The sequence below is a fragment of the Longimicrobium terrae genome, from assembly GCF_014202995.1.
GTDB classification, from domain to species: Bacteria; Gemmatimonadota; Gemmatimonadetes; order Longimicrobiales; family Longimicrobiaceae; genus Longimicrobium; species Longimicrobium terrae.
In genome coordinates, this window is sequence record NZ_JACHIA010000016.1 from 1 (window position 1) to 115,343 (window position 115,343).

95 protein-coding genes and 2 pseudogenes (1 of these 97 running past the window's edge) are annotated in these 115,343 nt (G+C 69.7%); 54 read left to right on the forward strand and 43 right to left on the reverse strand.

The annotated features are described in order from the left end of the window. The first annotated feature begins 378 nt into the window (after positions 1–378). Together HNQ61_RS20405 and HNQ61_RS20410 are read left to right on the forward strand one after the other, a co-directional pair. On the forward strand, positions 379–990 hold the full coding sequence (locus HNQ61_RS20405; protein ID WP_170032846.1) for a TetR/AcrR family transcriptional regulator: 612 nt from the start codon (positions 379–381) through the stop codon (positions 988–990). A gap of 118 nt (positions 991–1,108) precedes the next feature. Further along, on the forward strand, positions 1,109–1,270 hold the full coding sequence (locus HNQ61_RS20410) for a hypothetical protein (protein ID WP_170032844.1): 162 nt from the start codon (positions 1,109–1,111) through the stop codon (positions 1,268–1,270). 254 nt (positions 1,271–1,524) lie between these two features. On the opposite strand, the gene HNQ61_RS20415 is transcribed toward HNQ61_RS20410, so the two are convergent. Then, positions 1,525–1,719 carry a hypothetical protein gene (locus HNQ61_RS20415; protein WP_170032842.1) on the reverse strand — a complete coding sequence of 65 codons (195 nt, stop codon included), beginning with the start codon at positions 1,717–1,719 and terminating at the stop codon, positions 1,525–1,527. A gap of 206 nt (positions 1,720–1,925) precedes the next feature. Between HNQ61_RS20415 and HNQ61_RS20420 the strand changes: the two genes are divergently transcribed. Next, the gene (locus HNQ61_RS20420; protein WP_170032840.1) at positions 1,926–3,356 is read left to right on the forward strand and encodes an MFS transporter; all 1,431 of its coding nucleotides are present in this window, start codon (positions 1,926–1,928) and stop codon (positions 3,354–3,356) included. Positions 3,357–4,178: 822 nt separating this feature from the next. Here HNQ61_RS20420 and HNQ61_RS29890 read toward each other — a convergent pair. After that, positions 4,179–4,922: pseudogene (locus HNQ61_RS29890) on the reverse strand (MBL fold metallo-hydrolase); the annotation flags it as partial. A gap of 302 nt (positions 4,923–5,224) precedes the next feature. On the opposite strand from HNQ61_RS29890, the gene HNQ61_RS20430 reads away from it, so the two are divergent. The 7 genes from HNQ61_RS20430 (at position 5,225) to HNQ61_RS20460 (ending at position 16,766) form a co-directional block, all read left to right on the forward strand. Then, positions 5,225–6,223 carry a rod shape-determining protein MreB gene (locus tag HNQ61_RS20430; protein ID WP_170032836.1) on the forward strand — a complete coding sequence of 333 codons (999 nt, stop codon included), beginning with the start codon at positions 5,225–5,227 and terminating at the stop codon, positions 6,221–6,223. 471 nt (positions 6,224–6,694) lie between these two features. Then, positions 6,695–9,007 (forward strand): glycosyltransferase family 117 protein, encoded by a 2,313-nt coding sequence (locus HNQ61_RS20435; protein ID WP_170032834.1) that lies wholly within the window; start codon positions 6,695–6,697, stop codon positions 9,005–9,007. 246 nt (positions 9,008–9,253) lie between these two features. Further along, positions 9,254–9,436: a DUF1540 domain-containing protein gene (locus HNQ61_RS20440; RefSeq protein ID WP_205761256.1), complete on the forward strand. Its 183-nt coding sequence runs from the start codon at positions 9,254–9,256 to the stop codon at positions 9,434–9,436. Between the two features lie 809 nt (positions 9,437–10,245). Then, positions 10,246–10,875: a VTT domain-containing protein gene (locus HNQ61_RS20445; protein WP_170032832.1), complete on the forward strand. Its 630-nt coding sequence runs from the start codon at positions 10,246–10,248 to the stop codon at positions 10,873–10,875. Between the two features lie 459 nt (positions 10,876–11,334). After that, a complete protein-coding gene (locus HNQ61_RS20450; protein WP_170032830.1) occupies positions 11,335–12,075 on the forward strand; it encodes a P-loop NTPase family protein in 741 nt (246 codons plus the stop codon). Next, on the forward strand, positions 12,005–13,402 hold the full coding sequence (locus tag HNQ61_RS20455; RefSeq protein WP_170032828.1) for a DinB/UmuC family translesion DNA polymerase: 1,398 nt from the start codon (positions 12,005–12,007) through the stop codon (positions 13,400–13,402). The genes HNQ61_RS20450 and HNQ61_RS20455 overlap by 71 nt, the downstream gene beginning before the upstream one ends. A gap of 58 nt (positions 13,403–13,460) precedes the next feature. Further along, positions 13,461–16,766, forward strand: a complete 3,306-nt coding sequence (locus HNQ61_RS20460) for an error-prone DNA polymerase (protein WP_184430768.1) — start codon at positions 13,461–13,463, stop codon at positions 16,764–16,766. A gap of 15 nt (positions 16,767–16,781) precedes the next feature. On the opposite strand, the gene HNQ61_RS20465 is transcribed toward HNQ61_RS20460, so the two are convergent. The 4 genes from HNQ61_RS20465 to HNQ61_RS20480 all read right to left on the reverse strand — a co-directional run bounded on the left by HNQ61_RS20465 (position 16,782) and on the right by HNQ61_RS20480 (position 18,573). Continuing rightward, complete coding sequence (locus HNQ61_RS20465) at positions 16,782–17,027, reverse strand: hypothetical protein (RefSeq protein WP_170032824.1); 246 nt, start codon at positions 17,025–17,027, stop codon at positions 16,782–16,784. Beyond that, on the reverse strand, positions 17,014–17,505 hold the full coding sequence (locus HNQ61_RS20470; RefSeq protein ID WP_170032822.1) for a type II toxin-antitoxin system VapC family toxin: 492 nt from the start codon (positions 17,503–17,505) through the stop codon (positions 17,014–17,016). Before HNQ61_RS20470 ends, HNQ61_RS20465 begins: the two co-directional genes overlap by 14 nt. Before the next feature lie 200 nt (positions 17,506–17,705). After that, positions 17,706–18,110, reverse strand: a complete 405-nt coding sequence (locus tag HNQ61_RS20475; protein ID WP_170032820.1) for a hypothetical protein — start codon at positions 18,108–18,110, stop codon at positions 17,706–17,708. After that, positions 18,082–18,573: a PIN domain-containing protein gene (locus HNQ61_RS20480; protein WP_170032817.1), complete on the reverse strand. Its 492-nt coding sequence runs from the start codon at positions 18,571–18,573 to the stop codon at positions 18,082–18,084. The genes HNQ61_RS20475 and HNQ61_RS20480 overlap by 29 nt, the downstream gene beginning before the upstream one ends. 323 nt (positions 18,574–18,896) lie before the next feature. Between HNQ61_RS20480 and HNQ61_RS20485 the strand changes: the two genes are divergently transcribed. After that, positions 18,897–20,348 carry a DEAD/DEAH box helicase gene (locus HNQ61_RS20485; RefSeq protein WP_170032815.1) on the forward strand — a complete coding sequence of 484 codons (1,452 nt, stop codon included), beginning with the start codon at positions 18,897–18,899 and terminating at the stop codon, positions 20,346–20,348. A 510-nt stretch (positions 20,349–20,858) separates the two neighbouring features. Here HNQ61_RS20485 and HNQ61_RS20490 read toward each other — a convergent pair. Both HNQ61_RS20490 and HNQ61_RS20495 read right to left on the reverse strand, forming a co-directional pair. Further along, positions 20,859–21,485, reverse strand: coding sequence for an SGNH/GDSL hydrolase family protein (locus HNQ61_RS20490; RefSeq protein WP_170032813.1), 627 nt, complete (start codon positions 21,483–21,485; stop codon positions 20,859–20,861). A gap of 518 nt (positions 21,486–22,003) precedes the next feature. Further along, on the reverse strand, positions 22,004–22,876 hold the full coding sequence (locus HNQ61_RS20495) for a patatin-like phospholipase family protein (RefSeq protein ID WP_170032811.1): 873 nt from the start codon (positions 22,874–22,876) through the stop codon (positions 22,004–22,006). A 275-nt stretch (positions 22,877–23,151) separates the two neighbouring features. Here HNQ61_RS20495 and sufC point away from each other — a divergent pair, with 275 nt between their 5' ends. From sufC to sufU, 6 genes are all read left to right on the forward strand, one after another. Then, the gene (sufC, locus tag HNQ61_RS20500) at positions 23,152–23,916 is read left to right on the forward strand and encodes a Fe-S cluster assembly ATPase SufC (protein WP_170032809.1); all 765 of its coding nucleotides are present in this window, start codon (positions 23,152–23,154) and stop codon (positions 23,914–23,916) included. Positions 23,917–24,057: 141 nt separating this feature from the next. Beyond that, positions 24,058–25,467 carry a Fe-S cluster assembly protein SufB gene (sufB, locus tag HNQ61_RS20505; protein ID WP_170032807.1) on the forward strand — a complete coding sequence of 470 codons (1,410 nt, stop codon included), beginning with the start codon at positions 24,058–24,060 and terminating at the stop codon, positions 25,465–25,467. Between the two features lie 182 nt (positions 25,468–25,649). Further along, positions 25,650–26,993 carry a Fe-S cluster assembly protein SufD gene (gene sufD, locus HNQ61_RS20510; RefSeq protein ID WP_170032805.1) on the forward strand — a complete coding sequence of 448 codons (1,344 nt, stop codon included), beginning with the start codon at positions 25,650–25,652 and terminating at the stop codon, positions 26,991–26,993. A 2-nt stretch (positions 26,994–26,995) separates the two neighbouring features. After that, positions 26,996–27,310 carry a non-heme iron oxygenase ferredoxin subunit gene (locus tag HNQ61_RS20515; protein WP_170032803.1) on the forward strand — a complete coding sequence of 105 codons (315 nt, stop codon included), beginning with the start codon at positions 26,996–26,998 and terminating at the stop codon, positions 27,308–27,310. 36 nt (positions 27,311–27,346) lie between these two features. Continuing rightward, entirely contained in the window at positions 27,347–28,771 is a 1,425-nt protein-coding gene (locus HNQ61_RS20520) for a cysteine desulfurase (RefSeq protein ID WP_420816050.1), read from the forward strand. Positions 28,772–29,274: 503 nt separating this feature from the next. Then, complete coding sequence (sufU, locus tag HNQ61_RS20525) at positions 29,275–29,730, forward strand: Fe-S cluster assembly sulfur transfer protein SufU (protein WP_170032801.1); 456 nt, start codon at positions 29,275–29,277, stop codon at positions 29,728–29,730. Positions 29,731–29,804: 74 nt separating this feature from the next. Here sufU and HNQ61_RS20530 read toward each other — a convergent pair whose 3' ends face one another. After that, positions 29,805–30,524, reverse strand: coding sequence for a hypothetical protein (locus HNQ61_RS20530; RefSeq protein WP_170032799.1), 720 nt, complete (start codon positions 30,522–30,524; stop codon positions 29,805–29,807). A 316-nt stretch (positions 30,525–30,840) separates the two neighbouring features. Here HNQ61_RS20530 and HNQ61_RS20535 point away from each other — a divergent pair, with 316 nt between their 5' ends. After that, positions 30,841–31,272, forward strand: coding sequence for a GNAT family N-acetyltransferase (locus HNQ61_RS20535; RefSeq protein WP_170032797.1), 432 nt, complete (start codon positions 30,841–30,843; stop codon positions 31,270–31,272). A 120-nt stretch (positions 31,273–31,392) separates the two neighbouring features. Further along, the gene (locus HNQ61_RS20540; protein ID WP_170032795.1) at positions 31,393–31,653 is read left to right on the forward strand and encodes a hypothetical protein; all 261 of its coding nucleotides are present in this window, start codon (positions 31,393–31,395) and stop codon (positions 31,651–31,653) included. 389 nt (positions 31,654–32,042) lie between these two features. Here HNQ61_RS20540 and fadI read toward each other — a convergent pair whose 3' ends face one another. Next, on the reverse strand, positions 32,043–33,341 hold the full coding sequence (fadI, locus tag HNQ61_RS20545) for an acetyl-CoA C-acyltransferase FadI (RefSeq protein WP_170035879.1): 1,299 nt from the start codon (positions 33,339–33,341) through the stop codon (positions 32,043–32,045). 220 nt (positions 33,342–33,561) lie between these two features. On the opposite strand from fadI, the gene HNQ61_RS20550 reads away from it, so the two are divergent. Continuing rightward, on the forward strand, positions 33,562–34,476 hold the full coding sequence (locus tag HNQ61_RS20550) for a cytochrome c (protein ID WP_170032793.1): 915 nt from the start codon (positions 33,562–33,564) through the stop codon (positions 34,474–34,476). A 100-nt stretch (positions 34,477–34,576) separates the two neighbouring features. Here HNQ61_RS20550 and HNQ61_RS20555 read toward each other — a convergent pair whose 3' ends face one another. Then, positions 34,577–35,164, reverse strand: coding sequence for an NYN domain-containing protein (locus tag HNQ61_RS20555; protein ID WP_170032791.1), 588 nt, complete (start codon positions 35,162–35,164; stop codon positions 34,577–34,579). A 282-nt stretch (positions 35,165–35,446) separates the two neighbouring features. Between HNQ61_RS20555 and HNQ61_RS20560 the strand changes: the two genes are divergently transcribed. The 8 genes from HNQ61_RS20560 (at position 35,447) to HNQ61_RS20595 (ending at position 43,127) form a co-directional block, all read left to right on the forward strand. Then, entirely contained in the window at positions 35,447–35,929 is a 483-nt protein-coding gene (locus HNQ61_RS20560) for an Rrf2 family transcriptional regulator (protein WP_170032789.1), read from the forward strand. Between the two features lie 94 nt (positions 35,930–36,023). Beyond that, the gene (locus HNQ61_RS20565; RefSeq protein WP_170032787.1) at positions 36,024–36,416 is read left to right on the forward strand and encodes a carboxypeptidase-like regulatory domain-containing protein; all 393 of its coding nucleotides are present in this window, start codon (positions 36,024–36,026) and stop codon (positions 36,414–36,416) included. A 115-nt stretch (positions 36,417–36,531) separates the two neighbouring features. Beyond that, positions 36,532–37,623 (forward strand): alkene reductase, encoded by a 1,092-nt coding sequence (locus HNQ61_RS20570; RefSeq protein ID WP_170032785.1) that lies wholly within the window; start codon positions 36,532–36,534, stop codon positions 37,621–37,623. Positions 37,624–37,682: 59 nt separating this feature from the next. Continuing rightward, a complete protein-coding gene (locus HNQ61_RS20575; protein WP_170032783.1) occupies positions 37,683–37,850 on the forward strand; it encodes a hypothetical protein in 168 nt (55 codons plus the stop codon). A 388-nt stretch (positions 37,851–38,238) separates the two neighbouring features. After that, positions 38,239–39,567 carry an MFS transporter gene (locus tag HNQ61_RS20580; RefSeq protein WP_170032781.1) on the forward strand — a complete coding sequence of 443 codons (1,329 nt, stop codon included), beginning with the start codon at positions 38,239–38,241 and terminating at the stop codon, positions 39,565–39,567. Next, the gene (locus HNQ61_RS20585) at positions 39,564–41,432 is read left to right on the forward strand and encodes an ABC transporter transmembrane domain-containing protein (RefSeq protein ID WP_205761254.1); all 1,869 of its coding nucleotides are present in this window, start codon (positions 39,564–39,566) and stop codon (positions 41,430–41,432) included. Before HNQ61_RS20580 ends, HNQ61_RS20585 begins: the two co-directional genes overlap by 4 nt. A gap of 475 nt (positions 41,433–41,907) precedes the next feature. Beyond that, positions 41,908–42,708: a hypothetical protein gene (locus HNQ61_RS20590; protein ID WP_170032779.1), complete on the forward strand. Its 801-nt coding sequence runs from the start codon at positions 41,908–41,910 to the stop codon at positions 42,706–42,708. A 68-nt stretch (positions 42,709–42,776) separates the two neighbouring features. After that, positions 42,777–43,127: a hypothetical protein gene (locus HNQ61_RS20595; RefSeq protein WP_170032777.1), complete on the forward strand. Its 351-nt coding sequence runs from the start codon at positions 42,777–42,779 to the stop codon at positions 43,125–43,127. Between the two features lie 84 nt (positions 43,128–43,211). Here HNQ61_RS20595 and HNQ61_RS20600 read toward each other — a convergent pair whose 3' ends face one another. Next, positions 43,212–43,736, reverse strand: a complete 525-nt coding sequence (locus HNQ61_RS20600) for a hypothetical protein (RefSeq protein WP_170032775.1) — start codon at positions 43,734–43,736, stop codon at positions 43,212–43,214. 157 nt (positions 43,737–43,893) lie between these two features. Continuing rightward, entirely contained in the window at positions 43,894–45,021 is a 1,128-nt protein-coding gene (locus tag HNQ61_RS20605) for a polysaccharide deacetylase family protein (RefSeq protein WP_170032773.1), read from the reverse strand. A gap of 417 nt (positions 45,022–45,438) precedes the next feature. Between HNQ61_RS20605 and HNQ61_RS20610 the strand changes: the two genes are divergently transcribed. The 3 genes from HNQ61_RS20610 (at position 45,439) to HNQ61_RS20620 (ending at position 47,840) form a co-directional block, all read left to right on the forward strand. Further along, positions 45,439–46,299, forward strand: a complete 861-nt coding sequence (locus tag HNQ61_RS20610) for a CPBP family intramembrane glutamic endopeptidase (protein WP_170032771.1) — start codon at positions 45,439–45,441, stop codon at positions 46,297–46,299. A gap of 162 nt (positions 46,300–46,461) precedes the next feature. After that, the gene (locus tag HNQ61_RS20615) at positions 46,462–46,917 is read left to right on the forward strand and encodes an RrF2 family transcriptional regulator (protein WP_170032769.1); all 456 of its coding nucleotides are present in this window, start codon (positions 46,462–46,464) and stop codon (positions 46,915–46,917) included. Continuing rightward, positions 46,914–47,840 carry an NAD(P)/FAD-dependent oxidoreductase gene (locus HNQ61_RS20620; protein ID WP_170032767.1) on the forward strand — a complete coding sequence of 309 codons (927 nt, stop codon included), beginning with the start codon at positions 46,914–46,916 and terminating at the stop codon, positions 47,838–47,840. The genes HNQ61_RS20615 and HNQ61_RS20620 overlap by 4 nt, the downstream gene beginning before the upstream one ends. Positions 47,841–47,937: 97 nt before the next feature. Here the strand turns inward: HNQ61_RS20620 and HNQ61_RS20625 are convergent, their stop codons facing one another. Then, positions 47,938–48,345: a hypothetical protein gene (locus tag HNQ61_RS20625; RefSeq protein WP_170032765.1), complete on the reverse strand. Its 408-nt coding sequence runs from the start codon at positions 48,343–48,345 to the stop codon at positions 47,938–47,940. A 632-nt stretch (positions 48,346–48,977) separates the two neighbouring features. On the opposite strand from HNQ61_RS20625, the gene ppk1 reads away from it, so the two are divergent. The 6 genes and pseudogenes from ppk1 to HNQ61_RS29895 all read left to right on the forward strand — a co-directional run. Next, complete coding sequence (gene ppk1, locus HNQ61_RS20630; protein ID WP_170032763.1) at positions 48,978–51,215, forward strand: polyphosphate kinase 1; 2,238 nt, start codon at positions 48,978–48,980, stop codon at positions 51,213–51,215. Between the two features lie 1,138 nt (positions 51,216–52,353). Further along, the gene (locus HNQ61_RS20635) at positions 52,354–53,946 is read left to right on the forward strand and encodes a golvesin C-terminal-like domain-containing protein (protein ID WP_170032761.1); all 1,593 of its coding nucleotides are present in this window, start codon (positions 52,354–52,356) and stop codon (positions 53,944–53,946) included. A gap of 98 nt (positions 53,947–54,044) precedes the next feature. Continuing rightward, a complete protein-coding gene (locus tag HNQ61_RS20640) occupies positions 54,045–55,124 on the forward strand; it encodes a PD40 domain-containing protein (RefSeq protein ID WP_170032759.1) in 1,080 nt (359 codons plus the stop codon). A 337-nt stretch (positions 55,125–55,461) separates the two neighbouring features. Next, positions 55,462–56,868: a dihydrolipoyl dehydrogenase gene (gene lpdA / locus HNQ61_RS20645; protein ID WP_170032757.1), complete on the forward strand. Its 1,407-nt coding sequence runs from the start codon at positions 55,462–55,464 to the stop codon at positions 56,866–56,868. Positions 56,869–57,024: 156 nt separating this feature from the next. Beyond that, the gene (locus tag HNQ61_RS20650; RefSeq protein WP_170032755.1) at positions 57,025–57,969 is read left to right on the forward strand and encodes a tyrosine-type recombinase/integrase; all 945 of its coding nucleotides are present in this window, start codon (positions 57,025–57,027) and stop codon (positions 57,967–57,969) included. A 194-nt stretch (positions 57,970–58,163) separates the two neighbouring features. Next, positions 58,164–58,559 (forward strand): annotated as a pseudogene (locus HNQ61_RS29895) (class I SAM-dependent methyltransferase); the annotation flags it as partial. Between the two features lie 114 nt (positions 58,560–58,673). Here the strand turns inward: HNQ61_RS29895 and HNQ61_RS28880 are convergent. From HNQ61_RS28880 to HNQ61_RS20680, 6 genes are all read right to left on the reverse strand, one after another. Beyond that, positions 58,674–59,852, reverse strand: a complete 1,179-nt coding sequence (locus HNQ61_RS28880; protein ID WP_240978450.1) for a hypothetical protein — start codon at positions 59,850–59,852, stop codon at positions 58,674–58,676. Positions 59,853–60,035: 183 nt separating this feature from the next. Beyond that, a complete protein-coding gene (mscL, locus tag HNQ61_RS20660; protein ID WP_170032751.1) occupies positions 60,036–60,491 on the reverse strand; it encodes a large conductance mechanosensitive channel protein MscL in 456 nt (151 codons plus the stop codon). 100 nt (positions 60,492–60,591) lie between these two features. Continuing rightward, positions 60,592–61,113 (reverse strand): DinB family protein, encoded by a 522-nt coding sequence (locus HNQ61_RS20665; RefSeq protein ID WP_170032749.1) that lies wholly within the window; start codon positions 61,111–61,113, stop codon positions 60,592–60,594. A gap of 115 nt (positions 61,114–61,228) precedes the next feature. Then, entirely contained in the window at positions 61,229–61,789 is a 561-nt protein-coding gene (locus HNQ61_RS20670) for a YcxB family protein (protein WP_170032747.1), read from the reverse strand. Between the two features lie 34 nt (positions 61,790–61,823). Next, a complete protein-coding gene (locus tag HNQ61_RS20675; protein WP_170032745.1) occupies positions 61,824–62,384 on the reverse strand; it encodes a YcxB family protein in 561 nt (186 codons plus the stop codon). A gap of 332 nt (positions 62,385–62,716) precedes the next feature. Continuing rightward, positions 62,717–63,454, reverse strand: a complete 738-nt coding sequence (locus HNQ61_RS20680; protein WP_205761252.1) for an arylesterase — start codon at positions 63,452–63,454, stop codon at positions 62,717–62,719. On the opposite strand from HNQ61_RS20680, the gene HNQ61_RS20685 reads away from it, so the two are divergent. Further along, positions 63,447–64,124, forward strand: coding sequence for an ABC transporter ATP-binding protein (locus tag HNQ61_RS20685; protein ID WP_183685778.1), 678 nt, complete (start codon positions 63,447–63,449; stop codon positions 64,122–64,124). The genes HNQ61_RS20680 and HNQ61_RS20685 overlap by 8 nt on opposite strands. Next, the gene (locus tag HNQ61_RS20690; RefSeq protein WP_170032739.1) at positions 64,121–66,745 is read left to right on the forward strand and encodes an FtsX-like permease family protein; all 2,625 of its coding nucleotides are present in this window, start codon (positions 64,121–64,123) and stop codon (positions 66,743–66,745) included. The genes HNQ61_RS20685 and HNQ61_RS20690 overlap by 4 nt, the downstream gene beginning before the upstream one ends. A gap of 461 nt (positions 66,746–67,206) precedes the next feature. Here the strand turns inward: HNQ61_RS20690 and HNQ61_RS20695 are convergent, their stop codons facing one another. Both HNQ61_RS20695 and msrA read right to left on the reverse strand, forming a co-directional pair. Continuing rightward, the gene (locus HNQ61_RS20695; RefSeq protein WP_170032737.1) at positions 67,207–67,551 is read right to left on the reverse strand and encodes a porin family protein; all 345 of its coding nucleotides are present in this window, start codon (positions 67,549–67,551) and stop codon (positions 67,207–67,209) included. Positions 67,552–67,863: 312 nt separating this feature from the next. Then, a complete protein-coding gene (gene msrA, locus HNQ61_RS20700; RefSeq protein WP_205761250.1) occupies positions 67,864–68,409 on the reverse strand; it encodes a peptide-methionine (S)-S-oxide reductase MsrA in 546 nt (181 codons plus the stop codon). A 123-nt stretch (positions 68,410–68,532) separates the two neighbouring features. Here msrA and HNQ61_RS20705 point away from each other — a divergent pair, with 123 nt between their 5' ends. After that, positions 68,533–68,691 (forward strand): hypothetical protein, encoded by a 159-nt coding sequence (locus HNQ61_RS20705; RefSeq protein WP_170032733.1) that lies wholly within the window; start codon positions 68,533–68,535, stop codon positions 68,689–68,691. A 668-nt stretch (positions 68,692–69,359) separates the two neighbouring features. On the opposite strand, the gene HNQ61_RS20710 is transcribed toward HNQ61_RS20705, so the two are convergent. The 4 genes from HNQ61_RS20710 to HNQ61_RS20725 form a co-directional block, all read right to left on the reverse strand. Further along, complete coding sequence (locus tag HNQ61_RS20710; protein ID WP_170032731.1) at positions 69,360–69,998, reverse strand: ImmA/IrrE family metallo-endopeptidase; 639 nt, start codon at positions 69,996–69,998, stop codon at positions 69,360–69,362. Then, positions 69,995–70,372, reverse strand: a complete 378-nt coding sequence (locus tag HNQ61_RS20715) for a helix-turn-helix domain-containing protein (RefSeq protein WP_170032729.1) — start codon at positions 70,370–70,372, stop codon at positions 69,995–69,997. The genes HNQ61_RS20710 and HNQ61_RS20715 overlap by 4 nt, the downstream gene beginning before the upstream one ends. Before the next feature lie 252 nt (positions 70,373–70,624). Then, positions 70,625–71,188, reverse strand: coding sequence for a phosphoglycerate mutase family protein (locus HNQ61_RS20720; RefSeq protein ID WP_170032727.1), 564 nt, complete (start codon positions 71,186–71,188; stop codon positions 70,625–70,627). 56 nt (positions 71,189–71,244) lie between these two features. Next, entirely contained in the window at positions 71,245–71,709 is a 465-nt protein-coding gene (locus tag HNQ61_RS20725) for a PaaI family thioesterase (protein WP_205761248.1), read from the reverse strand. Positions 71,710–71,788: 79 nt separating this feature from the next. Here HNQ61_RS20725 and HNQ61_RS20730 point away from each other — a divergent pair, with 79 nt between their 5' ends. After that, positions 71,789–73,132 (forward strand): MFS transporter, encoded by a 1,344-nt coding sequence (locus HNQ61_RS20730; protein WP_170032725.1) that lies wholly within the window; start codon positions 71,789–71,791, stop codon positions 73,130–73,132. A 747-nt stretch (positions 73,133–73,879) separates the two neighbouring features. Next, positions 73,880–76,117, forward strand: a complete 2,238-nt coding sequence (locus HNQ61_RS20735; protein ID WP_170032722.1) for a DNA/RNA non-specific endonuclease — start codon at positions 73,880–73,882, stop codon at positions 76,115–76,117. 621 nt (positions 76,118–76,738) lie between these two features. Here the strand turns inward: HNQ61_RS20735 and HNQ61_RS20740 are convergent. After that, a complete protein-coding gene (locus HNQ61_RS20740) occupies positions 76,739–77,995 on the reverse strand; it encodes a CapA family protein (protein ID WP_170032720.1) in 1,257 nt (418 codons plus the stop codon). Positions 77,996–78,233: 238 nt separating this feature from the next. Between HNQ61_RS20740 and HNQ61_RS20745 the strand changes: the two genes are divergently transcribed. Beyond that, positions 78,234–79,580, forward strand: a complete 1,347-nt coding sequence (locus HNQ61_RS20745) for a metal-dependent hydrolase family protein (RefSeq protein ID WP_170032718.1) — start codon at positions 78,234–78,236, stop codon at positions 79,578–79,580. Between the two features lie 167 nt (positions 79,581–79,747). Here the strand turns inward: HNQ61_RS20745 and HNQ61_RS20750 are convergent, their stop codons facing one another. From HNQ61_RS20750 to HNQ61_RS20795, 10 genes are all read right to left on the reverse strand, one after another. Next, a complete protein-coding gene (locus tag HNQ61_RS20750) occupies positions 79,748–80,233 on the reverse strand; it encodes an NUDIX hydrolase (RefSeq protein ID WP_170032716.1) in 486 nt (161 codons plus the stop codon). 81 nt (positions 80,234–80,314) lie between these two features. Next, positions 80,315–80,851, reverse strand: a complete 537-nt coding sequence (locus HNQ61_RS20755; protein WP_170032714.1) for a hypothetical protein — start codon at positions 80,849–80,851, stop codon at positions 80,315–80,317. Between the two features lie 32 nt (positions 80,852–80,883). Then, complete coding sequence (locus tag HNQ61_RS20760) at positions 80,884–81,387, reverse strand: hypothetical protein (protein WP_170032712.1); 504 nt, start codon at positions 81,385–81,387, stop codon at positions 80,884–80,886. Between the two features lie 73 nt (positions 81,388–81,460). Further along, positions 81,461–82,036, reverse strand: a complete 576-nt coding sequence (locus HNQ61_RS20765; protein WP_170032710.1) for a hypothetical protein — start codon at positions 82,034–82,036, stop codon at positions 81,461–81,463. A 556-nt stretch (positions 82,037–82,592) separates the two neighbouring features. Beyond that, entirely contained in the window at positions 82,593–83,954 is a 1,362-nt protein-coding gene (locus HNQ61_RS20770; RefSeq protein WP_170032708.1) for a cytochrome P450, read from the reverse strand. A gap of 4 nt (positions 83,955–83,958) precedes the next feature. After that, positions 83,959–84,852: a signal peptidase I gene (gene lepB, locus HNQ61_RS20775; protein WP_170032706.1), complete on the reverse strand. Its 894-nt coding sequence runs from the start codon at positions 84,850–84,852 to the stop codon at positions 83,959–83,961. A 178-nt stretch (positions 84,853–85,030) separates the two neighbouring features. After that, positions 85,031–85,747, reverse strand: coding sequence for an ATP-binding cassette domain-containing protein (locus HNQ61_RS20780; RefSeq protein ID WP_205761245.1), 717 nt, complete (start codon positions 85,745–85,747; stop codon positions 85,031–85,033). After that, on the reverse strand, positions 85,699–86,382 hold the full coding sequence (modB, locus tag HNQ61_RS20785; protein ID WP_170032705.1) for a molybdate ABC transporter permease subunit: 684 nt from the start codon (positions 86,380–86,382) through the stop codon (positions 85,699–85,701). The genes HNQ61_RS20780 and modB overlap by 49 nt, the downstream gene beginning before the upstream one ends. Continuing rightward, positions 86,382–87,176: a molybdate ABC transporter substrate-binding protein gene (modA, locus tag HNQ61_RS20790; RefSeq protein WP_170032703.1), complete on the reverse strand. Its 795-nt coding sequence runs from the start codon at positions 87,174–87,176 to the stop codon at positions 86,382–86,384. Before modA ends, modB begins: the two co-directional genes overlap by 1 nt. Positions 87,177–87,496: 320 nt before the next feature. Beyond that, positions 87,497–88,378, reverse strand: coding sequence for a dienelactone hydrolase family protein (locus HNQ61_RS20795; RefSeq protein ID WP_170032701.1), 882 nt, complete (start codon positions 88,376–88,378; stop codon positions 87,497–87,499). Between the two features lie 186 nt (positions 88,379–88,564). On the opposite strand from HNQ61_RS20795, the gene HNQ61_RS20800 reads away from it, so the two are divergent. Next, positions 88,565–89,776 carry an SDR family oxidoreductase gene (locus HNQ61_RS20800; RefSeq protein ID WP_170032699.1) on the forward strand — a complete coding sequence of 404 codons (1,212 nt, stop codon included), beginning with the start codon at positions 88,565–88,567 and terminating at the stop codon, positions 89,774–89,776. Between the two features lie 602 nt (positions 89,777–90,378). Here HNQ61_RS20800 and HNQ61_RS20805 read toward each other — a convergent pair. After that, positions 90,379–92,772 carry a lytic transglycosylase domain-containing protein gene (locus HNQ61_RS20805; RefSeq protein WP_170032697.1) on the reverse strand — a complete coding sequence of 798 codons (2,394 nt, stop codon included), beginning with the start codon at positions 92,770–92,772 and terminating at the stop codon, positions 90,379–90,381. Positions 92,773–92,888: 116 nt separating this feature from the next. On the opposite strand from HNQ61_RS20805, the gene HNQ61_RS20810 reads away from it, so the two are divergent. After that, the gene (locus HNQ61_RS20810) at positions 92,889–93,332 is read left to right on the forward strand and encodes a DUF1622 domain-containing protein (RefSeq protein WP_205761235.1); all 444 of its coding nucleotides are present in this window, start codon (positions 92,889–92,891) and stop codon (positions 93,330–93,332) included. A gap of 334 nt (positions 93,333–93,666) precedes the next feature. Here HNQ61_RS20810 and HNQ61_RS20815 read toward each other — a convergent pair whose 3' ends face one another. Both HNQ61_RS20815 and HNQ61_RS20820 read right to left on the reverse strand, forming a co-directional pair. Further along, complete coding sequence (locus HNQ61_RS20815; RefSeq protein ID WP_170032695.1) at positions 93,667–94,548, reverse strand: alpha/beta fold hydrolase; 882 nt, start codon at positions 94,546–94,548, stop codon at positions 93,667–93,669. 524 nt (positions 94,549–95,072) lie between these two features. Continuing rightward, positions 95,073–95,462: a nuclear transport factor 2 family protein gene (locus HNQ61_RS20820; RefSeq protein ID WP_240978603.1), complete on the reverse strand. Its 390-nt coding sequence runs from the start codon at positions 95,460–95,462 to the stop codon at positions 95,073–95,075. A 151-nt stretch (positions 95,463–95,613) separates the two neighbouring features. Here HNQ61_RS20820 and HNQ61_RS20825 point away from each other — a divergent pair, with 151 nt between their 5' ends. Further along, on the forward strand, positions 95,614–96,165 hold the full coding sequence (locus HNQ61_RS20825) for a metal-dependent hydrolase (RefSeq protein WP_170032691.1): 552 nt from the start codon (positions 95,614–95,616) through the stop codon (positions 96,163–96,165). A gap of 3 nt (positions 96,166–96,168) precedes the next feature. On the opposite strand, the gene HNQ61_RS20830 is transcribed toward HNQ61_RS20825, so the two are convergent. Beyond that, positions 96,169–97,281, reverse strand: coding sequence for a LuxE/PaaK family acyltransferase (locus HNQ61_RS20830; RefSeq protein ID WP_170032689.1), 1,113 nt, complete (start codon positions 97,279–97,281; stop codon positions 96,169–96,171). A gap of 529 nt (positions 97,282–97,810) precedes the next feature. Here HNQ61_RS20830 and HNQ61_RS20835 point away from each other — a divergent pair. Continuing rightward, complete coding sequence (locus HNQ61_RS20835; RefSeq protein ID WP_170032687.1) at positions 97,811–99,004, forward strand: hypothetical protein; 1,194 nt, start codon at positions 97,811–97,813, stop codon at positions 99,002–99,004. A 128-nt stretch (positions 99,005–99,132) separates the two neighbouring features. Further along, positions 99,133–100,041, forward strand: coding sequence for a DUF4097 family beta strand repeat-containing protein (locus tag HNQ61_RS20840; protein ID WP_170032685.1), 909 nt, complete (start codon positions 99,133–99,135; stop codon positions 100,039–100,041). 192 nt (positions 100,042–100,233) lie between these two features. Here HNQ61_RS20840 and HNQ61_RS20845 read toward each other — a convergent pair whose 3' ends face one another. After that, a complete protein-coding gene (locus tag HNQ61_RS20845; protein ID WP_170032683.1) occupies positions 100,234–101,907 on the reverse strand; it encodes an RCC1 domain-containing protein in 1,674 nt (557 codons plus the stop codon). A 457-nt stretch (positions 101,908–102,364) separates the two neighbouring features. On the opposite strand from HNQ61_RS20845, the gene HNQ61_RS20850 reads away from it, so the two are divergent. Together HNQ61_RS20850 and HNQ61_RS20855 are read left to right on the forward strand one after the other, a co-directional pair. Then, complete coding sequence (locus HNQ61_RS20850) at positions 102,365–103,147, forward strand: DUF4097 family beta strand repeat-containing protein (protein ID WP_170032681.1); 783 nt, start codon at positions 102,365–102,367, stop codon at positions 103,145–103,147. A 218-nt stretch (positions 103,148–103,365) separates the two neighbouring features. After that, positions 103,366–104,652 (forward strand): M20 metallopeptidase family protein, encoded by a 1,287-nt coding sequence (locus HNQ61_RS20855; protein ID WP_170032679.1) that lies wholly within the window; start codon positions 103,366–103,368, stop codon positions 104,650–104,652. 498 nt (positions 104,653–105,150) lie between these two features. Here the strand turns inward: HNQ61_RS20855 and HNQ61_RS20860 are convergent, their stop codons facing one another. Further along, positions 105,151–106,134 carry a hypothetical protein gene (locus HNQ61_RS20860; RefSeq protein ID WP_170032676.1) on the reverse strand — a complete coding sequence of 328 codons (984 nt, stop codon included), beginning with the start codon at positions 106,132–106,134 and terminating at the stop codon, positions 105,151–105,153. A 697-nt stretch (positions 106,135–106,831) separates the two neighbouring features. On the opposite strand from HNQ61_RS20860, the gene HNQ61_RS29685 reads away from it, so the two are divergent. The 4 genes from HNQ61_RS29685 to HNQ61_RS20880 form a co-directional block, all read left to right on the forward strand. Beyond that, on the forward strand, positions 106,832–108,508 hold the full coding sequence (locus HNQ61_RS29685; protein ID WP_170032674.1) for a DUF11 domain-containing protein: 1,677 nt from the start codon (positions 106,832–106,834) through the stop codon (positions 108,506–108,508). Between the two features lie 68 nt (positions 108,509–108,576). Continuing rightward, complete coding sequence (locus HNQ61_RS20870) at positions 108,577–109,101, forward strand: DUF11 domain-containing protein (RefSeq protein WP_170032672.1); 525 nt, start codon at positions 108,577–108,579, stop codon at positions 109,099–109,101. A gap of 45 nt (positions 109,102–109,146) precedes the next feature. Continuing rightward, positions 109,147–110,370, forward strand: a complete 1,224-nt coding sequence (locus HNQ61_RS20875) for a copper chaperone PCu(A)C (RefSeq protein ID WP_170032670.1) — start codon at positions 109,147–109,149, stop codon at positions 110,368–110,370. 31 nt (positions 110,371–110,401) lie between these two features. Continuing rightward, on the forward strand, positions 110,402–115,343 hold the 5' portion of the coding sequence (locus HNQ61_RS20880) for an SdrD B-like domain-containing protein (RefSeq protein ID WP_170032668.1). The gene runs 317 nt beyond the window's last position; 4,942 of the gene's 5,259 nt are visible here — the first part of the coding sequence; it begins with the start codon at positions 110,402–110,404; its stop codon lies off the right edge, out of view.

The following is a 115,343-nucleotide window of genomic DNA, read 5'->3' on the forward strand; positions in this document are numbered from 1 at the left end:
TCAGCCAGCCGGTTCTCTTCCTGCCGAAGCTGCTTCGTACGCGCCATTCCGCTCTCCCGGGCTGAGATCTGTATTTCACGATAACACTCCGGGAGTTCAAAGTGAATGGTATTACGCGAAGGCGGACTTCGTGTCTTTCGAGGCGCGGTTTCAACCGCCGGGCGAAAGCCGCGGATACGCGCCGAAGCCTGCCGCCGCGCTGAGGTCTCCCCCTCTCCCGCTTGCGGGAGAGGGGGCCGGGGGGAGAGGGCTGCCTTCCGCCGCGCCAAACCATCCGGAATGTGACGATCATCCGTTCTCCCCACGCCGCCGCCTGAAAAGGCAATCCGTTCCGGCCCTCACTTTCGCACTCTCGCACGTTCGCACTATGTTGGGCGCATGAATGAGCGCCCACTCACCGAACCCCGCGAAGCGCGGCGCCGCGCGATCCTGGATTCCGCGGTGCGCGTGTTTGCCGAAAACGGCTTCTTCGCGGCCCGCATCCGCGACATCGCCGCGGGCGCGGGCGTGGCCGAGGGCACCATCTACCTGTACTTCGACGGCAAGGACGACCTGCTGCTGACCGCGTTTCGCGAAAAGGTCAACGAGTTCGTCGGCTCCGTGAGCCAGGTGATGGAGGTGGGGATGGCGTTTCAGGAGCGGCTGGCGCGCTTTGTCCGCATGCAGTTCGAAAGCATCGAGGCCGATCCGCCGCTGGCCATCGTGCTGCTGCTGGAGTCGCGCCAGTCGTCCAAGTTCTACGGCGGCGCGGTGCGTCCCGTGCTGCGGCTGTACGCGCAGGCCATCGACCGGCTGCTGGCCGGCGGCGTGGAGGGCGGCGAGGTGCGCGCCGACGCCGAGATCCCGCTCGTGCGCGGGATGCTGATCGGCGCGCTGGAGGAGATTGAGCTGGAGTGGCTGCTGAGCGACCGGTCGCGCCCGCTGGCGCCCACCGCGGACCGCTTCGCCGCCACCTTCTGCCGCGGAATCGCCCCCGCCGCGCAGCGCTGACCGCGCCCGCTGGACAGGGCGGGGCGGGAGTGATAGGTTGGGGCCCCGGGCGCGGTGCGTGCCCATGGCAGAACCAGGAACGAGCCCGCCGCGCCGGGCGCTGACGGCTGAGCAGACGATGGCAGACCTGAACGTCCAGCGGACCCCCGCCACGACCACCGAGCGGCCCGCGGAGGATTACGACAACTGGGAGATCGCCCTGTGGCTGATCGGGATCGTGTGCATCCCGCTCGTTCCCATCCTCATGGTGGTGTTCCTGACTCCGTGGAGCGGCCTGTAATCAGCCGCGCACGACCGTGACGGCAAAAGGCCCCCGCTCGCATCGCGCGAGCGGGGCCTTTCCGTTCATCCACAGAAAATCCTCACACAGAGCCGCAGAGACGCAGAGAAAGGCCCGGAGCGGGCTTCATCCTTCCGCCGTGCTTCCCGGCCGATGATCCCCCGTTCCCTCCGCGCACCTCCGCCACCCCCGCGTCCTCCGCGTACGGCAGTTCTCCCGGCCGGCCGCCGCGCCGCGGCCGGGAGAAGAGTGAATCACTCCGCCGCCAGTTCCAGCGTGCGCAGCGCGGCCTTGCGGCGCTGGTCCATGGTGGCGTTGTCCAGCGCGTCGATGCTGTCGTGGGTAAAGCCGTCCGCCGGGTTGAAGCCCAGGCTGGCCAGCAGTTCGCGAATGTATTCCTCTTCCAGCCCGCGGTCGCGGAGCTGGTCCCCAATCTGGTCGTCGGTCATGTCCGTGATGGCTGCGTGAAAAAGGTTCGCTCCCGGTACACCGCCGCACGCGAGCGCGTGCCGCGGGGCCAGAATGAGGCCATCCGTCCCGCATTGACGGTGTCGGGCGCCACGGGTACGTTTGGCCGCTCCGGCGCGCCCGTTTCGCCCGCCCCGCACTCGCCGCACAGCAAGCGAAGGAACGCCTGAGCAAGCTCGCCGTCCTCATGATCACGGCGTTCGTGGACATGGTGGGGCTCCTGATGGTCATTCCCCTGCTTCCCTTCTTTGCCAGGGACCTGGGCGGGGGCGGGTTGTGGGTGGGCGTGCTGGTGTCCGCGTTTTCCGCCGCGCAGCTGCTGAGCGCGCCGCTGTGGGGCCGCGTGAGCGACCGCTACGGCCGGCGTCCCGCGCTGCTGGTGGGGCTGGGCGCCGCCGCCATCTCGTACGTGGTCTTTGCCTTTGCCGGATCACTCTGGGTGCTGCTCGTTTCCCGCCTGGTGCAGGGCGCGGGCGGGGGCACGGTGGGCGTGGTGCAGGCGTACGTGGCGGACACGACCGAGCCGCAGGACCGCGCCCGCAGCCTGGGATGGCTGTCGGCGGCCACCAACGTGGGCGTGGCCATCGGGCCGGTGATGGGGTCGGCCAGCCTGGGCTTCGGCCGGCCGGCGCCGGGGCTGATGGCGGCGGGGCTGTGCGCCATCAACATGGTATTCGCGTGGATGTTCCTGACGGAGACGCACACCGGCTCGGCGCGCGACGGGAGCGGAAAGAAGCCGGCGCGCTCGCGGGAGCTGGTGCGCAACGTCCTGGCGCGCCCGGGCGAGCCGGCGCCGCGGCTCATCTGGATCTACGCTATCGGCATGGGGGCGTTCGCCGGGTTCAGCTCCATCCTGGCGCTGTTCATGGCCGTGCGCTTCGGGGTGACGGAAAAGACCATCGGCTACGTCTTTCTGTGGAACGGCACCATCAGCGTGATCGCGCGCGCGCTGCTGCTGGGGCGGCTGGTGGACCGGCTAGGCGAGGCGCGGCTGGCGCGGCTCGGGCAGATGCTGCTGGGCGCGGGGCTGCTGCTCATCCCCCTCACCTGGCGCGTGGCGGGCGGCACGGAGGTCGATCCCCCGGGCGGGGCGTGGAGCATCCCGCTGGACGTGCGGTGGCTGGTGACCGGGGGCGCGCTTCTGCTGCTGGCGGTGTCCACGTGGGCCACGCGCAAGGTGGAGATGGGCGACCGCGTGCGGCTGGTGGGCTTTCTGGCGCTGCTGTGCGCGGCCGCGGTGATGGTGGTGGTGTGGCAGCATCCCGCGCCGCTGAACGCGGGGCTGCCGGACCACTTTCCGCTGCAGTACCGCTTCGTGGTGCTGGCCCTGACCATCACCCTGGTGCCGCTGGGGACGGCGTTCACCTTTCCCTGCGTGACGGCGCTGCTGTCGCGGGTGATCGACGCGCGCGAGCGGGGGGTGACCATGGGCGTGCAGCAGAGCTTTGGCGGCGCCGCGCGGGTGATTTCGCCGCTGTGGGCGGGGTGGGCGTTCGACCACCTGGGCACGCCGTACCCGTTCTGGACGAGCGCGGTGCTGGTGCTGGGGACGCTGTTCCTGACCTTTGGCATCGATCCGGCCAGCGGGCGCGAGGCTCCGGTGACGAAGAGCGTGTAACCCTTCGGACGCGCCCGATCCGGTTGGCACACCCGAGTGTCTGCGCTCTGCCGCGCACTCGGCCTTGGGCACCTGGCACTTCGTCCGTTCCTCACGCACTCACGCACTCACGCACCCAGCACTCACGCACTGCTTTTGGGCGTGCCCCTCCGCTGCGCTCCGGGTCGGGCTTCGCGCGCCGTAGGCAACGATACAGCTGTTGCCAACGGCGCCGAGCCCCCGGTTCGCGCCAGGGTTGATCTCGTCGAGCGGAGCCGATGCACGCGCGAACCGGGTTCTCGGCCCTCCGGGCGCGAATCCCTCACGCGAGAAACGCGCGTCGCGCTTCGGGCCGGGCGGCGCCCGACGAGGTTGATTGTCACGCGCCTCGCCGTCCTGCGTGCGGGGCGTTTCGTTCCGGATGGAGACCCCTCATCCGCGGACCGATGGCCCGCGAGCATCGCGACAGACAAACGGGCGGTGCGGCTGATCAGCCGCACCGCCCGTTTTCCATCCTCCGCACGACCGCCGTTACAGGATCAGCGGCTCGCGCCTGCCGCCCAGCGAGCGGCGGCGGTGCGTTTCCGTGGACGGATAGTAGTCGAAGCGCGACAGGTTGAACCCGTCCGTGTCATCCACTTCCACATACGCGACCGCATCGGCGTCCGCGTGGCGCGGGGCGGCGTAGGCCGCGCGCGGCGCCGGATGGGCTTCGGCGCGGCGGTGCCTGCGGACGCTGGCGACCTTGGCCGCCAGCAGCCCCACGCCGAACGCCATCCCCGCGGCGAGGTACACCTTGTCGCGATCCACCACCGGCGGCGGGACGCTCACGATGCCGCGCTCGTCCGTCACGGCCGGGTTGTTCACGTACCGCCCGTGCGCCGGAACGGCGACGTCCCGGAACTCCAGCGCCAGCGTCTTGAGCTCCTCGCGCAGCTGCGGGCCGCTGAGCGGAATGCCGTGGCCGGTGACGGCGATCTCCGGCTCCAGCATGGCCAGCGCCTGCACCGACAGCTCCGAGGCGGCCCAGTCCGGCGTGTAGTACATGGGCGGCCCGTTCACCTCCGGCGTCTGCTCCAGCACGTACGTCAGCGCCTCCTGCCGCGTGGTGACGAACGCGTCGCCGGCGACCAGCGTGCGGTCCGCGTCGCGAAAGAGCGAGACGTGGCCGGCCGTGTGCCCCGGCGTGTGAATCCACCGCCATCCCGGCATTCCCGGCACCGAGCCGTCCGCGGGCAGCGGCTGCACCCGGCTGCCCAGGTCGATGGGTCCGCGCGGATAGGTGAACGACAGGCGCGCCATGGCGCCGCCCCCCACCGTGGGGTCCGGCGGCGGATACTTGGAGGCACCGGTCAGGTACGGAAGCTCCAGCGGATGCGCGTACACCACCGCGTCCCACGACTCAGCCAGTTCGCGGACAGCGCCGATGTGGTCAAAGTGCCCGTGCGTGAGGATGATGGCGCGCGGCCGGGCGCCCGCCCCGAACCGCTCCTCGGCGGCCTGGGCGATCTTGCCGGCGGAGCCGTACAGGCCCGTGTCGATGAGCACCCACCCGCGGTCACCCGCGCCGCTCGGCCCGCTGAACATCACGTTGACGATCTTGCACCGCAGATACGCCAGGTCCGGCGCCACCTCGCGGGCCAGGCCGGTGGAGGGGAACTCCTCGCGCTCCCTCTGTTTTCCCGACACCCGCTCCATCGTTTCCGCCATCATCCCTCCCGCGTAAGGCCCCCGCGCGAAGCTCATGCTCCGCATCCACTTGGGCGGCAGAGGCCTTGCAAGCCCCACGCCCGTGCGCCCGATTCGCACGGCGCGCGGCGGCGCGCTACATTGCGTACCAAGCGGGCGCCGGGGCGGCGTCCAGGGCGGGAAGTGCAAGGGGAGCAGACGTGGCGGACATCGCGATCGACCTCGGGACGGCGAACACGCTGATCGAGGTGAAGGGCGAAGGGCTGGTGGTGAACGAGCCGTCCGTGGTGGCGGTGGACCGCGAAACCCGCAAGGTGCGGGCGATCGGGCTGGAGGCCAAGCGCATGCTGGGCCGCACCCCCGAAGGCATTCTGGCCGTACGGCCCATGCGCGACGGCGTGATCGCCGACGTGGACATGGCGGACCTGATGCTGCGCCACTTTCTGGAGCGGGTGCTGCCGCGCGGCTTCTTTCGCGTAAAGCCCCGCGTGGTCATCGGCGTGCCGTCGGGGATCACGGAGATGGAAAAGCGCGCCGTCCGCGCCGCCGTCATGAGCGCCGGCGCGCGGTCCGTGTACCTGATCAGCGAACCCATGGCGGCCGCCATCGGCGTGGGGCTGCCGGTGACGTCGCCGCGCGGGTCCATGGTGGTGAACGTGGGCGGCGGAACCAGCGAGATCGGCGTGGTGGCGCTCAGCGGCATCGTGGCCGACGCGTCCATCCGCGTGGCGGGGTACGAGATGGACGAGGCCATCGTGGGCTACGTGCGCAAGAGCCGCAACCTGCTCATCGGCGAGGCCACGGCGGAGGGGGTGAAGATCCAGGTGGGCTCCGCCTATCCGCTGGAGGAGGAGCGGGAGATGGACGTCACCGGGCGCGACCTGGTGAACGGCATTCCCAAGACGGTGCGCGTGAACTCGATCGAGATCCGCGAGTGCATCGCCGAACCGGTTGCCGCCATCGTGAGCGCCGTCCGCCGCGCGCTGGAGGTGACGCCGCCGGAGCTGGCCTCCGACATCCTGGACGCGGGGATCGTGATGACGGGTGGCGGGGCGCAGCTTCGCGGGCTGGGCCGCCTGCTGGAGCGGGAGACCGGCCTGTCCATCCACCTGGACGAGCAGCCGCTGACCTGCGTGGTGCGGGGCGCGGCGCGCGTGCTGGAAGACTGGGACCTGTACCAGGGCGTTCTTTCGCACTGAGGCCGGCCGAACGCCCCCCGCGTACCCCCGCCCTCCTCCGCGTCCTCCGCGTGAAAGCGGTTGGTGTTCGGCGGGTGAGCGGAGGCCGCGGTCCGTTCCGATCGGCCCCGTCGTTTCCGCCGTGCCGGGGTGACTGAAGCCGCGGCAACAACGGCGCGAAGTCCGCCGTCCAGGAGCGAATGAATTCGCCGCTGGAAAAGCACGCAGTCCGCCTTCGCGGACTGTGGCGGCGGCTCTGGCGGGTGGCGCATGGAGAAGCGCGGCGGATGTTTTTCGCTCGCGCGACCTCAGCCGTTCTCCGCCGATCGCCCGCCGCGCCGTACGGCCGGCGGCAACCCTTTGCACCCGCCGCGCCGTCACAGTGCGCGTCCGGTGGTTTTTCGTACTTCCATCCATTCCGGCGAACGCTTACATTTCGGCGTTTTTCTCCAAGCCGGCCCTGTCCTGTTGACCTCACGTCCGAGTGGTTTCATGAGTCAAGCCGCCCAGACCGACCGGGTATCCTCGTCCCGGACGGAGCTTTCGGTGACCCCCGCCGAGTATCGCCCGCCGTACGTGTGGGCCGCCCTCGCCGCGGTGGCGCTGTTCGCCCTGTACGCGGCCACGCTGGCGCCCAGCACCGCCTTCTGGGACACCAGCGAGTACATTGCCACGGCGCACATGCTGGGAATTCCGCATCCGCCGGGAAACCCCACCTTCGTGCTGCTGGCCCGCGCGTGGGAGCTGCTGCTGTCGCCGCTGGGGCTGCCCGTGGCGGTGCGCATCAACCTGTTCTCGGCCGCCATGACGGCGGGCGCGTCGTTCTTCTGGTTCCTGCTGGTGCACCGCATTCTCGCCTTCATGACCCCGCACGAACTGGTGCGGCGGGTGGGCGCGGGCGCGGCGGTGCTGATCTCGGGGACGGCGTTCACGGTGTGGAACCAGAGCAACGTGAACGAAAAGGTGTACACGGTCACCCTGTTCACCATCGCCCTGATCTCGTGGGTCGCCTTCAAGTGGCGCGACCACGTGGAAAGCCACGCCACGCAGAAGGGCGGCCGCTGGCACGACGACAACGCCATCCTGTTCGTGCTGTACGTGCTGGCGCTGTCCATCGGCAACCACAAGATGGCGTTTCTGGCCGCGCCTGCGCTGCTGGTGTTTCTGCTGCTGGTAAAGGCGCGGTCGCTGGCCAACCTGCGGCTGTACCTTCTGGCGCCGCTGGTGGTGGCGCTGGGGCTTTCCATCCAGCTGTTTCTGCCCATCCGCTCCAACCTGGACCCGGTCCTGAACGAGGCCGCGCCCAAGTGCGAAAGCCTGGGGACCTCGATCCTCACGGTGCTTTCGGACGGCAACGCCGACGGCGACTGCGACGCCCTGGGCGCCTCGCTCCGCCGCGAGCAGTACCAGAAGCCGTCGGTCACCACGCGCATGGCGCCGTTCCCCCGGCAGGTCGCCAACTTCTACCAGTACTTCGACTGGCAGTGGGGGCGCTCCATCCAGGGTACCTCCGGCTACCTGCCTTCGGGGCGCGTGCCGCTGACGCTGCTGTTCGCCGGGCTGGGCATCTACGGCGCCATGGCCAACTTCCGGCGCGACCGCAAGAGCTTCTGGTACATGGCCACGCTGTACGCCACGCTGTCGTTCGGGCTTGTGTTCTACATGAACTTCAAGCACGGCTACATGCAGGGCATGGCCATCAACGAGCAGAGCACGGAAGTTCGCGAGCGCGACTACTTCTACCTGGTCACCTTTTCGGTGTGGGGGCTGTGGGCGGGAATCGGGCTTACGGCGCTGTGGCTTGACCTGGTGGACGCGCTGGGCCGCGGGCGCAACGCGGTGCTGACGGCCATGCCGGTGATGGCCATCGCCCTCATTCCGCTGTTCACCAACTACAAGTACGCCACCCGCGCCAACGACTACGCCGCGCGCGACTTCGCGTTCAACCTGCTGCAGTCGGTGGAGCCGTACGGCGTGCTGATCACCAACGGCGACAACGACACCTTCCCCCTGTGGTACATGCAGGAGGTGGAGGGCATCCGGCGCGACGTGACGGTGATCGTGATGTCGTACCTGAACACGCCGTGGTACGTAAAGCAGCTGCGCGACCTTACCCGGCCGTGCGCGCGGCCCGGGCAGGCCGACACCGATCCCACGCGCATCATCTGCCAGCGCGCGTTCGATCCGTCGCACGCGCCCCGGATGTACGGCACGCCGGCGGCGCCCAGGAACAGCATTCTGCCGCTGAGCGACCAGGAGATCGACATCGTGGCCTCGCAGCCGGGGCAGCTGGCGCAGGACAGCCTGTCGTACACGGCGCGGGGCGTGCGCTTCGTGGTGCCGGAGGGGCAGGAGGTGTATCCCGCGCACCAGTTCCTGATTCTGATGATGAACAGCGCGTGGGGCGACCGTCCGATCCACTTCGCGACGACCACCAACACGCACATGGAACTGGGGCTGATTCAGCAGACCGCCCGCACGGGAATGAGCTTCAAGCTGCTGACTCCGCAGGAGGCGCAGGCGCCGGGGCTTACGCCCATGCCGGCCAGCATGGACGTGATGCAGTTCACCGGCGGGTACATGGATCTGGCGCGCAACCGCACGCTGCTGGAGCGCGAACTGTCGTTCCGCGGCCTGGCCACGCGCCCGGTGTGGGCCGACGACGCCACGCGCAACATTCCCATGCAGTACACCTACACCTGGCTGGCGCTGGCCACCGCCGAGCGGGTGCGCGGGAACACGGCGCAGGCGGAAAAGGACGAGCTTCGCGCCGAGGAGTTCCAGAAGCTGGCGCGCGACCGCTGACCGTGGTTCACGCTGGATGAGAAGCGCCCCGCCGGCACGGTCCGGCGGGGCGCTTTCTGTTTTCCTCCCGGTTCAGCGCCGCGGACGAGCCCTGCCGAGGGTGGATGGGCGGCAGCCTGGAAGTGCGGATGAGAATCGTTCGCAAGTTGTTGCGGGTGGTGTACTTGGGCGGGGATGGAGGTGGCCCGCGCCTTGCTAAACCCTTCTCCCGAGCACGAGACCTCCAACTCAGCGGGAGAGAGTTTGATGCAGAATCCCATGGAACGGCCGCAGGCGCAGACGTCGGTTGTGGGCGCGTGCACGGTCACCGACTGCAAGTTCAACGAGAACCACGAGTGCCACGCCGGCCAGATCGAAGTCCGCGTGAGCAGCAACGGCGCCGAGTGCGGCACCTACTCGCCCGAAGGGAACAACCGCCCGCGCCCCTGATCCGGCGCCGGCGGAACGGTTCTCCGCGATGCGGGCGCCCCACGGGGGGCCCGCTTTTCGTTTGGGGGCGGGGCGGCCCCCGCCGGGCTCGTACTACTCGCCCACCTCCCCCAAAAAAGACTGGGGGAGGTTGGACCGGCGGAGGGTTCGGTGCGAACCGGCGGAGTTGGGCGGGGCCGCGAGTATCTGGAGCGAATGAATCCGCCGCTCAGACAGCGGTAAGCCCCGACTCGTGGCCGCTGGCGCGTCCACGATCGGGGCTTCAACTGCGTTGGGGATTGCGACCGGTAGAAAATGCAGCCCGCGACGGCTGGCTTCGCGGGCCCAAGCGCGATGCCCACCGCGGAGTGGCAGCCCGGGGACGCACGCCGAACCCGCCTCCGCACCGAACGGCTCCCCCTCCCCCGCTTGCGGGGCGAGGGGGCTGGGCGGAGGGGGGCGCCGCCACGCCGAACCATCCGGAACGTACAATCCTGGTGTGTGCTCCCTCTCCCACATCCGTTCGTGGGAGAGGGTCGTCGTGCGCAGCACGCGGGGTGAGGGCCCCAGCCCGCGGATCAAAACGGATCCTCCCGCATCTTCCACCCACCCATGCGGCGCGCGCGGAATACGATCTGCCAGTGACGGAGCCGCGGCGCACACCGGCGCCGCCCGATCCTGACCCGGTGGATGATGATCACACGACTTTCGCTCCGCGCCGCAACCTCTGCCCCCGCGTCAGGCTGCGTGCTCGTCGCCGCTCCCGCGCTTCTGAAACGGCTCGTCTCCACGAATGCGAAGAAGGCCTCGCGTGGCGGAAAGGGGGCCCCGTGCTGGGATTCGTAACGGGGCTGCTGGACTCGCTGGGGTACGTGGGGCTGGTGCTGCTCATGTTCCTGGAGAACGTGTTTCCGCCCATCCCGTCCGAGCTGATCATGCCGCTGGCCGGCTACACCGCCACGCGCGGGCAGTTCGCCATCGCGGGCGTGATCGTGGCGGGAACGGTGGGCTCGGTGCTCGGCGCGCTTCCGCTGTACTGGCTGGGCCGCCGCGTGGGCCAGGACCGCCTCCGGACGCTGGCCGACCGGCACGGCCGCTGGCTGGCCGTGTCGCCGGACGAGATCGACCGCGCGAGTTCGTGGTTCTCGCGGCACGGGCGCTGGGTAATCCTCTTCGGCCGGCTGGTGCCCGGCGTACGCTCGCTGATCTCCATCCCCGCGGGGATCAACCGCATGCCGCTGGTCCCCTTCCTTCTCCTCACCACGCTGGGCTCCGGCGTGTGGACAGCGATCCTCGCGCTGCTGGGCTACCAGCTCGGCAGCCGCTTCGGCGAGGTGGAGACGTACCTGAGCCCCGCATCCAACGTCATCCTGGGATTGATGGCGGCCGCCTACCTGTGGCGCGTCATCCGTCCCCCGCGGCGGCGGACCGCGGGAGGAAACGCCGCGCATCGGGGGTGATGATGGTCATCGGCTGGTGCCCATCGAGATGATAGCGCTCATCGGATGATAGGCGCGTCGGGATGATAGGCGCGTCGGGATGATGACGCGCGCGGCCTGATCGCGATCCGACGATCCACACCCGAACGACGTCCACACGAATTCCATCGTGTGGACGTCGTTTTCTTTTCTCATCAACCGAACGCAGCGCACTCGACCACACGTGGACAACTGACCGTCCAGAACGCGCCACAGACGACACGCCCGGCCAGACAAGCGGACGGAGTGCGCTCCCGGAAGTGTACGCGCGCGGGGTGGAAACTTCTGAATCGTCCACGGCGTGAACGTGTTCTAAATAGCCGTTTTGCAGGCACTTAAAGTGTACATAGAAACGCTTACTTCGGCGATTGTTCGGTATTAGACTTGCCCTCCCGGTACGCCGTCCCGGTCCGCGAATCCACCCCGGCCAGGAGTGTTCCCGTGAGCGCCGCCATCGACCTCAGCGTGCTGCGCGCCCGGCTGGAAGAGCGCTTCGGCACGGCCATTGTGCCGGCGCCGGGGCAGGCGCCCTCGCGCGAGCAGCCGGGGTTCCGCACCGGGCTGGCCGCGCTGGACGCCCTGCTTCCCGGCGGCGTTCCCCGCCGAGCGCTCACCGTGTGGGCGGGGGAGGGGACGGCGGGGCGGACGGCCGCCATGCGCGCGCTGGTGGACGCCGCCTGCCGCGAAACGCGCGTGGCGCTGGTGGATGCTACGGGGACGCTGGACCCCGCCGCGTGGTGCGGCCCGGACGGGCGCTCGCGGCCGGAGCTGTGGGTGGCGCGCCCGCCTTCCGCGGAGCATGCGGCGGAAGGCGCGTGGGTGGCGGAAACCATGCTGCGGACGGGCGCATTCGGCCTGGTGGTGCTGGACGGCCCCGCGCCGGCGTCCACGGACGCGCACCGCCTGCGCGCCCTGGCCCGCGAAACGGACACGGCGCTGCTGGTGAGCACGGGCGGCCCGCCGCCGCAGTGGAGGGCCGACGTGCGGCTGGAGTTCCGCCGCACGGGGGAGGGACGGGTGGGGCTGGGTCCCGGCGGACGCTTTCGCCGGCCCTCCGCCATCCGCATGGCGCGCGGCGAAGGCGCCCGCGCGGGAGAACGCGAGGTGGAGCTTGTACACGAACCGTCGAATCGCCTGCATCCGGATCCCGGTCCCGACCGGCGACCCCGCGCCCGGCACTGAGGCCCGCGCCGCGCTGGCCGGCGCGCTGCTGGCCGCCGCGCCGCGGGTGATCGCCGTGCGCGAGTACCCGTGCGCCTTCTGGGCGGACGCGGCGGGAATGGATCTGCTGGGCGGCGATGAGGCCGTGGCGCGCCGCCTGGCCCGCGCGGCGGAGGAGGCGGGCTTCGCGGCGCGCGTGGGGATCGCGGACAGCTGCATCGCGGCCGCGGCGGCCACACGCGAGCGCACGCACGCCACCCGTGTGGTCCCCCGCGGCCGCGACGCCGGCTACCTGCTGCGCCGCTCGCTTTCCCTCCTCCCCATCGACGCCTCCCTGCGCGGCGCGCTGTACCTGCTGGGGCTGCGCACCTGCGGCGACCTGGCCGCGCTTCCCCCGGCGGAGATCGAACTGCGCCTGGGAGATGAGGGGCTGCGCGCGTGGCGGCTGGCGCAGGGGCGCGACGAGCGCTGGCCCTTTCGTCCCCCCGCGCCGGGGACGGCGGAAGCCGAGGCGGAGTTCGAGCCGCCGGTGGACAGCGCGGAGCCGCTGCGCTTCGTCCTTCCCGGATTGATCGCCTCCGTCACCGCCCAGCTCGCCACCCGCCAGCGCATTCCCGCACGGCTGCGATTGACCCTGCGCGTGCCCGACGCGGCGGACGACGCCCGCGAGGTGCGCCCCGCGCGCCCCACCGCCGATCCGCGCGTGCTGGCGGACCTGTGCCGCCGTGCGGTGGAGGCCACCCCCCTCGCCGGCCCGCTCTGCGGCGTTCGTCTGGTGGCGGAAGAGGACGGCGTGGCCCGGGCGGACCAGCTGGACGCGTTCGCCGCTCCCGCGCCCGACCCCGGCGCGCTGCACGCCGCCCTCCTCCCCGTCTTTGCGCGCTGGGGAGACGGCGCGCTGAGCACCGCCGTCCGCCACGGCGCGCACCTTCCCGGCGAGCACGCGGGGTGGGCGGCGCACGGAAGCGCGGGGATCGAGGCGTTCACCGCCGCCTCTCCGGCCGCCGATCCGCCGGTGTCGGGAAGCGGGTTCCGCAACGTCCTTCCGCTCTGTCTGCGGAGGTTGACAAATCCGGTGTCGCTGGCCGTGCGACAGGACGCCGAGGGCCGTCCCGCGGGGGTGGACGGAGCGGCCCTCGCGAATGCGTTGCCGGACGGGGGGATGGGGACTTATCCACCCCGGTTGTGGAAAACTCGTGCAGAGGGTCCGGAGAGGGTTTCGGGGGGGTGGTGGGCCCGCGCGGAAGCGCGCGAGTACTGGCGGCTGGAGTCTGAAGAGGGGTGGCTGGGGCTCGTCTACCGCGACGCGGCCACAGGACTCTGGTACCTGGAAGGATGGTTCGATTGAGACGGATACAGAGTGGGTGCGCGATGTCCCATTGCGCGCGATTTTGCGCCAAGTGCTTGTGAAATCAGGGGATTACGTCGAGCTGCATTGTCACAGCGCGTTTTCGCTCGGTGACGGTTCGTCTACGCCCGAGTCGCTGGTGTCAAGGGCCGCGGCGCTGGGATCCACATTCCTGGCGCTCACGGACCACGACGACCTGGGCGGCGCCGTCCGTTTCTCGCGCGCCTGCCGCGAGTCGGGCGTAACCCCCTTGCTGGGCGCGGAAATCACGCTGGACGACGCCTCACATCTTACGCTGATTGTGGAAAACCCCACCGGCTGGGGGAACCTCTGCGCGCTCCTGTCAAGGGGGAGAACGGAGAGTTTTCGAGGCACGCCGTCAGTGCCGTGGAGCGCGCTCCGGGAGCGCTCCGCGGGTCTCGTCGCGCTCTCCGGTTGCCCGCGCGGCCGCATCCCCCGACTGCTGGGAGAAGAGCGCTTCGCGGAGGCCCGCGCGGCGGCGGGGGAGATGAAGGAGGTGTTCGGCGACCGCTTTCACCTGGAGCTGTGGGACCACCGCACGCACCAGGAGGCGTCGCTCTGCGCGGACCTGCGCGACCTCGCGCGCGAGGTGGGGGTGCCATGGACGGTGACGCACGACGTGCACTACGCCGACCCCGCCGGCCGCGCCGTGCACGACCTGCTCACCTGCGTGCGCAGGCAGGCCACGCTGGAGCAGGCGCACCGCGCGGGATGGCTGCGCCCCTCCGGCGAGTGGTGCCTGCAGCCGCCGGCCGAAATGGCCCGCCGGTGGAGCCACGCGCCCGAGGGAATCCGCCGCACGCGGGAAATCGCGGAGCGCTGCGCCGGATTCCGCCTGCTGGACGTTCCCCCGCCGCGCCCCTCCTTTGCCGTCCCCGCGGAGTACGCGTCGGCGGACGAGATGCTGCGCGTGCTGGCGGAGAACGGACTGCGGGACCGCCTGCCGGAGGCGTCGGAAGCGCACTGGACCCAGCTGCGGCGGGAACTGGACATCATCCGGCAGGTGCGGATGCCCGACCACTTCCTGGTGGTGTGGGACATCTGCCGCTTCGCGCGGGAAAGCGGCATCCTGTGCCAGGGACGCGGCTCGGCGGCCAACTCGCTGGTGTGCTACGCGCTGCGGGTGACGGCGGTGGACCCCATCGCCAATCACCTGCTGTTCGAGCGCTTTCTTTCCGTGGAGCGTCCCGAGGCGCCGGACATTGACGTGGACTTCGCGGCGATGGACGATCGCGAGCGCGTGCTGCAGTACGTGTACGAACGCTACACCCGTTCGAACGCGGCGATGGTGTGCACCCACGTGGAGTACCGCGGCCGGTCCGCGGTGCGCGACGCCATGCGGGTGCTGGGGTTTCCCGCCACGCAGGGGGATCTTCTCGCCAAGCGGCTGGACGGCCACGCCTCCGCGGCGACGGCGGCGGAGTGGCTGGAGATGGGTGAAGGCAAGGCGCTGCGCTCCGTGGGGCTGGACCCCGCGGAGCCGCGGGCGCGCGCGCTGGTGAAGCTGGTATCCGGGCTGGACGGCATCCCCCGCCACCGGGGAATCCACAGCGGCGGCTTCGTGCTGTCCGGCGGGCCGCTGGGGGAAACGGTGCCCATCGAGCCGGCCTCCATGCCCGGGCGCACCGTCATCCAGTGGGACAAGGACGACTGCGCGGACATCGGCATCCCCAAGTTCGACCTGCTGGGGCTGGGGATGCTCAAGCTGCTGGGCTCGTGCATCCGCATGGTGCGCGAGGGGCGCGGCGTAGACGTGGACATCGGCCGCCTGCCGATGGACGACCCGGCCGTCTACGCGCAGATCGGCGCCGCGGACACGGTGGGCCTGTTCCAGATCGAGAGCCGCGCGCAGGCCAACTTTCTTCCGCGATTGAAGCCCACCTGCTTCTACGACGTGGTGATTTCCGTCGGGGCCATCCGCCCGGGGCCCATGATGGGCGGGCAGGTAAAGGAGATGCTGGCGCGGCGGCGCGGCGAGGTGCCCACGGAGTATCCGCATCCGGACCTGGAGCCGGTGCTGGGGCGCACCCACGGGCTGGCGCTGTTCCAGGAGCAGCTGATGCGCTGCGCGATTGTCGTCAGCGGCTGCTCGCCCGGCGAGGCCGACAAGCTGCGGCGCGCCATGAGCCGCAAGCGCAGCAAAGAAGAGATGCACCGCGCCACGGAGGGAATCCGCGAGGGGATGCGGGCGCGCGGGGTGGACGAGGAGGCGGCGGAGAAGGTGCTCGGCTGGCTGGAAGCGTGCGCCAGCTACACCTTTCCCGAAAGCCACGCCATCTCGTTCGCGCTGCTGGCCTACGCGAGCGCGTGGCTGCGGCTGTATTACCCGGCCGAGTACCTGTGCGCGATCCTGAACGCGCAGCCCATGGGCTTCTATCCGGTTTCCACGCTGATCCACGACGCGCGGCAGCACGGGGTGCAGGTGCTGCCGATCGACCTGGCGGTGAGCGGGTGGGACTGCTCGCTGGAACGGAAGTGCGTGAGTGCTGTGTGCGTCAGTGCGGAAGTGGATGGTGCGGCATGCGATGGCGTGCTGTGCGGCCGTGCGGAAGCTGATGCGGCGGAGAGTGACGGCTCCCCCGGCGACGCACTCACGCACTCACGCACCCAGCACTCACGCACTTCTTCTCCCGCCGTCCGCGTGGGCCTCCGCTACGTGCGCGGCCTGGGCTCCGTAACCGGCGGGCGGCTGCGGGCGGAGCTGGCGCGCGGGGCGTTCACCTCCGTGGCGGACGTGGTGGAGCGCTTTCCGTCGGAGCACGGGCTGCGCGCGCTGGCCTCGGCGGGGGCGTTCCGCTCGTGGATCGAGGGCGGGCCGCGCCAGGCGCTGTGGACGGTGCTGGGCGAACTGCGGGCGCGGCGCAGCGGCGGGCCGCTGGCGCCCGCGGAGCCGTCGGCCACGCGTCTGCCGGAACTCGCGCCGGCGGAACGCACGCGGATGGCGCACCACGTGACCGGCTTTGACTTGGACGGTCACCCCATGCGCCACCTGCGCGGCCGGCTGCGCGATCTGGGCGTGATGCCGCTCGGGGATCTGCGGGATGACGCGCGGCGCAACGGCGAGCGCGTCACCGCCGCGGGGCTGGTGATCGTGCGGCAGCGTCCGGGGACGGCCAAGGGCTTCGTCTTCGTGGGGCTGGAGGACGAGACGGGGCGCGTAGACGTCATCGTTCCCCCGCAGCTGTACGCACGGGAGCGCGAGACGATCAACGGCAACGGCATCCTGGCCGTGCGCGGCCGGCTGGGGCGCGAGGACGGCGTCACCAACATCAAGGCCGAAACCTTTTTCCCCCTCCGCCTGGACGAAGCGACCGAGATCGTCCGCTCCCACGACTACCACTGAAGGGGCGGCTCGCGTTCAGGCGTCTCGCACGGGAGCCCCGGCTGTGTCCTCGGCCGGCAGATTCGCACCGTCAGTGCGGTGCAGAGCAGGGTGGAGGTTTCTTTCCATGATCGCGGGATCAACCATCTGACTGGCATACCGCGGCTCCAAGCTTCGCAGGTAGTCACAGAGTTCGCCCGGGGTCGGGTATTCGGCCGTGATCTCCCAGCGGATTGCTTCCAACTCCGCAAAGATGGAGTTTTCTTCATCACGATTGCTCATGTTCAATCTCCAATAGCTGTTCTGGGGTGAGGATAACGGGGACACTCAAGCCCAACTCCTGATTCACCGTCTTGAGGTGGGCACGCTTGTTCGGGTTGGCCAAGTGCTTGAGGTTCCAGCTGACCAGATACTTGCAACCGTACAGCGAAGCCGCGGCAAGGTGGACGGCGTCGTCCAGAGGCTTGCTTGGCATAAGCTTGCGCGAAGCATAGACCCGGGCTGCCTCAGCCACGGGAGGAGTGAGTGGAAGCAGCGAGAGCCCTTCGGCGAACGACTTCCTGGCTGCGACCTGATCGCTCTGTCTTCCACGGCTGATCTCTTCGATGATTAGCAGACTGCTGCAAAGCATGTAGCGCTCGTGGGCGTGCTCCCACCAGGCGCGCGTGATCCGGCGCCAGCGGACCCGCTCGGGGTCGGTGCGCTGGTCGTGGTACACGCTCGGAATGGTGCTGTCCAGATACAGGGTTGGTTTCGGCATGCGCCGAAGGTATCAGCCCGGTGATCTGGACGGGAAGGTGCCGGTAAAAAGCGGCCACAGGCGCGCATGCGCGCCCGTCTCTGGCGTAAAACGGACAGCGGAAAACCTGCGCCCCTTTTCTGTCCATATTGGATCGATCTCACCGTCAGGATGGATCGAGCGAAATCGTCCGCTTGAACCACAACCACTGACGTGGAGGTTCAGTCCGCAGCCTCCTCACTGCGAAGGCTCTCGCGGGAAGCACGATCGTGGCGCGGCGGGAGAGCGTCGATGATCCGAAACCCCGCCTTCCGGGCCGACTCGTTGGCGTGCCTGCACCATGCTTCCGTCGTGGGGAACTCGGCGCGAATCTCCAACTGCACTCGCTCCTTTTCCTCGAGCAGCAGATCCGGGACGGGGATTCCGGCCCTGATCTTCTCCATGTCCGCAAGCGTCATCTCAATCCAGGCCTCGAGGATATCCCGGTCCGGAGAGCCGCTGGCAATCAGACGGCGAGAGAAGGCGACGAGCCGTTCGAGTTGGGCCAACTGGGATTCACGAAGCTCCCCGGGAGATTCGCCCAGCACGTAATCATGTTCATCGATTGCCGCAGTTGTCATCGTCATCCATCAGGGTGTCGGGTGTGCAGATCCGCGGGACAGAAAGCCCGCGCCGGCGGTTCAACACTGCGAGGTGGACAGCCTTGTTCTGGTTGGCGAGGTGGCCGAAATTCCAGGTGGCCAGGTACTCGCATTTGAGAACCGCCGCGGTCGCCAGGTGCACCGCATCCGCGTCGGGACGCGCCGGCATGAGCTTGTGGAGGATGTACCAGTCGGCGAGTTCTCGTATCTCGGGCGAAATGTCCACTACGGGAACGTCGCAGATCAGGCGCAGCCGCGCCTCAGCACGATCCCGCCTGGAACCGCGCCCGACTTCATCCCTCAGCACGGTGGATGAGATGAAGTCGTACTCCGTTCTGGCCGCTTCCCACCAGAGGCGCGTAACCAGCCGCTGGCTGCTCCTCCCGGGGCGGTCATCGAAGTAGGCACTCGGAATGGTGCTGTCCAGATACACGGTTGGCTTCGGCATGCGCCGAAGGTATCAGCCCGGTGATCTGGACGGGAAGATGCCGGTGAAAAGCGGCCACAGGCGTGCATGCGCGCTCGTCTCTGGCGTAAAACGGACAGCAGGAAATCCTCTGGCCTTTCCCGTCCAGATTGGATCATCGCGGCAGGGACGGGCGGGGTCAAGTCGGCGGGTGAAAGCGGCCTCCGCGCGCCACAAACGGGATGCGGCGACCCTTTGCGGGAGTGCGGTGTATTCCCCCAACGAACCGGACGGCGGGACTCCGCGTGAGCCCCGCCGTGTTCTTTTGCGCCGAATACGGCGCATTCGTCTGTACTCGGCACGAAATGTCCTTCGATACACTCGGACTGCACCCCACCCTGCTCCGCTCCGTCTCGGATCTGGGTTACACCAAGGCCACGCCCATTCAGGAACAGGCCATTCCGTTCGCCCTCGAGGGGCGCGACGTAATGGCGTGCGCCATGACAGGCAGCGGCAAGACGGCCGGCTTTGCGCTCCCGACCATCCAGCGCCTGATGGACGGCCCCAAGCGCCGCACGCGCGCGCTGGTGCTGAGCCCCACCCGCGAACTCGCAGCGCAGATCCACGAGCAGTTCGTGGCGCTGGGCAAGGGAACCGGAATCCGCGCCGCCGCCGTCTTTGGCGGGGTGGGGATGAAGCCGCAGGAGCAGGCGTTCCGTGACGGGGTCGAGGTGATCATCGCAACGCCGGGGCGTCTGCTGGACCACCTGCAGTACCCGTACGCCAAGCTGGACGGCGTGGAAATCCTGGTGCTGGACGAAGCCGACCGCATGCTGGACATGGGCTTCCTTCCCGACATCCGCCGCGTGCTCAAGCACGTGCCGGCCAAGCGCCAGACGCTGTTCTTCAGCGCCACCATGCCGGCGCCCATCGTGACGCTGTCGCGCGACATGCTGCAGTCGCCCGCCACGGTGGACCTGCAGCGCCAGGCCAAGCCGGCCGTGGGCATCACGCAGGCCGTGTATCCGGTAATCGAGGAGCTCAAGGCGCACCTGTTCCTGGAGCTGCTCAAGCGCAACGAGGTGGGCAACGTCATCGTCTTCTGCCGCACCAAGCACCGCAGCAACCGCCTGGCGGAGTTCCTTGAGAAGCACGGCGTGCCCAACGCCCGCATCCACGGCAACCGCAGCCAGACGGCGCGCACCGACGCGCTGGCCGGCTTCAAGGCGGGCCGTTACCGCGTGCTGGTGGCCACCGACATCGTGGCCCGCGGCATCGACGTGGAAGCGCTGGAGCACGTGGTGAACTTCGACGTGCCGCACGTGCCGGAAGACTACATCCACCGGGTGGGCCGCACCGCCCGCGCCGACGCCATTGGCGACGCGTACACCTTTGTGGCGCCCGAGGAAGAACGCGACCTCAAGGCCATCGAGCGCGCGATCGGCAAGCAGCTTAACCGCATCGTGGTGGAAGGGTTCGACTACCGCGCCAAGCCGCAGGAGCGCTTCGAGGTGCCCATCGCCGAGCGCATCGCGGAGATCCGCAAGCGCAAGTCGGAGGAGCGCGCGCGGGCCAAGGAGAAGGCCGACCGCAAGCTGCAGCGCGAAGGCGGCGCTCCGGCCGGCGGGCGCGCCCCGTCTTCCGGCGGTGGGCGTCCGGGGCCCCGCGCGGACGGTCCGCGCTCGTCGCAGTCCGAGCCGCGCCGCGAGATGGCGGGTGCGGGTGGCGGCGGTGACCAGCGCCGTCGCGGTGGACGCGGCAACGGCGGTGGCGGCGGTCGTGGAAACGGCGGCGGCGGTGGCGGCCAGCGCGGCTGATCGGCGCTGATCGATCCGCTGGATGATTGACGAGAGCGGGGCGGCCCTGATGTGGGCCGCCCCGCTTTTCTGTTGATGGATGGGATCAGGGCGGCGGATTCGGGTGCGGATCAAAATGTCGTGTGGCGACGGAGGGTGGCCCTCACCCCGCGTGCTGCGCACGACGACCCTCTCCCACGAACGGATGTGGGAGAGGGAGCACACCCCAGTTCGGCGCGAGATCGGGTTCGGCTCGCGGCGGCAACCCCGGTCCGGCGGTTGAAACCGCGCCTCGAAACACACGATGTCCGCCTGCGCGGACCGCGCCTCCGGCCTGATCGGCGAACCCGAATGCAGTTGAAGCCCCGAACCGGACGCGCCAGCGGCCGGTGTCGGGGCTTTGCGCTGTTTGAGTGGCGGATTTATTCGCTCAACGGAACCCGCTCACGCGCCGATCTGCGCGGTCCGCACCGAACTGGCTGCCGCCGGCCCGGGTGGGGGCCACCCTGAAGCCCGCCCCCGGCACGCCGGTCATCCCGCAAAGACGACCGCGTCCGGAGCCTCGCCGGTCAGCACGCGCACGATCGCACGGGCCATCTTGGCGCCGCCCTGCACGGACGGCTCGATGGGGTTCGCGTAGTCGCCCGGATCGGCGCAGACGAGGCGCAGGTCGATGATGGGGAGTGCGGACTCGATGCCCACGCGCAGAATGGCGTCGTTGAACATCGCCAGCGCCGTCTGCGCGGTGCGCTGCATGGCGGCATCCGGAAAGTTGCCGTTGTAGATGGTGCAGACTACCAGCGGCAGCCCGCGCCCGCGCAGTTCGGCCACGACCTCGCGGTAGGCCGACTCGAAGCGGTCGCGCATGTCGGCCAGCAGGTTCAGCACCTCGGCCACGGACGACGCGCGGCGGTCGAGGATGTCGATGTTCATCAACGCATCGTTGCCGCCGATGCTGAGCACCAGGTGCGTGGCGTCTTCCGGAATGCGGCGGTACTGGATCGGCATGTCATCCGTTGTCGCGCCGTCCATGGCGGCAAGGGTGCCGGTCCAGCCTGTGGGGAGGATGTCCTGCAGTTGGGCGATGACGTCCGGCCCGCCGCGCACGTACGCCGCGTTGTCGAAGATGCTGTCGCCGAGAAGGATGACGTGCGGCATGCGATGAGGCTCGTCGCGGGAGGTGGATCGGTTTCGCGAGCTGTCGCGCGGGTGCAAACGGGATTCCGCGCTCGCCGCAGCCTATGCGCGTGCGTGGTGGATGACGAGACGTGTTTCGATGGATGACAAACGAGGCCCGGTCCTCCGATGCGGGAGCCGGGCTGATTGCGTTCCGATGCCGCTCCTGGTGGCGGCCGCTGCTGTGCGGTTCCCATGGTTGGACCGGCGAATGGTAGATCCTTCGTCGGCGCCAGAATCCGACGCGGCGGAAGGCGCGTCCAGCGCCTCCTCAGAATGAAATGGTGTTGCGCGGTGGATGGTTGGTGCAGGCGCATCGATGGTCAGGCGCACGCCTGGGTGGCTGGACGCACATCGGTCGGCCCGCCGTGCTGGCCGGCACACCGAGGCCGCGCCGTTGCACCTAAACTGTCCGCCGCAGTCCACGCAGGTGGACTTCGTGCTTTTCCAGCGGCGAATTCATTCGCTCCTGGAGGCGGACGGTGCGAGGTGGGTCAGGTCTAGATCCCCGCGCCGCCCGTCTCCGGCCCCCGCGCCAGCGCCTCCTTGGTGGCGCGGTATCCTTCCTCCAGAAAGTACTGCGTCCGCTCGAAGTCCCACGTGCCCAGGTGCCCGATCCGTGGCCGGATGTGGGTGACCGGGTGCCCCTTCCACGCCTCCATCGCGCGCACCCGCTGCTGCGCGATGTTCATCGTCAGAACCCGGTCGTGGATGGCGATCATCCCACGGTCGAAGAGGCCGGCGGCGGGCGGAAGGATCTCCGCGCCCACGTCCACCGCAATGATGCGCTCGGCGCCCCACGCCAGCGCCTGGTCTACGGGCACGTTGTTCAGCACGCCCCCATCCACGAGCACGTCCCCGTCGCGCTTCAGCGGCGGAAAGTAGATGGGAATGGCGCACGAGGCGTACACCGCGTCTACCGGGTCGATGTCGTCGCGCACGCCCGTGCCGAACCACACCTCGCCGCAGCCCACGAGCGACACCGCGTTCACCCGCACGGGGATCTGTGCGTCCGCAAAGCTCCTGAGCGGCAGGCGGTCCGCCAGAAAGCGGCGGTAGTGCGGCCCGTCGAACACCGACTCCTCGCGCACGCCGCCCATGAACACGGCGCGCCGGTTGATGGAAACGATGTCCTGCCGCCGCAGCGCGCGCGCCATGTCTCCCAGCTCGCGCCACCCCATTCCGCCCGAGATGGCGGTGGCGATCAGCGCGCCGATGCTGCACCCGATGATGGCGTCGGGGATGACGCCGGCCTCCTCCAGCGCCTTCCACACCCCCACGTGCGCGGTGCCCTTCATCCCCCCGCCGCCCAGGACCAGGACGGTGCGCGGACGAAAGGGCGCGGCGGACGGGGACGGCTCGGAATCGGTCACTGGGCGCGCGGGGCGATGTGGTGTACAGAAGGTGCGGAACGGTGCAGGCGGGGACGATGCGCGCCTCCCCGGACCCCGCCGCAAGGGGGCGGCCAGCCTTGACTCAGCCCCTGTCCGGGCCTAGCTTGGCAGATGATAGTAAGAATCATTCTTGCTGACTCGCGCGCCTGTGTACGCGGCCGCGCGGGCAAGGCGCCTCCGCTGGCCGGGGGCGTTCCCAATCAGGCAAAACATCCCGCCGGCCGGTGCGCGCCGGCCTGTCCAGGAGACGATTGATGGCTGAACCGCTGCTCACGATCACCAACCTTCACGCCGAGATCGCCGAAGACGGCACCGAGATCCTGAAGGGCGTGAACCTGCAGCTGAACGCGGGCGAGATCCACGCGATCATGGGCCCCAACGGAAGCGGCAAGAGCACGCTCAGCAAGGTGATCTCCGGCCACCCGGCGTACGAGGTGACGGACGGCGACATCCTGTTCCGCGGCGACAGCGTGCTGGACATGGAAGCCGACGAGCGCGCCCGCGCGGGAATCTTCCTGGCCTTCCAGTATCCCGTGGAAATCCCCGGCGTGTCCGTCGCCAACTTCATGCGCACGGCGCTCAACGCCAAGCGCGGCGAAGAAGTCGACATCTTCGACTTTCAGGAAGAGCTGGAAGCGCGGATGGAGATGCTGGAGATGGACCCCGTGTTCGCGCAGCGGTCGGTGAACGACGGCTTCAGCGGCGGCGAAAAGAAGCGCAACGAGATCCTGCAGCTGGCCATGCTGGAGCCGGCGCTGGCGGTGATGGACGAAACCGACTCCGGCCTGGACATCGACGCGCTGAAGATCGTAACGGCGGGCATCAACAAGATCAAGGCGGAGCGTCCGGAAACGACGATTCTGCTCATTACGCACTATCAGCGCATGCTGAACTACATCAAGCCCGACCACGTGCACGTGATGGCGGACGGCCGCATCATCCGCAGCGGCGGGCCGGAGCTGGCGCTGGAGCTGGAAGAGCGCGGCTACGACTGGATCCGCGAAGAGATCAGTGCGTGAGTTCGGGGTGCGTGAGTGCGTGAGGGGCTCCGGCTCGTCCGCGGCCATGGCGCCTTGAACGCAGTTCCGCACTCACGCACACAGCACTCACGCACTTGTACGCCGATCCTTCCCCGCGCCGAACCTGTAAGAGGAGGCACCATGCCTTTCAATGAAGACGTCGCCGCACTCGGACTCGACGAGTACAAGTTCGGCTTTCGCGATGCCGAAGACTACATCTTCAAGAGCCGCAAGGGCCTGGACGAAGACATCGTCCGGGAGATCAGCAGCCAGAAGAACGAGCCCAAGTGGATGCTGGACATCCGCCTCAAGGCGCTGAAGCACGCCCAGGCCCGTCCGTGGCCCGAATGGGGCGGCGACCTGAGCGGGCTGAACTTCGAGGACATCTACTTCTACATCCGGCCCAGCGAAAAGGTGGGCAAGACGTGGGACGAGGTGCCCGAGAACATCAAGAACACCTTTGAGCGCCTGGGCATTCCCGACCAGGAGCGCCGCATCCTCGCTGGCGTGGGCGCGCAGTACGAGTCCGAGGTCGTGTACCACTCGCTCAAGGCGGAGTGGGAGCAGGCGGGCGTCATCTTCAAGGGGATGGACGACGGCCTTCGCGACCACGAGGACATCGTGCGCGAGCACTTCGGCAAGGTGGTGCCGTACCGCGACAACTTCTTTGCCGCGGTGAACACGGCCGTGTGGTCGGGCGGATCGTTCGTGTACATCCCCAAGGGGGTGAAGCTCGACATGCCGCTGCAGGCCTACTTCCGCATCAACGCGGAAAGCATGGGCCAGTTCGAGCGCACCATGATCATCGTGGAAGAGGGCGCGCAGGTGCAGTACATCGAAGGATGCACGGCGCCTTCGTACAGCCAGGACAGCTTCCACTCCGGGGTCATCGAGATCCTGGTGAAGGACGGCGCCCGCTGCCGCTACACCACCATCCAGAACTGGTCGCACAACGTCTACAACCTGGTGACGCAGCGCGCCATGGTCGGCCGCGACGCCACCATGGAGTGGGTGGACGGCAACCTGGGCAGCAAGCTGACGATGAAGTATCCCAGCTGCTACCTGATGGGCGAGGGCGCCCGCGGCGAGATCCTTTCCATCGCGTACGCCGGCAACGGGCAGCACCAGGACGCGGGCGGCAAGGTGATTCACGCGGCGCCGCACACGTCGTCGCGCATCGTGAGCAAGTCCATCAGCAAGGGCACGGGGCGCTCGTCGTACCGCGGCCTGCTGCACGTGCAGCCCGGCGCGCACCACGCGCGCAGCAACGTGGAGTGCGACGCGCTGCTGCTGGACGAGCAGGCGCGGACGGACACCTATCCGTACATCAACATCGAAGACCAGCACGCGCAGATCGGCCACGAGGCAACCGTGAGCAAGATCGGCGACGAGCAGCTCTTCTACCTGATGTCGCGCGGCCTGAGCGAGGACGCCGCGGCCACCATGGTGGTGCGCGGGTTCATCGAGCCGATCGCCAAGGAGCTCCCGCTGGAGTACGCGGTGGAGCTGAACCGGCTGATCGAGCTGGAGATGGAAGGATCGGTGGGATAAGGAACTGCAGGGAATAGGGAATGGGGAATAGGGAATAGGGGGTACGGCGCGAGGCGGGTTTCCGCCTCAGCGGCCGGCTCCCGGTTCCCCGGACGAGCAGATCGTCCGTCGTCCCTGTCTTTTCCTGTTCCCCATTCCCTATTCCCTATTCCCTGCTTTTACAGAACCCGGAAGCCTGTACCGTGCCCGATACCATCACCCCCGCCGACGTCGGCGCCTTTACCCGCGACCAGGTGGAAATCCTGGCCGCGCGAAAGGGCGAGGCCGAGTGGCTGCGCGCCTCGCGCATGGCCGCCCACGGCGTGTTCGCCGACACCCCCATGCCCACCACGCGGCTGGAGGATTGGCGTTATACCGATATCAAGAAGCTCGTCCGGCTCGACGAGTTCAGCTTTGCCGAGGAGCGCGGCCCCGCCTCCGTGGGCGCCGGGCTTCCCGCCGGGCTCGCCACGCTGATGGCCGAGGCCGGCGAGTTCGAGGCGCGCCTGGTGCAGATCGACGCCTCCGTCGTCATCCGCGAGCTGCCGGAATCGCTGGCGGCGCAGGGCGTGATCTTCACCTCGCTGGAGATCGCCGCGCAGGAGCACCCGGAACTGGTGCAGAAGCACCTGGGCACCGCCATCACCACCGACGACGGCAAGTTCGCGGCGATGAACGCGGCGCTGTGGACGGGCGGCACTTTCCTGTACGTGCCCAGGGGCGTGCAGGTGGAGGCTCCCTTCCGCGTGTACCGGTGGATCACCGAGGGCGGCACGGCCGCGTTCGGGCGCACGCTCGTCGTGGCGGAGCAGGGATCCAAGTTCTCCGTGGTGGAGACGCTGGGGTCGGATGATCTGGCCAAGCCGGCGCTGTCCGTGGGCGCGGCGGAGATCTTTGCCGATGAGGGCGCGGTCGCCATCTACACCTCCGTGCAGCGGTACGGGCGCGGTGTGGCGCACCTGTCCACCGACCGGCTGGTGGCCGGGCGCGACGCCAAGATCACCACGCTGTACACCAGCTTCGGCGCCGACCTGGCCCGCGCGGACGTGCAGTGCCGCATGCAGGCGCCGGGCAGCCACATCGACATGCTGGGGCTGTACATCGCCGACGGCACGCAGCACTTCGACAACCAGACGCTGCAGGACCACCTGGCCCCGCACGCCAGCAGCAACCTGCTGTTCAAGGGCGCGCTGTCGGATAAGGGACGGTCGGTGTTCCGCGGGCTGATCCGCGTGCACCCCAAGGCGCAGCGCACCGACGCGTACCAGACCAACCGCAACCTGCTGCTCAGCGACGGCGCCCGCGCCGACTCGCTCCCCAACCTGGAAATCCAGGCGGACGACGTGCGCTGCTCGCACGCCGCCACGGTGGGCCAGCTGGACGAGGAAGAGGTGTTCTACCTCCTGTCGCGCGGCATTCCCAAGGCGGAGGCGGTGCGGCTGGTGGTGTTCGGCTTCTTTGCCGAGGTGCTGGAGCAGCTGCCCCTGGAAGGCGTAAAGCAGGAACTGCTGCGCGTGGTGGAGCGCAAGCTGGCCACGCGGCGCTGACGTTGGGGTGGATCCGGGCGGCCGCGCTGTCGGAGCTTTCCGACGGCGCGGTCCTGGGGGTGGAGGTCGCGGGGCGGCGCATTGCGCTGGCGAGGGTGGATGGCGAGGTCTACGCGATTTCCGACGTCTGCTCGCACCGCGACTTTCCGCTGTCCGTCGGCGAGGTGGATGCCGGCGAGTGCACCATCACCTGCGAGTGGCATGGCGCGGCGTTCAGCCTGCGTACCGGCGAGCCGCTCTGTCCGCCCGCGTTCCGGCCGGTGCCCGTCTTCCCCGCGCGGATCGAGGGCGCGGACGTGATGGTGGAGGTGGAGTAGCGGTTTCCGCCGCACGTCTCCCGCCGCCCGCGGGCGGTGGAGGACGCGACGGAGGAGGTTCCGGGGCCGCTGGCCGCGCTGCTGACCGGCGGCCGGTTCGCGGCCCTCGCCGTATCCGGGATACGATCGGCGCTGGTGCCGATGATCGAGGGGATGAAGCCGTCGGATGACGGCAATCCAATGTCATACCGATGGACCGTCATGAGCATGACTGAACTGGCCGCACCCGCATCTTCTCTGGACGTCGCGCGCATCCGCGAGGTCTTTCCCATCCTGTCCGAGTTGGTGAGCGGCAAGCCGCTGGTCTATCTGGACAACGCGGCGTCTACGCAGAAGCCCGTCCAGGTGATCGACGCGATCGCCAACCACTATCGCCGGTCCAACGCCAACGTGCACCGCGGCATCCACGAACTGTCCAATCGCGCCACGGACGCGTACGACGGCGCGCGCGACAAGGTGGCCGCGTTCTTCGGCGTGGCCGACAGCGCGGAACTGGTGTGGACGCGCGGCACCACCGAAGGGCTCAACCTGCTGGCGCACGCGTGGGGCACCACGCACCTGCGGGCGGGTGACGAGATCCTGCTGAGCGTGCTGGAGCACCACTCCAACCTGGTGCCGTGGCAGATGGTGGCGCAGCGGACGGGTGCCAAGCTGCGCTTCATCGACATCGACGAGCAGGGGCGGCTGGACCTGTCCACGCTGGATGACCTGCTGACCGAGCGCACGAAGCTGGTCTCCATCACCCACGTTTCCAACGCGCTGGGGACGGTGAATCCCGTCGCGCTGATCGCGGAGCGGGCGCGGGCCGTGGGCGCGGTGATGATCGTGGATGGCGCGCAGTCCGCGCCGCACCTGCCGGTGGATGTGCCTTCGCTGGGCGCCGACTTCTACGTGTTCAGCGGCCACAAGATGTGCGGCCCCACGGGGATCGGCGGGCTGTGGGGGCGGCGCGAGGCACTGGAGTCGCTGGCGCCCTTCCATGGCGGCGGCGACATGATCGAGTTCGTGGAGCTGGAATCGTCCACGTACGCGCAGCTGCCGCACCGGCTGGAGGCGGGCACGCCCAACATCGCGGGTGCCGTTGGATTGGCCGCGGCGACGGACTACCTGACGGCGGTGGGCCGCGAGGCGATTCTGGCGCACGAACGGTCGCTGCTGGCGTACGCCATCGAGCGGATGTCGGAGATCCCGGACATGACGATCCTGGGCCCGCGCGATCTGTCGGAGCGCAGCGGCGTGGTTTCGTTCACGCTGGCGGACATTCATCCGCACGACCTCGCCACGATTCTGGACAGCGAGGGCGTGGCGATCCGCGCCGGCCACCACTGCACGCAGCCGCTGATGAAGCGGCTGGGCGTGGGGTCTACCGCGCGCGCGTCGTTCTACCTGTACAACACCCCCGGCGAGGTGGACGCGCTGGTGGATGCGCTGCAGAAGGCGCGCACGCTGTTCGGGTACTGAGCGGCGAGGTCTCAGGGCGGCCCCCACCCGGGCCGGCACCACCGGCCCACCCTCCCCAAAAAAGACTGGGGGAGGGTTGGGCGGGCGGAGAGTTCGGCGCGAAGGGCGGAGACCGGCGCGGCGCGCCGCGATCCTGAGCGAATGAATCCGCCGCTCAAACAGCGGGAACCCCCGACTCGCGGCCGCTGTCGCGTCCACGATCGGGGCTTCAACCGCCTGGGGTCATGGATTGGGCGTGAATTCTCCCTCTCCGTGCGTCTGTTCGCACGGGGAGGGCCGGGGAGGGGCCCGCGAGGTGTCGGGCGCGAGCCGAACCCCGACCTCGCGCCGAACGGCTCCCCCTCTCCCGCTTGCGGGAGAGGGGGCTGGGGGGAGAGGGGTGCCTCAGCATGGGCCCAACCGTCCGAGACGCCGGGTGTTTCCCCCGTTGACGCACCGAATCCGCCGCCGGACGCACACGCACTCACGCACTAACGCACACAGCACTCACGCACTTCGGTCTCATGGAACGCTCCGCGCTGGACGCCGTCTACCAGGAACTGATCCTGAAGCACTACCGCAGCTCCCGCTTCCGCGGCGAGCTGGACGCGCCGGACGCCGTAATCCCCATGCGCAATCCGGTGTGCGGCGACGACATCCTGCTGCAGGTGCGGGTGGATGACGACCGCATCGCCGAAATCCGCTTCAGCGGCCACGGGTGCGCCATCTCCCAGGCCGCCGCCAGCATGATGAGCGAGCACGCGGTCGGGAAGTCGTGGGACGAGGTGCGCGGCATCTCCGACCGCTTCCGCGAAATGATCCACGGCGACGAAACCGCCTCGCGCGACAAGAAGCTGGGCGACATGCGCGCGCTGGCCGGCGTGGCCAAGCTGCCGCGCCGCGTCAAGTGCGCCATGCTCGCCTGGGACGCGCTCGATGAGGCGGAAAAAAAGATCCGCTCCGGCGAGCCGGAATCCTGATCTCGATGGACGAAACAAATCGGCCCGGCGGAGCAGTCCGCCGGGCCGATTCTCGTTTTCTGCCGCTCGTCCGCTCAACGCCGGCGGATGCGGCGCGGGTCGTCACCCCGCTCAATGCGGTCGGCGAGTTCGAGCAGCGCCTTGAACGCGTCTTCCGCCGGGGCCTCAAGGTCGCCGAGCATGATGTTGTCCTCGCCGGGGACGGTGCCGCGCAGCACGTCCACGGCTTCGCGGATGGCCTTTTCCGGCGCGGAACGCTCTTCCTCCGGCGACACGTCGGCGCGGGGAGCCGGGGCGCCCACCCACCCGGTGCGCGCGCGGCGGCGGCGGCGGATGCGCTCCTCGTACATGCGCCGCCCCGCGTCCGTCAGCGACACCAGCCCATCCATGCGCTGCACCAGCCCGCGGCCTTCCAGCGCGCGCACCACGCGGCCGTCCAGGTCGTCAAACGGCATGTCGGCGTTGGCGAGCGCAAGCTGGCGGACCATGTCTTCCTGCGTCTCATTCAGCTGCACGTCCGCGCCATCCGCAGCATCGCCATCCGCGGCGGCTTCGGGAGCGGGCGCAGGCGCTTCGCCCGCGATGGGGGCGGGCGCGGCGGGACGGCTGAGCTCGGCGAACGCCCGCTGTCCCTCCGGCGTGATGACCGCGAATCCGCTGATCCGCCGCACAAAGCGCCGCGCCGCCAGCGCCACCAGCGCCTCGGTGTCCAGGCGCACCTCGGACATGGGGTTGCCGCGCCGCGCCAGATCGCGCAGCACCGTCATTTCGGCGGGGGAAAGTTCGTCGGACATCGCTGGATGGGTATTGGTGCGGATGGAACCGTATTCTGCGCCTGAAGATACGCTCCGGACGCCGCGCGTGCCAGCGTGCGCCCGAACCCCTGATCGCGCGGTTCCGGTGCTGGCGGATTCGGTGAGGGACGGCGGCGCGCGATGGAGCCCGTCATCCACCCGTTCCGCTTGACGATGACCGGCCCGCGCGCCACCATCATCGCCCGCCCATCGCTCGGCTCGATCCAGTGAGATCGCCGGGGTTTCGCTGGGTTGGATGTAATCCAGCGCGCACCCAACCGCCGCTCGACGCACGACTTGTGGAGATGACGACAACGTGACCCCGATCATCCGTCCCGCGGAACCGCGCGACGCCGCCGAAATCGCGCGCCTGCTGACCGCGCTCGGCCATCCAACGGAGGAGCAGTCCGTCGCCGCGCGTTGGGATGAGTGGGCCGCGGCGGGCAACGCGGCGTTCGTGGCGGAGAAGGACGGGGGCGGGCTGTCCGGCCTCGTGACCACACATCGGATGCTGGTGCTGCACCGCCTGCTCCCGGTGGGCCGCATCACGGCGCTGATCGTGGACGAATCCGCGCGCGGTTCAGGCATGGGCCGCCGACTCGTCGCCGCCGCGGAGGATCTGCTGGCGAGCGCGGGATGCGGATTGCTGGAAATCACGAGCAACACGCGTCTGGTGCAGGCGCACGCGTTCTACGAGCACCTCGGATACGAGCGCACCAGCATCCGCCTCGCCAAGCAGCTCCGGTAGTCTCCCGCGGCAGCTGCGATCAGCAACTCGGGCCGGATCGCTGAAGAACGATGCCCATCTTTCCCGTAGGCGGATCGGCATCGCGTGGTGCATTCTGCAATCTCGGGGAGATACAGTCCGGTGGCGTTCAATGGACGGATCGATCAGCCGGTGATTCGAGCCGCCGTGTACCTCGCGCTCGCCTGCCCGGTCCTGTGGATTCTGATCCGCAACCGGTGGTTCCCGCTCAGTCGTGGCGGATTCGGTGGGCCATGGACCGCACTGCGCCAGAAGTTCTGGGCGGAGTCAACCCCCGGATTGCCTTCTTCCGCATCGCGCTCGATCACGTGGCTGCTGATGGGATTCGCCGCGCTCCACACCGTTCTGGACGCGATCTACTGACCGGCACCACGAGTCGCGGTGACGGCGTGTGATGCGGAGATCGAGGGCAACCCAGGGGCTGGAGCATGTCGCCTCTGGGATGGCCTCCGGGCGCGGCGCGCGTTGATCTGGGTTGATCCCCGACGCGATTGGAGCCCCGGGCGTGGACGCGCCAGCGGCCGCGAGCCGGGGCTTCGCGCCGTCGGAGCGGCGGATTCATCCGCTCAACGGAGACGTAGCCGCACGCGTTCTCCGTCTCTGCCCGATAACCTGCGTTCCTCGTTCCGCACCGATAACGTGCGTTCCTTGTCTCTGCGCCGATAACCTGCGTTATCGGGATCCTGATCCATCAAACGAACGCGCTCCCCGGCACTGGGCCGGGGAGCGCGTCTTCGTCATCCCAAGAACGATCAGTTGGGCGCGGCTTCCACGATCATCACGAAGCCCATTGCGCCGGCGGCGCACACGCTGATCATGCCGAACTGCTCGCCGCGGCGGCGAAGCTCGTTCAGCAGCGTGATGGTGATGCGCCCGCCCGTGGCGCCGAACGGGTGGCCGATGGCCAGCGATCCGCCCATCACGTTGATGCGGTCCTCCGGCGGCAGCCCCACGGCCTTGTCGCGCCCCAGCCGCTTCTTCGCGATCTCGTCGCTGTCGAACCACTGCAGGTTGCTCAGCACCTGCGCGGCGAACGCCTCGTGAATCTCCAGCAGGCCGATGTCCTTCATGGTCAGCCCCGCGCGGTCGAACGCCACCGGCGCCGCGTACACCGGCCCCTGCAGCAGCTGATCGTTCGGGTCCAGCGCGGAGTACGCGTAGCTGCGGATGAAGCCCAGCGGCTTGTAGCCCAGCTCCGCCGCCCTTTCCTCGCTCATCAGCAGCACCGCCGAGGCGCCATCCGTCAGCGGCGACGCGTTTCCGGCCGTCACCGAACCGTACTTGCGGTCGAACACCGGCTTGAGCGTGGACAGCTTTTCCAGCGTGGTGTCGGCGCGGATGCCGTTGTCCTGGCTCACCACCTTGTCGAACTTGGGCGGCACGTAGAACGGCGCGATCTCCGCCGTCAGCCGTCCGTCCGCCGTGGCCGCCGCCGCCAGCGTGTGCGAGCGCAGCGCCCAGCGGTCCTGCGCCTCGCGGGAGATGCCGTTTTCCTTGGCCATCTTTTCCGCCGACGCACCCATCGTCTCCCCCGTCGTGGGCTCGGCGATGGCCGGGGCGATGGGGGCCAGGTGCTTGGGGCGGATGTTGCGGAACGCCTGCACCCGCTCGCCCAGCGACCGCGCCTTGCTGGCCTTGACCAGCGCGTTGCGCATCTCGGGCGAGAAAAGGATGGGCACGTCCGTCAGCGACTCCGCGCCGCCGGCGATGATGACGTCCGCCAGCCCCAGCGCGATCTGCTCCGCGGCCGAGGTGATGGCCTGGTTGGACGACGCGCACGCCCGGCCCACGGTAAACGACGGCACCCGCGGCGGAATGCCCGCGCCCAGCGTGACTTCGCGGGCGATGTTGGGCTCCTGCACCGACTGCACGACGGTGCCGTAGATCACGTGGTCCACCACGTTCACGTCCAGCTCGGTGCGGGCGATCAGCTCGCGGACCGCGGCCTTCCCCAGCTCCACCGCCGAAACGTCCTTGAAGTCCGTCCCCGACTTGAGGAACGGGGTGCGGCACCCGTCGATGATGGCGACCCTGCGGCCCAGACCGTTCATGTGCACCCGTCGTTTCTCCGGGTTCAGGACCCGGGGTGAATCGTGCGCCGTACGCTGCGGCGGTAATCCTAGCCTGAACGCGGCTCAGATCAAGGGAGAGCACGCGATGGGCGCCCGCCGTGGGTCAACCGCCTCATGTGGACGGCGGATCGCCATCGTACCCTTCGTGCGCCGCCGGGCCGCTGCGCCCGGCCTGCCCACCGCACGAAAGATACGCACCATGAAAACGATTCTCCGCTGGACGGCGCGCATCGGGGCCGGCGTGCTGGCGCTGCTGCTGGTGGCCCTCGCCGGCGTGTACGGCCTCACCGAGGCCCGCATGCGGCGCCAATACCAGGTGCCGTCCGCCGCCCCGGCGCTCGCCGCGACCGCGGCCCGCGTGGCGGAAGGGAAGCGGCTGGCGGTGACGCGCGGCTGCACCGACTGCCACGGCGCGGACATGTCCGGGCACGAAGTGATCAACCAGTTCCCTATCGGCCGCGTGTCGGGGAGCAACCTCACGCGCGGGCGCGGCGGTGTGGCGGCGCGCTACACGGATGCGGATTTCGTGCGCGCCATCCGCCACGGCGTGAACGCGGACGGGCGCGGGCTGCTGCTGATGCCCTCCGACGAGTTCAATTCCATGAGCGACGACGAGGTGGGCTCCATTGTCGCGTATCTGCGCACGCTGCCGCCGGTGAACCACGAGACCCGGCCGAACGCGGTGTGGCCGCTGGGACGGGCGCTGTACGCGGGCGGGGTGATTCCGCTGGTGGCGGCGGAACGCATTGACCACGCCGCTCCACGCGCGCCCGCGCCGCCCCCGGGGGTGACGGCGGCGTACGGGCGGCACTTGGCCGCCGGCTGCGCGGGATGCCACGGCAAGAGCTTCGCGGGCGGGGCCGTCCCGGGCGGGCCGCCGGAGTGGGCGCCGGCCAGCAACCTGACGCCGCACGCCACCGACGGGCTGGGCGGATGGACGGAAGCGGACTTCATCCGCGCGCTGCGCACGGGGCGCCGGCCGGACGGCACCGAACTGCGCGAGCCCATGCCGTGGAAAGCGTTCTCGCAGATGACGGACGTGGAAGCGCGCGCGCTGTGGGTTTATCTCCAGACTCTCCCCGCGCTCCCGGACGGCTCGCCCCGCGATCCATGACGATGCGCGGCAGAATCGATGACAACAACGGAACGAGGCGCCCGGCGGATGCGGGCGCCTCGTTTGGCAATCGGCGTTGATGGGCGGATGAGCCGCCTGGTCAACGTGGCGGAACGGGCCGCCGCTTGATGCACGTCCGCAGGAAACGCTCATCCAGTTCCTTCTGCTCGTCGCAGACCTGCGAGAGCAGATTCGTATGCCTTTGACCCGGAAGGGGGCACCAGACCAGCCGCTTGCCGCGCGCTTTCAGTGCGTGGATGGCGCGGACGTAGTCGGTGTCGCCCGCCACCAGCATCGCGACGTCAAAGCGGTCCTCGCACGCACCCAGCACCATGTCGACGGCGAGATTGACGTCCGTTTCTTTTTCCACGAAGTAGCGATTGCCTTCCTCGTCCCGGCGCGGTTCATGACGGCCAAGAACGAGGTCGATTCGCCGGCTGCGCCGCAGTTCATCAAAGAACTGCTGCTGCCGCCGGTACGCGGGGCTTGTCTGATTGGGCAGCGGGGACGTGTAGTACCGCAGCTTTACGAAGTGAAAGCCGCGAGAAAGGCGCGTGGCCAGCAGGTTGAGGTCGACCTGGAAGTGGAAGCTCTCGCGGATCAGCGCCAGGTTCCAGTTGCTTCCATCCACGAAGATCTCCAGCCTGTGGGCACGCTGGACGGGGGCGGGCGCGGCGGCGTCGTTCACGGGAATACGTAACGAGGGGTTGCACCAGTGATGGCACAACCCCCCGGAGCTACGTACCCACACTGCGCGCACGCAGGGGGTGACCTTCGTGCGTCCAGTTTAGCCGGGCGCAGCGCCGGTGTCAAGGGGGGATGTGCGGCGAAATCTGCTGCGGACAGCATACTCGCGCCCGTCCAGTTCTCCAAGCCGCGAGCCGCCACAAAACGGACGACCTGCATCGTCCCCGTTGACATTCGGACGGTCCGCAACTAGACTGGTTGCAGTTATCGAACGGAGTACGCGATGTCTACGATCAGCAGCAGGGTGGCGGTGGCGGTGCACGTGCTGGCGTTCCTGGCCGGGAAGCGCGGGGAAGCCGTCACGTCCGAAACCATTGCCGGAAGCGTGAACACCAACGCTGTCGTGGTGCGCCGCATCGTGGGCGCGCTGCGCAACGCGGGGCTGGTGCAGGTGCAGGCCGGCGTGGGCGGCGGGGCGCAGCTGGCCCGCGAGCCCGGCGACATCACGCTGCTGGACGTGTATCGCGCGGTGGAGGAAAAGGAAGAGCTGTTCGCCGTGCACCAGGGCTCGCGCAGCTGCTGCGACATCGGCGGCAACATCCGCTCGGTGCTGCAGCGCGTGTTCTGCCGGGCGCACGAGGCCATGCAGTCGCAGCTTTCCCAGACCACCATCGCCGACGTGTTCCGCGACGTGACCGGCCGCGCGGCGGCGTGCCCCGGCGAGCCTTCGTTCGCCGTGCCGGCGGGCGCCGGCCGCGAGGTGTAATTGCTTTTTGCGCAGCACGTTGCGCAGTTGTATCTGTAACCGGTTCGGCTACAAATGGTGGCCGGCCGGCACCCTGGACTCGGCAGAGGACCCGATGAACGCATTCACCCGCATCCGCACGGCCGTCCGCCCGCTTCTGCTGGCCGCGGCGCTGCTGGCCGCCTCGTCACCGCTGGCGGCGCAGTCCGCACGGGTGCTGGGCCGGGTGACGGACGGCGCGGGCAACGCCGTCGCCGGCGCCCGCGTGACGGTGGCCGCGGCCGACGGAACGCAGCGCGCCACCACTTCCGGCCGGGGCGGCGGATTCGAGTTCGCCAGCCTTCCCGCGGGGACGTACACCCTGCGCGCCGAAGGAACGCCGCGGGTGGGCGCCCGCGAGCAGCGCATCACGCTGGAGCCGGGGCAGGTGATCAGCCCGGTGGTGCGGCTGCTGGAAGACAACCGCCCGCGGCGCACCTCCGACCGGCGCCCGCGTTCCCGGCCGTAGCCGCCGGGGGCGCGCCGTCGCCGTTTCGGCCGTGCTGATTTGTAACACGTTTGGTTGCAGTCCGATGCCGGCCGTGAGCCGGGCTTTGATCCACGACAAGAAGAGAGCCTGACCGATGGATAGCGATCCGACCCCCAATCTGTTCACTCCCGTGCGCGTGGGACCCTACAACCTTCGCAACCGGCTGGTGATGGCGCCCATGACGCGCAACCGCGCGGGCGAGGGCAACACGCCCACGCCGCTGATGGCGCGGTACTACGCCCAGCGCGCCACGGCCGGGCTCATCGTCAGCGAAGGGTCGCAGGTTTCGCCGCAGGGCGCGGGCTATCCCAACACCCCCGGCATCTACAGCGACGCGCAGGTGGAGGGATGGCGCGCGGTGACGGACGCGGTGCACGCGGCGGGCGGGCGCATCTTTTTGCAGCTGTGGCACGTGGGGCGGATTTCGCACCCCGACACGCAGCCGGACGGCGGCCTTCCCGTGGCGCCCTCGGCCATCGCGCCGGAAGGACCCATCATCACCGCCGGCGGAATGCAGCCGATGGTCACGCCGCGGGCGCTGGAGACGGACGAGATCAAGGGGATCGTGGCGGACTTTGCCCGGGGCGCGCGCGCGGCGTACCGCGCGGGCTTTGACGGCGTGGAACTGCACGGCGCCAACGGATACCTGATCGACCAGTTTCTGCGCGACGGCAGCAACCACCGTACGGACGAGTACGGCGGCAGCGTGGAGAACCGCGCGCGCTTTCTGGACGAGGTGACGGCGGCCGTGGTGGAGGTGTGGGGCGGGCACCGCGTGGGTGTGCGGCTGAGCCCGATGGGCTCGTACAACAGCATGAGCGACAGCGATCCCGCGGAAACGTTCGGGTACGCGGTGCGGATGCTGAACCGCTACGGCCTGGCGTACCTGCACGTGGCCGAGCCGCTGGGCGGCCCCGAGCCGCGCATCACCCCGCTGCTGCGCGAGGCGTTTCGCGGCCCGCTCATCGTCAACGGCGGCTACGGGCGCGACACGGCCGACGCGGCGATCGCGGCGGGCGAGGGCGACCTAGTGGCGTTCGGGGTGCCGTTCCTGGCCAACCCGGACCTGGCGGAGCGCTTTGCCGAGGCGGCGCCGCTCAACACGCCGGACCGCGACACCTTCTACGGCGGCGGCGAGCGCGGCTACGTGGACTATCCCACGCTGCAGACCGCGGGCGCGGCCTGACGCATTCCGGGCCGCCGGAGTTCCGGCGGCCCGCCATTTCTTTTACCGGACCAACTGCGATGTTTGCGCTGCTGAGCCTGCCGCGGGGCCGTGTTTCGCCCCGCCGCGCCGCCGCGTTCGCCCCCGACCGGGAGGACGCCTACGGAATCGTCATCCGCCCCGCGCGGCCGGAGCATTCCGCGCCCGCCCCCGCGCCGCTGCTGACCGCGGAAGCGTCGGCGGACTGATCCCCATCCGCCTGTACCGTCCGGTATACGAGGACGATTCGGGTGGACGAACGCCGCCACCGCCGGTCCGTCACGCGGCTTTCAGGTCTTTGCTTCATCGATCGATGCGGATCACTCCCCATCGGCCGCCATCGAACCGACGGGCGCGATCCTGAATGTCGATTTCCGGCGGGGTGGATCGACATCATGGCAAGGACGGTCATCCGCCTCGATCCAACGTCCCGCATCGGTCACGCGGGATCGACCGCCGCCGGGATTCGGCGTGCCGGATGGATGGTGGAGGAAAGAACGGGAGCCGACCTCCCCGCGCGGTGTACGGGAGCCGGGTTGAGTGCCGGCGCGGCCGGAGAACCACGGCCGGTGCGCCGGACACAATGCTGAAAGACGAATGATCAGAAGGGCTCTGGGGGTGTTCAGCGGACGGGAATGGGGGCTGCTGCTGGTGCTGCTCACCATTCAGTTCTGCCACGTGCTGGACTTTGTGCTCATCATGCCGCTGGCGCCCATGCTCATGCGGTCGCTGGACATTTCCGCGCGCGAGTTCGGGCTGCTGGTGTCGGCCTACACGTTCAGCGCGGCGCTTTCCGGGCTGGTGGCGGCCGCGTTCATGGACCGGTTCGACCGGCGGCGCATGCTCCTGTTCCTGCTCGCCGGCTTTGGCGTGGGAACGGTGCTGTGCGGGCTGGTGGATGAATACCGGCTGCTGCTGGCGGCGCGCGTGGTGGCCGGCGCGTTCGGCGGGGTGCTGGCCGGCGTGGTGTTCGCCGTGGTGGGCGACCAGATCCGCCCCGAGCGGCGCGGAACGGCGATGGGCGTGGTGATGGGCGCGTTCAGCGCCGCCTCCGTGCTGGGCCTTCCCTTTGGCCTGTACCTGGCCAACCGCTTTGCGTGGGAGGCCCCGTTCCTGTTCCTGGGCGGATTGACCGTCGTGGTGTTCGCCGGCGCGGCGCTGCTGCTGCCGGCCATGCGCGGGCACGTGGCGCCCTCGGACGCGTCGCCGTGGGCGGACCTGGTGGCCGTGGCGCGCGCGCCGGAGCACCTGCGGGCCTTTGCGCTGACCGTCGGCATCATGTTCTCCGCCTTCAGCGTCGTCCCGTTTCTGAGCGCGTACCTGACGGAAAACGCGGGGCTGCGTGAATCGCAGCTGCCGCTCATCTACCTCACGGGCGGGCTGGCGACGCTGGTGACGGGGCCGCTGGTGTTCGGCCCGCTGGCGGACCGGTTCGGGCACGCGCCGGTCTTCATGCTTTCCGTGGTCCTGGGCATTCCGGCGATTGTGGCGGTGACGCATCTGCCCGTTTCGCCCGTGTGGGTGATTCTGACGACCACGACGGCCATGATGGTGATGTCGTCCGGGCGGATGATCAGCGCGACGGCACTGGTGACGGGAATCGTGTCGCCGCGCAGGCGGGGCGGCTTCATGAGCCTGAACTCGTCCATTCAGCAGGGCGCGGCGGGCGCGGCGTCGCTGGTGGGCGGATGGATGATCCAGGGCGGCACCGGCGGCGAGCCCATCCGCGGCTTTCCCGCCGTGGGGTGGGTGGCCGTGGCCGCATCCGTCCTGACGCTGGTGCTGGTGCGGCGGCTGCGGCCCGGCGAGGCCGCGGCCGCGGTGCCGCAGATGGACGAGACGGGGGCGCCGCCGCTGGCCGCTCCGCTGGAAGCGCCCCGCCGCCCCGCCCGGGCCGGCCTGGACCCACAGGGAGGACGCACGTGAGCGATCAGGATTCCAAGGCGGACGAGAAGCTGAAGAAGGCCAAGAAGAAGGTGAGCGCCGAGGCGTGGCGCGAGGCGCGGGCGCTGATGTGGCACCACCGCCGGTATCTGGGCATCGGGCTGGTGCTCATGCTCATCAGCCGCCTGGCGGGGCTGGTTCCGGCGTACGGCTCCAAGTACCTGGTGGACGAGGTGCTGGGCAAGGGCCGCTCCGGGCTGCTGATGCCGCTGGCCGGCGCGGTCCTCGTATCGACCCTGCTTCAGGGAATCACCTCCTTTGCGCTGTCGCAGGTGATCAGCGTGACGGCGCAGCACGCCATTACCGACATGCGGCGGCGGGTGCAGCGCCACGTGACGCGGCTTCCCATCCGCTACTTCGACAGCACGCAGGTGGGCGTCCTGGTGAGCCGGGTGATGAACGACGCGGAAGGGATCCGCAACCTGGTGGGGACGGGGATCGTGCAGCTGGTGGGCGGCGTGTTCACCGCCGTGCTGGCGCTGGTGGGGCTGCTGTACCTCAACTGGCTGCTCACGGTGTGCATCATCCTCGTGCTGATTGCGTTCGGCGGGGCGATGGCCACCACGTTCACCCGGCTGCGCCCCATCTTTCGCGAACGCGGCGAAATCACCGCGCGCGTCAACGGCCGGCTGACGGAAACGCTGGGCGGAATCCGCGTGGTCAAGGCGTACGGCACGGAAAAGCGGGAGCAGCGCGTGTTCACCCGCGGCGCCCACGAGCTGTTCCGCAACATCTCGCGGTCGATTACCGGCGTGTCGGCGGTGGGATCGTTCGCCACGGTCGTCATCGGCCTGGTGAGCGTGGCGGTGATCCTGGTGGGCGGACCGGCCATTCTGCGCGGCGACATGACGCTGGGCGGCCTGTTCGCGTACCTGATCCTGACGGGGATGCTGGCCGCACCGGTGGTGCAGATCGCCAGCATCAGCACGCAGGTGAGCGAGGCGTTCGCCGGGCTGGACCGCATTCGCGAAGTGCTGGCCATGCGCACGGAGGACGACGAGGACCGCGAGCGCGCCGCGCTGGGCGCGGTACGGGGCGATCTGCGGCTGGAAGACGTGTGGTACGAGTACAACGAGGGGCAGCCGGTGCTGCGCAACATCAACCTGCACGCGCCTCCGGGCAGCACCATCGCCCTCGTGGGCAGCAGCGGATCGGGCAAGAGCACGCTGGTGAGCCTGGTGATGGCCTTCAACCGGCCCACCAGGGGAACCGTACGCATCGACGGGCGCGACCTGAACGAGGTGCGGCTGGCGGACTACCGCGCCCAGCTGGGCGTGGTGCTGCAGGAGAACTTTCTGTTCGACGGCACGGTGGCCGACAACATCCGCTTCGCCCGGCCGGACGCGACGCGCGCGGAGATCGAGGAAGTATCGGCGCTGGCGAACGCGGACGAGTTCATCAGCGCTTTTCCGGAGGGATATGACACCGTCGTGGGCGAGCGCGGCATCAAGCTGAGCGGCGGGCAGCGGCAGCGCATCGCCATTGCCCGGGCGCTGCTGGCGGACCCGCGCATCCTGATTCTGGACGAGGCCACGTCGTCGCTGGACAGCGAAAGCGAGTACAAGATCCAGGAAGGGCTGCGGCGCCTGCGGTACGGGCGCACCAGCTTCGTGATCGCGCACCGGCTGTCCACCATCCGCAGCGCGGACCAGATCCTGGTGCTGGAGAACGGCGAGGTGGTGGAGCGGGGGACGCACGCGGAACTGATGGCGCAGGGCGGCCGCTACCGCGAACTGCACGACCGGCAGTACGCGTACGAGCAGGACCGCTTCATCAACCCGGGCGAGGACTTTACGCCCGATCCGGACTTCGCCGCCGCCCCCGCGGGCGCCGGCGCAGCGGACTGAGGGCTGCGGACCGGAAGCGTCCCTGCAGGCTGCGGCTCTCCCCGTCGAGCACCCGCAGGTGCCGCGATGATGCGGAAGGCGTTGTGGACCAAGCCCCTGCGCGAGCAGGTGGGGGCAGCACGTCGCCCGTGAGGGCCAGCGGTCCACGAGGGATAAACGACAAAGCCCCGGCGTCTCGATGAGAGAAGCCGGGGCTTTCTTCCGTCCAGGGAGCATCGGGCGTTCCGGCCGCTGACAGGGTACGGCGGAGGATCGTCGCAAAGAGTACGGTCGAGGTTCGGTCCGAACCCGGTCGTGCCGGAACAATCGGCGTGAGTGCTCGCGCTGATTCCGCCCGGCGCGGCTGATCGTCATCCCGAACGGCTGATCAGGGGGCGCCGGGATGGCGCTCTGGTGCGGCCGCTTGCGCGGGGGCGGCCGCACCCGCGATCATTCTGCATCCCGCCTCCATTCCGACCCGCCCGCCAATCCGCCCATGCCCGCATTCCGCCGCGGCGCCGCACTGTTCGGCGCGGCCCTTCTCCTGTCCAGCGCGCCCGCCGCGGCGCAGAAGTCGTCGTCCGGCGACGACGGACGGCCCGTCCTGGCCGTGACCCTCGCCGCGCCCACGCGCGCCATCTACGTCGCCGCGCTGGATGCGCTGGAGCGCCAGGGCTACACCTTTCGCGCGAAGCTGCTGGACGAGGTGCTGGTCACCACCCCGCTCGAGGGTACGGCCGAGATGGGGTTTCATCCCATGGTGGCGGTGGAACTGGAGGAGCGGGGTGATTCCACGCACGTCGTCATCTCCAGCGTGGTGATGAACAAGGACGGCGAGCCGGTGGGGATGGACAACGAGCAGGCGGCCGCCGCGATGCTGATGGCCGAAATGAGCGTGTCGATGGCGGTGGATTCCGCGCTGGACCGCACGGCCGGCCATCACCTTCGCCCCGACCCGCGCGAAAAGAGCGAGGATTTCGGCTACGGGAGCAAGAACGCGGTGCGGGTGGGCGGCGCCGCGGAAACCGGCGTCGCCAACCAGCGGGCCTACCTGGCGCGGCTGCGCGGGCCCGGCGGGCAGACGGTGCGCTTCCGCCGCCTGGGAAGCTGCTGCAACTTTCCCACGGAGTACGCCGAGCAGGGCACCGGCGCGCTGGACGCGTACGAAATCACGTACGACGGTCAGGAGGCGCCGCAGATGATCTTCATCGACTTCTACACCCCGCCGCCCGCGGTACAGCGCGCGCCGGAAGGCTATACGCTGCAGGACGACGGCGCGGGGGCGCGGTCCAGTTGAAACCCCCGCGGCCCCGTCCGCGTACAGTGGCGCCGTACCCGACGTACCCGAAACCCCGGAGCAAGACGATGGAACCGACTGGCGTGCCCGCTGGAGTGCTGATCCGCGACCTGATGATCTTTCAGTTCAAGACAATGCTGGCCGGACTCAAGGATGCGGTCGTGATCCCGGCGTCGATCATCGCCGCGGTGCTCGACATGCTGGGCAGCCCGTCGCGCCGGGGGCGGGCGTTCTACTCGCTGATGGCGGCTTCGGAATCGTTCGACCGCTGGCTGAACGCGCACACCGCGGCCCGCATCGCGCAGACCAGCCGCGAGGGACTGTTCGGCGGCAGCGAGCCCGGCGACGGCAGCTTCGTGGGCGAGATCGAGGGCGTGATGGGCCGCGACCGCGATCGCGGCAACGTCGCCATGGGCTGACCCTTTCGCCCGCCCGCACACAAAGACCGCCGCCGGCCCGTGAGGCCGGCGGCGGTCTTTTCGTCGTCCGGAGATGGCGGCGGATCAGGCGCCGGGCGCGTCCGCCGTGGTGCCGACGGGAAAGGCGCGCGCGTGCCACGCGCGGGCGAGCGGCGTTTCCCACCGCCCCGCCCGCACATCGCCCACGTGCGTGACGGTGTTGTCGAAGACGACGGTGTCCGGGCCCACGCCGCCGGACAGCGCGCGCTTGCGGAACGCGGGGCGCGGCTCGGCCTCCACCTGGCCGTCTTCACCGCGAAAGAAGACCAGTCCGCCGTCGCGCAGCGGCAGGCCCATCTCGCGCTCCAGGTCGCCCAGCGTGCGAAAGAGCGTGTCGATGGAGCAGCCGGAAACGCCGGTGGCGCGCTCGTCCGCCGCCACGAGCAGGAACTGGTCATGGCGCAGTTCGCGGCCGCCCACCACGGGCGATCCGTGCGCGGCCCACTGCCGGATGAAGGCGTCCACGTGGTCCGTCACGCGGCGCTGCTCATCGGCGTTCAGCGGGCGCGCGGCGCCGAACACCCACACGCGGGCGTCGTCGGGAATCTGCGAAAACGGGACTTCGGGCATGGCATCCTGCCTGTCTGGGTACGCGGTGAATCTAGCGTTTCGCGATGCGGATCAACAGTCGCCTCGCCGCCTCACCGCTGACGACGAGCAGGCGGCGGACGTGTCAGGCCGGGGAGGCGCCCGCCGGCCGATGGTCATCGCGGGAACGCGGACGCGGTCAGGGCGCGGGGCGCGAGGGATCTCGCACCCAGTGCAGCAGGCCGGGCGTAAGGTAGCGGATGCGGCCGCCCTCCCGCGTGACCAGCGCGAAGCTCACGGCCACGCGCTCCGGTGGAAACCAGCGCCGCAGGTGCCCGCCCATGTCCACGACGACCGTGTCGCCCCTCATCCGCGCGTTGTCGCCAAGCGGATGGCTGGCGTAGCTGCGGCCCTGCGCGTCCGGCGAGATGGCCAGCAGTTCGGCATTCGCGGGCAGCGGCGTTCCGTGCGAGAGAAAGGCGAGCGTGTCGCCCGTGCCGCCGCTGGCAAAGAGCGGCTCCCACGCGGGCAGGTTCGCCGCGCCGCCCAGCACGTACTCGCGAAAGAACGCCGGGTCGATGTCGTTCATCAGCAGCATGCGCGGCACCAGTGCCGAGCGGCCGTCCCAGTATCCCGGATCCACCGTGTGCAGGTAGCGGAAGCGCCCGCTCACCGCCTCGGCCACCTCCGGCGTGTAGTGGCCGAAGGGAAAGGCGAAGTCCGCACCCGCGCCGGCGGCGTCCGTGCGCGCCTCGATGATCCCGCGCGAGCGCGCCATCGTTGCCGCCACCTCGCGGACGGAACTGCCCAGGCTGCGGTGATCGTAGCCGTGCGCGGAGACCCGGTGCCCGCCCGCCACCAGCCGCCGCACCTCGTCCGCCGACAGGTGCCGCGGCCCGCCCTCCGCGATGCGGCTGGGGATGACGAAGAAGATGCCGCGAAACCCGTAGCGCTCCAGGATGGCCGCCGCGCGAAGGTGGTCGCGCGGCCCGTCGTCGAACGTGAGCACGACGAGGCGGCGGCGGTCGTCCCCCGGCCGAACCTCCTCCGGAAAGACGGAGCGGAAGCCGCTGGCGCGCAGGAACCCCAGCATTTCCTCGAACGCGGCGTACGTCGCGGTCAGGTTTCCCCCGCGCGTGCCGAGCGTGTCCGCGAACCCGTGCCAGGTCAGCACGGGGATTCCCGCCTCGTCCGGCGCCGCGCGCAGGGCGTTCATGGGCGCGGGCGCGGCGGGGGCGCGGTGGCCGCCCGCGCAGGCGGCGAGGAGGGGGATGAGCGCGGTGGCCATTCCCCGCGCGAGCGTGGAGCGGGCGTGGTTCCGGTACATCGGCAACTGGGTCGCGTGTTGATGAGGATCTGTCATTCTACGCCACCCGCCGCACCACTCGCTACGTCCGGCGCACCCGGACTCGCCGCTTGAGAGGAACGCGTGGGCGCGGCGCCGTCGATCCGCCGCTCTCGAAGCTCCCGATCCCCCGCACCGGGCTGGATCGGCGGCGAGGGGGGACAAGGCCGGGGATGCATTCGCGTTCGTTGATCGAGCCTGACCCGCGCTCCTCTCCCGCGGAGCCGGGCGAACGCGCCCCCATCCGCAAGCGCCCGCACCCCCCGGAATGCATCGGGCCGACCTGACGCGCACTCACGCACTCACGCACACCGCACTCACGCACTTCCGTACCCAGCACTCACGCACTTCCGTACCGCTTCTGTCGTCCCGCAGCGGAAACCGTTAGCATTCCTCATCATGCAAGCATCCAACCTGACTCCCGGACCCGGCGGGGCAACCCGCGTACTGCGCATGGGCGCGGCGGTGACGGCCGCCGCGTGGGGGCTGTTTCTGCTCCTCTGCTGGCAGCTTACCCTGCTCCAGTCGCTGCGGATGGACCCGCGGGCGGCGCTGGCGTGGATCATCGCCGTCACCGTCGCGCTTCTGCTGGTGTACACGTGGGCGCCCCGCCGCCGCCGCGCGCGCGCCCGCCTCCGTGTGCGCTGGCCGCGCCGCGCGTGGCCGTGGCTGCTGGTGATGGCGCCCGCGTTCGCCTCCCTGCCGCAGGCGCTGTGGGTGGCGCTGCAGGCATTCGGCATGGCGCACGATCCGCCGCCGCAGCCGGAGCTGGACGCGTTCATCGCCAGGCCGTTCGGCGAGCCGGCGTTCTGGCTCCTCGCGATCGGCGCGGCGCCGCTGGTGGAGGAGTTCGGCTTTCGCGGATGGATTCAGCGCCCGCTGGAGCGCGGCTTTGGCCCCATGCCCGCCATCGCCACCTCCGCCTTTCTCTTCGCCCTGGCGCACGGCGAGCCGGAGCTGATCCCCATCCGCCTGGCCGCCGGGCTGGTGCTGGGCCACGCGGTGTGGGCCAGCCGGTCCATCTGGAGCGGCGTTCTGCTTCACCTGGCGTGGAACCTGGGCGCGCTGGCGCTGGACATGGTGGCGCGCGACGTGGACGCGTCCAACAAGGGATGGGAGTGGGGCGTGCCCGCGGCCGTGGTGGCCGCGCTGTGCCTGCTGCTGTGCGCCTGGACGGTCAAGCGGATGCAGGACGCCGCCGCCCCGCGCCCCGCCCGCGCCCGCCTGACCCCCGCCGCCGAGGGGCCGTCCGCCCGCTGAGCACGCGCGGGCCGGAGCCGGACGAGCGGATTCGCGCAGTTCCGCGGATCCGCTCGTCGCGTTGGAGGAAGTGCATCCCCCGTCCGCCGAGCCGGACTCCCGCCCACCGCACGCGGCGGGAGCTTGCGCGGATCGACAGTATCACGTAACATGCAGAGTTACATGAAGCGAAACGAACGCCTGTCTGTCGCGCTGCACGTGCTGCTGCACATGAGCGAGCGCCAGGACCGGCCGATGACGTCAGAAGAGATGGCGGCGTGCATCGGTACCAACGCCGTCGTCATCCGCCGCACCTTTGCGGGGCTGCGGGAAGCCGGAATCGTGACCTCGGTCAAGGGCCACGGCGGCGGCTGGCGGCTGGCGCGGCCGCCGGCCGAGGTCAGCCTGGCGGAGATCCAGCGCGCCCTGGGGGAGCGGGTGGTTGCCGTCGGCTCGTCCGATGAACCGCCGCCGCGGTGCCTCCTCCTGCAGTCGGTCGTCCGGTCGCTGGACGACGCGGTGCGCGAGGCGGAACGGGTCCTCGAGCGGCGCCTGGCCACCCTGACCCTCGCCGACCTGGCGGCGGACGTGGGAGTGCATCACGGCGGACAGGCCCCACCGGGAGAGATACGAACATGACGTATGACGCCATCGTGGCCGGCGGCAGCTTTGCCGGCCTGTCCGCCGCCCTGCAGCTGGCCCGCGCGCGCCGCCGCGTGCTGGTGATCGACTCCGGGCTGCCCCGCAACCGTTTTGCCGCGCACGCGCACGGTTTTCTGGGGCAGGACGGCCGCCCGCCGCGCGAGATCATCGCCGAAGCGTCGCGCCAGCTGGCGCTGTATCCCACGGTGTCGCGGCTGGACGGGGAAGCGGTGGATGCGCGTGACGAGGGCGGCGCGTTCGTCGTCTCCCTGGCCGGCGGGCGGGAGGAGCGGGCCGCCCGCCTGGTTCTGGCTACCGGCGTGCGCGATGAACTGCCGCCGATCGCCGGAATGCGGGAGCGCTGGGGGGCCACGGTGCTGCACTGCCCGTACTGCCATGGATACGAGGTCGCGGACCAGCCGCTGGGGGTGATCGCCAACCATCCCATGTCGGCGCACCAGGCGGCGCTGATCCCGGACTGGGGCCCCACCACCTACTTTACCCAGGGCGTGTTTGAGCCGGACGAGGAGCAGGCGGCGCGGCTGGCGGCCCGCGGCGTGGTGATCGAGCGGACGCCGGTGGTGGAACTGCTGGGCACGGCGCCCGCGCTGGACGCCGTGCGGTTGAGTGACGGGAGGATCGTATCGCTGGGCGCCGTGTTCACCGCGCCGCGCACGCACATGGCCAGCCCGCTGGCCCGGGCGCTGGGCTGCGCGATGGATGACGGGCCGCAGGGACAGCACGTGCGCGTGGACGACTCGAAGCAGACGACGGTGCCCGGGGTGTACGCCGCGGGCGACGCGGCGAGCCCCATGCACAACGCCACCATGGCGTCGGCGGCGGGTGTGATGGCCGGGGTGGGCGCGCACCAGTCGCTGGTGGCGCACCGCATCAGGCCGGCGGAGGCGGACGCCGCGTGACGTCCGGTTGCCGGCCCGGAATGTGGGTGTGGATGGATGGGCGCACCGCGCCGCTTTCGGGGCCGGCCTTCCGGCCCCGGACTTCACCCGCCCAGGCTCAGGCCTGCGAAACCTGGCTGGCGCCGCCGAACTGGGCGCGCAGCTCCGACATCCACGCCGGCTGCGTCTTGCCGCTCTGCTCGTAGCCGCGCTCCACGCAGTCCAGCAGGCAGGTGGCCGCCTCGCGCCGCGGATCGGGCGACAGGTCGTGCACCAGCACCGACAGCGCGGCGGACGCTTCTTCGCGGCGCACGGCGCCGCCCTGCATGGCCGCGTACTGCACGAACCAGGTGCGCAGGCGGCGAAGGGTGGGCGAGTACGGAGCCGTACCCTGAAGGAACTTCTTGAGCCCGGTGGGGCTCATCCCGATCTCCCGGGCCACGCTGCGCAGGGAGGTGTTCTCCACCCGGGCCTGCGCGGTTTCACGCAGGTGCTTGATCGTGGCGCTTCGCGTATCGCTGCTCATCATCCGATCCCTTTCTGTTCTGGAACGTCCCTTTCGGGGGTGGAACCAAGGGGTGTGGCCCGCTCTGTTCAACGCACCAAATTTAATACCGAACAAAACCCGAATCAAGTGGTCCAGCACCCCAGCTAACTGCGGGGCAGGTGTGCACTTACGCCACTTTCTCGGGCCCGGTGGACAGCGTGCGCGGGACCCAAACCACCCTCCCGCAAGATGTTCGGGCGATGGCGTACACAGAGTGGACGCGCCTGCCCCCGATCCCCGTCGGAGCTGTTCACTTCGGTTTCAGGATGGCCGGTTACGGGCGATCCGGAGGGCGGATGAAGCCGCTTCCGGACGGATCCCGAACCGCGTTTCCGGCGTGAATGTGTGAATATACGCTGGAAAGGTGTGTTTCGTCACCTTCACGCCATCAGCGTGCTATTCTGTCCATCTGTAACGATGGACGGGGAGGCGGCCGGAGTCGGCCGCGGCTCGTCCCGAAGGCGCGCAATCCGCTGGCGGCCGCGCGCGTTACGGAGGCGTAACGGCGCGCCGTGCCCACCCTCGCCGCATTGCCCCGCGGCCCGCACCGCCTCATGTTCCCGGCCTGTGCCCCGCCGCCGGCGCGGGCGTTCCACGTTCCTTCAGAGCGCATGCTGCCGCACGATCCCCCCGCCCTGCCCGCGGACCTGCCCGCGGCCGAGGACATCGACCTGGGCCCGCCCGCCGCCACGCCGCTGCTGCCCCGCGCCGTGCGCGCGCAAGAGGTGCCGGCGGACGCCCCGCTGGATCACCCGTCGCTGTACTTCAACCGCGAACTGGGGCTGCTGGACTTCAACTGGCGCGTGCTGCAGCAGGGGCGCGACCCCCGCACGCCGCTGCTGGAGCGGGTGCGCTTTCTGGCCATCACCAGCAGCAACCTGGACGAGTTCTTTCAGAAGCGGGTGGGCGGGCTCAAGCGGCAGCAGATCGCGGGCGTGCAGACGCGCTCGCTGGACGGCCGCACCCCCGGCGAGCAGCTGTCCATGATCACCGACGCGGCCAGCGAAATGTACGCGGCGCTGGCGCACGCGTGGGACCGCGAGCTGCGCCCGCTGCTGCGCTCCGAGGCGGACGTCGTCGTCAGCGACTGGCACGAGCTGGACGGGGCGCAGCGCACGGGGCTTACGCGCTACTTCCGCGAGAACATCTACCCCGTCCTCACCCCGCTGGCGGTGGACCCCGGCCATCCGTTCCCCTTCATCAGCAACCTGAGCCTGTCGCTGGCCGTGCTGATGCGGCACTCCGCGCGCAACACCATGCACTTTGCGCGGATCAAGGTGCCCACCACGCAGGGGCGCTGGGTGCCCGTGCCGGATTCGCCCCACGCGCACCAGTTCGTGCCCGTGGAGCAGCTGGTGCAGGCCAACGTGGCCGAGCTGTTTCCGGGGATGGAGGTGCTGAGCGCCAGCGCCTTTCGCGTCACCCGCAACGCCGACGTGGACCGGGACGACGACGAATCCGAGGACCTGCTGGCGCTGATTTCCGAGGAGCTTCGCGAGCGGCGGTTCGCGCCGGTCGTCCGGCTGGAGGTGGAGCGGGGGATGCCGCCGGAGGTGCGCGAGCTGCTGTGCCGCGAACTGGAGCTGGACGACGCCGACGTGTACGAATCCGCCGACATGCTGGACCACGCGGACTGCACCACGCTGGCGGATCTGGATCTGCAGCCCTTTCGCTACGATCCGTGGGAGCCCGTCGTCCCCGAGGCGCTGCAGCACGAGGGGGAGACGGAGGACGAGCGCAACATCTTTTCCATCATCCGCCGCGGCGACGTGCTCGTCCATCATCCGTACGAATCGTTTACCGCCAGCGTGCAGCGGCTGCTGGACGAGGCGGCCGACGACCCCAACGTGCTGGCCATCAAGATGACGCTGTACCGCACCGGCGGGCAGTCGCCGGTGGTGCAGGCGCTGCTGCGCGCGGCGGAGCGGGGCAAGCAGGTGGCGGTGCTGGTGGAGGTCACGGCGCGCTTTGACGAGGCCAACAACATCGTCGGCGCGCAGATGATGGAAGACGCCGGCGTGCACGTCACCTACGGGCTGGTGGGCCTCAAGACGCACTCCAAGGTGACGCTCGTCGTCCGTCTGGAGGATGGAAAGCCGCGCACGTACTGCCACGTGGGGACGGGCAACTACCACGCGAAGACCACGCGGCTGTACACGGATTTCGGCCTGCTGACGGGGAACGCGGAGATCGGGCGCGACCTTGTCAACTTTTTCCACTTTCTGACCGGGTACGCGCCGGACCAGAACTACGACCGCCTGGTGGTGGCCCCGCGTGACATGCGCCGGGTGTTTCAGGACCTGATCCGGCGCGAGGTGGAGATCCAGCAGTCCGGCGGAACGGGGCGGGTGATCGCCAAGTTCAACGCGCTGGACGACTTCGGGATGATCGTGGAGCTGTACCGCGCGTCGCAGGCCGGGGTGAAGGTGGACCTCATCATCCGCGGGCACACGCGGCTGCGGCCGGGGCTGCCGGGGTACAGCGACCACATCCGGGTCACGAGCATCGTGGGGCGCTTTCTGGAGCACGACCGCATCTTCTTCTTTGGCAACGGCGGCGATCCGGAGATCTTCATGGGGAGCGCCGACTGGCGCGGCCGCAACCTGAACGAGCGGGTGGAAACGCTGGTGCCGGTGATGGATTCGGCGCTGCGCGGCCGGGTGATCGACGTGCTGCACTACGCGCTGAACGACAACCGCCTGTCGTGGGAGCTGAACTCCGACGGGCAGTACGTGCAGCGCCGGCCGCAGCCGGGCGAGCCGGAAGTGAACTACCAAGATGTGCTGATGCGCGACGCCGTGGCCCGCAGCCGCGCGCCCGCCACGCGCCCGTGGGAGCTGACGATCTAACGGACTGCATCACGCAAAGCAGCAGAGACGCAGAGGCCGCGCTCCCGCCGGCCGCCGCGAGGCGGATGGCGGGAGTTCGCGTTCCGGATCTGCCGTCTCACCGCCCAGAGGCGTCCGTTGCCGTCCCTCCGCCACCAGCCACCTGTCGCGGTCTCATCGCCCAAGGCGTCATCCGGAGGAGGCGCCGGCCGATATGTCGGTCGGGACGGACTCTGGCGCCGACGAAGGATCTACCATCCCCGCGAGAACGGGCGTGTGTGGCGCGACGTTGGCTCGGCGGATAGTAGATCCTTCGGTCGCGCAACGAGTCGCCGTGATGGAGAGGCCGGGGCACGCTCCCTCATCAGGATGACATGGTTTGGGCTGTGAGTGGCCGCGGGACAACATCATGTCATCCTGAGGAGGCGCCGACGGAACTCTCTGCCGCGCTGACACTTGGCGCCGACGAAAGGGTCTACCATCCGCGCGAGAACGGGCGTGCGTCCCGCGACGTTGGCTCGGCGGATAGTAGATCCTTCGGTCGCGCACGGGTCGGCGTGATGGAGAGCCCGGGGCACGCTCCCTCAGGATGACATGGTTTGGGCTGTGAGTGGCCGCGGGACAGCATCATGTCATCCTGAGGAGGCGCCGGCCGATGCGTCGGCCGCGACGTAATCTGGCGCCGACGAAGGATCTACTCTGCGCCAAGCCAACGTCGCGCCACACACGGAGGGCGGCGTTCCCTGGTGCCGCGCGCCGGGTGTCGGGGGTGGCGAATCCAGGCGAGTTCCTGGCCTGCGCAAACGGAACGGAGCGGCGGAGGATGACCTCTGCTGCTCCGTTTTCCCTGCGGGACGATTCCCGCCGCGCCGCTCCTTCGGGACGGATCCAGGCGCCGCGCCGGGATCGAGCGGCTCGGGGGTAAACGTCTGATTTCTCTGCATCAGGTTTGTCCCGCGCTGGACGAAACACAGTTTCTGCTCCCACCGGGCGTAGCTGGGAGTTCCGTATACAGCCGGGCGGGTGTCCACATCGAGTACATGTTGTATCATACGTTTTGCGCCTCTTGTTTTTGTATTGGAAGTGTGCTTTAGTTGATGGACGATCTCATTAAGCCTTCGCGTTTCCCGACGCGAGCCCCGACACACCTGGAGGACGGATGTTCAAGTTCCCGAATCTGGCCGTGGCCCTGCTGGCAGCGGCCACACTCGCCGCCTGCGGCGACGCACCCACCGCCGCGCGCGTCCCCGCGCCCGAGGCCGCCGCCGACGCGCGGCTGGACGCGATCTTCAACGAGGCCGCCAACGAGTTCGGCGTCCCCGCGCCGCTGCTCAAGGCCATTGGCTACGTGGAAACGCGCTGGCAGATGGTGCGCGGCGAATCGGAGTTCCCCGGCCAGGAGCCGGCGTTCGGCGTGATGGCGCTGCGCGGCGCGCGGCTCAGCCAGGGCGCCGCGCTGGCCGGCGTGGCGGAGCGTGACGCGAAGGAAACGCCCCGGGCCAACGTGCGCGCCGCGGCCGCGCTGCTGGGCGCGTGGGCGCGCGAAGAGGGCATCGCCACCACGGACGTGGCGGCGTGGGGCCCCATCGTGGCCCGCTACAGCGGCATCGACCGGGTGGACGCGCAGTCCATGTACGTGCACAACGAAGTGTACGCGACCATGAACCGCGGCGTGGTGGGCCAGACCGGCGGCGGAACGCTGGTCGCCTCCATCATGCCGGTGCAGGTGCGCGCGGCGTTCACGCAGCCGCCCGCCGGAAGCACGCTGGCCGTGGCGCCGGACTATCCGGTTTCCGGCACCATCTGGCGCCCCTCACCCAACTACAACGCCCGCCCCACCGGCAGCACCGGCGGCGTGCAGATGGTCATCATCCACACCTGCGAAGGCAGCTACAGCAGCTGCTGGAGCTGGCTCACCAACACGCAGGCCCAGGCCAGCGCGCACTACGTGGTGAACGAGAGCGGGAGCGAGATCTCGCAGCTGGTGCGTGAAAGCGGCCGCGCCTGGCACATCGGCGCCACGTACGACTGCACGCTCAACAGCAGCACCAAGTGCGCGCTCAACGGCTACAGCAGCAACAACTTCACGGTCGGCATCGAGCACGGCGGCTTTGCGTCGCAGACCACCTTTCCCGCCGGGCAGCTGGACGCCTCGGCCCGCCTGAGCTGCGACCTGAGCAAGGCGTACGGCATTCCGCGCGACCGCTACCACTTCGTGGGCCACGGCCAGCTGCAGCCGTACAACCGCACCGACCCGGGCCCCAACTGGCCGTGGACGGACTACCTGAACCGCATCAACGCGGCGTGCGGCACCACCGGCGGCGGCACCACGGCGCTCATCGTCGACAACACCAACACGGCCAACAACTCCGCCACCGGCCGCTTCGAGTCGTCCACCACCTGGCTGTCGGCCACGTCGTCGTCCGGCTACTACGGCAGCGGCTACGCCTACGCCTCCACCTCCCCCGTTTCGGACGGCGCCACGTTCTGGTTCTACATGTCCGCCGCGGGCACGCGGACCGTCGACGCCTGGTGGACTGCGGGCACCAACCGCGCGCCGGCCGCGCCGTTCATCGTCTACAACGCCGCGGGGACCGAGATCGGCCGCGTGAACGCCAACCAGCAGGCCAACGGCGGCCAGTGGAACGCGCTGGGGACGTGGAGCTTCTCGGCCGGGTGGAACAAGGTGGTGCTGTCGCGGTGGACCACGGACGGCTACGTGGTCGTCGCCGACGCCATCCGCGTCCGCTGAGCCCGTCCGCCTGACGACCGTCTCTCCCGGCGCGGTGCCGGCCGGGGGAGACGGGCGGCGGGCGCTCCATCATCCACCGACGCACCGGTTTTCTGTTGATGTACATCCCCCCGTTCCGCCGCGCTCTTCTGCTCGTCCTTGCCGCCGTGGCGATGGATGGATGCCGCGACGCGCGCTCCGCCGAGCCGGGGAGCGCGCCCGACACCATGCGGCGTGGAGAGCGTCGCGCGCTGGCGGGGCGGATTCTGTTCGTCAGCGAGCGGGACGGGCAGGCGGAGGTGTACGAGGTGCGGCCGGACGGGTCCGCGCCGCACCGGCTTACCCGCAGCGCGTCGCAGGACTACCCGGGCGCGGTGTCGCCGGACGGTTCGGCGCTTCTCGTCGTTTCCGTGTCGGGAGAAGAGCGGAACACGACGGAGCGGATGGCGGTGCTCCCCCTGCGCGGCGAGGGTGCGGCGCGGAGCGTGGGCCCGGCGAGCGCGCGGGTGCGTTCGCCGGCCTGGTCGCCGGACGGGTCGTGGATCGTGTTCGAGTCGGACACGGCCAGCTTTCGCGACCTGTACCGCATGCGGCGGGACGGGAGCGGGCTGCGCCGGCTGACGGACAATCCGCAGGGCAACTTTGACCCCGCCGTGTCGCCGGACGGGGCGTGGATCGCGTTCGTCAGCAGCCGCGACGGCGACGCGGAGATCTACCGGATGCGCGCGGATGGAACGGACGTGCTGCGGCTGACGGCCTTTCACACCGATGACTGGGCGCCGCGCTGGTCGCCGGACGGGCGGCGGATCGCGTTCGTGAGCAACCGCGAGGGGCGCGACCGCGTGTACCTGGTGGGCGCGGACGGCACCGCGATCCGCGCCCTCAACGCCGCGACGGACACCGCACAGGAGGCGGAGCCCGCGTGGTCGCCGGACGGACTGCGCGTGGCGCACACCATCCGCGCGGGCGAGGGCTCGCGGATCGCGGTCACGGATCTGCGCACGGGCCGGCGCACGCTCGTGAGCCCCGCCGGCGAGGCTGCCTCCGCGCCCGCGTGGTCGCCGGACGGGCGGCATCTGGCGTACACCGCCAGTCGCGGCGCGGAATCCGACATCCGCATCGTCCGCGCGGACGGCGGCGCATCGTTTACCGTCGTCCGCGCGCCGGGTGCGGACTGGCTGCCGCGCTGGACCCGATAGCCCGCGCGGCGGACGGTTCCGCAAACACCGTTTCACGCGGGGGACGCGGAGGGAGCGGGGGAACAGCAACAGAGGGGGGACAACGGTTGCCTCACCGCGGAGGAATGCCCGGGTGCGTTTTCTCTCCCCTTCGCTTTTCTGTTCCTCCGCGCACCCCCGCGCCGTTCCCCGCGTCCTCCGCGTGAAACGGTGTTGCGGTTCCTGTTTCCGCGCGCATGTGCGGCCCGCCGTTGCTCACGCGCACGGCGGGCCGTAGTTTTCTCCGCCCCGCGACCGGGCTCCTCTTTGATGATCGGCGCGGCGCACCTGCGATCCACTCGCACAGCAGAGGTGAGCGTTGGCGGACAACAACTTCGACATCGTGATTATCGGCGCCGGCCCGGGCGGCTACGTGGCCGCCATCAAGGCGGCGCAGCTCGGATACAAGGTGGCCTGCATTGAAGAAGACAACCCCGGCGGCGTCTGCCTGAACTGGGGGTGCATTCCCACCAAGGCCCTGCTGGAGAGCGCGGCCATGATCACGCACCTGGGGCACGCCGCGGAGTTCGGCGTTACCGTGGGCGAGATCAAGACCGACATGGCGCAGGCCGTGAAGCGCTCGCGCCAGGTGAGCGAGCGGCTCACCAAGGGTGTCGGCTTTCTGTTCAAGAAGAACAAGGTCACGCACCTGCCCGGACGCGGCCGCCTGGCCGGCAAGGGCAAGGTGGAAGTCACGCCCAAGGACGGCGGCGCCAAGCAGACGGTTACCGCCAAGCACGTCATCATCGCCACCGGCAGCAAGCCGCGCGACCTGCCGTTTCTGAAGATCGACCACGAGCGCGTGTGGGACAGCACCGACGCCATGCTGGCCAAGGAAGCGCCCAAGACGCTGGCCGTGGTGGGCGCGGGCGCCATCGGGTGCGAGTTCGCCGACGTGTACGCGGCGTTCGGCACCAAGGTCACCATCATTGAAATGGCCGACCGCATTCTGCCGCTGGAAGACCGCGACTGCAGCGCCGTCGTCGAAAAGAGCTACAAGAAGCGCGGCATGCAGATTCTGACCAGCGTCAAGCTCGACAAGGCGGAAGTCGGGGCCGGCGGCGTCAAGCTGTCCATCACCGACGCCAAGGGGCAGACGCAGGTAATCGAGGCGGAGCGCGTGCTTTCCGCCATCGGCCGCGTGCCGCTGACGGCGGACCTGGGGCTGGAGTCGGCCGGCGTGAAGTTGACGGACCGCGGCTTCATTGGCGTGGACCGGCAGATGCGCACCAACGTCGAGGGCATCTACGCCATCGGCGATGTGGCCGGGCCGCCGCTGCTGGCGCACAAGGGCTCGCACGAGGGTGTCGCCTGCATTGAGGGCATCCACGGCGATCCGCACGCGGGAATCGACTACAACAACATCCCCAACTGCACCTACTGCCATCCGGAAGTCGCCAGCATCGGGCTTACGGAAGAGCAGGCGCGCGCGCAGGGGATCGACATCCAGGTGGGCGTGTTCCCCTGGACCGCCAACGGCCGCGCGCTGACCGCGGGCGAGACGGACGGCTTCGTGAAGGTCATCCGCGACACCAAGTACAGCGAACTGGTGGGCGCGCACATCGTGGGGCCGCACGCCACGGAACTGATCGCGGAGTTCGTGGTCGGCCGGCACCTGGAGACGACGGTGGAGGAGATGGACCGCGCGATGCATCCGCACCCCACGCTCTCCGAGGCAATCGGCGAGGCCGCGCTGGCCGCCTTGGGCCACGCGCTGCACATCTGATTCGCATCACGCACCCGTCGCGATGACGCCGAGGCCGGCTCCGGAAACACTCCGGAGCCGGCCTCGAAGCATATGGCCGCCCGTGATCCGCCAATCCGTCTACGTTGTACGCTTCTCCCAATCCGTCCCGTCCAGCGCAGAGAAGGAGTGCCCCGCATGACCCTGGCCGAGGCGGTCGAGAGTTTTCTGTTCCACTGCCAGTACGAAAAGAACCTGAGCCCCAAGACGCTCCGCGCGTACAGAACCGACCTGCGGCAGTTTACCTCGTTCCCGCGCGACAGCGGGATCGCGGCTGAAATCGGTCTCTTGGGAAAGACGGAACTGCGCCCGTACATCCAGAGTCTCTTCGGGCAATTCCAGGGAAAGACGGTGAAGCGGAAGGTGGCCACGCTCAAGGCACTGTTCCGGTACCTGGAGCGTGACGAGGTGATTGCCACGAACCCGTTCCACCGGATGGACGTACGCATCAAGGAAGCGATGCGCGTTCCCCGTACCATCCCGATCGGCGAACTCCGGCTGCTGTTCGATCACTTGAGGAGCGGCGTCGAGGCAGCCTCGCCGGACGTCCCGGGGAGAAGCCGGCTGGTGCGGGATCTAGCGATCCTGGAGATGATGTTCGCCACGGGCGCGCGAGTCTCGGAGGTGTGCAACCTGAACCTTTGTGATCTCGATACGCTGGAGGGATGGGTGCGCATCTTTGGAAAGGGCGCACGGGAGCGGCTGGTGCAGCTCTGCCATCCCGTGACGATTGCGTCGCTCAGGGAGCACCAGCGGATGCGGGGCGCCGCGGGACCGGAGGAGCCGCTGTTTCTGAGTGCCCGGGGAACGCGCCTGACCGAGCAGTCGGTGCGCGTGCTGCTGCGGAGGTACGCCGAGACGGCGGGAGTTCAATCGCCGATTCGCCCACACCTAGTGAGGCATTCGGTGGCGACGCTGCTGCTGGAGCAGGGCGTGGATATTCGCCAGATCCAGTTCCTGCTGGGGCACTCATCAATCGCCACCACGCAGATCTACACGCATGTGGACTCACGCAGCCAGCGGGCGGTGCTCACCGACCGGCATCCGAGACTCTTGATAGATTCACAGCGGATGGGCTCTTAAACAGACACAGTCTAGAGACGATGGGTGCCGTTAAGGACACTTCTGTTGCTTTTCTAGATTGATTCACTTTGATTAAGGTCAGCAAACCTTCGATTCCGCAGACAACTATCTGATAACAAGAGATTATGATACGGAAGAACCCTGATGTTCCTGTGGGTCTGTCGACAGAAGGAGTGCGTGCGATCTACAATTCTATGCGCAACGCGCGTGCATTCGCCGATGCATGGCACCGCCATACACATGCGCAAACAGAGCTCTTTGTGCGCAGGACAGTGTCGGTACTTGGTCTCCCTGATAACGCAACCATCCTTAACGCTGGGTCTGGTGGCAACGATTTGGGACTCCAGAGCGTTCGTCACATCCAAACCGACATCGCGGAAAGCACGCTTTACGGGGTGCCATCCGCAGTCACAGCCGACCTCCAGGCACTGCCTTTCGCGGACGCTGCATTCGATCTGGTCGTGAGTGTTGGATGTGTACTGAACTACTGCGACGTTGCAAGTGCCGCAGGTGAAGTGTCTCGTGTCCTCCGGCCGGGAGGCTACGCAATTCTTGACTTCGAAAGGTCCCGTACTTTCGAGTTCATCTGGACAGAGCACTTCGATAGAAATGCGACACTGATCCACACGTTCTATAACGGAGTGAGGCATCCCCTATGGGTGTACTCAGACCAGTACGTTGCCTCGATCCTCTTGGCCAACGACTTAGTCCTGTGTCGTCGGATGGCGTTCCACCTGCTGTCTCCGCTCCTCCTTCGGGTTACTCGGTCCCAAAGGGTCGCGGCGTTTTGCAGAGCGTTGGACAGACCGGCGCGTTATCTTCCCGGGCTTCCGGCGATGGCGTGCAACACGATTTGGTTGTGCAAGAAACGGCATGATGGAGACAAGGTGATCTAAAACGCGCTCAGCTGATGGATAGAAGGGGGTCAGCAATGCGAAGAATGCGAACAGGACGAGCGCGAACACCACGACCAGTGTTCGGTATGAGACATCAGTGACCAGTTTAATCAACAAGACTAAACCTGTTACCGCGCACAAGGCTCCGAGTATTCCGAATGCAACGAGCGCAGTCCTTACGAAGCGAGTGAGTTCCGTGTCCACTACTTGTACGCTAACAGAAGGCCCACTATTCAAGCGAGGGAACCCGTTAATGGCAATGACTGCCCCGTCTGGGATCTTACTCACGATTTCCTCGAAAAGCTCCGAAACATGCCTGTTATACTGGATTTTTTCATCCGCATAGATGGAATACCAACGGAGGTAGTGTTTGAAATAGATAGTGCGAACAATTCCTAGGTAGGTTTCACGCTGAATTTGCCGGACCGCAGATCGCTCCCTCGTGTCAATCACCAGCGCTGCAGGAGTCCGACTTTCTTTGTTTGTAAGGCCAAGTTGTGGTTGGATATAAGGTGCTTTGGCGACGCCGAATCCAACACTCTTCAGCAGACGAAGCAGTGCTCGGGTATGCGGATCAATACGATCAATTCCATTGTGTGACTGCAATCCCACCTCGGCAACCACATAGTCGACCTCCAACCCAAGTCTATCGATCGTTGTACGAAGATGCTCTACGAACTCCAAGAAGATATTCGGACGTCGGTGCGACTTCTCGACGACAAGATAGTCAATAACGAGGAGGCGTTCTTTCAGGAAGTACGCCATCTGAGCATAACCGATAAGCGCTTGATTGACGTAAAATCCGAACGGTAGGAACTGATCCTCGAAGCATTCAGCATAATGGTCTGCCCAATAAGCGATTTCATTGGTGTCGGTCTTGAGGCTTGCGGGGAAGTACCGCGTGTAGATACGCAACGCCTCGGCGAATCCGGGTGAAGTCGAGGAAGTGAAGCGCCGTAACTTGTAAGTCGCTCGAGTTTCGGTCACAGATAATCTCTTGTTATCAACAGTCGGGTGCTGAATACAAGCCAGCGAGAATAGCTTGTAATTCTGTGGGCAGAACTCCAGAAGACAGAACGCGCGGACCGATCTGCCGGTCCGCGCGTTCTGTCTTCTGGAGCAATGCTGATTCTGCCCGGTGGTACCGCCAGCAATGCCCTGTTCTGATGCTTAGGCCAAGGGGCCCAGGCCGCTCAGGTCCGACGTGCAGAACGGGCAGCGCGACGCGGCGATGTGGATGCGCGACTGGCAGAACGGGCAGTCTTTTTCGCTCGGCGGCGGCGGGGCGGCGGCTTCGCGGGCGCGCAGGCGGTCGTACGACTTCACCAGCAGGTACACGGCGAACGCGGTGATCAGAAACGCCAGGATGGTGTTCAGAAACACGCCGTAGCTGATGATGGGCGCCCCCGCCTCCATCGCCGCGGCGCGCGTGGCGAACCGCTCGCCCGACAGGCGGATGTACAGCTCGGAAAAGTCCACGCCGCCCAGCAGCAGCCCGATGGGCGGCATCAGAATGTCGTCCACGAACGACTTGACCACGCCGGTGAACGCGGCGCCGATCACGATGCCCACGGCCAGGTCGATGACGTTGCCGCGCGAGATGAATGCGCGAAATCCCTTGAGCATGATGCAGTTCCGGGTCTTGGAGGTGGGTCGGGCGGCAGCCGGCGCGCGGCGGATGAGGGCGGAGGGCGCCGCGCGGTGCAGACGCCCTCCGCCGTGATGCTCAGAGCGGGCCGGCTTCGTCCGCGCTGGGGCCGTACATGGCCGGAACCGGGATGTCGAGCAGGCGCATGTACACGCCCAGCTGCGCGCGGTGGTGCACCATGTGGTTCAGCGCCACGGTGCGGATCACCGAAGCGCGCGGCATCTGCATGATCACGTGATCGCCCATGCGCAGCGTCCACGTGCCGTTCAGCGTGTCGTCCGTGGCGGCGGCCAGCGCGGGGCGCAGCCGGGCCGCCGCACCGTCGAACAGGGCCAGGATGTCGTCGCGCGTCCTGGGCAGCTCCTGGCGGCCCTGCGTGGCGAGGTCCAGTTCATCCTGCGTCAGCACCGTCGTGGTCCAGTTGAGCAGGTTGGCCAGGTGCGCCGCCAGTCCGCCCAGGGCGAACGACTTTTCGTGCGGCTTCCAGTCCAGGTGCTCGTCCGGAACGCGCTCCAGCACGCGGCGGGTGGTCGCCAGTTCCTGCTCCAGGTCGGGAAAGGCGATACGGGCGACGGAGGATGCGGTGCTCGTGTCGGTCATGTCGTGTCGGGGTCGGGTGGTCGGTTGGGGCGCGGGCCGGGCCGCGCGGAACCAAGATGAGGCGGGACGGCCTTCCGCGCATGGGTCGGGTGACACTTCGGCGCCCCGCGGTTGCTCAATCCCCGTGGAGCTTCGCCCTGCCGGCCAGATGCCGCCGGATCAGCGCGCGCACTTCGCCGAGCGATTTCGGGGGAATCGCGCGGCGGGGGATGAAGAACGCGTTTCCCCGACGATAATAGAGCAGCAGAAACTCGTCCGTTTCCACCGCGCGGCGAATCGAGCCCCACGCGAAGGAGGCCTCCGTCCGGCCGTTGGATCTGTAGATACCCTCGCCGCTGAACGCCGTGACGATCAACCGGCCGTCCGGACCAATTTCCCGCTCCTTGATCCGGGCGTACTGCCGGCCCGCGAGGTACGGAATGAGCCAGCAGACGAACAGAACCGCGCCGGTGATGGAACCGAACCGGATCGCGTCCCCCGCCGAATGGACGTAGGTGCGCGCCGTGCTCGCGCACACGAACCCCAGGATCACCCAGCCCATCCACCTGGGCGGAATCTGGCGCGAGTGCCGGGTCGTCGCGTCGAAGGACCGCGCAAACTCGTCCCGGTTCCACTCGAACCGCACGTCCAGCGGCGGTGGCGCAGGCGGTCCGGGAGCGGTGGTCTGCAGGCTCATTGGATCGGGATGATAAGGACGAGAGTGCCGCGGCTCAGGTGTGGCGCAGCGCCGCTCTGTCGCCCAACTGGCTGACGATCACCCTGCGCACTTCGGGGAGCTGCTCCGGCGCAATTGCCCGGTGAGGCAGGTAGAAGGCACAGTTTCTGTTGTAGTAGAAGAGAAAGAACTCGGGCGTCTCCACCGCGCGCAGAACCCCGTTCCAGTGAATAGAGTTCTGCGTTCTGCCGTTGTCGGTTCCGTATCCATCGCCGGACAGCGTTCCAATCAGGGTGTGCTGGCCGGGGCCGTTCTCCCGGCTCTGCGCCCGGGCCGTAAGCCAGGGCCCGATCCAGGCCATCAGCGTAGCCCAGGCCACGAGAAAGAGTATCCACGGCCCGATCGCCTGCACTAACGCCCCACGGGACAGTGTGCCATCCCAGAGGGTCGAGGCAACCGCCACGATCATGATCAGCAGCACGGGATAAGCAAACACCAGCCACCAGGGGCGCCCGCTCACGTTGGCGCGCACCGCCCTGACCGCGCGCACCACTTCGCCGCGATCCCACGTGAAGCGGAACTCGAGTGGTTGGGAAACGATGGCTTCGGTCATCATGGATCAGGTCGGGATATTGGAGGAGGCCTGCGCTTCGGTGGATTGCCGGCGTGTGGATCCGACGCATGAGGCGGTCGCCCTCGCCTGCCGGTCGTGTGCGTGCAGCGAACCGCCCCCATGAGGCTGAGTCGGGACGGAGCCTATCACCGCGATGCGCTGCGGCCCTCGCCTCCACCCGGTTGCGACTTCCCGGTCGCCTCGTCGTTCAAGGCGCGACCGCGAAGAAAGCTACCGTGCTCTCCGAATCGCGCAATCCTCTTGTAAGCCGAAGCGGGAGAGCATGTTGCGCGTGCAGGAATCGATTCTGTTCACGCGGCGGCGGCTCGGGTGCGTCAGGACGCGGGAACGGGCGCGGCGGGCGGGGGCGACTCGCCGCGCAGAATGGGCTCCAGCGTCTTCCACACCGTCGCGGCCAGAATGCGGTGGCCGCGGGCGTTGGGGTGCACGCCGTCCGCGATGTTCAGGTCGCGGATGCCGGCCACGCCTTCCAGCAGAAACGGGATGAGCGTAAGCCCATTCTGCCGCGCCAGTTCCGGATACGTGGGATCGAACCGCTGCACGTACGCGCTGCCCAGGTTGGGCGCGGCGCGCATCCCCACCAGCACGATGCGCGCGTTGGGCCGCGCGGCGCGCACGGTGTCGATGATGCTCTGCAGGTTGGCGCGCAGCGAATCCACGTTGGTGCCCTGCAGCATGTCGTTGGCGCCGGTCTCCAGCACCAGCACGTCGAATGGCTGCCGCAGCAGCCACCCGATGCGCTGCCGCGCACCGGCGCTCTTTTCGCCGCTGAGCCCGGCGTTCACCGTGGTCCACGGCAGGCCGGCGGAGTCGATTTTCTCCTGAATCCGCGCGGGATACGCCTCGTTGCGCTCCAGCCCGTACCCGTCCGTCAAACTCGTCCCCAGGAACATGACGACGCGCCGCGGCTGGGACGGCGTGGCGTCGGACGCGCGGGCGCCGTCGGCGGAACCTTGGGCAGACCCGTTGCTTTCAGCGCGTCCGCACCCGACAATCAGAGTCAGCAGGGCCATGGCGGGCCCCGCGCGGCGCACGAAGGACAAGATGCTCATCGCAGAAAATCTCCAGAAAACCTATCGCAGCGGCGGACAGCCGCTGTCGGCACTCCGAAACGTACACTTTCAGGTGGAGCCCGGCGAGACGGTGGCCATCGTAGGGCCGTCCGGCAGCGGCAAGACCACGCTGCTGGGCCTCCTTGCCGGCCTAGACCGCCCCAGCGGCGGCCGCGTTCTGCTGGACGGCACCGACATGGGCGCGCTATCCGAAGACGGACGGGCGCGACTCCGTCGTGAAAAGATCGGCTTCGTCTTCCAGTCCTTTCAACTGATCCCCACGCTCACCGCGAGGGAAAACGTCGCCGTCCCGCTCGATCTCGCGGGGACGAGCGGGGGCGCGGCGCGCGCGGACGAACTGCTGGGCCGCGTGGGCCTGAGCGGGCGCGAGCACCACTATCCCACCCAGCTTTCCGGCGGCGAGCAGCAGCGCGTGGCCCTGGCCCGCGCCTTCATCCATCGCCCGACGATTCTGTTCGCGGATGAACCCACGGGCAACCTGGATGCCGCCACGGGCGAGCGCATCATCGAGCTGATGATGGAGCTGAACCGCGAGCTGGGCACCACGCTCGTGCTGGTGACGCACGATAGCGGGCTGGCCGCGCGGATGCGCCGTGTGATCCGCATTACCGACGGCACCGTGGTGAGCGACGAGCGGGGCACGGCGTGAGCGCCCTTCGCCCGCTGTTTGCCCTCGCGTGGCGGGAAAGCCGCTTCGCGCGCCGCCGCCTGCTCCTTTTCCTTTCGTCCATCACGCTGGGCGTGGCGGCGCTGGTGGCCACGCAGTCGTTCGCGGCCAACCTGGCGTCCGGGGTGCGCGAGCAGGCCAAGTCGTTCGTGGGCGCGGACGTCAGCCTGAGCAGCAACCGGGTGATCGGGCCGAAGACGGAAAAGCTGATCGACTCCCTTCGCGCCGCGCGCGTCCCCATCGCCCGCGTGACCACGTTCGCGTCCATGGCGCTTGCGGAGCGCACGGCGGGGGCGCGGCTGGCGCAGGTGCGCGCGGTGGAGCCGGGATTTCCCTTCTACGGCGAGATCCTCACCTCACCCGCCGGCCAGTACGCGCGGCTGCACACCGGCCGCAACGCGCTGGCGGATCCGGCGCTGCTGCTGGCCCTCGACGCGCGCGTGGGTGACGTGATCCGGCTGGGCGAGGCGCGCTTCACCATCATCGGAACGCTGGAAAAGGTGCCCGGGGCGGTGGGCGTGGGCGCACTGTTCGCGCCGCGGCTGTACATCCCCGCGCGCTATCTGCCGGAGACGAAGCTGATCCAGTTCGGCAGCCGGGTGGAGTACGAGGCGTACGCGCGCATGCCGGCACCGGGAGCGGCGGAGGCGTTCGTGGAAGCGCACCGCCCCGTGTTCCGCGGCGAGCGGGTGAACGCGAATACCGCTTCCGGACAGCAGCGGGACCTGGACGAGGCGCTCGGCCGCCTCGGATCGTTTCTGGGATTGATCGGCACCTTTGCGCTGCTCCTTGGCGGCATCGGTGTGGCGAGCGCGATGGGCGCGTACATGGCGCAGAAGCGCGACACCGTCGCCACGCTGCGCTGCCTGGGTGCGACGGCGCCGCAGGTGCTGTTCATCTACCTGCTGCAGGCGGGGGTGATGGGGCTCATCGGCGCGAGCCTCGGCACGGCAATCGGCGTCGCCGTCCAATGGGTGCTGCCGCGGCTGCTGGCGGACCTGCTGCCGGTGGAGGTGCAGACGGCGATCAGCCCGGCGGCGGTGGCCACGGGTGTCGGGATCGGTGTGTGGATCGCGGTCGCCTTCGCCCTGCTGCCGCTCCTCGCCACGCGCCGCATCTCCCCCCTGCAGGCCATCCGCCGTCGCGTGGAGGAGGAGCCGGGCGCGGCGCGGCGGGACCCGTGGACCATCGGCGGATGGGCGCTGCTGGCGGCCAGCATCGTGGCGCTCGTCATCTTTCAGGCGGGCGAACTGCGCAACGGCGGCTACTTCGCGGCGGGGATCGCGGTTGCTCTCGCCGCGCTGTGGCTGAGCGCGTGGACGGTGATGTGGCTCGCGCGGCGGACGCCGGGACGCGGGCTGCCGTATCCAACGCGGCAGGGGATCGCCAACCTGTACCGCCCGGGGAATCAGACGCGCGTCGTGGTGCTGGCGCTCGGGTTCGGCGTGTGGCTGCTGGCGACCGTGTATCTGGTGCAGAGCAACCTGCTTGCGCCGTTGATGGTGAATACGAAGAGCCAGGGCAACCTGCTGCTCTTCGACGTGCAGGCCGAGCAGGAGCGCGGGGTGGATGCGCTGCTGCGCGGCACGGGGACGGCGGTGCTGCAGCGGGCGCCCATCATCCCCATGCGCATTCAATCCATCAACAACGTGGACATTTCCGTACTCGCGCCAGACGATCCGGACGCGGAGGAGGAGGAGCCGCAAGAGCAGCGTCCGCGCGAGGGCCGCGGCAAGGGCGGCGCGCGGCGCGGGGACGGGCGCCCGGAGCGGTGGGCCGTGCGGCGGGAGTACCGGTCGACCTTTCGCGACACGCTGGTGAAGTCGGAAAAGGTGGAGGAGGGGCGGTTCTGGCGCCCGGGGGCGGGCGGCGCGGACGCGGGCGGCGTGGCGGAGGTGTCGATGGACCTGACAGTGGCCGAGGACCTGGCCATCGACCTGGGCGACACCATCGTGTGGGACGTGCAGGGCGTACGGATTCCGACACGGATTACCTCGTTCCGCGACGTGGACTGGGGACGGCTGGAGCCCAACTTCTTTGCCGTTTTCCCGTCCTCGGTGCTGCAGGGCGCGCCGCAGACCTGGGTGATGCTGGCTCGCGCGCCGGACGCGTCCACGCGGGCCGCGGTGCAGCGCGACGTGGTGCGCCGGTTCAGCAACGTGGCCGTGCTGGACCTGACCGCCATTCAGGCCGCGCTGGACGAGGTGCTGGGGCGCGTGGCGGCGGTGATCCGCTTTCTGGCCGCGTTCAGCGTGGCCACGGGCTTCATCGTGCTGCTGGGCGCGGTGCTCACGGGGCGGCTGCAGCGCATTCGCGAGAGCGTGCTGCTGCGTACGCTTGGCGCCACGCGCAGGCAGATCGCCGGCGTGCTGTTCGCGGAGTATACGGCGCTGGGATTGATGGCGAGCTTGGCGGGAATTCTGCTGGCGGTGGGTGCGGGGTGGGCGCTGATGAAGTGGGTGTTCAACTCCGAGTTCCACGTGCCGGTGCTGCCGCTGCTGTGGCTGGCGCTGGGGGTGACGGCGATGTCGGCCATCGTGGGATTGATGGCGAGCCGCGAGGTGTTCCGGCACACGCCGCTGGAGGCGCTGCGGGAGGAGTGAAGGGCGGCGGGTTGATGCCGAGGTGGGAAGGTCGGCGCGTCGGCAGAGCGTGGCCCTCACCCCGCGTGCTGCGCACGACGACCCTCTCCCACGAACGGATGTGGGAGAGGGAGCACACTTCGGATTGGCTCGGAGGAGAGATCCGAGGGCATGGCGCGTTCTGTCCAGCGGTTGAAACCGCGCCTCGAGAAACACGAAGTCCGCCTGCGCGGACTGCGGCCCCACCGTTGTTCATCGCCCCCAATGCGGTTGAAGCCCCGAACGTCGCGCGCAGCGCGCCGTGTCGGGGCTTTTGCGCTTGTTGAGCGGCGGATTCATTCGCTCAACGGCATTCGCTCACCAGATCAACTCCGGTTTCCGCACCGAACCATCCGCCGGCTTAACCCTCCCCCAGTCTTTTTTGGGGGAGGGTGGGCCGGTGGTGCCGGCCCGGGTGGGGGCCGCCCGCGACTCCGCCCGTCCTACAGCTTTACGCGCAGCGCGAGCACGGGGCCGGCGTAGTCCGCTTCGGGGACGGAGGGGCGGGCCTGGTGCCGGATCCCGATCCGCGCGCCGAACCGCCCGCGCCCCAGGTCGCCGCCCGCCTCCAGCATGTACGACGCACGGGGCGCCGCGCGGTGCTCCGCCACGTCCGACGCGCCGAGGCCGGCGGACAGGTACGGCCGCACGCGCATCCCCGGCCGAAAGTGGCGCGACACACCGGCGTGCGCGGCATCTCCGTAGCTGCCACAGCGGTCGTCCAGCGGATCGCCGCCAATCAGCAGGTCTTCGCAGAACAATCCCCACGCCCACCGGTTGTAATCCACGAACACGCTCCACGGCTGCCCCGCCGCGCGAACTCGATGCGCGCGCCCGCCGCCGCGCTCACCAGCGGAGGCCCGCCGTATGGCGCGACCTCCAAGCGGCCAGTCGTCTGGGCGATGGCGGAAACGGGGGCGCAGGCCAGCACGGTGGCGGCAAGGGCGAGGCGGAGGAATCGCATGATGATGGGCTCGGCAGAGGTTGGCGGGGCCGATGAAGGGCCGCATTCGACGCCCGCCACCCGCGTTTTGTGACAGAAACGCGAAAGGGCGCGCATCCGCGATGGATGCGCGCCCCTGATGCGAATGCCGCGGACGTCAGTCGCGGAAGAGGCCCGCGAATTCCTTGCGGAACTTGGCCACCTTGGGGGCCACCACCACCTGGCAGTAGCCCTGCCCGGGGTTGCGCGCAAAGAACTCCTGGTGGTACGACTCGGCCATGTAGAACGTGGGCGCCGGCGAAAGCTCCGTCACGATGGGCGACTCGAAGACCTCCTGGTCGCCCAGGTCGCGCATCACGTCTTCGGCCACGCGGCGCTGCTCTTCGCTGTGATAGAAGATGACCGAGCGGTACTGCGTACCCTTGTCGGCGCCCTGCCGGTTGAGCGTCGTGGGATCGTGCGTGCCAAAGAACACGCGCAGGATGTCGGCATACGAGATCTGCGCGGGATCAAACGTCACCTGCACCACCTCGGCGTGCCCGGTCTGGCCGCTGCACACGTCGTCATACGTGGGATTGGGATCGCGCCCGCCGGCGTAACCGGACTCCACGCTGATCACGCCCTTGAGGCGGTCGAACACGGCCTCGGTGCACCAGAAGCATCCCCCGCCCAGCGTCGCGACTTCGCGATTTCCTTCCGTCATCATCCCTCTCCCGGTTCGCGCGGCTCCATGCCGCGTGCTCTGCTCTCCAACCCCGCTCCCGCGGGCACGTAGGGCCCCGGACGCGCGACGTTCCTCCATACACCGAAAGCACGAATCCGGCCCATGCTGCTTCTCGCCACTGTGGGCTGCTCCTGTGCCGTTCGCGCGCGGGTACTAATCGAATACGGCGCGGCCCAGTCGCTCAATCTCGATTTCGTCCGCAACCCTTCGGCAGACACGGTGCAGGTCACCCGCTCTGGAGCCCGCCTGACAGAGTTCTGAGAGTCCGTTTGGGGGCGCCTGAACAATGGCGCAATGCAAGATGTGGGACTTAGGCGATACTGACGGTGTATCTCCAAGCAGGTGCGTCACCGAAGCTCTCTGATAGGAGACCCGCTAAGCCAAGCGGCCAATCCACGAACAACCGGGTGAACCATCAAATGAAAAGAAACGGCCCCGGCTTAGTGCCGGGACCGCTCCTTTCTGTTCAGGTACTACTCAGGTGCAGTGGTTGCACCAGACAAGGACCCGCCCCTTCTTGGGGTAGATCCTGCGACCGTTTTTATCCGTGCGGTAGGGGCGGAACGTGAGTTCACCACCGCAGGTGTTGCAACGGCCTCGAGGGAAACGAGGGCTCATGTTGGCACTCTCCATCGTAGGGGTGATGAGCGCGCCCCTTGACGTCCGTCCCAAGCCCCACTAGTTTACCTCTCTGTCAGGAGTTGTAAAGCTAGTCTGGGCAACGGGTTGGCTGTCATCCCGGTCCGCTCGCTCGCATCAGCGGGTCCGGAGTCGCCGCAGTGCGACGGGGTGAACATTCAGTTTGGTTCCTCCTTTCATTAGAGGGGCCCCGGATAGGATCCAGAGTGTTGGCGCACTCTGGATCTTTTCGTATGCCCCTTATGCTACGCTGTCACAGTTGAACAGCGTGAGTTGCACCCGCTTACCGGTCAACTGATCAGCCGCAGCCCGCGATCGCGCACTGCCTCCGACCAGAGACCATCCTGATCAATTCGAACATGTGCGCAAAAAGGAGTGACGCCAAAATACGCGCCGATTTCTTCCTCGACGTACAGGATGCCAGCCTCACTTAAGCTGAACGAACGGAACAGGCGCCTGGCAGCCGTGACTGTCTGAGTGAACACGTGGGCAAGTTCTCTTCGCGGCACGAGCACGCGACCGGCCCACGTCCGGGCCTGCCACTCCACCCACCGCTCCGTCTCCTTGTTGATACCGCGGTGAAATCTCCGGAACTCGGCATCATCCGCAAAGGCCCGCACGGGGAGCAGGTATTTGTGAAGCACCGCGTGACCAGCCTCTTCGGCAATTAGGAATCGGTACTCCTCCCACGAACTCATCATCACGCCCTCGTCAACGACGATGCGATCGCCGGTGCAGGACAGCCACGCCTTCCGCCGCGTTCTGAACGCAAGACTCTGCAGCGGGATGAGAGTGATCCCGAGGTCATGCTCCACAATCTCCTCGATATCCAGCACCCCGCTACATTCAGGCGCATACGTCTCCCGAAACACATCCGCCATCCCTTCAAGATCAGCGGCGCTCAGGACTCGGCGGTTCGGTAGGCTCATGGCTCGCTTAGGACCTCGACGAACAGGTGGTACATCGACTCCGTCGTCATCGTGCCCTCGTCGCGGAGCTTGCGGAAGAATGCCGGCAACGACGCCGCCACGTCTTCCCGCTGGAGCAGATCGGCAGGAAACTCGCCACGATCAGCGCTCACTGCGTTCACCATCTCGTACCATCGCGGATCCACCTCCTTTACGATTCCGAACCCCGCCGCGATACGCTCCAGCACTTCTTCCGTGGGCTTCGGGCCCAAGCCACGCTCGATACGGCTGTAGTTCGAGGCGTCCATCTTCACGGTGATGGCAAACTGCCGGAGGCTGATGCGGGCTTCCTCGCGCCAGCCACGGAGTAGCACTCCAAGCGCGTTGGTCACCATCGTTCCCCCCTGGGGTGAATGCGGATGCCCAGGGAGCCTAGCTTCACCTGGACTGTGGTAATCTATGTTACTACGTGGTGCGTGTCAATACCACGTAGTAGATCGAGGTACCACAACTACGGGCGTGAGTCTACCCGAAGTGGTTCTTCGACGGAGCAAGCCGCTAACCCCGTTCTCATGCTGAGGAGCCGGGGGTATCGCTTTGCAGGAAAGCCAACGATTGCCTCTCCTGAACGCAGCCCCGCGGTCCGTCTACATCGTGCGGCGGCAGTCGGCCTCGGTCGGTGCGTCCGGCTGGCCGTAGCGGCGCGGCTGCACGCGGGGCGCCTGCCCGGGCTTCAGCACCATCACGTACAGATTGGAGTACTCGCCGTCGCACAGGTCGCGCGCGGCGGGCCCGCCCAGCGCCTGCATGATCTGCGTCACCGTGTTGCTGTGGCCGACCACCAGCACCGTCTTTGCCGCCAGCGCGCGCACGGCCGCGGCCACCTGCGCCGGATGGTTCTCCGCGCCACCCTCGGCCGCGGTGGAGACCACCACCGGCGTCAGCCCGCGCGCGGCCATCAGCGGCGCGGCGGTCTGCTGCGTCCGCACGTACTGCGTCGTCACTACGGCGTCCACGTTCCACGACGCCAGCGAATCCGCCAGCGCACGGGCACGTGCCTGGCCCGCTTCCGACAGCGGTGGGTTGGACTCGCCCTGGATCACCGCCTTTTCCGCGTGCCGCACGATGACGACCACGGTGGAGTCCTGCGCGGCCGCGGGGACGGCGGCCACCAGCGCCGCGAACAGCGCGACACGAAGCGTGCGGATCATCTGCATCTCTCGATCAGGGTTGATATCGATTGTCCGTCGCGCGCGGCGGATGCGGATCAGCCCGCGATTCCGGCGCGCCCGCGGACGGTCATCATTGTGCCCACCAGCATGGCGACGTGCGTCTCCTCGCCGTTCTGCACCGCGAACGCGTCCGCCGCCACGACGCTCACGCTGCGCCCCGAGCGCACCGTCCGCCCGACGACGCGCAGCCGCTCGCCGCGCGCCGGGGCGAGAAGGTTGACCTTGAACTCCACGCTCAGCACGCCCGCGTCCGCCGGCATGCGCGTGTACGCGGCGAACCCCGCGGCGCTGTCCAGCACGGAGGTGACGACGCCGGCGTGCAGAAAGCCGTGCTGCTGCGTCAGGTCGTCGCGAAAGGGAAGCTCGATCTCCACCTCATCCGCCACCACGCGCACCAGGCGCGCGCCGATGGTCTCCATCAGCCGCTGGCGCACGAAGCTGTCGCGGACGCGGTCCTCAAAGCCGGGTTCCGGCGCGGGCAGGGCCATCAGGATCGTCATCAAGGGAAACACAGGCGGCGCGTGGCCCGTGGATTGAATCTGGACGAGAACACGCCCTTTCACCAGCCCGCCACCGTACATGCCCCCGCTGAGCCGCGCCGAACGCCTTGACCGCCTGCCCTTTACTCCGCTGCACCGCCGCCTGCTCGTGGTGGCCGGAGCGGGGTGGGCCATGGACGCCATGGACGTGGGATTGATCTCGTTCATCATGGCGGCGCTGGCGAAGCAGTGGCAGCTGGATGGCGGAACGGTGGCGTGGATCGGCTCGGTGGGGTTCATCGGGATGGCGATCGGCGCCAGCCTGGGCGGGAGCGTGGCGGACCGCGTGGGGCGCCGGTTCGTGTTCGCGGCGACGCTGCTCGTCTACGGCGTGGCGACGGGCGCGGCGGCGTTCTCGTGGTCGGTGGCGTCGCTTCTCGCCTTCCGCTTTCTGATCGGCTTCGGCCTGGGCGCGGAGCTCCCCGTGGCCTCCACGCTGGTGAGCGAGTTTGCGCCGTCGCGCATCCGCGGGCGCATCGTGGTGCTGCTGGAGGCGTTCTGGGCGTTCGGATGGATTCTGGCCGCGCTGATCGGCACGTACGTCATCCCCCGCAGCGAAAACGGCTGGCGGTGGGCGTTTGCACTGGGCGCGATCCCCGCGTTGTACTCCAGCGTGGTGCGCCGCGCGCTGCCGGAATCCGTGCGCTTTCTGGAAACAAAGGGGAGGGTGGATGAGGCGGAGCAGGTGGTCCGCCGCTTCGAGGCGCAGGCCGGCGTGGCCTCGCCCAGGGACGCGCCGCCGCCGGAACCCGTCGCCGCGCCGGCGGGCGTGGGGCTGGCGGAACTGTGGAGGGGCGGCCTGGCGCGGCGCACGCTGGCGCTGTGGATGATCTGGTTCGGGATCAACTTCGCCTACTACGGCGCGTTCATCTGGATTCCGACCCTGCTGACGCAGCGCGGCTTTTCGCTGGTGAAGTCGTTCGAGTACACGCTGATCATCACCCTGGCGCAGCTGCCGGGCTACGCGGTGAGCGCGTACCTGATCGAGAAGTGGGGACGCCGGCCCACGCTGGCCGCGTTCCTGGCGGGATCGGTGGGTGCGGCGCTGCTCTTTGCTCGTGCGGACGGGCGGGACGCGGTGCTGGTGGCCGGGTGCCTGCTGAGCTTCTTCAACCTGGGCGCGTGGGGCGCCGTGTACGCCGCCACGCCGGAGGTGTACCCCACCGCGGTGCGCGCGACGGGCGCGGGGTGGGCGGCGGGGTTCGGGCGCATCGCCAGCATTCTGGCGCCGCTGGCCGTTCCGCCGCTGATGGCGGCGGGGGGAACCGAGGCGGTGTTCGGGACGTTTGCCGCCTTCTTCGGGCTGGCGATCATCGGGGCGGCGCTGCTGCCGGAGTGGCGCGGAAGGCAGCTGGATGACGCGGTTGCGGGCGCGGCGGGGTGAGGGGCGGGGCGGAGCGGGGCGGAGGATTGTGGGGAGCCGGGGCTCTCGTGCGGCCGCCGGCTGGGGGCCCTCACCCCGCGTGCTGCGCACGACGACCCTCTCCCACGAACGGATGTGGGAGAGGGAGCACACCCCAGTGCCGTGCGTTCCGGATGGTTTGGCGCGGCGGCAGGCTCCCCCCTCCCCCCAGCCCCCCTCGCCCCGCAAGCGGGGGAGGGGGAGCCGTTCGGTGCGGAGGCGGGTTCGGCGCGCGTCTCGTGGCTCCGTTGAGCGGTGGAGGTCCGCGGTGAGGACATGCGATGGGCCGCCGCTAATTACATTTTCGACGCCTGATGAGCGTCATCGCGGTTGAAGCCCCGAACCGGACGCGCCAGCGGCCGGTGTCGGGGCTTGGCGCTGTTTGAGCGGCGGATTCATCCGCTCAACACAACCCGCGCACGCCGTCCACTCGCCGCTCCGAACCGAACCCGCCGACCCGCCCCAACCCTCCCCCAGTCTTTTTTGGGGGAGGGTGGGCCGGTGGTGCCGGCCCGGGTGGGGGCCGCCCGTGATCTCCGCCAAGCGCACTGTATCTCCGAGCCGCACACCCCGACGTTCGTCCCGGGACACTAACTCGTTATCGTTTCACGACATGGGTGGACTTGCCGAAACGGGCTAAGTCAGCTACTCTCATGGTCTTCCATCCCCAGCGGGCGCGGCCCGCATCCCCGTGCCCTGGATCTTCCGGTGGACCGACTTTCTGCTTCCATGGCCGCTCCGCGGGCGTGGCGCTCCGCTCTGGCCCGCGCGGCCTGCGCCTCGGTGGCGCTTCTGGCCGTCGCCTGCTCCGACGACATCATCGCTCCCGCGGCGCAGCTGCCCTCGCCCGAGAGCCCGGGCGCCGGCGGACCCAGCCAGGAGCTGACCTGCGTGGCCAGCGTGCGCGCGGCCACCATCACCTGCCAGACCCCGGCGCCCAGCGCGGGCGGGGCCAGCGCGGTGATCTTCGGCGGGCAGAACTCGTACGTGCGGATGATCAGCAGCAACACGGCCATGGACGCCGGCACCGGCGTGTTCAGCGCCGACGTGGCCGTGCAGAACCTGCTGCCGCAGACCATCGGCTCCACGGACGGGGTGACGGTGGACCCCAAGGGCATCCAGGTGTTCTACGCCTCCGGCCCCAACGTCACCGCCGGCTCCGGCTCGGTGGAAGTGGCCAACGAGGACGGCACGGGGCAGTTCCTGGGTGAGGATACGAAATACTACCAGTACCAGCAGCTGCTGGCCTCCGGCGCCACCAGCGCCACCAAGCCGTGGCGGTGGAACGTGGCCGCGGGCGTGGAGTCGTTCACCTTCAAGGTGTACGTGTCCACCGTGGTGACGCCCTCGCTCATCATCACCGAGGTCATGCCCAACCCGGGCGCGGCGGATGACGTGGACGGCGAGTTCATCGAAGTCTACAACCCCGGCATCGCGCCGGTGGACCTGAACGGCTTCCGCTTCAACTCGCGCACGGGCGCGTCCGGCGTGGAAACCAGCACCGTGGCGACCAGCGTGATCGTGGCGCCGCGCGGCTACGCGGTGATCGGCGCGCGGGTGGATTCGGCGTTCAACGGCGGGATCAAGGTGGCGCACGCCTGGGGCACGTCCATCAACCTGTCCAACAGCGCCAGCGCCACCGCGCCGGACTACATCAAGGTGAGCCGGCCCGGCGTGGGTGCGGGCACGTTCGTCACGCTGGACTCGGTGGCGTGGACGGCGGGCGGCGGCACCAGCAACGTGGCCACGCCCCCCACGGCCCGCTCGCGCGAGCTGACGGACCTGAAGGCCGACAACTCGGTGCTGAACAACAACGCCGTGTGGAACACCGCCTACACCACCTTCGGCTACGGCGACGGCAACGGCGGCTTTGACCGCGGCACCCCTGGCAAGGCGAACGGCGTGGCGGTGCCCACGGGCCCGGTGGCGGTGGTGCGCATCAGCCCCGGGTTCGCCGTCATCGACAGCCTGAACCAGTCCCGCACCTTCACGGCGACCGCGGAAGACACGCTGGGCCAGGCCAGCCCCACGACCATCACCTGGGCCAGCCTGAACCCGGCCATCGCCACCATCGCCAGCAACGGCCGGGTGACGCACGTGGATACGGGCGGCGTGTACATCACCGCCACGGCCAGCAACGGCAAGGCCGACACCACGTACTACCGCATCTTCAAGTACTCGCCGGCGGCCATCTACCGGAACCACGTGGAGTTCGGCATCCCGGTGACGGGAATGCCGCAGAACAACGACAACATCCTCATCCTGTCGGACCGCCGTACGCAGTACAACCTGTCGTACAACGCCAGCCGCGGCGGGCCCAACTGGGTGAGCTGGAACGTGAACCGCACGCAGTTCGGCAACGCGCCGCGCGGCGCGTTCGGCAACAACTCGGTGGATCCGCTGCTGCCGGCGTACGGGGTGTACCAGGTCACCACCTGCGACTACACCAACTCCGGCTACACGCGCGGCCACATGACGCAGAGCGAGCAGCGCACGCAGAGCAAGGCGGACAACGACACCACGTTCCTGATGACCAACATCCTTCCGCAGACCAGCGAGCTCAACACGGGCCCGTGGGGCGACCTGGAGGAGTACGGGAACGACCTTGCCCGCTTCCAGCAGAAGGAACTGTACAACGTGGCGGGCGGCACGTGGCCGGCCACGCCGCGGTACCTGACGCCGTTCTCCACGTCGTGCACGCCGCAGCAGAACAAGGTGCAGATCCCCACGACCACGTGGAAGGTCATCGTGGTGCTGCCGTACGGAAAGGGACTGGCGGACGTGACGTCGGCGAACGACGTGCGCATCATCGCGGTCGACATGCCGAACAACACCACGGTCAACAACCAGCCGTGGCAGTACTACAAGGTCACGGTCGATCAGATCGAGGCGATCACCGGCTACGATCTGCTGGCCGCGCTGCCGGACGCGATCGAGAGCGTGGTGGAAGCCCGGATCGATCCCTGATCGTCCCGCGCGCTGAACGCTGAAACGCCGCCCCGGGCCAGGTGCCCAGGGCGGCGTTTTCGTGCGGGTGGGGTGGATGGGGATCGCTTGCGAGCCTGCTCCAAGGCGGCCCCCACCCGGGCTCGTACTACTCGCCCACCCTCCCCCAAAAAAGACTGGGGGAGGGTTGTTGGAGGCGGATGGTCCGGCGCGGGGCTCGGAGACCCGCGCGTGAGCGGGGTGTGTTGAGCGAATGAATCCGCCGCTCTCAAAAGGCGCAAAAGCCCCGACACGGCGCGCTGCGCGCGACGTTCGGAGCTTCAACTGCCTTCGGCAATCACGGCACGGCTCCATCCTCCGTGCTCCTCCATCCTCCGTGCCCCCCACCCCCCGCGACGCGTCCGTCCTCCGCCACGCCGCCGCTTGGCGCCGACGAAGGATCTACCTTCCGCCGGTCCACCTTTCCCGCGCAGACAGGGCTAACCACCCGGTGCAGTTGAAGCCCCGAACGTGGGCGCGACAGCGCCACGTGTCGGGGGTTCCCGCAGTTTGAGCGGCGGATTCATTCGCTCTCGTGGGGGAGGGTGGGCCGGTGGTGCCGGCCCGGGTGGGGGCCGCCCGCGACCTCCGCCCCACGAACGGTCACGGCCTCCGCCGCTCTCCCGTACGCGCGGGGCTCGTTCCCGATGCGGGAGCCCTCGCCGGCGTGCCGGAAGCCGACTCGGCGCCGGCCGGCGCATCATCCCGCCGCGTGATGTCGCCGGTGGCGGGATCGATGCGGGCGGCGCTCGCGGGCAGATCCACTAGGCTCAACGAATCCGCCAGGACCGCTGCGCGACTCCCGGGATCGATCGACAGAATGCCGGGCGCGCGCTGGCGGGTGGAGCGAAGCTGCGCGCTCACCACCCGCCCGTCCTCATCCAGCACCGCGCAGGCGATGGCCCCGCGGTTCATCGGCTCCACCAGCGAGAACGGGCCGTACGTCAGCAGGTTGCCCAGCGAGTAGAAGATCAGCGCATCCCCCCGCCACTCCACCGCGCGCATCACGTGCGGCCCGGCGCCGAACACCACGTCCGCGCCCGCCTCCACCGCCGTGCGCGCAAAGGCGATCACGTTGCCGCGGTTCTCGCCCACGAACATCTCGTCACCGCCCACCGTGTTCTGCCGCGTGCGCCCCTCCGCGCCCATGTGCATGGTCACGAGCACGCGCCGGTACCGCTCCGCCGCGCGCCGCACGTGGCGGCCCACCGCGGCCGTGTCGCGCGGGTCCGGGCCGATCCACTGCGCGAATCCCAGGAACGCCACCGTGTCGCCCGCCGCTGTCACCACCGCCGTCGCGAGCGTATCCACACCGGTGACGTGCATGTCCGCATCCGAGAGGGCGCGGATGGTGATCCGCCGGCCGATGTCGCCGTCGTCGCGCGCATGGTTGTTGGCGACGTTGCCGATGACGCGTGCGGATTCCGCCACGCGCCGCATGGCCCCGGCGGATGCGGCGGGCATGCGAAAGGCGTAGCAGGCCGTGCTTCCCGGCGCGCACTTGCGGCGGTGGATGGGCCCGTCGCCCACCGCGCCCTCCACGTTCAGCAGCACGATGTCCGCGTCCGACAGCAGAGGACGAAGCGGCGCCAGCAGCGAATCCGGCGAGGGGAGCGCCTCAATCCGCTGCCCCGGCGCCCGCCGCCGCGCGCCGGCCACCCACGACGTGTCCAGGTTGGTGCCGAGCGTCACGTCACCGCCCGCGCAGACGCGCACGCCGGGGACGGTGTCCGCGCCGCCCTCGGTCTGCGGGCGGACGGTCTGCGCCCGCGCGGAGGCCGCGGCGAGGCTGGCGGCAAGGGCGAAGCACGCGGCGCGGAGTGCGCGCCGCAGCGGGCCACTGCTGAAGATGGGTTGCACGATGGATGGCGGGACGGGGCGGATGGGCGGGAGCGGCGAAAGATGCAGGCGATCGCCGCCGAAGCCAAGTGCTACACCATTCGCGGCGCTTTTCCGGGACGCCCAGATGAGCGGCCGTGGCGCGATCCAGATGCTCTGACGCGAATCATCACGCATCCGCTGGCGGATGGCGGAGGCGGATGCGACATTGGCGGCCCATCCCCGACACATATCGTCACCCCACCGATTGAGGACGCCCATGCTCCGACCCCTGTTTCGCGCCATCGCGCTGGCATCGCTCACCACGGCGGCGGTCGCCGGGGCGGCGGCCGCGCAGCCCACGCTCCCCACCCGCGGCACGGGCACCGTCGTGCTGCGCGCCGCGCGGATGATCGACGGCACTGGGGCCGCGCCGGTGCAGAACGCCGTCATCGTGGTGACGGACGACCGCATCGTGGCGGCGGGGCGCGCGGGCTCGGTGCAGGTGCCGGAGGGCGCGCGCGTGGTGGATCTGGGCGATGCCACGCTGCTGCCGGGGTTCATCGACGCGCACACGCACATCATCGGGCGGGCGCTGGGCGATGCGGGGAGCGCGCAGGCGGCGGTGCGCGACTTCAACGCGTTCGGCGCCATCGTGGGCGTGGCCAACGCGCGCGCCACGCTCATGGCCGGCTTCACCACCATCCGCAACCTGGGATCGGGCGACTTCGACGACATGGCGCTGCGGGCGGCCATCGACGGCGGCTACGTGGCGGGCCCGCGCATGCAGACGGCGGGGCACTCCATCGGCATCACCGGCGGCCACTGCGACGAAAACGGCTTTCGCCCCGGGCTGATGGAGCACGACTACCGCGAGGGCATCGCCAACGGCGCGGACGAGATCCGGGCCGCGGTGCGCTACCAGGTGAAGTACGGGGCCGACGTCATCAAGACCTGCGCGACGGGCGGCGTGCTGTCGGAAGGCGACGCGGTGGGCGTGCAGCAGTACACGGCGGAGGAACTGTCGGCGCTGGTGGGCGAATCGCGCAACCTGGAGCGGCGGGTGGCGGCCCACGCGCACGGCGCCGAGGGGATCATCGCGGCGGTGACGGCGGGCGTGACGTCCATCGAACACGGGTCGTTTCTGGATGAGGCCGGCGCGCGGCTGATGGCGCAGCGCGGCACGTACCTGGTCCCCACGCTCATGGCGGGCGAGACGGTGATGCGCGCGGCGGACAGCGGCGTGCTGACCGGCCTTCGCGCGGAAAAGGCGCGGCAGGCGGGCGCGGCCATGCGCAACGCGGTCCGCATCGCGCGGCGGGCGGGCGTGTCCATCGCGCTGGGGACGGACGCGGGCGTGGGCACGCACGGCCTGAACGCGCGCGAGTTCGAGCTGATGGTGGAGTGGGGCGGGATGACGCCGCTGGAGGCCATCACCGCCGGCACGAGCAGCGCGGCGAAGATGATGGGGTGGGAGGGGCGCATCGGCACCCTGCGCGCCGGCCTGCTGGCCGACATCGTGGCCGTCCCCGGCGACCCGACCGCGAACGTGCACGCGCTCACCACGCCGGTGTTCGTGATGAAGAACGGGGTGGTGTACCGGGGGGAAGGCGCGGAAGTGCGGTAGTGCGGGGTGCGTGAGTGCGGAGGTACGAAAGTACGAAAGTGGGATCGAGAGTAGATCCGGGTGAGCGGGGGAGGGGCTCGGGCGGTTGATGCCGCTCTGGATCAGCAGGCACCCTCGGCGGGCATGGAGAGCGGGGCGGGCGCATTGGCGCCCGCCCCGCTCGTCCGTTACTGCATCGTCGTGACTACTTCGCCGCGAACACGCCAGCGCCCCCGCGAGTCGCGCGCGAGCCAGACGACCTTGCCGCTGCCGCAGACGGGCCCGCAGTGCTGTTCCAGATAGACCAGGGCGTGGGTGGAATCATCGGAGAACGCCACGGGTGAGACGGCGAGCATGACGGCCCCGCCGTAGCCCTCTTCCTGGATGCGGCGGGATTCGCCGCTGTCCACCAGCGCGGTTCCCGCTGGCAGCGGAAGCGCGGCGGATGGCGTCCGCGTGGCGCTGATGGCGGCGAGCCGCTGTGCCAGCCCGTCCGGCAGCGCCGCGATCTGGCGCTGGATCATCGGGGGTAGCGGCTGGGCCGGCAGAATGAAGACAGGCGTGGAATCTTCCACCTGCGCCGGCCCCGGTCCGCGCCACGCGCTTGCGATCACTGCGTCGTGCACGCCGGTCGCCGCGTCCGCAGCGGGATGGGAGCGCGCGCCGCGGTTCATCCCGCATCCACTGACGCTCATTCCGATCACGACAGAGGCGGCAAGGAGCCGGGTACGAGCGGAGAGACAGGGCTGCACGAGTCAGTGGTTGGGGTGGGTGTCGGGCAGCGATCCCGTTGTTTCTGCGGGAGCAGGACGAGGATAGCCGCCCGGCCTCAGCGTGCCTGTGACTGGTGTGCCCAGACCAGCGAACTGCTGCTCGGCCGACAGTGAGGCCGCCAGCGTCGTTCTGGAGCAGCCCGGGGAAACCAGAACGCCGGGTAGCAGCCGGTTCTCACCGGCATACACGAGGTGGTACTCGCCCACGATCAGCACAGGATCGCAGGAACTCTTTCCGGTCCACACCCGGATCGTATCTGAAACCCCGGCGGGGAGCTTCCACGACACATCAACTACAATCGTGCTTTCCGTTTCCTGCACTGCCCAACCGTGGGTTGTACCCGCATCACGCAATATCCACACAGAGTCCCGCTGGCTGACCACGCGGCCCACGAACACCGCCTTGGACTCGTCGCGCGCCTCCGCCGGTGATGGCGGCGAAATGCACCGGCAGGGAAGTTCGCAGGGCGCGCCGGCCAGAAGCCCGGCGAGCGCCAGACTGCTCAGGATCGGGATCATGGGCGATGCCAGGGAGAGGTGAGCCGTCGGGATCAGGGCGTGTTTCTGCGTGAAGCTGGCTGTCGATACCCGCGTACCGGCAGTCTGCCGCGGATCGGACGTCCCAACGCGGCGAAGTCTTCGGAGGCTCTCGACGCGGCTGTGGTAGGCGAGCAGTTGCCAGCATAAAGCCGTCCCGGAAAGAATCGGGTTTCGCTCGCGTAGACCATGTAGTCTTCGCCCCGGTGCAGGGTCGGTGATTCGAAACCGACATACGTCCAGATCCGCACGGTATCCGTCACTCCAGCCGGGAGCTTCCATGAGGCATCGATCACGAACGTGTGTTCCGTCTCCTGCACCTCAAAGGACTCGTTCCGGGTTTCGCTCCGCATGATCCGTGTTGACTCCCGCTGGCTGACCACGCGGCCCACGAACACCGCGGACGCATGCTCGAGCGATTCCATCGGTGTACTCGGCGGCATGCACCGCCCGGGAAGCTCGCGCGGCGCGCCAGCGAGAAGCGCCGCGAGCGCCAGACTGCTCAGGATGGGGATCATGGTCCGTCTCTGCGTGGATGGATGATGGCGCGGAACTCGGATTGGCTATCTGGGACGCCAATCGCGGGCGGTGTCACCCCAAAGGCGGGTCGTCGTGCGGCCGCAGCGTTGAGCACAGGTGCCAGCATCCGCCCTCGACGTTCATGCCCGCGCCGGATGCCAGGCAGCCGATGAAGCAGCGGTCTCCCGCGCTGCACCGCTTTCGGCTGCGCGCGAGCGTCGCCGCGGCCTCGGCGGAAACGATTGTGCCGGGTGGAAGCGCCACGTCGCACGAGGCCACGGGCTTCGGCGCACGGGAGCAACCGATGGTGTCGCCCCGTGTCACCGACTGTACGACTCCGGCCGAATCCAGCCGCACCACCGCGCCGCCGTTCACGATGGACGGGTGATCGGGATAGGTGGTGATGCAGTAGCCGGTCCCCTCGCGGCGGAACTGCGTGACCACTGAGAGAAATCCATCATCCTTGACCACGGCCGCGAGGGCGTTGCACTCCACGCGCGCGCTGTCGGACAGGGTGGGTTCGCAGGGCACGACCCAGTAGTCGATCTTTTCGGCCTCGGCCTGACGCGCGGGTTTGGATGCCGGTTCCGAGCAGGCGGATGCCAGGACGAGCATGGCGCCGAGCAGGATGATTGAGAGGGTTCGCATCGAAGGCGGTGAAGGCGGGAGAAGGGCGACTGAAGTCGCGGCAACAACGGCGCAAAGTCCGCCTTCGCGGACTGCGGGGGACGCTGTGGTGCGTTCCGCCGGCATTGATGTGTCCGCCGGGGCAGGAGCGAATGAATTCGCCGCTGGAACCGCACAAAGTCCGCCTGAGCGGAGGGCGGCGGCTGCATCCGCGCGGTTCGCACGGTTGGCTTGGCGAATGGTAGATCCTTCGGTCGCGCACGGTTCGGCGCCGCCGTAAGGCGCGTCCGCGCTCCCTCAGGATGACATGGTTGGGGGTGTGGCCAACGGCTGGCTACGCCAGCGCGAGCGGTTACGCTCGCCTCGAATGACGTGGGCCGCACGGAATCGAACCGGCAGCCCCGACCCCATGTCATCCTGAGGAGGCGCCGGCCGAAACCTCAGCCGCGCCGCCGCCTGGCGCCGACGAAGGATCTACCATCCGCCCGTTCCAACTACGCCACGCGCAGAGTTCAGCGCCCACACTTTCGTACTTTCGTACTGCTGTTCCGCACTCACGCACTCACGCACCCCGCACTCACGCACTTCCCTCCACTCTCATCTCCAGCCCGATCGGCCGCAGCGTAATCCGCGGCTCCGGCACCGGCTCCACGCCGGGAATCGACACCAGCCTCCACCGGCGCGCCAGCGTGGCCAGCGTCAGCACCAGCTCCATCCACGCGAATCCCTCGCCGATGCACTTGCGGATGCCGCCGCCGAACGGAAAGTAGGCGAACCGCGGCTGCGCGGCCTCGGCGCCCTCCATCCACCGCTCCGGACGGAAGGCGAACGGTTCCGGCCACCAGCGCGCGTCGTGGTGCACCACCCACGGGCTCACCAGCACCACGCTTCCCGCGCGGATGCGGTATCCGCCCGCCTGCCAGTCCTCCACCGGCTCCCGCCCAATGGTCCACGCCGGCGGATACAGCCGCATGCTTTCCGCCAGCACCGCGCGCGTGTACGGCAGCGCGGGATAGTCCGCCGCCGTGGGCGCGCGTCCGGCGAGCACCGTCCGCAGTTCGTCGTGCAGGCGCGCCTCGGCGAGCGGGTTGCGGGCCAGCAGGTGCCACGTCCACGCCAGCGCGTTGGCCGTCGTCTCGTGCCCGGCGAGGAAAAGCGTCAGCAGTTCATCGCGAAGCTGCAGGTCCGTCATACCCGCGCCGTCGGCCTCGTCGTCGCGCGCGGCGAGGAGCATGCCGAGCAGATCGTCCCGCTCCTCTCCCGACGCGCGGCGCTCCGCGATCACACGGTAGATGGTGTCGTCCAGCCGCTGCCGCGCGCGCCGCATCCGCAGCGTTCCGGGGAGGGGAAGGCGGTCCAGCAGCACGCCGATGGGATTGTGCAGCCGCGAGAACAGCCCCAGCGCGTCCGACAGCGCCCCGCCGATCTCGTCCGCCTCGCCGCCGACGTCCGCGCCCAGCAGCGTTTCGCCGGCGATGCCCAGCGTCATGCGCATCATCTCGCGCGCGGCATCCACCCGCATCCCCGGGCGCCAGCCGTCCGCCGTGGCCTCCGCGTGGCGCACCATGGCCGCCGCCATCCCCGCCACCCGCTCGCGGTGAAAGGCGGGCTGCGCCAGCCGCCGCTGCCGCAGGTGAAACTCGCCCTCGCTGGTCAGCAGCCCGTCGCCCAGCAGCACCCGCGCGCGCTGGAGGGCCAGGCTCTTGGTAAAGGTGCGGTGGTCCGTCACCAGCACCTGCCGCACCAGTTCCGGGTCGCTGATCAGGTAGAACCAGCGCGGCCCGATGCGGAACGAGGCCACATCGCCCCAGCGCGCCTGCATGCGCGACAAATCGCCCGGCGGGTCGCGTCGGAACGCGAACAGCCGGGCGAGGGGAAGCACCGGGCGGGGCCCGGGCGGATCGGGAAGCCCCGCGGGCGCGGCGGGTCCTGCGTTCATCAATCTACTTCACGCGGTTGAAGATCCGGTCCCAGCGGGCCGCCGTCAGCGCGCGGGGGAACGCCGCGCTCTCGTTCGCCCGGTCGTATGAGAAGTAGATGAACAGCGGCTTGCCGCGGATCACCTCGCGCGGAATGGGGCCCATGTAGCGCGAATCCAGCGACTTGTCGCGGTTGTCGCCCATCAGCCAGTAGTGCGCGGGGGGGATGACCAGCGGCCCCCAGTTGTTGCGCGACGGCTGGTAGGTCCGCTTGTCCACCGACGCGGGAAGGAGTGGAATGTGGTTGTGCGATCCGTAGCGCGCCGGGTCGATGGTGGGGTCCATCATCGCCTGGCCGTACTCGGTGATGGGCTCATCGATCCCATCCACGTACTGCGCAAAGGGTTCCGTCACCTGCTTGCCGTTGCGGTAAAGCACGTGCTCGCGCATCTGCAGCGTGTCGCCCGGCACGCCGATCACCCGCTTTACGACATCGATGCGCGGATTGTTGTACGTCGGGCGGAAGACGACGATCTCGCCGCGCCGCGGGTCGCGCAGGGCCGGAAGGCGCACGTCCGTGAACGGGAGCGTGGCGCCGAACAGCGCGTTGTTGGCCATCAGGTAGTCGCCGATCAGCAGCGTCTTCTCCATGCTTTCGCTGGGAATGCTGTACGCCGTGATCAGAAACGTGCGGATGACAAAGAACAGCAGAACCGCCCACAGCAGCGACTTCACCATCTCCAGCGGATCGTCCCCGCCCGACTTGGCGGCGGGTACGGGCTTGCGCGCGCGCCGGCCCTTGAGCTCGGGCAGGGGCGGCCGCGCGTCGCGCGCCGCGGGCGAAGAGGGCGCGCCGCCGCTGGTCGGGAGCGCGGAATCGGTGTCGGGAACGGAGTTCCCGCTGGGCGGTTTGGCCACGGTCTGCGGATCGGGGAAAACGGACACGCCGCGCGCACCGGGGCGGCGGCGGGGCCGGTCAGGTGACGGCGCTGCAAGATGGCCCGGATGGCGGCGGCGGACAACCGCGGCGGGACGCACCGTGTACGCCGGTGCGGCGGAAATGTTTCGGATTGCGGCGGTTTCGCGGGGCGGCGGATCAGCCGTCCGCCGGCGGGCGCAGGCGCGTCTCCCCCGTCTGCCGCCCCGCGTCCAGAAAGAGGATGCGGTCGCCCATCCGTTCCGCCTCCACCCGGTCGTGCGTGACGAACAGAAACGGAATGCGCCACGCCCGGTGCGCGTCCAGCACCTCGTCCTGCGCGGCGCGGCGGGCGTCGGCGTCCAGCGACGAGAACGGCTCGTCCAGCAGCAGGACTTTCGGATCGCTCATGAGCGCGCGGGCCAGCGCCACGCGCTGCGCCTCGCCGCCGGAAAGCTCCGCGGGAAAGCGCCTGGCGAGGTGGGCGATGCGGAACCGGTCCAGCAGCGCGTCGAGCCGCTCCCGCGCCTCCCGCTCCTCCACGCGCGCGCCGAACAGCACGTTGCGCGACACGTCCAGGTGGGGAAAGAGCGCGGCATCCTGAAAGACGAAGCCGCAGCGGCGGTCGCGCGGCGGCACCCACGCGCGCGGCCGGCGGCTGAAAAGGACGCGGTCGTCCAGCCGGATTTCGCCATCGTCCGGACGCTCCAGCCCGGCGACGGCGCGCAGCGTCATGGTCTTTCCCGCCCCGGACGGGCCGAAGAGCACCACGATCTCGTCCGCGGCGGCGAAGTCGACGGACAGGTCGAAGTCGGGCAGGCGCAGCCGCGCGCGCACGTGCAGCATGGTCACGCGCGCCGCCGCGGACGCCAGCCGGGCCTGCGCCGCCGTGTCCACGTGTTCAGCCCCACGACGAGGGACAGGCTGAACAGGCTGATGACCAGCGCGTACATCCCCGCCTGCCGCAGTTCGCCCGCGTCCGCCAGGGCGTAGATGGCGAGCGGCACGGTTGCCGTCACCCCGGGGATGTTGCCGGCGACCATGGCCGTCGCGCCGAACTCGCCCAGCGCGCGCGCAAAGGCCAGCACCATTCCCGCCACCAGCCCCGGCCACGCGAGCGGCACCGTCACGCGCAGGAGTACGCGTCCCTCCCCCGCGCCCAGCGTGCGCGCCGCGTCCTCCAGACGACGGTCCACCCCCGCGAAGGCGGCCTTGGCGCTCTGGTACATCAGCGGAAAACTGACGACCGCGGCGGCGATGACGGCGGCCTCCAGGGTGAAGACGAGGCGGATGCCGAACGCCCGGTCCAGCACGCGGCCGACCGGCCCCGTCCGCGCGAGGAGGATCAGGAGCACGTATCCCGTCACCACCGGCGGCAGGACGAGGGGAAGGATCAGCAGCCCATCCACCAGGTCGCGTCCCGGAAAGTCACGGCGCGTCACCCATCGCGCGGCCAGCGTCCCGGCGACCGCGACAAAGGCGAGCGCGGAAAGGGCGACGCGCAGCGAAAGCAGGATGGGCGAGGCGTCCATCACTCCGCGACGAAGCCGTGCGCGCGCAGGATCTCTCTTCCCCGGGGGCCCAGCAGAAAGCCGGCGAATGCGCGCGCCGCGGCCGCGTCTGCCGCCTGCGTGGTGACGGCAATGGGGTAGGTGATGGGAGAATGCGATCCCGCGGGCGCGCTCGCGACGATCCGCACGCGGTTCCCCGCCGCGGCTACGTCCGTACGGTACACGACACCGGCGTCCGCCTCGCCCGAGGCCACGTAGGCCAGCACGGCGCGCACGTCCTGCCCGAGGACGGCCTTCTTCTGCACGGAATCGCGGATGCCGAGCGTGCGCAGCACCTGGTCCGCGTACTCGCCCGCGGGAACGGAAGCGGGCACGCCAAGCGCCACGCGCCGCACGCGGGGAAGCGACAGGTCCGCGAAGCCGCGCACCCCCGCCGAATTCGCCACCGTGGGAACGATCAGCACCAGTTCATTGCCGGCCAGCCTGCGCCGTGAGCGGGGATCGATGAGGCCGCGGCTCTCCAGCGCGTCCATCGGCTTCTCCGCGGCGGAGGCGAACACGTCGACGGGCGCACCCTGCTCAATCTGCCGCTGCAGCGCGCCCGACGCGCCGAAGTTGACGCGGATGTCGATGTCCGGGTGCGCCGCCTCGTACTCCTTTTCCGCGGCGGTGAACGCCTCGCGCAGGCTGGCCGCGGCGGACACCGAAACGGTCGTGCGCGGCGCCTGCTTTTCGGCCGCGCGGTCGCCGCACCCCGCCGCGAACGTCGCTGCGAGGAGGAGGGCGGTAATCGGAGCAAGGCGCGGGCGGGGCATGGGCCGGGCGAGCTGGATCGGGATCGTGTGGACAGGCGTCAATCTGCGGCGCCGCGGGCCTGATGGCGAGGGTGGGCGATCAATCCGTCAACTGCCGTTTCACACGGAGGCCACGGAGGATGCACGGAGGGCACGGAGGAACAGATCAACAACATGCCTCACGCAGAGCAGCAGAGGAGCAGAGAACAGACAGGGACAGGGTGATGGTGTCCGTGCTTTTCCTCTGCTTCTCTGCTTCTCTGCTGCTCTGCGTGATTCAATCAGTTGCCGTCCTCCGTGCCCTCCGTGTCCCCTCCGTGCCCTCCGTGTGAAACGGCGGTTCAGCGGAGGTGGCGCGCGAGGAAAGCCGTGGTGCGCATCCACGAATCCTCGGCCGCGACGGCGTTGTACGACTGGCCCGACGGATTGGCGAACGCGTGACCGGCGCCCTCGTAGACCTGGATGGTCACGTCCTTGTTCAGCTCGCGAAGGGTCGTCTCCATCTGCCGCACCTGCGCCACGGGAATCCCCTGATCCGCCCCGCCGAACAGCCCCAGCAGCGGCGCGCGAAGGCCCGCCAAGCGCGCGCGGTCCGTCACCGGGCGGCCGTAGTACATCACCGCCGCGTCGATCTGCGCGGGCATGCTCAGCGCGCCCTCCAGCGACCATGCGCCGCCGAAGCACCATCCCAGAATGGCGATGCGGTCCGCCCCGGTGCGCGTCTCCAGCGACCGCGCGGCCGCGGCCAGGTTCGCCGTGCCGCCCTGCGGGTTCTCCATCACCCCGCCCATCAGCATGCGCGCCTCGTCCGGGTTGGACGCCACCTGCCCGTTGTACATGTCCACGGCGAACGCGCGATACCCTTCTCCCGCCAGACGCCGCGTCATCATCCGCACGTTGTCGTTCAATCCGTACCACTCGTGGATGACGATGATGCTGGGCAGCTTGGCGCCCACCGCGGCGTTCGCGGGGCGCGCCTCGTAGCCGCGCACGGCCTTGCCATCGACCGTCAGATATTCCACGTCCTGCGCCACCACGTCCTGCCGCGGCTCCATCGCCGAGCCGTTGGGCGTGGGCGTTTCGCCCGCGTGCTCGTGCGACATGGCGTCCAGGTGCGCGCGGTCCACCGCGTTGGCGCCGGCGGTGGCGGGACGGGGTTCGGCGGTGGCGCAGGCGCCCAGCAGCAGCGCCGCCGACAGCGCGGTCCAGCGGGAAATGCGCATTGCGGTATCCCTGAGAGATTTGGATGAAAACGCCGCGTCCGGTCGATACGGATGCGGCGGAATACGGGGGCGATCAGCGTGAATCGTACCGCCGTGTTCAGGGCCTGTAGAATGATGCGGAACCGGCCCGCGCCTTGCACCCGCACCGCGCCTCCAAGTCGAGTCCAGCCAACGGGGAGAACGCAGATGGATATTCAGCTCAAGCCCATTGCCGATCAGGTGATCGTCATCACCGGCGCGTCCAGCGGTATCGGGCTGGCGACCGCGCGCAAGGCGGCCCAGCGCGGCGCGCGCGTGGTGCTGGCCGCCCGCGACGAGCAGGGTCTCAGCCGCGCCACCCGCGCCATCGTGGAAGCCGGCGGCGACGCGGTCTACTGCGTGGCGGATACCGCCAATCCCGACGACGTGCGCCGCGTGGCGGAAACCGCGCTGCGCGAGTACGGCACCATCGACACCTGGGTGAACAACGCGGGCGTCAGCATCTACGGCGCGCTGGAGGATACGCCGCTGGAGGACGCGCGGCGGCTGTTCGACGTGAACTACTGGGGGATGGTGAACGGGGCGATGACGGCGCTCCCCATCCTGCGGCGGGGCGGGGGCGCGCTCATCAACGTGGGCAGCATCGTGTCGGACCGCGCGGTGCCCATGCAGGGGCACTACAGCGCCAGCAAGCACGCGGTCAAGGCGTTCAGCGACGCGCTGCGGGTGGAACTGGAGTACGACGGCGCGCCGGTCTCCGTCACCATCATCAAGCCGGGCTCCATCGACACTCCTTTTCCGCAGCACGCGCGCAACCTGATGGACCACGAGCCCACGCTTCCCGCGCCCGTGTACAAGCCGGAAACGGTGGCCGACGCCATCGTGTTCTGTGCGCAGCACCCCCGGAAGTCGGTCACCGTCGGCGGCGGCGGGCGGGCGATTTCCATGATGGGCATCCTTTCCCCCGGCGCTACCGACAAGGCCATGCGGGGAATGGTGGATCAGCAGCAGAAGGACGAGCCCACGCGTCCCGGACGCCGCGACACGCTGTATCAGCCGCCGCTGGACAACGGCGAAACGCGCGGCGACTACGAGGGCCGCGTGATGCGCACCAGCGCCTACACCAAGGCGGTGCTGCACCCCGGCGCCGCGGCGCTGGCGTTCGGCATCGTAGCGGGGCTGGGTGTCGTTCTCGCCGGCGCCACGGGCCTGCTGGGCGGCCGCGGCGCGGATGAGGACGAGGTGTTCGAGCTGGAGGAGGAAGAGTTTGCCGCCGCCGCGCACGTGGAGCCGGGCGACGAGGTGGGCGTGTACGCGGGAGAGCTGGAGATGGCGAGCGACGACTACGCCGACCGTGGTGTGGACACGCTCCCCGGCGGAGACTACGGCTTCCGCTCCGGCGCCGACCAGGCGTACTGACCGGCGGTTGATGGACGTGGGTTGGTGAATGGCGGATGATCGGTCGGAGTTGATGGTGATGGATGGAAGAAGGTGCTCGCTCCAATGGATTGGAGCGAGCACCTTTGTTCGTGCGGCCAGCGGAGTTGGGGGCGTCCGCCGGCTGTGGCCCTCACCCCGCGTGCTGCGCACGACGACCCTCTCCCACAAACAGACGTGGGAGAGGGAGCACACCCCAGATCGGTGCGGCTGATTGGTTCGGCTTGCGGCGGCGATCTTTCGCCCGGCGGTTGAAACCGCGCCTCGAACCACACAAAGTCCGCCTCCGCGGACTGAACCCTCGCCATTGTCGCCGGTCCCGAATGCAGTTGAAGCCCCGAACGGCGCCTTTGGGCGTCGTGTCGGGGCTTCCCGCTTCTGGAGCGGCGGATTCATTCGCTCCAGATACTCGCCGCCGTGACGAACTCCGCCTCCCGCACCGGCCCATCCGCCCCACCAACCCTCCCCCAGTCTTTTTTGGGGGAGGGTGGGCCGGTGGTGCCGGCCCGGGTGGGGGCCGCCCGCGAACTCGCCCCCGCGCACCATCATTCTCCGTACTTCCCCTATTCCCTATTCCCTACTCCCTATTCCCTGCTCCTCGCCGTCCCCGCCCCGTACAACCCCCGGTACACCGCCGTATTCCTCGTCAGAATCTTGACGTAATCCCGCGTCTCCACGTACGGAATCCGCTCCGTGAACAGCTCCTCGTCGCGGTACTCGGGGAGCGCGCGCCACCGCTCCACGCGCACGGGGCCGGCGTTGTACGCGGCGTACACGCTGGGAAGCGAGCGGCGGTAGGCGCGCATCTGGTCCGCCAGGTAGCGCACCCCCATTGCCACGTTGAGCTCCGGGTTGAAGAGCAGTTCCGGTTCCCACTGCTGAATGTCCAGCCCCCGCGCCAGGCCGCGTCCGGTCTCCGGCATCACCTGCATCAGCCCGCGCGCGCCGGGGCCGCTCTGCGCCCGGGCGTTGAACCACGACTCCTGCCGGATCATCGCCGCCACCTGCGCCGGCTCCAGCCCCGCCGCGCGCGCCTCGCCCTCGATCACGCCGCGGTAGGGCAGTGGATGCAGAATGCGCAGAAGCCGCGCGCTGTTCGGCTCGCCCGCCTTCTGCATCGAGAGCCCCGCGCGGATCCCCTGCGAGGTGTAGCCCCGCTCGTTGATCCCCTCCGCCAGCGGATACAGCACCGCGCGCTCGTCCCCCGCCGCGCGCACCAGACGGTCCACCTCCGCCGCCGCCTCGGTGTCCAGCCCGGCGGCGCGCAGCAGATCCACGCCGTACAGCCACTCCGTGACTCGATTGGTCGCCGCCGGCTCCGGAGCGGGATCGGGCTTCAGCTCCACCGGCCAGAACGGCTGCTTCAGCCGCTCCGCCGACTGCAGCGCGTAGTACGACAGCGGCTCGCGCTGCCGCACGGACTGAAACAGCGGCGCCGCCTCATCCGCCTTTCCCGCCGCGACGCGGGCGCGTCCGGCCCAGTAGGTGGCCTGCGCCCAGTACTCGCCGCCGGCGTTGCGGGTGCGGTACTCGTCAAAGATGCGCGCCGCGCCGGCGTAGTCGCGCGCCACGTACGCCATCCCCCCCAGCCGCATCAGCGCGATCCCCGCGGAGGGCGTCCCCGGAAAGCCGTCCGCAGTCCGGCGATACCCCGCGCGCGCCGCGGCGTCGTCGCCCGCGTCGTGGCTCAGGTCGCCCAGCATGAACGCCGCCTCGCCCGCCGCGGGAACGCCGCGAAAGCGCGTGGCCGCCGTGTTCCACGTCTGCCGCGCGCGCGTGCGGTCACCGCGCCGGTACTGCGCGCGCCCTACGATGTACATCGCCTCCGCCGCGATCGGAGGCGGACCCCCCAGCAGCGGGGCCGCGGCCGCGTCCACATCCGCGAAGCGGCCCGCGCCGAACAGCGCGCGCACCAGCCGCAGCCGCACGTCCGTCGCGTTGGGATTGGCGGCCAGCCAGGCGCGGTAGCCGTCCGCCGCGCGCGCCTTGTTGCCGGCGCGGTCGTACACGGTCGCGATCGCCAGCCGGTCCGCGGGAGTGATTCCCGGAAGCGCGCCCAGCCGCCGCGCCGCCTCCACCGCCGCGCCGCTGGTGGGCGCCTCGGCCAGCACGGAGCGGAGGAGCGGGACCGCGGAGGCCGCGTCCACCACCCGCGCCGCGGCCACCGACATCTCCGCGCGTCCCGCCGTATCCTTTGCCGCCTCGCGAAAGCGCAGCGCCAGCGTGCGGGCTCCGGCGGAATCGCGCGCGGCACCATACGCATCCAGCCACGCGCGGCGTGCACGGGCGGGGGACGGCGCCTCCTCCGGCTTGGGCAGAAAGGCGCGGACGCGCGCCGTGTCGCCGCGCTCGGCGACGGCTTCGGCGGCCAGGATGGACACCCAGCCGGAGATCACCGGCACCCCCGCGCGGGCGTGCTCCAGCGCGCGAACGCCCTCGTCCGTGCGCCCGGCGCGCAGCAGCGCCAGCGCGTACCGCAACTCGCCCACGGTGCGCTCGCCGCGCGCGGCCGCGTCGCCGCCTTCCGGACGCAGCGCAACGTACTTTCCGTACGCCTCAGCCGCGTCGTTCCACCGGCGGGCGTGCTCGCGGGCGCGCCCAAGCAGGTACCATCCATCGCCGCCGGCCGTGCGGTCCAGCCACGGCTTGCCCTCCAGCAGGTCGATGACGTTGTTCCATCCGCCCCACCCCGCCTCCGCCTTTGCCGCCACCACAATGACGGCGGGATCGGTCTGCGGGCCGGTCATGGCGCGCAGCCGGCGCGCCGCGCGCCAGTTGCGCCCCTCGCCCAGCAGTTTCTCGATCTCGTCCGGAAGATCGGGCCCGCGCGCGGCCTGCACCGACGCGGGGGCGCGCGGCGTTTCGTGGACCACGCGTGGCGTGTTTTCGCCGCCCTTCCGCGTGGCCGCCCAGATCAGGACGGGGATGAGGAGGACGGCGAGTCCAATCAGAATCTGCTGCTGTCGGGTCAGGCGCATTACGTCCGGAGATTGCGGGTTCACCGGCCCGGGCTGCGAATCGTGTGCCCGTCCCGGTGCTCTGGATGCGATCCGGCACTCTCGTTGCCAGCAATGCGGGATGAACCCGGGACGGGATGGCGGATGTGCTGATGCAGGCGGCGGAGCAGATTTCCGTGATGGACCACGTGGTCCACTGGATCGCGACGGGGGTGGAGGCGGGCGGCGTGGCCATGCTGGCGGTCACAGCCGTGGCGTCTACCGTGCTGATGCTGGTGGACTGGCGCCGCGCGGGACGGTTTGCGCCGGCGTACAAGGCCTATCGCCGCAACCTGGGGCGCGGGATTCTGCTGGGGCTGGAATTTCTGGTGATTGCCGACATCATCGGCACCGTCGCGGTGGAGCCCTCGTTCCACAACCTGGGCATCCTCGGGGTGATCGTCATCATCCGCACCTTTCTGAGCTTTTCGCTGGAGGTGGAGATCGAGGGCCGCCTTCCGTGGCACAAAGGCGGCGATCGCGATTCGGATGAGGATGACGATCCCGTGGCGGCTTCTGGAAGCGAGCGCTCGGCCGTTTGACTTCGGTCGGCACTAACTCCCGGCTCTCCCGATCCGTAGAGAGCCTCCCCTATCCAGTCAGCCTGAACTCGTCGCGACGCACCGAACCCTAACCCACAGCCCGCGAAGGCGGGCTTCGTGTCTTTCGAGGCGCGGTTTCAACCGCCGGACGGATCTCCGCCCCCGCGCACGAAATCCCTGTCCCGCGATCGGTCGTACGTTTCCGGTGGATGACGAGCGCGCCCCCGGCTGATCCTTTCCGGCCAGCCGCGCGCTTTAGTGGATGAGAATCTTCCGCGCCTGATGTAGATCACCGGTGACGGATGATGGATGAACCGCCGTCCGGAATCCGCCGTCAGGCGCGCGGCGGAGCGAGGAAGCCGGTCAGAAGCTGGTTGACGGGATCGGGATATTCGGACGCGACCCAGTGGCTGGCTTCGGGGATGCGTTCGATGCGCAGGCGCGGCGCCCACGCCTCCAGCCCTTCCGTGAGTTCGATCGTGAGCGCCTGATCGCGCACGCCCCAGATCAGCAGCGTGTCATGCGGGATGATGCGCGTGGGCGGTGGCCGATAACGGGTCGCGGCGCGGTAGTAGTTCAGCATGGCCGTCAGCGCGCCGGGCTGGGACGCCGATTCGCGGTACCTCTGCAGGTCATCCTCCGAAAACGCGCCGGGACGCACGGATTCCGCCCGGAAGATGCCGAGCAGCGCGGCGTAGTCGCGGGCCCGCAGCGCCGCCTCGGGGAGCGCGGGAAGCTGAAAGAATCCCGCGTACCACGACGCCAGCATCTGCTTGGGATTGCGGCGGATCTCGCGCGAAAACGCCGGCGGATGCGGCGCGTTGAGAACCGCGAGCCGGTCGATGCACTCCGGGTGGACCATCGCCAGCCACCACGCCACGATTCCGCCCCAGTCGTGGCCGACAACGTGTGCCTGCCGCGCGCCGAGGTGGTGGATAAGCGCAGCGACGTCGTCCACCAGCGCCTGCACGCGGTACGGGCGGATGCCCGCGGGCTTTGCGGACAGGTTGTAGCCGCGCAGGTCCGGCGCAACCACGCGAAAACCGGCCGCCGCCAGCGCGGGAATCTGCTTTCGCCACCCGTACCAGAACTCGGGAAAGCCGTGCAGCAGCACCACGAGCGGCCCGTCGCCCGCCTCCACCCAGTGCAGGCGCACGTCGTTGACCACGGCTTGGTGGTGCGTCCAGGGTTCCGGCTGCGCGGCGGGGTTCGGCATGCTGGGCGAGTGCGGGTGATGGCTGATTCCGTGTCTTCGCGATGCGCACACGAGGTGCCGCGCGGGTAGCTGCGTCCGGAATCGGCTTCGTGCGCTGGATGGCGTGATCCGTCCGGGTGCGCTGAACCAACCACGGCGGGGCGCCCAACCCTCCGAGAGCGGATGAATCCGCCGCTCAAACAGCGCAAAGCCCCGACACACCGCGCTGCGCGCGACGTTCGGGGCTTCAACTGCATTGGGGCTGACGGCGGGGTCAGGATAATCCGCGACCTGACGACTTCACGTCCTCCAAGAGCGATTTTCCACCGCGAAGCGGCAGCCGGGGGACGCACTCCGAACCCGCCTCCCCCGCTTGCGGGGCGAGGGGGCTGGGGGGGGCGCCCGCCGCCGCGCCGAACCATCCGACGCACGATCCTGGTGTGTGCTCCCTCTCCCACATCCGTTCGTGGGAGAGGGTCGTCGTGCGCAGCACGCGGGGTGAGGGCCACAGCCGGGGACACGCGCCGACATCTCCTCCTCTCCCGTCACCCCGCGCTCACTTCATCCTCCTCCGCCAGCCCCGCCCTCGCGAGCGCGGCGGCGAGGTCGTCGAAGCGCTCGTAGGCGGCGATCTTTCCCTCCTCCACCACGAACCGCGAGGCGACGTCCTGCTCGCCGAGCACGGCCCCGTCCGGCGCGCGCCACACGCCGCGCCCGTGCACCACCACGGCGGTGCCGCGCGCAAAGGTCCGCGACGCCTGCATCGTCAGCCCGGCGCGGGTGAGCCAGTCGCGCAGCACCTCGGCTCCGCGCACCGACCCGCGCGGTCCGATGATCTCCACCCGCGCATCAGAAAGCGCCACCAGACGGTCCGCATCCGCATCGTTCACCGCCTCGATCCATGCGTGGACCGCATCCACCGGGGTCGTGTGCATGCTCACCCATCTCCATCCAGGAGTTTCTCCGACCGTCCCCCGCCGCCGCCCTGCACTTGTAGGCGGACGCTGCGGGCGGCATCTTCACGCCTCACCTGTTTTCGCAGGGACGGCACCGCCGGCCCACGCGCATCCCCGCCGCCGACAACGAATGCCGTTTCCTCCCGCACACATGCTCGCCGGCGCCGGCTTCGCGGAGGTGGCGCTGGCCGGGATGCGCAACCCGCCCTCCCGCCGCCGCGCGCTGCTGGCCGGCGCCGTCATGGGCGCCCTGGCCGACGTCGACATCATCCTCGGCATGCTGACGGGAAAGGGCTGGACGCTGCACGGCACCGCCACGCACAGCATCGCCGCCGTCGTCGTCTGGGCGGCCATCGGCATGGCGGTGGGCGGGTGGCGGTGGGGCGTGGTGCTCGGCGCGGGATATTCTTCCCACCTGCTGCTGGACCTGCTGGATGACAGCGGGCCCACCAACCTCATGCTGGGATGGCCGTTCACCGGGCAGCATCCCTACTCGCTGGGCAAGCTGTTTCCCAAGGTGCCCATCGATGGCGACGGGCTGGTGGAAACGGTGATGAACATCTTCACCCCGGGCCCGGGGCTGCTCTTTCTGCAGCAGACGGCGCTGGCCGCCGCCTTTGCCGCGCTCCTCTTTCTGCTCGCCCGCGTTCTGCGCCGCGCGCGCGCCCGCCGCGCCGCCTGACGCTCAGCGGGCGATGGCGCGCAGCAGGTCGTCCATCGCCAGCGAGCAGCCGCGCGCCTCCGCCCCGGTCGCGCGGCCCAGGACGCGGAATCCCTCCGGCGTGGTGAACCCCAGGTCCGCCGTCTGAATCGCCATCACCGAATTCAGGTTGGCCAGGTCCAGGTGCCGCAGCACGCCCACCCCGCCGTGCGGCAGCGGACGCAGCGTTTCTGGATCGGTGGCCTGGGTACGCACCCACACCGGGCCCACGTGCATCCGCTCGGTTGGCGCCAGCGCCGCGCCCGCGACGCCGTCGTAGAACTGCGAACTCATCTCCGTCATCCCGTACTCGTTTACGCACCACGCGGCGGGGATCCCCAGCCGGTCCGTAAGGCCCGCGTACAGTTCCTCCCGCGTCACCTCGCGCGAGCGGCCCTTGAATCCGCCGGTGTCCATCAGCCGCGAGCCAGGCGGAAGCGCATGCCGCGTATCGCTTTCGCGCAGGGCGTCCAGCCAGTGCACAAAGGCGAAGGCGGTGCCCAGGATGCACACCGGCTCGCCGCGCTCCACGGCGCCGCGCAGGGCGTTGTCCAGCCCCGCGTGGTCGATACCGCCGTCCGGCGAGACGAACCAGCCGCTGCGCTCCGTTCCATAATCCGCCACCACCGCGCCCGCCATGTGCGACAGCGACGAGTCGCCCATCTCCGCCGGCGGGGGGACGAGGGAGATGACGGGGAGCCGCGCGCCGTCCGGCAGCAGGTGCGCGGAGAAGCCGGCCCGCAGCGCCGCATCGTACAGGGCCACGTCTGGCAGATAGTGTGTGCCGCGCCGCTCGCGCCCGGCGGTCGTCCCGCTGGTGCGGAATACGGCCTGCGCGGCCTCCGGATCGCCGCAGACGAGCGCCGCGGCCTTGAACGCATCCGTCGGCACGGCCGGCACTTCCGTCCAGTCCGCCACGGTCCCGGGCCGCATGCCGCGCCGCTCGCAGAACAGGCGGTACGGCGTGTTGCAGGCGAACTGGTGCGCAAAGATGGCGAGCGCCAGCCGGTTGAAGTCGCCGTCGGAAAGCGGCGCGTGCGGCCCCGCGGCAATGCGGGCCAGCAGCTGGGCGCGAAGGTCGGCGGCGTGTTCGGTCATGCTCGGGCTCGGGATGCGGAAGACGGTGTCGGGCGGGATGTTGGGCCCGCGCACCGCTGCGGGCAAGGCATGCGCCGGTTTTCCTCCACGGTTTCATGGTGGATGATGAACCCACCGCTTCGTCCATCCGTTTGCAGGGCAGCGAATCGATTTGCCCCAGGCGTTGCGGGACGTGCCCGATCAAAGCAGCGTTCTACCGATGAGAAGCAGGGGCGCCTCGTTCGATGAGAACGGCGCGGCGAGCGGATTTGGTTGAACGAATGAATGAATCCGCCGCTCCAACAGCGGTAAGCCCCGACTCGCGGCCGCTGACGCGTCCACGATCGAGGCTTCAACTGCGTCAGGACAGCGGAGATCGCGTCGCGAGCCGAACCCGTCGTGGCGCCGAACGGCTCCCCCTCGCCCGCTTGCGGGAGAGGGGGCTGGGGGGTGAGGGCTGCCTCCGCATGCACCCAACCGTCCCAGACGCACGTGTCTGCTGTTGTCCGCCCTCCCGCTTTCCCTCCCCACCCATCACCTGAAAACCCCCATGCCCGATTCCGCCGCGCACGCCGGCGACGAGCTCGCGCCACCGGCTCCCGAAACCCGGCGGGGCAGATCCGGCGCACTCGCCGGGCTTGCCGGTGCAGCGGTGGGGGCGGGCGGCGCGCTCCTCATCCTGAAGATTCTGCCGGGGCTGGGACAGACGACGCTGCACGCCCTTCGCGCGGGGTACGGCGCGTGGACGCTCCCCATCATCGTCACATTCTCCATCATCCTCATCTTTGCCGCCATCGCCGTTCACGAGGCGGGGCACGTGGCGGCCGGCGTGGCGGCGGGAATGCGCTTCATGCTGTTTGCCGCGGGGCCCGTGCGCATCGAGCGGGAATACGACGGCGGCCGCCTTGCCGTGAGCTGGAACCGCAGCCTGGGGCTCTGGGGCGGCATTGCGGGGTGCCTGCCCGCCACCACGGACCGCATCCGCCGGCAGCTCGCCCTGATGGTGGGTGGCGGCCCCGCCGCGAGCCTGCTGTTCGCGCTGGTGGCGGGATGGGTGGCGCTGCGCGTTCCCATGCCGCCGCTGGCGGGCTTCGTGGCGGGGATGGCGGCCACGATGTCGGCGGCGATCGGCGCGGCGACGCTCATCCCCATGCGCACCGGCGGGTTCATGAGCGACGGCGGACAGCTGCTGCGGCTGGCTCGCGGCGGCCCCAGGGCGGATCGCCACGCCGCCACGGTCACGCTGGTCACGCGGATGATGTGGGGCGAACCGGTGCGCGACTGGCCGCGGCCGCAGGTAGACCGGCTGGTGGAGCTGCGCGACGGCTCGCTGGAAGAGTCCATGGCCTGGAGCATGGCCTACTACTATCACCTGGATACGGGCGACCGCCCCGCCGCCGCGCGCGCGTGGCACCGGGCGATGGCGCTGCTGGACCGCTGGCCGGCCCCGCTCGTCCCCGCGATGCACGTGGAGGCCGCCTACTTCGCCGCCATTTCGGGAGATGCGGAGGCCGCGCGGACGCACCTGGCCGCCGTTCCCCCGGTGAGCGCGAGCGTAAAGCCGTACGAACGCAATCGCGCGCTCGCGGCGCTGGCACTCGCGGAAGGCGACACCGCGCGAGCGGTAGAGCTCGCCCGTCAGGCGCTGGACATCCTGCCCAAAACCAGCGCCTTTTCCGCCGCGCGCCTGCACGAAATCATCCGCGCCGCGGAAGGGGCGGAGACGCGGCCGCCCACCGCGTGAACACTCGGCCGGCCATCCGATAAACCTTTCGCCGTACCACCGCATCCAAGCCTTTCAGATGCGGCCGTGGCGGGTTCCGGATGGCCGCGATCTCCCCTGACGACAACGATGACCACAGGAGCGGGACGATGCGGTACGTGACGATGGTGGCCGCTTCGGCGGCGGTGGTGGGTTTCTGGGCGGCGGCGCACACGGACATCGCCCAGGCGGCCAGCGCGCTGCGGGCCCCGGTTTCGGCTTCGGCCATCACCACGGCCACGACCTCGCAGGAAGACTTCCGCTGGAGCGGACGCATCGCCCGCGGCAAGCAGATCGAAATCAACGGCCTGTTCGGCGACGTGCGCGCCGAACTGACCAGCGGTGACGAGGTGGAAGTGGTGGGGCACCGCCGCGGTTCGGCGGCGGGCGGCGTGCGCATCGTGGTCGATCAGAACGACGAGGGCGTCACCATCTGCACCGTCTACCGCGCGTCCGGCGACGCGAATGAATCGCGCGACTGCGAAAACAACCGCTCCGGCGACCGCGACGGGACGGTGGATCACGACGACGCGCGCATCGACTGGGTGGTGCGCGTTCCCGCCGGGGTGAAGTTCTCCGCAGGCACGGTGGATGGCGACATCACCGCCGAGGGAATGCGCGGCCCCGTCGCCGTGGCCAGCGTGGCCGGCGACGTACGCGTTTCCACCACCGGCTCCGCCCGCGCCGCCACGGTGAGCGGCAACGTAGTGGCCAGCTTTGGCGAAATGGATGACGAGGAGATGGAATTCGCCTCGGTGAGCGGAAACGTGCTGCTGCGGCTGGCTTCGGGGGTGAACGCGAGCGTGCAGGCGCAGACGCTGTCGGGCGAGATCGAGTCGGACTTCGAGCTGCGCCGCGGCTCCATGACCGACGCCGACGATGATGATGACGACCGCATTGCCGGGATGAACCTGAACATCCAGATCGGGCGGCAGGCGCGCGGTGACATTGGCCGCGGCGGGCAGGAACTGAACGTCACCACCGTCAGCGGCGACATCCGCCTGGAGCGCGCCCGCTGATCTCGCCCGGGCTGACCGGGTGAGGGCGGCGGCTGATCAACTGCCGTTTCACACGGAGGTCACGGGGGTTGCACGGAGGTCACGGAGGAACGGATCGCAGGATTCTGGATCAGAGGATGAAAAGCGGCGCGCCCGCATCCCCGAGAGGGATGCGGGCGCGCCGTTTTCATGCAGAAGGTGCCGCCGATCGCGTCAGGGGGCCCAGGTCAGGACACCGGAGACGGCGACGGGGGAAAAGGACGTGGCCGTGGAGTTGTTTCCGAGCTGGCCCTGGGCGTTGTAGCCCCAGCACCGCAGGGAGCCCGCCGCGTTCACGCTGCAGGTGTGGTAGTCGCCGTTGTCGATCTGGGTCACGTTCTGCCCCGCGCCGGGAACCGCTGCCGGGGCATCGCGGTCCTCCTCGGTTCCGTCACCCACTTCGCCGTTGCCGTTGTCTCCCCAGCAGTACGCCGCGCCCGCCGTGGTGATGCCGCACGACGTTTCGCGCCCCGCCGAGGCCCACGCCCATTCCATCTCGCCGTCCACCGGCTGCGGCGTGGAGACATCCGGCGCGGCGCCGTTGCCCAGCCGCCCCGACAAGTCGCTCCCCCAGCACATCGCCACGCCCAGCGAGGTCACGCCGCAGCTGTAGTCCTCCCCCGCCGTCACCGACCGCCACGAGTGGTTGCCCGCCACCAGCACGGGGACGGTGCTGGGCCCGCCGCCGGTGCCCAGCTCGCCCTGGCTGTCGTCGCCCCAGCAGAAGGCGGCGCCGCCCCGGGTGATGCCGCAGCTGTGGTCCGTTCCCGCATCCACCGCGACCCACACGCGCCCGCCGGACACGGGCTCCGGCACGCGCGTGTTGGTCATGTGCCCCACGCCCAGCTGCCCGGCGTTGTTGTCCCCCCAGCAGAACGCCTGGCCGGCGGTGGTCACGCCGCAGGTGTGGCCCGCGCCGGCGTCCATCTGCTGCCAGCTGCGGCCGCCCTCCACGGGCGACGGCACGTTGTTGTCGTCCTCCAGCCCGTCGCCCAGCTGCCCGGTCTGGTTGTCGCCCCAGCAGTACGCCACGTCGTCGCGGGTGATGCCGCAGGTGTGAAAGCGCCCGCCGGCGATGGTGCGCCAGATGTAACCCCGGTCCACCGGCCGGGGCACGCTGTCGGGGGCGCCGCGTCCCAGCTGCCCGTCGTCATTGGGGCCCCAGCAGAAGCCGTCGCCGCTGGGGACGAGGCCGCAGCTGTGAAAGCCGCCCGCCGCCAGCGTGCGGGGCTTGGTGTCGATCATCCGCAGTGCGTTCTGCTGGGGCACGGGCGCGGAGACGTAGACCGAAAAGGCGAACGTCTGCACCGTGGCCGGTACCGAGAACCGCCACTGCCGGGCGGCGCTCGTCTGCTCCGTCGTCAGCCGCTCCACGTAGCGGAAGTAGGGTGCATCGCCGCCCAGGAAGTCGGCGGTTCCGTCTTCGTTGTCCACCTCCACGCTCCCCGTTCCCGACGTCACCGCCGGCCCGCTCGCAAAGAACACCTGAATGCCGCCCGGATCCACCGTGACGCCGTCGGTGGTGCCCATGGGCTGGCCCAGCAGGTTCTGCACAGTGACGTCGGCCTGAAAGATGGCCGAGCCGTCGTAGGCCGTGTTGGCGCTCCCCATCCGCACGTAGACGCCCTGCCCGCCCACGATGAGGTTGGTGCTCACCCCGGCCGCGCCGCCCTGGCCCGGCTCGCAGCGCAGAGAGCGGGCGCGCACGCTGGCGGTGCAGTCCATCCGCACGAGCGGCGCGGGCGCACCCGCTTCCACCGGCGCGACGGGCGTGCTGTCGGCGCACGCGGCCAGCACCGAAAGGACGGCGGCGGCACAGGCGCGCACGGACGGCGAGGGTCTGCGCATGCAATTTTCTGGGAGCGGCGCCGGTGCGGCGCAGAGGAAGGAACCCGCGAGGTTGCTGCTACGGTAGCCCGCCACAGCGCGGACGTCAATCAAATCGGCCGATGGACAGGCCGCCTGCTCTGGCGGCCGTTCCCGCGCACTCTCGTACTTCCGCACTCCGTCCTTGCGTGAGGGATTCGCGCCCGCAGGGCCGAGAACGCGGTGCGCCGCGCCTGGACTTCGCCATCCGCGTTGAAACCCGGGCGCACCGCGGGCTCGGCGCCGTTGGCAACAGCTGTATCGTTGCCTACGGCGCGCGAAGCCCGACCCGGAGCGCAGCGGAGGGGCACGCCCAACCCTTCATCCCTCGATCCTTTCACGCCCGGGACAAACTTCTTCTCTACCGCCTTAAACCATCGCGCCGGACCACGCATCCAATGCCGTGAAGACCAACGACACTGACTACGGGAGAACGACGATGCGGCACGTACGGATGGCGGTGATGGCCGCGCTTGCGGCGGGAATGGGGATGGCCGCGCCCGCGGATGCGCAGCGCGAAGACTTCCGCTGGAGCGGCCAGGTGGCCCGCGGACAGGCCATCGAGGTGCACGGCATCAGCGGCGACGTGGACGCGCGCCCCGCTTCCGGCGATCGCGTGGAAGTGGTGGGCCGCTTCACCGGCCGCGACGCCGACCGCCTGCGCGTGGAAGTGGTGCAGCGCGAGGGCCGCACCATCATCTGCACGGTGTATCCCGGCAACGGCGGCACGGGCCGCGGCACCAGCCCCTGCGGCAACGGCGGTGGCGGCAACGGCCGGATGAACGCCACCGTCAACTACACGGTCCGCGTCCCCGCGGGCGTGCGCCTGGTGGCGTCGACGGTGTCGGGCGACGTGCGCGCGGACGATCTGCGCGGCGACGTGCGCGCCAACACGGTGTCGGGTGACGTGCGGGTGGGCACCTCCGAAACCGCCTCGGCCACCACGGTCAGCGGCGACGTGGACGTGACCTTTGGCGCCATGAGCGGCAACACCACGTTCAGCACCGTCAGCGGCGACGTCACCGTGCGCGCTGGCGACCGCGTGAACGCCGAAGTCACCGCGACCACCGTGTCGGGCGACATCGACGGCGACTTCGGGGTGGAGCGGAACCAGTCGCGCAGCCCCGGCAACCGCACCGCCCACGGGCAGATCGGCCGCGGCGGATCGCGCGTGCGCATCAGCACGGTGAATGGCGACATCAACGTGGAACGCGCGAACTGACCCGCGCGGCGGGACGCGAGAGCGGCGGGCGCATCGCCGGTTTTCACATAGATCGCGGGACCAGAACGGCCCGGGCACGCAGCCCGGGCCGTTCTGCGTTTTCCGTCATCCGCCGGAGCTTCGGGGAGGGACGGCGGATGCGGCGGATTGACTTCCGGGCGGCGGGGACGGATGATACGCACCATCCCGCTTCCCGATCCCCATCCCCCGAGGACCGCATGAGGACCTGCTCGCTGCTCTGGCTGGGCGCGCTCACCCTGGCGCCCGCCGCGGCCCGCGCGCAGAACGCCGACGCGCGCGTCGCCGCCGAGGTGCAGCGCCTGACGCCGCGCATCACCGAAATCCGCCACGACCTGCACCGCAATCCCGAGCTCAGCAACCGCGAGGTGCGCACGGCGGGGATCGTGGCCGCGCACCTGCGCGCGCTGGGGATGGAGGTGCGCACGGGCGTGGCGCACACCGGCGTGGTGGGCGTGCTGCGCGGCGGCCGCCCCGGCCCCGTGATCGCCGTGCGCGCCGACATGGATGCGCTGCCGGTGACGGAAGTGACGCCGTACCCCTTCCGCTCCGTGGCCAAGGGCGAATACCTGGGGCAGCAGGTGGGCGTGGCTCACGCCTGCGGCCACGACGTGCACACCGCCGTGCAGATGGGCGTGGCCACGCTGCTGGCGGGGATGAAGGCGGAACTTCCGGGAACGGTGATCTTCATCTTTCAGCCCGCGGAAGAGGGCGCGCCTCCGGGAGAGGAAGGCGGCGCGGCGCTGATGCTCAAGGAAGGGCTGTTCGCCGACCTCACGCCGCAGGCCGTGTTCGGGCTGCACACGCTGGCGCAGATGGAGGTGGGGCACGTGGGCTACACGCCCGGGCCGGCGATGGCGGCTTCCGACCGCTTCATCGTCACGATCCGCGGGCGGCAGGCGCACGGGGCGACGCCGCAGCTGTCCATCGACCCGGTGGTGATGGCGGCCGAGGCGGTGACGGCGCTGCAGACCATCCGCTCGCGCAGCATGTCGCCCATGGAGCCGGGGGTGCTCACCATCGGCATGATCCGCGGCGGGGAGCGCTTCAACATCATCCCCGATTCGGTGGTGCTGTACGGCACGGTGCGCACCTTCAGCCCCGCCGTGCAGGACCGGGTGGAGGAGCGGATGCGGCAGATTCTGGACGGCGTGACGCGCGCGGGCGGCGGCAGCTTCAGCCTCTCGTACCAGCGCACCACGCCCATGACGGTAAACGACACCACGCTTTCCGCGCGCGTGCAGCCCACGCTTGCCCGGCTGCTGGGGGCGGACAACGTGGTGCAGCTGCAGGCCACCCCGCAGGCGGAGGACTTCGCGTATTACGGACGCACGGCGCCCTCCTTCTTTTACCGGCTGGGGAGCACGGCGCCGGGCACCACCTCCGGCGACCACCACACGCCCACCTTCATGGCCGACGACGCCTCCATCCCCGTCGGCATGCGGGTGATGACAGGCGTGCTGCTGGATTACCTGCGCGGCGCGTAGCCCGCTGGCGCTTCGCGGATGAACATGCCTCCATCGGCCCGGTGTCGATGGAGGCATGTTCTCGTTCACGGCTGGGTCAGACCAGCGCGGACGGCCGTCTCCTTGATCCGCCGTGAGCCGCGAGGCCGAGATGCGGGAGCAACTGAAGTTGCCGCAGCAACTGCGGAAAGTCCCCGAACAGATGGGGGACTTCACCGGCACCAATGTCCCGGAGCCCGGTGTGAATTCTCCCCTCTCCGTGCGTCTGTTTGCACGGGGAGGGGCCGGGGGAGGGGCCTCACAGCCCGGCGATGTGCGACGCCTCGCGCAAATGAACCTGAGTAGGCGGAACCGCGGTTCAAGGCCGAGAACATCGGATCGGGAGAGCAGGTCAACAGCACTCACGCGGGGGCCGCGGGGGGCGCGGAGGTCGCGGGGACGACAAGGGCAGGGTAGGGGATAAGAAAAACGGGCGCCTCACGTGGAGGCGCCCGTTCTTCTGTACGTCGTTCCCGTGGGTCAGCGGCGGCCGCGGCCCTGCCAGCCGCCCTCGTGCTGGCGACCGGCCTCGGGCACGTCGAACTCGCGGTCGGAGGTCTGGCCCAGCACCCCGCCCTCGTTGTACGTGCCGCTGTACATGGACCGCAGCCCCTGGCCGAACTCGTCCAGGTTGGGGCCGCCGGGGTGCCGCGGGCCGCCGCGGAAGCCGGCGTCGTAGTTCCCCCGGCCGCCGCGCGGGCCGAAGTCTGCGCCGTAGCCCGTCCGCATTCCGCCACGGGGCGCGCCGCCCCGCTGCCCGCCGCGTGCGTTCCCGCCCGTCCCGCCGAAACCGCCGGCCGGGCCCTCGAACCCGTTTCCGCGCAGGCCCTGGTATCCGCCGCGCGGCCCCAGGTCCCGCTCGTAGCGGCCGGCACGGTAGCCGGTGTCGCCCGGATGCCGGTTGACGTAGCCGTCGCGCATGCCGCCCCGCTGCGCGTCGCCCCGGTAGCCGCCGCGCACGTCGTCCTCGTCGCCCCAGCCGCGGTTCTCCACGATGCCGCCCAGCGAGCCGGAGCCGCTCATGCGCGCGGGGTCGAAGCCGCGGTCGCCCACGTCGTCCCATCCGCGGTCGGTATAGTCCATTCCGCCGCGCCGCGGGCCGCGGTTGAACCCGCTGTCGTACCGGTCCGACGTTCCGCCGCGCAGCCCGCCGCTGTGGTACGGCTGAATCGGCTGCGGCGCGCTGGTGAACCCGCCGCGCGGTCCGCCCGCCTGCGGACCGCGGTTCTGCCCGCCCTGAAAGCCGCCCTGGTAATGGCCGCCGAACTCGGTGCGCAGGCTGTTCTCCTGCCGCCCGCCCGCGTTCTGCTGCTCGCGAAACGCCGCCCGGCTGCCGCCGAACCCGTGGTTGCGGGTGTTGGGCGCGTCCTGGTGCTGAATGAAGCCCGGTCCGTCGTCGCCGCCGGTGACCCGGTCCCAGAGTCCGCGCGCCCGGTCAAAAATCTCGCGTCCGCCACGTGGCATGATGTCGATCTCCTGCGTGCCTGGTCCGCCGCGCCGGGGCACTTCCCCGACGGAAATGGAGGACCGCACAGTCGCAAATGGCACGCCGCCGTCCGCGCATCCACGTTCGCCGCTTGGTGATGGATGACGCGCCGCCTCGTGCCGAAGACGCTCATCGGAGAAGAACGCGCCGTCCGGCCGACACACTCCAGAGCGGCTCTCACCCCGGACCGGCGCACCCGGCCGGTCATTCCCCACGGCCGGACGGAGAGAGTTGTCGGAGGCGGAGCGCCCCCATCCCCGATAAACATTTGCGGCGCGGCGGGGAACGCGATGTCCCCTGGGGTGCGGAGTCGCGGATCGGGAACCGGAGCGTGTTTCCAAACGGGAACACGTGCTCGCGGGCTACTTTCAACAATCCTTGTAAGCTGTTGCAGGATACCTGTTTACGTGGAAGGCTAAATTGGTATGTTCGTTGCCTTTTTCCGGCGGCGAAGCGGGGCGGGTCTGGGCCATCTCCCAGCGCCCCCACTGTGTTGAAGCTCGTGCCCGCCTTGCGGCCCCACCGATTGCTTCGCCCGGCTCACGTTCCAACTGACGCGATTTTTCCTTGTTCTCCGCGGCTTTCTCACGATTCGACGGGATGACTTTCCGGTCCGGCGCAGTGCGCCCGGGCCGGCAGTCCCGCGCGTGGGGCCGTGGAGCCGCGACCGGGGGCGTGTTCCGCATCGGGAACGCGGGCCGCGCCGCGGGGCTGCTGATCGTCATCATCGGCCTGCTGGTTTCCTCCCCCGCCGCGGCGCAGGTGCTTACGCTGGCCCGGCAGCACGAGGGCACCATCGACTACGTGGCCGTCGGCAACACGCACCGCACCGGCAGCAACAGCGGCGACGCCTGCGCGGTGGCCAACAGCAGCACCGCCAACGTCGCCATCCCCACGGGGTCCACCCTGGTGGCCGCCTACCTGTACTGGGCCGGCAGCGGCACCACGACCGACGCGTCGGTGACGCTGGCCCGTCCGTCCGGCGGAGCGGTGACCGTCAACGCCGAAGTCACCTCCGTCAGCACGTATCCGTACAACGGCAACAACCTGCGCTACTTCGGCGGGTTCGTGGACGTCACGGCGCAGTGGCGCGGCAACGGCACCTACGGCGTGAGCAACTTCACCGTCAGCACCGGAAACCCGTACTGCGACGTGGAGGGCGTGGCCAAGGGGTGGGCGATGTTCGTGGTCTACAGCAACCCCGCCTTTCCCGTCCGCCGCATTCAGCTGCGCCACGGCCTGCGCGCGTTCCGCCAGGCCACGGAAAGCGTGAACCTGACCAACTTCATGGCGGCGGACGAGCCCGAGGCGCGCGTCACCTTTCTGCTGTACGAAGGCGACGCCGAAATCGCGGGCGACGCACAGTATCCCGAGCAGCTGCTGTTCAACGGATCGCCGTTCAGCGACGGGCTGAACCCGGCGGCCAATCCGTACAACTCCACCATCAACACCACCGTTCCGGGCCGCAGCAACGTATACGGCGTGGACCTGGACACCTACAACGCCTCCTCGTACTTCACGCCGCGCGCGCGCACGGCGGCCGTGGCGCTGTCGGCCGGCGGCGACATGGTGGTGCTGCAGACCATTCTCACCTCGCTGTCGGTGTCGCTCGTCAACGTGACGCCGGATGGCCTGACGGTGGAGGAAAGCCGGCTGCCGGGCCGTTACTCCCGCCAGTTCACGGTGGAGAACGTGTCGCTGACCGGCGACAACGCGGACCTGCTCTCATCGGTCACCGCCCCCGCCGGGCTGATGGTGCTGGACTCCATCACCGGCCCGGGCGTAACGCGGGGAACGCGCGGCGACAGCGCGCGGGTCTTTCTGGCCTCCGGCGCCACGCTGAACGTGCTGGTGTGGTACACGGTTCCGGTGGGCACCGGGGCGCCCGGCCTCATCAACCTGCAGGCGCGCTCCGCCACCTATCCCACGCTGGCGCCCGCGCAGGACACCGGCTACACGCAGATGCGCCGGGTGGCCCCGCGGCTCACCATCACCAAGGGCGTCACCCCGGCCAACACGCTGTCACCGGGAACGGATCTCACCTACGCCATGCAGGTCAGGAACGTGGGCGAGTTCGCCGCCCGCGGCGTGGTGGTGACGGATTCCGTGCCCCCGCAGGTGGCCTTCAAGCTGGCTTCCGTCACCCAGGCGCTGCCGGCCGGCGTGACCGCGGTGGCCGCGTACAGCAGCGACGGCGTCACCTTTGGATACACGCCGGTGGCCGGCGGCTGCGGCGCTCCCGTGGGATACGACGCCTGCGTGCGCCGGCTGCGCTGGACCCTGACCGGAGACCTGGCCGCGGGCACCTCGCCCCCGGCCGCCAACTTCACCTTTGTCGCGCGAATCCGCTGACCCTCCGCGCGGGACAGGCGGCTTTCGCGCCCGCCCCCGCGCTGTGCCACTCACAAGGAACGAGAACGATGAAGTCTGTGATTTCGCGCCTGAGTGCGCTCGCGCTGGTTCTGTTCTTCGCCATGCCCCTGCGGGCGCAGGGCGGAACCCCGTCGCCGCTGTCGGTGACGGTGGAAAACCGCACCGCGCAGGCCGAGGCGGCCCGCGGGTCCACGCGCCGCGACGCCACGGCGCGCCCGGGCGACGTGCTGCGGTACCGGCTGGCGTTCCGCAATCCGGGGTCGTCCCCGATTCGCGGCGTGACGCTGGCCAACCCTCTCGCCGGCGGAATGCGCCTGGTGGACGCGTCGACGCGCGCCAGCCGCACCGACGCGCGGGTGGAGTTTTCGGCCGATGGCGGGCGGACGTTTGCCGCCCAGCCCTCGGAGATGGTGACGAACGAGCAGGGACAGCGGGTGCGGCGCCCGATCCCCGCCGAGCGGTTCACGCACGTACGATGGACGGTGGATGGTCAGGTGGCGCCGGGCGCCACGGTCACCGCCGAGTTTGACGCCCGTGTGGCGGGTGCCCCTGCGCCCGCCGCCCGGCCGTAAGGTTTTCCCCTTTCCCTACCCAATTTTCCGAGAGGACCAACACCGATGAAGACCCTGAGGCGGGCCGCGCTCGCCGCACTCCTGCTGGCGCCCGTGGCGCTGGTGAAGCCGGCCAGCGCACAGCTGACTCCCGAAGGCACCGTGATCACCAACACGGCCACGGCGAGCTGGACGGACGCGAACAACAACACCTACGCCAACGTCACCGCGTCGGCGTCGGTCACCGTGGGCTACCTGGCCAACCCCGACGTGGCGTCGCCCGCGACCGTCACCCCGGCGTCGCCCAGCACGGGCAATGAACTGCCGTTCACCATCACCAACAGCGGCAACGGCGTCGACAGCGTCACCGTGGCCACGACGGCCGGCACCGGCGTCACCATCACCGGCTACAAGCTGGGCAGCACCACCTATCCCACGCTGGCGGCGCTGAACGCGGCGCTCGCGGTCACCAGCGTGCCGGCCAACGGCACCGTGACGGTTACCGTGGTCTACACCGTGGCCCCGGGCCGCGGCGGACAGACGACGCCGGTGACCCTGACGGCCACGTCGCGCCGGGTGACCACCACGTCGGACGCGTCCACCACCAACGTGATTCCCCCGGTGGCCGGCGGCGCCGGAACCACGGTGGAAGGCGGCGCTTCGTCCAACGCCACCGTGTACCGCCTGCCCAGCAACGGCACCGGCTACTCGGCCACGTACACGCTCACCAACACCGGCAACGCGAGCGACACGTACTCGCTGGTTCCGGCCAGCAGCAACGGCGCGGTCGTCACGCTGGGCACCATGACGGGCACGGGCGTGAGCGGCGGGCAGGTCACCATTCCGGCGGGCGGCAGCGTCACCATCACGGTGAACTACACCGTCTCGCAGGTTCCGGCCGGCTCCACCAGCAACATCACGCTGACCTCCACCTCGGGGAACAACTCCGCGGTCACCACCACCGGCACCGTGACGGTCATCGTCATCCGCGCCGCGCTGACCATGACCAAGCAGGCGTTCCGCGACAACCAGACGACGGCCGTCTCGGGCACCGTGCTGCCGGGCGAGTACATCTGGTACCGCATCACCGTCACCAACGCCGGCGGCGCCGCCGCGGCCACCGTCGCGGTCAGCGATCCGCTGCCCTCGCAGGTGACGTACGTCAGCACCGCGACCGACGCCGCGGGATGGACGATCACCGAGACCTCCGGCACCGTGAGCGCGAGCCTGACGGGCACGCTGGCGCCGGCCGCGTCGCGGTACTTCTGGATCCGCGTCCGCGTCAAGTAACGCGAATCCCACCTACCGGCTGATCACGGGAATGCGCTTCCTTTCGCGCTCGGGCATGGACGGCACCAGCCGCCGGCGGACTTCGGTCCGCCGGGGGCTGGCGCTCGCCCTCGTGCTCGCCCTGGCCCCCGCGGCTCGCGCCGCGGCCCAGGTTCCCGTCACGCAGCCGGTGGTGAACCGGGCCACCGCCACCTACCAGGGGGATGGTGACACCGTGCGCGCCCGGCTGGACGCCGAGGCCACGGTGACGGTGACCCGCACGGCGGGGGTGGCGATCACGCCTCCCCGCGCCGCGGTAATGGCTCCCGGATCGCGGCGCGTGCTCGCGCACGTGCTGCAGAACCTGGGGAACGGGGCGGACCGGTTCACCCTGTCGGTGCGTGCACCGGCGGGGTGGACGGCCCTCCTGCTGCAGGACCTGAACGGGAACGGCGCCCTGGACGAGGGTGAGCCGGCGATTGCCGCGCCGCTCGCGGCCGAAGCGGGCGCCGCCGTCCCCGTGCTGCTGGTGATTGACGCCCCCGCCGACGCGGCGGACGGCGAAATGACGGTGCAGGTGCAGGCCGTGAGCATGGCGGCCGCCGAGGCGCAGTCCTCGGTGACGGACCGGCTGACGGTGCGTACGCCGGCGGCCTCGCTGGCGCTGGACAAGCGGGTGGACCGCGCCTCCGCCGCCCGCGGCGACACGCTGGTCTACACGATTTCGTATGAGAACGCGGGCGACGCGGTCGCCCCGGCCGTTCTCCTTTCCGACACCCTTCCCGCCGGCGCGCGGCTGGTTCCCGGCTCGGTCCGCTGGAACGGCGCGGCGCTTTCCGACGCGGAAGACGGCGACGCGGGCACGGCGGACCGCGTGGACGGCGGCCGCGACCGCCTGCGCGTCGCGCTGGGTGCCGTGGAGCCCGCGGCCAAGGGAACGATCGCCTTCCGCGCCGTGGTGGCGGCGGACGCCGATCCCACGGTGCTGGCCAACGTGGCCTCGCTGTCCTCCGGGACGACGACGGTCGTCTCCACCCCCGCGGTCACCGACCTGGGCCGCCCCGCGCTGCAGCTGAGCAAGACTAAGATCAGCGCCGACAGCGTGGCGTACGGACAGTCGGTGGCGTGGGCCATCCGCGTGAGCAACTCGTCGGACCGGTACGCGGCCCGCGGCGTCGTCATCACCGACACGCTGCCGGAGGGGCTGGTCCCCGTAAGCGGCGGGCCGGACGCGGTGATCACCGGGCAGGTGGTGCGCTGGACGCTGGGCGAGCTGGCCGCGGGCGCCGCGCGCGAGGTGGAGGTCACCGCCCGCGTGAACGAGTCCGGCCGCGGCGCGCCCCTCGTCAACCGCGCCTGGGCCGGCGCCGAGAACGCCGACGGGGTGAGCGCCAGCTCGCTTCCCATCATCGTGGAGCAGCCCACCGGCGGCGAGCTGGAAATCAGCAAGACCTCTTCCGCGCTGGAAGCGTCGCTGGGCGAAGCCATCCCCTACACCATCACCCTGCGCAACCGCGGCCTGGCCCCGCTGCGCAACATCATGGTGACGGACGAGCTTCCCGAGGGCGCGCGGCTGGTGCGCGAGGGCGTGGCCGGCGCCGACTCCATCCAGATGGAAGGGCGGATGGTTCGGTTCTTCGTGGCCGGCCCGCTGTGGCCCACGCCGGAAATCACCATCCGCTACTCGCTGGTGATGGCCACGGCGCCGCGCGGCGGCACGCGGGTGGGCAACCACGCCTGGGCCCAGGCCGACAACGGGCGCATCTCCAGCGACACGGCCACCGCGTGGGTGCGCCTGCGGCAGGGGCAGCCGATGGAAAGCCGCACCCTGATCGGCAAGGTGTGGATCGACCGCGACGGCGACGGACGCCAGGGCGCGGGCGACCAGGGCGTAGAGGGCGTGGAAGTGTGGAGCGCCAGCGGCGAGGTCGTGACGACCGACGCGCAGGGCCGCTTCAGCTTCCCCGACCTGCGCCGCGGCGGCCACGTGCTGCGCCTGGACACGCTGAGCCTGCCCCGCGGCGCGCGGCTGGCCCCCGGGTCCGCCATGGACGTGCGCGTTCAGGTGGATGGATGGACGATGCCCACCGCCGGCTTCCGCCTGGTGCCCGGCACGGAGCCCGTCGTCGCGGCGGCGGGCGGCGGCGGCGCCGCGGCCCCGTCCACCTCGCCGGAGCCGGTCCCCGCGACGGTGGCCCCGCTGTGGAGCGAGGCGGCGCGCGGCGACCAGGAGCGCCAGTCCATGGTTGCCGGCCCGGGGATCCGCATCACCGCGCCCATGGATGGGGCGATCGTCGTCACCAACCGCATGAACGTGCGGCTGCAGGGCGAGCCCGGCGCGGCCGCCCGCCTGTACGCCGGCGAGCGGATGGTGGGCGAGGGCGTGCTGCGCCCGGACGGCTCGATGGACTTCGTGGGGCTGGAGATGGACGCCGGCCCCGGCCGCCTGCGCGCGTGGACCAGGAACTCGTGGGGCCAGGAGCGCTGGGACAGCGTGGCGGTGCACCGCTCCGGCGCGCCCCACAGCCTGGAGGCGGTGGGCGGCCCCGTGCAGCTGCGCGCGGAAGACCGCCGCCCCACGCCGGTGCGGGTCCGGGTGCTGGACGAGTGGGGCGTCCCCGTGGCGGACGGCCCGCAGGTGACGGCCGAAGCGGTGGGCGCCATGCTGGGCGGTGAGGACGCGGACGGCAGCTCGCAGGGGTGGCAGGGACGCGCGGGGGTGGACGGCGTGGTCGCGCTGCCGCTGCGCGCGGGGTCGCTGATCGGCGCGGGCGAGCTGCGGATCCGCTCCGCCAAGGCCACGCTGACGCTGCCGTTGACGGTGCTGCCCACGACGCGGCCGCTGATCGCCACCGGCGCGGTGCAGGTGGGTGTGGGCGCGGCGCCGGAAAGCTACGGCGCCATGGTGGTGCGCGGGGCGCTGGACGCGCAGACCGCGGTGAGCGTGACCTACGACTCGCGCCGCCAGGACGGCGACACCGAGTTCTTCGGGCGCGGCTACGATCCGTCGGAAGACGGCCGCTATCCCACGCTGGGCGACGAGAGCGACCGGCGCACCTTCGGGTCGTCGACGCAGGCGCTGTCGGCGCGGGTGGAGCGCGGGTTGAACTGGGTGGAGATGGGCGACGTGGCCACGGGCGACTTCAGCGGCAGCGAGCGGCTGGGCGGCTACGGCCGCTCGCTCACCGGCGCCGCGGCGCGCGTGGGCACCGGCGCCGTGGTGTGGCGCGCCTTCGGCAGCCTGACGGACCAGGCGCTTTCGCAGGCGCAGCTGGAGGCCGACGGCACCAGCGGCCCCTACCGCTTCGGCGGGCGGGTGCGGCCGGGCACGGACCGCATCGCCGTGGAAGTGCGCGACCGCGACAACGCCGCGCGCCTGCTGCGCCGCGACGAGCTGCTGCGCTTCTACGACTACCAGATCGACTACCGCACCGGCGAAGTGATGCTGAGCCGCGCGGTTCCGTCGCGCGACGCGTACGGAAACCCGGTGTACGTGGTCGCCCTGCTGGAGCGCCGTTCCGGCGGCGAGTCGCGCTTCGTGGGCGGGCTGCGGATGGAGACGGACGCCGCCCGGCTGATGCCGCGGCTGGGCGCCGACTCGCTGGGCGTGGCCTTCTTTGGGGTGCACGACGGCACGGGGACGGCCGGCGAAGGGCTGCAGGCGCTGGGCGCCTCGCCCTCGGACCTGTTCGGCGCGGAAGTGCGCATGCGCCGCGGCGGGCTGCTGTTCGGCGGCGAGATCCTGAGCGCGCGCGGCGACAGCAGCTCGGTGGCCGGCCAGGCGCACCTGCGCTGGGAGATTCCGGGCGACCACATGGCCGTGAGCGCCGAGTGGCTGCGCGTGGGCGACGGCTTCGCCAGCAGCATGAACCCGCGCCTGCGTTCGGGGCTCGAGGAGCTGCGCCTGGGCGCGGAGCTGCGGATTACGGATGACGCGCGGCTGCGGCTGCGGCACGAGCGGCAGAACTTCCGCGAGTACGACGTGCAGCGGCAGAGCACCACGCTGACGGCCGAGCAGAAGGTGGCCGGCCGCCGCGTGACCGCCGAGGCGGGGATGCTGAGCGACGCGCAGGGCGCGGCGGGCACCTCGTCCGTGGCGCTGGGCCGCGCCACGCTGGCGCTGACCCCCACGACGGACGTGTGGCTGGAGGGCAGCCGCCCGCTGGAAAACCCGGAATCGGGCGCCACGCGGCCGGAGCAGATCGGCGTGGGCGCGTCGCAGCTGATCGTGCCCGGCGTGCGGATGGAAGGCAACTGGCGCCGCGCGCGGATGGCGCCGGACTCGGCCGCCTACGCCATCGCCGGGCTGACGCTCAAGACCGACATCGGCTTCGGGGCGCGGGCCATGGCGGGGGTGGAGCGGATGGAAGCCGGCGAGGCGCGCCACGCCGCGGTGCTGGGGTGGAATCAGTCGCTGGCGCTGGGCGGCGGCTGGACGGTGAACGGGATCATGGAGCGCCGCTTCGGGCTGGACCGCGCGCCGCTGGTGGACCCGGTGCGCTCGCTTCCGTTCGCGCACCAGGAGCAGGAGCGCTGGGCCGGCTCGCTGGGGCTGGACCTGCTGCCGACGGTTGGCCCGCGGATGAGCAGCCGCGCCGAGTTCCACGACGGCGACCAGCGCAGCGGATGGCGCTTCGACCTGGGCGGCGACATGGCGCTGGGCCGCAACGGCGCGCTGCTGACCCGGCACGACTGGTACGAAGACAACCGCAAGGACGCGGCGGCCGGCGAGGAGATGACGCGCAGCGAGCGCTCCATGCTGGGCGTGGCGGTGCGGCCGGCGGGCTCGGACGCGTGGAACGTGCTCACCAAGCTGGAGTGGCGCTTCGCGGAGAACCCGCTGGCGGGAACGGTGCTGGCCGGCGCGCGCACGGAGCAGCGGATGATCGCGGCCACGGACGCCGTGTGGGCGCCGCTGGAAGGGTGGACCGTGGCCGGCCGCTACGCGCTGCGCCTGACGACGGCGCGCGACACGGTGGAGACCACGGGAACGC

Coding starts and splice junctions, on each gene's coding strand:
- HNQ61_RS20830 (WP_170032689.1), bottom strand. CDS start 97,281: ATGACCGAACACGCCGCCGACCTTCGCGCCCAGCTGCTGGCCCGCATT.
- HNQ61_RS20550 (WP_170032793.1), top strand. CDS start 33,562: ATGAAAACGATTCTCCGCTGGACGGCGCGCATCGGGGCCGGCGTGCTG.
- HNQ61_RS20440 (WP_205761256.1), top strand. CDS start 9,254: ATGCAGAATCCCATGGAACGGCCGCAGGCGCAGACGTCGGTTGTGGGC.
- HNQ61_RS20490 (WP_170032813.1), bottom strand. CDS start 21,485: ATGCCGCACGTCATCCTTCTCGGCGACAGCATCTTCGACAACGCGGCG.
- HNQ61_RS20685 (WP_183685778.1), top strand. CDS start 63,447: ATGCTCATCGCAGAAAATCTCCAGAAAACCTATCGCAGCGGCGGACAG.
- HNQ61_RS20710 (WP_170032731.1), bottom strand. CDS start 69,998: ATGAGCCTACCGAACCGCCGAGTCCTGAGCGCCGCTGATCTTGAAGGG.
- HNQ61_RS20760 (WP_170032712.1), bottom strand. CDS start 81,387: ATGATCCCCATCCTGAGCAGTCTGGCGCTCGCGGCGCTTCTCGCTGGC.
- HNQ61_RS20640 (WP_170032759.1), top strand. CDS start 54,045: ATGTACATCCCCCCGTTCCGCCGCGCTCTTCTGCTCGTCCTTGCCGCC.
- HNQ61_RS20800 (WP_170032699.1), top strand. CDS start 88,565: ATGGATATTCAGCTCAAGCCCATTGCCGATCAGGTGATCGTCATCACC.
- HNQ61_RS20750 (WP_170032716.1), bottom strand. CDS start 80,233: ATGAACCGCGGCGCGCGCTCCCATCCCGCTGCGGACGCGGCGACCGGC.
- HNQ61_RS20605 (WP_170032773.1), bottom strand. CDS start 45,021: ATGTACCGGAACCACGCCCGCTCCACGCTCGCGCGGGGAATGGCCACC.
- HNQ61_RS20735 (WP_170032722.1), top strand. CDS start 73,880: ATGGCCGCTCCGCGGGCGTGGCGCTCCGCTCTGGCCCGCGCGGCCTGC.
- HNQ61_RS20805 (WP_170032697.1), bottom strand. CDS start 92,772: ATGCGCCTGACCCGACAGCAGCAGATTCTGATTGGACTCGCCGTCCTC.
- HNQ61_RS20665 (WP_170032749.1), bottom strand. CDS start 61,113: ATGACCGACACGAGCACCGCATCCTCCGTCGCCCGTATCGCCTTTCCC.
- HNQ61_RS20670 (WP_170032747.1), bottom strand. CDS start 61,789: ATGAGCCTGCAGACCACCGCTCCCGGACCGCCTGCGCCACCGCCGCTG.
- HNQ61_RS20470 (WP_170032822.1), bottom strand. CDS start 17,505: ATGCCGAAACCAACCCTGTATCTGGACAGCACCATTCCGAGCGTGTAC.
- HNQ61_RS20480 (WP_170032817.1), bottom strand. CDS start 18,573: ATGCCGAAGCCAACCGTGTATCTGGACAGCACCATTCCGAGTGCCTAC.
- HNQ61_RS20530 (WP_170032799.1), bottom strand. CDS start 30,524: ATGTCCGACGAACTTTCCCCCGCCGAAATGACGGTGCTGCGCGATCTG.
- HNQ61_RS20825 (WP_170032691.1), top strand. CDS start 95,614: ATGCCGTTTCCTCCCGCACACATGCTCGCCGGCGCCGGCTTCGCGGAG.
- HNQ61_RS20705 (WP_170032733.1), top strand. CDS start 68,533: ATGCTGCTTCTCGCCACTGTGGGCTGCTCCTGTGCCGTTCGCGCGCGG.
- modA (WP_170032703.1), bottom strand. CDS start 87,176: ATGCCCCGCCCGCGCCTTGCTCCGATTACCGCCCTCCTCCTCGCAGCG.
- HNQ61_RS20465 (WP_170032824.1), bottom strand. CDS start 17,027: ATGAGCAATCGTGATGAAGAAAACTCCATCTTTGCGGAGTTGGAAGCA.
- HNQ61_RS20475 (WP_170032820.1), bottom strand. CDS start 18,110: ATGACGATGACAACTGCGGCAATCGATGAACATGATTACGTGCTGGGC.
- HNQ61_RS20795 (WP_170032701.1), bottom strand. CDS start 88,378: ATGCGCATTTCCCGCTGGACCGCGCTGTCGGCGGCGCTGCTGCTGGGC.
- HNQ61_RS20560 (WP_170032789.1), top strand. CDS start 35,447: ATGTCTACGATCAGCAGCAGGGTGGCGGTGGCGGTGCACGTGCTGGCG.
- HNQ61_RS20575 (WP_170032783.1), top strand. CDS start 37,683: ATGTTTGCGCTGCTGAGCCTGCCGCGGGGCCGTGTTTCGCCCCGCCGC.
- HNQ61_RS20860 (WP_170032676.1), bottom strand. CDS start 106,134: ATGCCACGTGGCGGACGCGAGATTTTTGACCGGGCGCGCGGACTCTGG.
- HNQ61_RS20675 (WP_170032745.1), bottom strand. CDS start 62,384: ATGATGACCGAAGCCATCGTTTCCCAACCACTCGAGTTCCGCTTCACG.
- HNQ61_RS20815 (WP_170032695.1), bottom strand. CDS start 94,548: ATGCCGAACCCCGCCGCGCAGCCGGAACCCTGGACGCACCACCAAGCC.
- HNQ61_RS20565 (WP_170032787.1), top strand. CDS start 36,024: ATGAACGCATTCACCCGCATCCGCACGGCCGTCCGCCCGCTTCTGCTG.
- HNQ61_RS20615 (WP_170032769.1), top strand. CDS start 46,462: ATGAAGCGAAACGAACGCCTGTCTGTCGCGCTGCACGTGCTGCTGCAC.
- HNQ61_RS20845 (WP_170032683.1), bottom strand. CDS start 101,907: ATGCGCAGACCCTCGCCGTCCGTGCGCGCCTGTGCCGCCGCCGTCCTT.
- mscL (WP_170032751.1), bottom strand. CDS start 60,491: ATGCTCAAGGGATTTCGCGCATTCATCTCGCGCGGCAACGTCATCGAC.
- HNQ61_RS20625 (WP_170032765.1), bottom strand. CDS start 48,345: ATGAGCAGCGATACGCGAAGCGCCACGATCAAGCACCTGCGTGAAACC.
- HNQ61_RS20420 (WP_170032840.1), top strand. CDS start 1,926: ATGATCACGGCGTTCGTGGACATGGTGGGGCTCCTGATGGTCATTCCC.
- HNQ61_RS20600 (WP_170032775.1), bottom strand. CDS start 43,736: ATGCCCGAAGTCCCGTTTTCGCAGATTCCCGACGACGCCCGCGTGTGG.
- HNQ61_RS20835 (WP_170032687.1), top strand. CDS start 97,811: ATGCCCGATTCCGCCGCGCACGCCGGCGACGAGCTCGCGCCACCGGCT.
- msrA (WP_205761250.1), bottom strand. CDS start 68,409: ATGACGGAAGGAAATCGCGAAGTCGCGACGCTGGGCGGGGGATGCTTC.
- HNQ61_RS20405 (WP_170032846.1), top strand. CDS start 379: ATGAATGAGCGCCCACTCACCGAACCCCGCGAAGCGCGGCGCCGCGCG.
- HNQ61_RS20755 (WP_170032714.1), bottom strand. CDS start 80,851: ATGATCCCGATCCTGAGCAGTCTGGCGCTCGCCGGGCTTCTGGCCGGC.
- HNQ61_RS20620 (WP_170032767.1), top strand. CDS start 46,914: ATGACGTATGACGCCATCGTGGCCGGCGGCAGCTTTGCCGGCCTGTCC.
- HNQ61_RS20765 (WP_170032710.1), bottom strand. CDS start 82,036: ATGCGAACCCTCTCAATCATCCTGCTCGGCGCCATGCTCGTCCTGGCA.
- HNQ61_RS20850 (WP_170032681.1), top strand. CDS start 102,365: ATGCGGCACGTACGGATGGCGGTGATGGCCGCGCTTGCGGCGGGAATG.
- HNQ61_RS20810 (WP_205761235.1), top strand. CDS start 92,889: ATGGCGGATGTGCTGATGCAGGCGGCGGAGCAGATTTCCGTGATGGAC.
- HNQ61_RS20435 (WP_170032834.1), top strand. CDS start 6,695: ATGAGTCAAGCCGCCCAGACCGACCGGGTATCCTCGTCCCGGACGGAG.
- HNQ61_RS20875 (WP_170032670.1), top strand. CDS start 109,147: ATGAAGACCCTGAGGCGGGCCGCGCTCGCCGCACTCCTGCTGGCGCCC.
- HNQ61_RS20635 (WP_170032761.1), top strand. CDS start 52,354: ATGTTCAAGTTCCCGAATCTGGCCGTGGCCCTGCTGGCAGCGGCCACA.
- HNQ61_RS20410 (WP_170032844.1), top strand. CDS start 1,109: ATGGCAGACCTGAACGTCCAGCGGACCCCCGCCACGACCACCGAGCGG.
- HNQ61_RS20610 (WP_170032771.1), top strand. CDS start 45,439: ATGCAAGCATCCAACCTGACTCCCGGACCCGGCGGGGCAACCCGCGTA.
- HNQ61_RS20840 (WP_170032685.1), top strand. CDS start 99,133: ATGCGGTACGTGACGATGGTGGCCGCTTCGGCGGCGGTGGTGGGTTTC.
- sufB (WP_170032807.1), top strand. CDS start 24,058: ATGCCTTTCAATGAAGACGTCGCCGCACTCGGACTCGACGAGTACAAG.
- HNQ61_RS20590 (WP_170032779.1), top strand. CDS start 41,908: ATGCCCGCATTCCGCCGCGGCGCCGCACTGTTCGGCGCGGCCCTTCTC.
- HNQ61_RS20415 (WP_170032842.1), bottom strand. CDS start 1,719: ATGACCGACGACCAGATTGGGGACCAGCTCCGCGACCGCGGGCTGGAA.
- HNQ61_RS20855 (WP_170032679.1), top strand. CDS start 103,366: ATGAGGACCTGCTCGCTGCTCTGGCTGGGCGCGCTCACCCTGGCGCCC.
- ppk1 (WP_170032763.1), top strand. CDS start 48,978: ATGCTGCCGCACGATCCCCCCGCCCTGCCCGCGGACCTGCCCGCGGCC.
- HNQ61_RS20730 (WP_170032725.1), top strand. CDS start 71,789: ATGCCCCCGCTGAGCCGCGCCGAACGCCTTGACCGCCTGCCCTTTACT.
- HNQ61_RS20580 (WP_170032781.1), top strand. CDS start 38,239: ATGATCAGAAGGGCTCTGGGGGTGTTCAGCGGACGGGAATGGGGGCTG.
- HNQ61_RS20745 (WP_170032718.1), top strand. CDS start 78,234: ATGCTCCGACCCCTGTTTCGCGCCATCGCGCTGGCATCGCTCACCACG.
- HNQ61_RS20680 (WP_205761252.1), bottom strand. CDS start 63,454: ATGAGCATCTTGTCCTTCGTGCGCCGCGCGGGGCCCGCCATGGCCCTG.
- HNQ61_RS20720 (WP_170032727.1), bottom strand. CDS start 71,188: ATGATCCGCACGCTTCGTGTCGCGCTGTTCGCGGCGCTGGTGGCCGCC.
- HNQ61_RS20770 (WP_170032708.1), bottom strand. CDS start 83,954: ATGAACGCAGGACCCGCCGCGCCCGCGGGGCTTCCCGATCCGCCCGGG.
- HNQ61_RS20650 (WP_170032755.1), top strand. CDS start 57,025: ATGACCCTGGCCGAGGCGGTCGAGAGTTTTCTGTTCCACTGCCAGTAC.
- HNQ61_RS20595 (WP_170032777.1), top strand. CDS start 42,777: ATGGAACCGACTGGCGTGCCCGCTGGAGTGCTGATCCGCGACCTGATG.
- HNQ61_RS20715 (WP_170032729.1), bottom strand. CDS start 70,372: ATGGTGACCAACGCGCTTGGAGTGCTACTCCGTGGCTGGCGCGAGGAA.
- HNQ61_RS20820 (WP_240978603.1), bottom strand. CDS start 95,462: ATGCACACGACCCCGGTGGATGCGGTCCACGCATGGATCGAGGCGGTG.
- sufC (WP_170032809.1), top strand. CDS start 23,152: ATGGCTGAACCGCTGCTCACGATCACCAACCTTCACGCCGAGATCGCC.
- modB (WP_170032705.1), bottom strand. CDS start 86,382: ATGGACGCCTCGCCCATCCTGCTTTCGCTGCGCGTCGCCCTTTCCGCG.
- HNQ61_RS20870 (WP_170032672.1), top strand. CDS start 108,577: ATGAAGTCTGTGATTTCGCGCCTGAGTGCGCTCGCGCTGGTTCTGTTC.
- sufU (WP_170032801.1), top strand. CDS start 29,275: ATGGAACGCTCCGCGCTGGACGCCGTCTACCAGGAACTGATCCTGAAG.
- HNQ61_RS20485 (WP_170032815.1), top strand. CDS start 18,897: ATGTCCTTCGATACACTCGGACTGCACCCCACCCTGCTCCGCTCCGTC.
- HNQ61_RS20570 (WP_170032785.1), top strand. CDS start 36,532: ATGGATAGCGATCCGACCCCCAATCTGTTCACTCCCGTGCGCGTGGGA.
- fadI (WP_170035879.1), bottom strand. CDS start 33,341: ATGAACGGTCTGGGCCGCAGGGTCGCCATCATCGACGGGTGCCGCACC.
- HNQ61_RS20725 (WP_205761248.1), bottom strand. CDS start 71,709: ATGACGATCCTGATGGCCCTGCCCGCGCCGGAACCCGGCTTTGAGGAC.